The 114,582-nt window shown below is 57.6% G+C and carries 105 protein-coding genes and 8 pseudogenes (2 of these 113 running past the window's edge); 69 read left to right on the plus strand and 44 right to left on the minus strand.

Annotated features, from left to right (window positions below; translation table 11 throughout):
* A protein-coding gene (locus QOS90_RS13805; protein WP_085272867.1) for a formylglycine-generating enzyme family protein crosses the window boundary here: on the plus strand, nt 1-493 show its final stretch. It extends 515 nt beyond the left edge of the window; 493 of the gene's 1,008 nt are visible here — the last part of the coding sequence; its start codon lies beyond the left edge, outside the window; its stop codon occupies nt 491-493.
* Nucleotides 494-617: 124 nt separating this feature from the next.
* On the opposite strand, the gene QOS90_RS13810 is transcribed toward QOS90_RS13805, so the two are convergent.
* The 3 genes from QOS90_RS13810 to QOS90_RS13820 form a co-directional block, all read right to left on the minus strand.
* On the minus strand, nt 618-1,553 hold the full coding sequence (locus QOS90_RS13810) for a VOC family protein (RefSeq protein WP_027593287.1): 936 nt from the start codon (nt 1,551-1,553) through the stop codon (nt 618-620).
* A 22-nt stretch (nt 1,554-1,575) separates the two neighbouring features.
* The gene (locus QOS90_RS13815) at nt 1,576-2,733 is read right to left on the minus strand and encodes an alpha/beta hydrolase family protein (protein ID WP_027593286.1); all 1,158 of its coding nucleotides are present in this window, start codon (nt 2,731-2,733) and stop codon (nt 1,576-1,578) included.
* Between the two features lie 353 nt (nt 2,734-3,086).
* Nucleotides 3,087-4,010 carry a LysR family transcriptional regulator gene (locus QOS90_RS13820; protein ID WP_027593285.1) on the minus strand — a complete coding sequence of 308 codons (924 nt, stop codon included), beginning with the start codon at nt 4,008-4,010 and terminating at the stop codon, nt 3,087-3,089.
* A gap of 218 nt (nt 4,011-4,228) precedes the next feature.
* Between QOS90_RS13820 and QOS90_RS13825 the strand changes: the two genes are divergently transcribed.
* From QOS90_RS13825 to QOS90_RS13845, 5 genes are all read left to right on the plus strand, one after another.
* The gene (locus QOS90_RS13825) at nt 4,229-5,356 is read left to right on the plus strand and encodes an FAD-dependent oxidoreductase (protein ID WP_085272866.1); all 1,128 of its coding nucleotides are present in this window, start codon (nt 4,229-4,231) and stop codon (nt 5,354-5,356) included.
* A gap of 64 nt (nt 5,357-5,420) precedes the next feature.
* Nucleotides 5,421-5,810: a Rieske (2Fe-2S) protein gene (locus QOS90_RS13830; protein WP_027593283.1), complete on the plus strand. Its 390-nt coding sequence runs from the start codon at nt 5,421-5,423 to the stop codon at nt 5,808-5,810.
* Nucleotides 5,792-6,715 carry a LysR family transcriptional regulator gene (locus QOS90_RS13835; protein ID WP_085272865.1) on the plus strand — a complete coding sequence of 308 codons (924 nt, stop codon included), beginning with the start codon at nt 5,792-5,794 and terminating at the stop codon, nt 6,713-6,715. Before QOS90_RS13830 ends, QOS90_RS13835 begins: the two co-directional genes overlap by 19 nt.
* 108 nt (nt 6,716-6,823) lie before the next feature.
* Nucleotides 6,824-8,206, plus strand: a complete 1,383-nt coding sequence (locus QOS90_RS13840) for a metal-dependent hydrolase family protein (RefSeq protein WP_085272864.1) — start codon at nt 6,824-6,826, stop codon at nt 8,204-8,206.
* Complete coding sequence (locus QOS90_RS13845) at nt 8,199-8,636, plus strand: GlcG/HbpS family heme-binding protein (RefSeq protein WP_085272863.1); 438 nt, start codon at nt 8,199-8,201, stop codon at nt 8,634-8,636. Before QOS90_RS13840 ends, QOS90_RS13845 begins: the two co-directional genes overlap by 8 nt.
* Nucleotides 8,637-9,104: 468 nt before the next feature.
* On the opposite strand, the gene QOS90_RS13850 is transcribed toward QOS90_RS13845, so the two are convergent.
* The 3 genes and pseudogenes from QOS90_RS13850 to QOS90_RS13860 form a co-directional block, all read right to left on the minus strand.
* Complete coding sequence (locus tag QOS90_RS13850; RefSeq protein WP_256577370.1) at nt 9,105-9,599, minus strand: substrate-binding domain-containing protein; 495 nt, start codon at nt 9,597-9,599, stop codon at nt 9,105-9,107.
* Nucleotides 9,596-9,868: pseudogene (locus QOS90_RS13855) on the minus strand (hypothetical protein); the annotation flags it as partial. The gene QOS90_RS13850 and the pseudogene QOS90_RS13855, both read right to left, overlap by 4 nt.
* A gap of 113 nt (nt 9,869-9,981) precedes the next feature.
* Nucleotides 9,982-10,536: a TetR/AcrR family transcriptional regulator gene (locus QOS90_RS13860; protein ID WP_027593280.1), complete on the minus strand. Its 555-nt coding sequence runs from the start codon at nt 10,534-10,536 to the stop codon at nt 9,982-9,984.
* Between the two features lie 129 nt (nt 10,537-10,665).
* Between QOS90_RS13860 and QOS90_RS13865 the strand changes: the two genes are divergently transcribed.
* The 5 genes from QOS90_RS13865 (at nt 10,666) to QOS90_RS13885 (ending at nt 15,371) form a co-directional block, all read left to right on the plus strand.
* Nucleotides 10,666-11,505, plus strand: coding sequence for an alpha/beta fold hydrolase (locus QOS90_RS13865; protein WP_085272985.1), 840 nt, complete (start codon nt 10,666-10,668; stop codon nt 11,503-11,505).
* Nucleotides 11,506-11,594: 89 nt separating this feature from the next.
* Entirely contained in the window at nt 11,595-12,677 is a 1,083-nt protein-coding gene (locus tag QOS90_RS13870) for an alkene reductase (RefSeq protein WP_085272861.1), read from the plus strand.
* 36 nt (nt 12,678-12,713) lie between these two features.
* Entirely contained in the window at nt 12,714-13,547 is an 834-nt protein-coding gene (locus tag QOS90_RS13875; RefSeq protein WP_085272860.1) for an alpha/beta fold hydrolase, read from the plus strand.
* A 26-nt stretch (nt 13,548-13,573) separates the two neighbouring features.
* Nucleotides 13,574-14,317, plus strand: a complete 744-nt coding sequence (locus QOS90_RS13880; RefSeq protein WP_027593276.1) for an SDR family NAD(P)-dependent oxidoreductase — start codon at nt 13,574-13,576, stop codon at nt 14,315-14,317.
* Between the two features lie 52 nt (nt 14,318-14,369).
* Entirely contained in the window at nt 14,370-15,371 is a 1,002-nt protein-coding gene (locus tag QOS90_RS13885) for an NADP-dependent oxidoreductase (protein ID WP_027593275.1), read from the plus strand.
* 112 nt (nt 15,372-15,483) lie between these two features.
* Here QOS90_RS13885 and QOS90_RS27615 read toward each other — a convergent pair whose 3' ends face one another.
* From QOS90_RS27615 to QOS90_RS13920, 8 genes are all read right to left on the minus strand, one after another.
* Complete coding sequence (locus QOS90_RS27615) at nt 15,484-15,903, minus strand: winged helix-turn-helix domain-containing protein (protein ID WP_085272859.1); 420 nt, start codon at nt 15,901-15,903, stop codon at nt 15,484-15,486.
* An 11-nt stretch (nt 15,904-15,914) separates the two neighbouring features.
* Nucleotides 15,915-16,550, minus strand: coding sequence for a glutaredoxin 2 (gene grxB / locus QOS90_RS13890; protein ID WP_218186928.1), 636 nt, complete (start codon nt 16,548-16,550; stop codon nt 15,915-15,917).
* Between the two features lie 38 nt (nt 16,551-16,588).
* Nucleotides 16,589-17,341, minus strand: a complete 753-nt coding sequence (locus tag QOS90_RS13895) for an SDR family NAD(P)-dependent oxidoreductase (protein ID WP_027593273.1) — start codon at nt 17,339-17,341, stop codon at nt 16,589-16,591.
* Nucleotides 17,342-17,400: 59 nt separating this feature from the next.
* Nucleotides 17,401-19,431 carry a pyrroloquinoline quinone-dependent dehydrogenase gene (locus QOS90_RS13900; RefSeq protein WP_085272858.1) on the minus strand — a complete coding sequence of 677 codons (2,031 nt, stop codon included), beginning with the start codon at nt 19,429-19,431 and terminating at the stop codon, nt 17,401-17,403.
* A gap of 11 nt (nt 19,432-19,442) precedes the next feature.
* Nucleotides 19,443-19,841 carry a glucose dehydrogenase gene (locus QOS90_RS13905; protein WP_085272857.1) on the minus strand — a complete coding sequence of 133 codons (399 nt, stop codon included), beginning with the start codon at nt 19,839-19,841 and terminating at the stop codon, nt 19,443-19,445.
* 31 nt (nt 19,842-19,872) lie between these two features.
* Nucleotides 19,873-21,174, minus strand: a complete 1,302-nt coding sequence (locus QOS90_RS13910; RefSeq protein ID WP_085272856.1) for an MFS transporter — start codon at nt 21,172-21,174, stop codon at nt 19,873-19,875.
* A 128-nt stretch (nt 21,175-21,302) separates the two neighbouring features.
* Nucleotides 21,303-22,304: a transketolase family protein gene (locus tag QOS90_RS13915; protein ID WP_027593269.1), complete on the minus strand. Its 1,002-nt coding sequence runs from the start codon at nt 22,302-22,304 to the stop codon at nt 21,303-21,305.
* Entirely contained in the window at nt 22,301-23,158 is an 858-nt protein-coding gene (locus QOS90_RS13920; RefSeq protein WP_225876715.1) for a transketolase, read from the minus strand. The genes QOS90_RS13915 and QOS90_RS13920 overlap by 4 nt, the downstream gene beginning before the upstream one ends.
* 150 nt (nt 23,159-23,308) lie before the next feature.
* Between QOS90_RS13920 and QOS90_RS13925 the strand changes: the two genes are divergently transcribed.
* The 8 genes and pseudogenes from QOS90_RS13925 to QOS90_RS27620 form a co-directional block, all read left to right on the plus strand.
* On the plus strand, nt 23,309-24,199 hold the full coding sequence (locus QOS90_RS13925) for a LysR substrate-binding domain-containing protein (RefSeq protein ID WP_085272854.1): 891 nt from the start codon (nt 23,309-23,311) through the stop codon (nt 24,197-24,199).
* A gap of 164 nt (nt 24,200-24,363) precedes the next feature.
* Nucleotides 24,364-25,275 (plus strand): LysR family transcriptional regulator, encoded by a 912-nt coding sequence (locus QOS90_RS13930; RefSeq protein WP_085272853.1) that lies wholly within the window; start codon nt 24,364-24,366, stop codon nt 25,273-25,275.
* A gap of 98 nt (nt 25,276-25,373) precedes the next feature.
* Nucleotides 25,374-26,294, plus strand: a complete 921-nt coding sequence (locus QOS90_RS13935; protein WP_027593265.1) for a hydroxymethylglutaryl-CoA lyase — start codon at nt 25,374-25,376, stop codon at nt 26,292-26,294.
* Nucleotides 26,294-27,496: a CaiB/BaiF CoA transferase family protein gene (locus QOS90_RS13940; RefSeq protein ID WP_085272852.1), complete on the plus strand. Its 1,203-nt coding sequence runs from the start codon at nt 26,294-26,296 to the stop codon at nt 27,494-27,496. Before QOS90_RS13935 ends, QOS90_RS13940 begins: the two co-directional genes overlap by 1 nt.
* Entirely contained in the window at nt 27,497-28,021 is a 525-nt protein-coding gene (locus QOS90_RS13945; RefSeq protein WP_027593263.1) for a gamma carbonic anhydrase family protein, read from the plus strand. It abuts the gene before it with no gap.
* 67 nt (nt 28,022-28,088) lie between these two features.
* The gene (locus QOS90_RS13950; protein ID WP_085272851.1) at nt 28,089-29,405 is read left to right on the plus strand and encodes an MFS transporter; all 1,317 of its coding nucleotides are present in this window, start codon (nt 28,089-28,091) and stop codon (nt 29,403-29,405) included.
* Between the two features lie 38 nt (nt 29,406-29,443).
* The gene (locus QOS90_RS13955) at nt 29,444-30,727 is read left to right on the plus strand and encodes an OprD family porin (protein WP_085272850.1); all 1,284 of its coding nucleotides are present in this window, start codon (nt 29,444-29,446) and stop codon (nt 30,725-30,727) included.
* A pseudogene (locus QOS90_RS27620) lies at nt 30,721-30,835 on the plus strand (DUF4113 domain-containing protein); the annotation flags it as partial. The gene QOS90_RS13955 and the pseudogene QOS90_RS27620, both read left to right, overlap by 7 nt.
* Before the next feature lie 79 nt (nt 30,836-30,914).
* Here QOS90_RS27620 and QOS90_RS13960 read toward each other — a convergent pair.
* Nucleotides 30,915-31,121: pseudogene (locus tag QOS90_RS13960) on the minus strand (NAD-dependent epimerase/dehydratase family protein); the annotation flags it as partial.
* Between the two features lie 308 nt (nt 31,122-31,429).
* Between QOS90_RS13960 and QOS90_RS13965 the strand changes: the two are divergent.
* Nucleotides 31,430-32,176: an NADPH-dependent F420 reductase gene (locus QOS90_RS13965; RefSeq protein WP_085272849.1), complete on the plus strand. Its 747-nt coding sequence runs from the start codon at nt 31,430-31,432 to the stop codon at nt 32,174-32,176.
* Nucleotides 32,177-32,814: 638 nt separating this feature from the next.
* Here QOS90_RS13965 and QOS90_RS13970 read toward each other — a convergent pair.
* The 5 genes and pseudogenes from QOS90_RS13970 to QOS90_RS13985 all read right to left on the minus strand — a co-directional run bounded on the left by QOS90_RS13970 (nt 32,815) and on the right by QOS90_RS13985 (nt 39,055).
* A complete protein-coding gene (locus tag QOS90_RS13970) occupies nt 32,815-33,756 on the minus strand; it encodes a tyrosine-type recombinase/integrase (RefSeq protein WP_081255237.1) in 942 nt (313 codons plus the stop codon).
* Between the two features lie 50 nt (nt 33,757-33,806).
* Nucleotides 33,807-34,856 (minus strand): TniQ family protein, encoded by a 1,050-nt coding sequence (locus QOS90_RS27625; RefSeq protein ID WP_371259683.1) that lies wholly within the window; start codon nt 34,854-34,856, stop codon nt 33,807-33,809.
* Nucleotides 34,849-35,727, minus strand: a complete 879-nt coding sequence (locus QOS90_RS13975; protein ID WP_081255238.1) for a TniB family NTP-binding protein — start codon at nt 35,725-35,727, stop codon at nt 34,849-34,851. Before QOS90_RS13975 ends, QOS90_RS27625 begins: the two co-directional genes overlap by 8 nt.
* A 5-nt stretch (nt 35,728-35,732) precedes the next feature.
* Complete coding sequence (locus tag QOS90_RS13980; RefSeq protein WP_081255239.1) at nt 35,733-37,535, minus strand: TnsB C-terminal domain-containing protein; 1,803 nt, start codon at nt 37,533-37,535, stop codon at nt 35,733-35,735.
* 441 nt (nt 37,536-37,976) lie between these two features.
* Nucleotides 37,977-39,055 (minus strand): annotated as a pseudogene (locus QOS90_RS13985) (tyrosine-type recombinase/integrase).
* A 576-nt stretch (nt 39,056-39,631) separates the two neighbouring features.
* Here QOS90_RS13985 and QOS90_RS13990 point away from each other — a divergent pair.
* Together QOS90_RS13990 and QOS90_RS13995 are read left to right on the plus strand one after the other, a co-directional pair.
* Nucleotides 39,632-39,856, plus strand: a complete 225-nt coding sequence (locus tag QOS90_RS13990) for a DUF2188 domain-containing protein (RefSeq protein WP_027915654.1) — start codon at nt 39,632-39,634, stop codon at nt 39,854-39,856.
* Nucleotides 39,853-40,308 (plus strand): HhH-GDP family DNA glycosylase, encoded by a 456-nt coding sequence (locus QOS90_RS13995; RefSeq protein ID WP_027915655.1) that lies wholly within the window; start codon nt 39,853-39,855, stop codon nt 40,306-40,308. Before QOS90_RS13990 ends, QOS90_RS13995 begins: the two co-directional genes overlap by 4 nt.
* On the opposite strand, the gene QOS90_RS27630 is transcribed toward QOS90_RS13995, so the two are convergent.
* Nucleotides 40,286-40,615, minus strand: a complete 330-nt coding sequence (locus tag QOS90_RS27630; protein ID WP_081255333.1) for a sensor histidine kinase — start codon at nt 40,613-40,615, stop codon at nt 40,286-40,288. The genes QOS90_RS13995 and QOS90_RS27630 overlap by 23 nt on opposite strands.
* A 126-nt stretch (nt 40,616-40,741) precedes the next feature.
* Between QOS90_RS27630 and QOS90_RS14000 the strand changes: the two are divergent.
* From QOS90_RS14000 to QOS90_RS14015, 4 genes and pseudogenes are all read left to right on the plus strand, one after another.
* Nucleotides 40,742-41,476, plus strand: a pseudogene (locus QOS90_RS14000) (manganese catalase family protein); the annotation flags it as partial.
* A gap of 16 nt (nt 41,477-41,492) precedes the next feature.
* On the plus strand, nt 41,493-41,723 hold the full coding sequence (locus tag QOS90_RS14005) for a hypothetical protein (protein ID WP_033695117.1): 231 nt from the start codon (nt 41,493-41,495) through the stop codon (nt 41,721-41,723).
* Between the two features lie 30 nt (nt 41,724-41,753).
* Complete coding sequence (locus QOS90_RS14010) at nt 41,754-42,254, plus strand: YciE/YciF ferroxidase family protein (protein ID WP_027609205.1); 501 nt, start codon at nt 41,754-41,756, stop codon at nt 42,252-42,254.
* Nucleotides 42,255-42,481: 227 nt separating this feature from the next.
* Nucleotides 42,482-42,824: pseudogene (locus tag QOS90_RS14015) on the plus strand (hypothetical protein).
* 152 nt (nt 42,825-42,976) lie between these two features.
* Here QOS90_RS14015 and QOS90_RS14020 read toward each other — a convergent pair.
* Nucleotides 42,977-43,126 carry a hypothetical protein gene (locus tag QOS90_RS14020; RefSeq protein WP_155738207.1) on the minus strand — a complete coding sequence of 50 codons (150 nt, stop codon included), beginning with the start codon at nt 43,124-43,126 and terminating at the stop codon, nt 42,977-42,979.
* A 14-nt stretch (nt 43,127-43,140) separates the two neighbouring features.
* On the opposite strand from QOS90_RS14020, the pseudogene QOS90_RS14025 reads away from it, so the two are divergent.
* Nucleotides 43,141-43,480 (plus strand): annotated as a pseudogene (locus QOS90_RS14025) (IS5/IS1182 family transposase); the annotation flags it as partial.
* Nucleotides 43,481-43,846: 366 nt separating this feature from the next.
* Here the strand turns inward: QOS90_RS14025 and QOS90_RS14030 are convergent.
* Nucleotides 43,847-44,320: a DMT family transporter gene (locus tag QOS90_RS14030; RefSeq protein ID WP_027915656.1), complete on the minus strand. Its 474-nt coding sequence runs from the start codon at nt 44,318-44,320 to the stop codon at nt 43,847-43,849.
* Nucleotides 44,321-44,331: 11 nt separating this feature from the next.
* Nucleotides 44,332-45,732, minus strand: coding sequence for an amidohydrolase family protein (locus QOS90_RS14035; RefSeq protein ID WP_027915657.1), 1,401 nt, complete (start codon nt 45,730-45,732; stop codon nt 44,332-44,334).
* A 140-nt stretch (nt 45,733-45,872) separates the two neighbouring features.
* Between QOS90_RS14035 and QOS90_RS14040 the strand changes: the two genes are divergently transcribed.
* Nucleotides 45,873-46,781 carry a LysR family transcriptional regulator gene (locus QOS90_RS14040; protein ID WP_027915658.1) on the plus strand — a complete coding sequence of 303 codons (909 nt, stop codon included), beginning with the start codon at nt 45,873-45,875 and terminating at the stop codon, nt 46,779-46,781.
* Nucleotides 46,782-47,250: 469 nt separating this feature from the next.
* On the opposite strand, the gene QOS90_RS14045 is transcribed toward QOS90_RS14040, so the two are convergent.
* Entirely contained in the window at nt 47,251-48,156 is a 906-nt protein-coding gene (locus QOS90_RS14045; protein WP_027915659.1) for a LysR family transcriptional regulator, read from the minus strand.
* A 114-nt stretch (nt 48,157-48,270) separates the two neighbouring features.
* Here QOS90_RS14045 and QOS90_RS14050 point away from each other — a divergent pair, with 114 nt between their 5' ends.
* From QOS90_RS14050 to QOS90_RS14125, 16 genes are all read left to right on the plus strand, one after another.
* A complete protein-coding gene (locus QOS90_RS14050) occupies nt 48,271-49,884 on the plus strand; it encodes an ATP-dependent acyl-CoA ligase (protein WP_033695118.1) in 1,614 nt (537 codons plus the stop codon).
* A 90-nt stretch (nt 49,885-49,974) separates the two neighbouring features.
* A complete protein-coding gene (locus tag QOS90_RS14055) occupies nt 49,975-51,339 on the plus strand; it encodes an MFS transporter (RefSeq protein WP_025754668.1) in 1,365 nt (454 codons plus the stop codon).
* On the plus strand, nt 51,336-52,517 hold the full coding sequence (locus QOS90_RS14060; RefSeq protein ID WP_027915661.1) for a thiolase family protein: 1,182 nt from the start codon (nt 51,336-51,338) through the stop codon (nt 52,515-52,517). The genes QOS90_RS14055 and QOS90_RS14060 overlap by 4 nt, the downstream gene beginning before the upstream one ends.
* Nucleotides 52,505-52,819 carry a Zn-ribbon domain-containing OB-fold protein gene (locus tag QOS90_RS14065; protein ID WP_027915662.1) on the plus strand — a complete coding sequence of 105 codons (315 nt, stop codon included), beginning with the start codon at nt 52,505-52,507 and terminating at the stop codon, nt 52,817-52,819. Before QOS90_RS14060 ends, QOS90_RS14065 begins: the two co-directional genes overlap by 13 nt.
* Nucleotides 52,820-52,950: 131 nt before the next feature.
* Entirely contained in the window at nt 52,951-54,294 is a 1,344-nt protein-coding gene (locus QOS90_RS14070; RefSeq protein WP_050587353.1) for an OprD family outer membrane porin, read from the plus strand.
* Between the two features lie 91 nt (nt 54,295-54,385).
* Nucleotides 54,386-55,621 (plus strand): dienelactone hydrolase family protein, encoded by a 1,236-nt coding sequence (locus QOS90_RS14075; protein WP_025754664.1) that lies wholly within the window; start codon nt 54,386-54,388, stop codon nt 55,619-55,621.
* A complete protein-coding gene (locus tag QOS90_RS14080) occupies nt 55,618-56,337 on the plus strand; it encodes an SDR family NAD(P)-dependent oxidoreductase (RefSeq protein WP_196759860.1) in 720 nt (239 codons plus the stop codon). The genes QOS90_RS14075 and QOS90_RS14080 overlap by 4 nt, the downstream gene beginning before the upstream one ends.
* A 348-nt stretch (nt 56,338-56,685) precedes the next feature.
* A complete protein-coding gene (locus tag QOS90_RS14085) occupies nt 56,686-58,146 on the plus strand; it encodes a 2-hydroxymuconic semialdehyde dehydrogenase (protein ID WP_027915665.1) in 1,461 nt (486 codons plus the stop codon).
* A gap of 15 nt (nt 58,147-58,161) precedes the next feature.
* Entirely contained in the window at nt 58,162-58,971 is an 810-nt protein-coding gene (locus QOS90_RS14090; protein ID WP_027915666.1) for a 2-keto-4-pentenoate hydratase, read from the plus strand.
* An 11-nt stretch (nt 58,972-58,982) separates the two neighbouring features.
* On the plus strand, nt 58,983-59,915 hold the full coding sequence (locus QOS90_RS14095) for an acetaldehyde dehydrogenase (acetylating) (RefSeq protein WP_027915667.1): 933 nt from the start codon (nt 58,983-58,985) through the stop codon (nt 59,913-59,915).
* Nucleotides 59,912-60,940, plus strand: coding sequence for a 4-hydroxy-2-oxovalerate aldolase (gene mhpE, locus QOS90_RS14100; protein ID WP_027915668.1), 1,029 nt, complete (start codon nt 59,912-59,914; stop codon nt 60,938-60,940). The genes QOS90_RS14095 and mhpE overlap by 4 nt, the downstream gene beginning before the upstream one ends.
* Entirely contained in the window at nt 60,937-61,731 is a 795-nt protein-coding gene (locus QOS90_RS14105; RefSeq protein WP_027915669.1) for a 2-keto-4-pentenoate hydratase, read from the plus strand. The genes mhpE and QOS90_RS14105 overlap by 4 nt, the downstream gene beginning before the upstream one ends.
* On the plus strand, nt 61,724-62,149 hold the full coding sequence (locus QOS90_RS14110) for a RidA family protein (RefSeq protein ID WP_025754657.1): 426 nt from the start codon (nt 61,724-61,726) through the stop codon (nt 62,147-62,149). The genes QOS90_RS14105 and QOS90_RS14110 overlap by 8 nt, the downstream gene beginning before the upstream one ends.
* 20 nt (nt 62,150-62,169) lie before the next feature.
* The gene (locus QOS90_RS14115; protein WP_027915670.1) at nt 62,170-62,742 is read left to right on the plus strand and encodes a 3-hydroxyanthranilate 3,4-dioxygenase; all 573 of its coding nucleotides are present in this window, start codon (nt 62,170-62,172) and stop codon (nt 62,740-62,742) included.
* Nucleotides 62,739-63,725 carry an amidohydrolase family protein gene (locus tag QOS90_RS14120; RefSeq protein ID WP_027915671.1) on the plus strand — a complete coding sequence of 329 codons (987 nt, stop codon included), beginning with the start codon at nt 62,739-62,741 and terminating at the stop codon, nt 63,723-63,725. The genes QOS90_RS14115 and QOS90_RS14120 overlap by 4 nt, the downstream gene beginning before the upstream one ends.
* 61 nt (nt 63,726-63,786) lie before the next feature.
* Entirely contained in the window at nt 63,787-64,743 is a 957-nt protein-coding gene (locus tag QOS90_RS14125; RefSeq protein ID WP_027915672.1) for a LysR family transcriptional regulator, read from the plus strand.
* A 108-nt stretch (nt 64,744-64,851) separates the two neighbouring features.
* Here the strand turns inward: QOS90_RS14125 and QOS90_RS14130 are convergent, their stop codons facing one another.
* Together QOS90_RS14130 and QOS90_RS14135 are read right to left on the minus strand one after the other, a co-directional pair.
* Nucleotides 64,852-65,451 carry a cytochrome b gene (locus QOS90_RS14130; protein WP_025754653.1) on the minus strand — a complete coding sequence of 200 codons (600 nt, stop codon included), beginning with the start codon at nt 65,449-65,451 and terminating at the stop codon, nt 64,852-64,854.
* Entirely contained in the window at nt 65,451-66,527 is a 1,077-nt protein-coding gene (locus QOS90_RS14135) for a catalase family peroxidase (RefSeq protein ID WP_027915673.1), read from the minus strand. The genes QOS90_RS14130 and QOS90_RS14135 overlap by 1 nt, the downstream gene beginning before the upstream one ends.
* A 95-nt stretch (nt 66,528-66,622) precedes the next feature.
* Here QOS90_RS14135 and QOS90_RS14140 point away from each other — a divergent pair, with 95 nt between their 5' ends.
* Complete coding sequence (locus QOS90_RS14140; RefSeq protein WP_231100239.1) at nt 66,623-67,018, plus strand: winged helix-turn-helix transcriptional regulator; 396 nt, start codon at nt 66,623-66,625, stop codon at nt 67,016-67,018.
* Between the two features lie 105 nt (nt 67,019-67,123).
* On the opposite strand, the gene QOS90_RS14145 is transcribed toward QOS90_RS14140, so the two are convergent.
* Nucleotides 67,124-67,918, minus strand: a complete 795-nt coding sequence (locus tag QOS90_RS14145; RefSeq protein ID WP_027915674.1) for an AraC family transcriptional regulator — start codon at nt 67,916-67,918, stop codon at nt 67,124-67,126.
* 88 nt (nt 67,919-68,006) lie between these two features.
* Here QOS90_RS14145 and QOS90_RS14150 point away from each other — a divergent pair, with 88 nt between their 5' ends.
* Nucleotides 68,007-69,215, plus strand: coding sequence for an MFS transporter (locus QOS90_RS14150; protein WP_027915675.1), 1,209 nt, complete (start codon nt 68,007-68,009; stop codon nt 69,213-69,215).
* Between the two features lie 220 nt (nt 69,216-69,435).
* Here QOS90_RS14150 and QOS90_RS14155 read toward each other — a convergent pair whose 3' ends face one another.
* The 6 genes from QOS90_RS14155 to acnA form a co-directional block, all read right to left on the minus strand.
* Nucleotides 69,436-70,458: an alpha/beta hydrolase gene (locus QOS90_RS14155; protein WP_231100240.1), complete on the minus strand. Its 1,023-nt coding sequence runs from the start codon at nt 70,456-70,458 to the stop codon at nt 69,436-69,438.
* Nucleotides 70,459-70,546: 88 nt separating this feature from the next.
* Nucleotides 70,547-71,272 (minus strand): ABC transporter substrate-binding protein, encoded by a 726-nt coding sequence (locus QOS90_RS14160; protein WP_027915677.1) that lies wholly within the window; start codon nt 71,270-71,272, stop codon nt 70,547-70,549.
* Nucleotides 71,273-71,285: 13 nt separating this feature from the next.
* The gene (locus tag QOS90_RS14165; RefSeq protein WP_027915678.1) at nt 71,286-72,539 is read right to left on the minus strand and encodes an OprD family porin; all 1,254 of its coding nucleotides are present in this window, start codon (nt 72,537-72,539) and stop codon (nt 71,286-71,288) included.
* Nucleotides 72,540-72,612: 73 nt separating this feature from the next.
* Nucleotides 72,613-73,833: a lactonase family protein gene (locus QOS90_RS14170; RefSeq protein ID WP_231100241.1), complete on the minus strand. Its 1,221-nt coding sequence runs from the start codon at nt 73,831-73,833 to the stop codon at nt 72,613-72,615.
* Nucleotides 73,834-73,904: 71 nt separating this feature from the next.
* Nucleotides 73,905-75,053 (minus strand): 2-methylaconitate cis-trans isomerase PrpF, encoded by a 1,149-nt coding sequence (gene prpF, locus QOS90_RS14175; RefSeq protein WP_025755077.1) that lies wholly within the window; start codon nt 75,051-75,053, stop codon nt 73,905-73,907.
* On the minus strand, nt 75,053-77,680 hold the full coding sequence (gene acnA, locus QOS90_RS14180) for an aconitate hydratase AcnA (RefSeq protein WP_027915680.1): 2,628 nt from the start codon (nt 77,678-77,680) through the stop codon (nt 75,053-75,055). The genes prpF and acnA overlap by 1 nt, the downstream gene beginning before the upstream one ends.
* A gap of 294 nt (nt 77,681-77,974) precedes the next feature.
* Here acnA and QOS90_RS14185 point away from each other — a divergent pair, with 294 nt between their 5' ends.
* The 4 genes from QOS90_RS14185 (at nt 77,975) to QOS90_RS14200 (ending at nt 82,864) form a co-directional block, all read left to right on the plus strand.
* Entirely contained in the window at nt 77,975-79,294 is a 1,320-nt protein-coding gene (locus QOS90_RS14185; protein ID WP_027915681.1) for a CitMHS family transporter, read from the plus strand.
* A 255-nt stretch (nt 79,295-79,549) separates the two neighbouring features.
* Nucleotides 79,550-79,717, plus strand: coding sequence for a hypothetical protein (locus QOS90_RS14190; RefSeq protein WP_155738208.1), 168 nt, complete (start codon nt 79,550-79,552; stop codon nt 79,715-79,717).
* Nucleotides 79,718-80,123: 406 nt separating this feature from the next.
* Nucleotides 80,124-81,050 carry a GntR family transcriptional regulator gene (locus tag QOS90_RS14195; RefSeq protein WP_027915682.1) on the plus strand — a complete coding sequence of 309 codons (927 nt, stop codon included), beginning with the start codon at nt 80,124-80,126 and terminating at the stop codon, nt 81,048-81,050.
* Nucleotides 81,051-82,495: 1,445 nt separating this feature from the next.
* Complete coding sequence (locus QOS90_RS14200; RefSeq protein ID WP_027915683.1) at nt 82,496-82,864, plus strand: histone-like nucleoid-structuring protein, MvaT/MvaU family; 369 nt, start codon at nt 82,496-82,498, stop codon at nt 82,862-82,864.
* Between the two features lie 235 nt (nt 82,865-83,099).
* Here QOS90_RS14200 and QOS90_RS14205 read toward each other — a convergent pair whose 3' ends face one another.
* Nucleotides 83,100-84,041: a tyrosine-type recombinase/integrase gene (locus QOS90_RS14205; RefSeq protein WP_027915684.1), complete on the minus strand. Its 942-nt coding sequence runs from the start codon at nt 84,039-84,041 to the stop codon at nt 83,100-83,102.
* Between the two features lie 206 nt (nt 84,042-84,247).
* On the opposite strand from QOS90_RS14205, the gene QOS90_RS14210 reads away from it, so the two are divergent.
* From QOS90_RS14210 to QOS90_RS14250, 9 genes are all read left to right on the plus strand, one after another.
* Entirely contained in the window at nt 84,248-85,246 is a 999-nt protein-coding gene (locus QOS90_RS14210; protein WP_033695119.1) for a DNA-binding protein, read from the plus strand.
* Between the two features lie 443 nt (nt 85,247-85,689).
* Nucleotides 85,690-87,639: a Qat anti-phage system ATPase QatA gene (gene qatA, locus QOS90_RS14215; protein WP_063544932.1), complete on the plus strand. Its 1,950-nt coding sequence runs from the start codon at nt 85,690-85,692 to the stop codon at nt 87,637-87,639.
* A gap of 143 nt (nt 87,640-87,782) precedes the next feature.
* Nucleotides 87,783-88,511 carry a Qat anti-phage system associated protein QatB gene (gene qatB / locus QOS90_RS14220; protein ID WP_304363550.1) on the plus strand — a complete coding sequence of 243 codons (729 nt, stop codon included), beginning with the start codon at nt 87,783-87,785 and terminating at the stop codon, nt 88,509-88,511.
* Entirely contained in the window at nt 88,508-89,884 is a 1,377-nt protein-coding gene (gene qatC / locus QOS90_RS14225) for a Qat anti-phage system QueC-like protein QatC (RefSeq protein ID WP_063544934.1), read from the plus strand. Before qatB ends, qatC begins: the two co-directional genes overlap by 4 nt.
* Nucleotides 89,881-90,648, plus strand: coding sequence for a Qat anti-phage system TatD family nuclease QatD (gene qatD / locus QOS90_RS14230; protein WP_063544935.1), 768 nt, complete (start codon nt 89,881-89,883; stop codon nt 90,646-90,648). Before qatC ends, qatD begins: the two co-directional genes overlap by 4 nt.
* A 235-nt stretch (nt 90,649-90,883) precedes the next feature.
* The gene (locus tag QOS90_RS14235; RefSeq protein ID WP_063544936.1) at nt 90,884-92,482 is read left to right on the plus strand and encodes an ATP-dependent nuclease; all 1,599 of its coding nucleotides are present in this window, start codon (nt 90,884-90,886) and stop codon (nt 92,480-92,482) included.
* Nucleotides 92,475-93,545 carry a UvrD-helicase domain-containing protein gene (locus QOS90_RS14240; RefSeq protein WP_063544937.1) on the plus strand — a complete coding sequence of 357 codons (1,071 nt, stop codon included), beginning with the start codon at nt 92,475-92,477 and terminating at the stop codon, nt 93,543-93,545. Before QOS90_RS14235 ends, QOS90_RS14240 begins: the two co-directional genes overlap by 8 nt.
* 121 nt (nt 93,546-93,666) lie before the next feature.
* Nucleotides 93,667-94,044, plus strand: a complete 378-nt coding sequence (locus tag QOS90_RS14245; protein WP_027915574.1) for a DUF2513 domain-containing protein — start codon at nt 93,667-93,669, stop codon at nt 94,042-94,044.
* Between the two features lie 144 nt (nt 94,045-94,188).
* Nucleotides 94,189-94,821: a hypothetical protein gene (locus tag QOS90_RS14250; RefSeq protein ID WP_027915575.1), complete on the plus strand. Its 633-nt coding sequence runs from the start codon at nt 94,189-94,191 to the stop codon at nt 94,819-94,821.
* Nucleotides 94,822-94,952: 131 nt separating this feature from the next.
* On the opposite strand, the pseudogene QOS90_RS14255 reads toward QOS90_RS14250, so the two are convergent.
* Nucleotides 94,953-96,229, minus strand: a pseudogene (locus QOS90_RS14255) (site-specific integrase).
* Nucleotides 96,230-96,349: 120 nt separating this feature from the next.
* On the minus strand, nt 96,350-96,625 hold the full coding sequence (locus QOS90_RS14260; RefSeq protein WP_027915576.1) for a helix-turn-helix domain-containing protein: 276 nt from the start codon (nt 96,623-96,625) through the stop codon (nt 96,350-96,352).
* A 91-nt stretch (nt 96,626-96,716) separates the two neighbouring features.
* Here QOS90_RS14260 and QOS90_RS14265 point away from each other — a divergent pair, with 91 nt between their 5' ends.
* Complete coding sequence (locus QOS90_RS14265) at nt 96,717-97,244, plus strand: hypothetical protein (RefSeq protein ID WP_141400918.1); 528 nt, start codon at nt 96,717-96,719, stop codon at nt 97,242-97,244.
* Complete coding sequence (locus QOS90_RS14270; RefSeq protein ID WP_050587348.1) at nt 97,237-97,572, plus strand: hypothetical protein; 336 nt, start codon at nt 97,237-97,239, stop codon at nt 97,570-97,572. The genes QOS90_RS14265 and QOS90_RS14270 overlap by 8 nt, the downstream gene beginning before the upstream one ends.
* Nucleotides 97,573-99,450: 1,878 nt before the next feature.
* On the opposite strand, the gene QOS90_RS14275 is transcribed toward QOS90_RS14270, so the two are convergent.
* From QOS90_RS14275 to paaY, 7 genes are all read right to left on the minus strand, one after another.
* Entirely contained in the window at nt 99,451-101,841 is a 2,391-nt protein-coding gene (locus QOS90_RS14275) for a TonB-dependent receptor (protein ID WP_085272984.1), read from the minus strand.
* Nucleotides 101,842-101,956: 115 nt separating this feature from the next.
* Nucleotides 101,957-102,805, minus strand: coding sequence for a FecR family protein (locus tag QOS90_RS14280; protein ID WP_085272848.1), 849 nt, complete (start codon nt 102,803-102,805; stop codon nt 101,957-101,959).
* Nucleotides 102,802-103,323 (minus strand): RNA polymerase sigma factor, encoded by a 522-nt coding sequence (locus QOS90_RS14285; RefSeq protein ID WP_033694012.1) that lies wholly within the window; start codon nt 103,321-103,323, stop codon nt 102,802-102,804. Before QOS90_RS14285 ends, QOS90_RS14280 begins: the two co-directional genes overlap by 4 nt.
* An 88-nt stretch (nt 103,324-103,411) precedes the next feature.
* Nucleotides 103,412-104,626 (minus strand): type II toxin-antitoxin system HipA family toxin, encoded by a 1,215-nt coding sequence (locus QOS90_RS14290; protein WP_027593254.1) that lies wholly within the window; start codon nt 104,624-104,626, stop codon nt 103,412-103,414.
* Nucleotides 104,626-105,087 (minus strand): helix-turn-helix domain-containing protein, encoded by a 462-nt coding sequence (locus tag QOS90_RS14295; RefSeq protein WP_256577369.1) that lies wholly within the window; start codon nt 105,085-105,087, stop codon nt 104,626-104,628. Before QOS90_RS14295 ends, QOS90_RS14290 begins: the two co-directional genes overlap by 1 nt.
* Before the next feature lie 18 nt (nt 105,088-105,105).
* A complete protein-coding gene (paaX, locus tag QOS90_RS14300) occupies nt 105,106-106,029 on the minus strand; it encodes a phenylacetic acid degradation operon negative regulatory protein PaaX (RefSeq protein WP_177323886.1) in 924 nt (307 codons plus the stop codon).
* Between the two features lie 77 nt (nt 106,030-106,106).
* A complete protein-coding gene (gene paaY / locus QOS90_RS14305; RefSeq protein WP_027593251.1) occupies nt 106,107-106,706 on the minus strand; it encodes a phenylacetic acid degradation protein PaaY in 600 nt (199 codons plus the stop codon).
* 355 nt (nt 106,707-107,061) lie between these two features.
* Here paaY and paaF point away from each other — a divergent pair, with 355 nt between their 5' ends.
* The 8 genes from paaF to paaB all read left to right on the plus strand — a co-directional run.
* On the plus strand, nt 107,062-107,835 hold the full coding sequence (gene paaF / locus QOS90_RS14310; RefSeq protein WP_027593250.1) for a 2,3-dehydroadipyl-CoA hydratase PaaF: 774 nt from the start codon (nt 107,062-107,064) through the stop codon (nt 107,833-107,835).
* A gap of 35 nt (nt 107,836-107,870) precedes the next feature.
* Complete coding sequence (gene paaG, locus QOS90_RS14315) at nt 107,871-108,662, plus strand: 2-(1,2-epoxy-1,2-dihydrophenyl)acetyl-CoA isomerase PaaG (RefSeq protein ID WP_027593249.1); 792 nt, start codon at nt 107,871-107,873, stop codon at nt 108,660-108,662.
* 2 nt (nt 108,663-108,664) lie between these two features.
* Nucleotides 108,665-110,182, plus strand: coding sequence for a 3-hydroxyacyl-CoA dehydrogenase PaaH (gene paaH / locus QOS90_RS14320; protein ID WP_027593248.1), 1,518 nt, complete (start codon nt 108,665-108,667; stop codon nt 110,180-110,182).
* On the plus strand, nt 110,175-110,615 hold the full coding sequence (gene paaI, locus QOS90_RS14325) for a hydroxyphenylacetyl-CoA thioesterase PaaI (RefSeq protein WP_027593247.1): 441 nt from the start codon (nt 110,175-110,177) through the stop codon (nt 110,613-110,615). Before paaH ends, paaI begins: the two co-directional genes overlap by 8 nt.
* Nucleotides 110,608-111,828, plus strand: a complete 1,221-nt coding sequence (gene pcaF / locus QOS90_RS14330) for a 3-oxoadipyl-CoA thiolase (protein ID WP_027593246.1) — start codon at nt 110,608-110,610, stop codon at nt 111,826-111,828. Before paaI ends, pcaF begins: the two co-directional genes overlap by 8 nt.
* A 111-nt stretch (nt 111,829-111,939) precedes the next feature.
* Complete coding sequence (gene paaK, locus QOS90_RS14335) at nt 111,940-113,259, plus strand: phenylacetate--CoA ligase PaaK (RefSeq protein WP_027593245.1); 1,320 nt, start codon at nt 111,940-111,942, stop codon at nt 113,257-113,259.
* 228 nt (nt 113,260-113,487) lie between these two features.
* Nucleotides 113,488-114,477: a 1,2-phenylacetyl-CoA epoxidase subunit PaaA gene (gene paaA / locus QOS90_RS14340; protein WP_027593244.1), complete on the plus strand. Its 990-nt coding sequence runs from the start codon at nt 113,488-113,490 to the stop codon at nt 114,475-114,477.
* Nucleotides 114,478-114,502: 25 nt separating this feature from the next.
* Nucleotides 114,503-114,582, plus strand: partial view of a 1,2-phenylacetyl-CoA epoxidase subunit PaaB gene (paaB, locus tag QOS90_RS14345; protein ID WP_004374528.1) — the 5' portion only. It continues 202 nt past the right edge of the window; only the first 80 of its 282 coding nucleotides appear in the window; it begins with the start codon at nt 114,503-114,505; its stop codon lies off the right edge, out of view.

The following is a 114,582-nucleotide window of genomic DNA, read 5'->3' on the forward strand; positions in this document are numbered from 1 at the left end:
GTGGCGCGGCAACGACCTTCCCAGCGAGGCCGAATGGGAATATGCAGCGCGCGGCGTTGACCCCTCGCAACGTCTCGGCGAGGAACCACGCGACAGCAACGGCCAGCCCGCCGCAAATTACTGGCAGGGCGTGTTCCCCGTGCATGACGCAGCCGAGGACGGTTTCGCTGGCGTTGCCCCAGTGGGCTGTTTTGCCGCCAACGCCGCTGGGCTGTTCGACATGATCGGCAACGTTTGGGAATGGACGGCAGATGCCCAATGGGGGCCGCTGATCAGTCACGCCAATGGCGATCCGAGCCAATTGCGTAGCGCGCTTGCACCGTCGCGTCCTCAGGTCATCAAGGGTGGCTCCTACCTTTGCGCCGCGTCCTATTGCGCCCGCTACCGCACGGCGGCACGTGAGCGCCAGGATGCGGACCTGGCGACCTCTCATGTGGGCTTTCGCACCATTCGCCGTATCCCGCCAACAACCTTGACCCACTCGGAGTGGTAGGGTAGTACAAGCAGTCTGAATGACCCCTCGCCAACCGGTTTGCCGGGAAACGAAGAGCGGGTCGCCCCAGGGTATAGGGGGCGACCCGCTCACGGCGTGTCAGCGTTCGTGGAGCCACCCACCCTCAATGTTTGGGTGGCGGGCCGCCAGGGGCCCATTTTTCCTGGTAATGGAAGAGGAAGTACTGCGAGTTATCGGCACCGGGCGCTGCAACCCGCGCGGTCCAGCGCTCGTCATGCAGGTCCATGTCGGCGTCGTATTCCACGTGGCAGCCCATGGGGCTGTTGAAGTACCAGAACCAGTTGGACCCCAGCTGGTGACGCCCTGGCCCCCAGAACGACTCATAGCCTTTCTCGACGAAGCGGGTACCGGCAATCATTACCTCGGTTGGGCCACCCATGTGGAAGGTAAAGTGTTCGATACCTTTCATGAACGGCGGCGTCTGGATCAGGAACAGGGTGTGGTGGTCCTGGGTGCCAGCCGGGCGCAGGAAGGGGCCGGTGTCGACGAAGCGGTCGGTGCAGACAAAGCCCAGGCGGGTGTAGAACGCTTCTGCCTTGGCCTGGTCAGGCACGAAATAGACCACATGCGACAGGCTGCGTGGCAAAGCCGGCATGTCGTCGCTGGCGCCCAGCGAGTTGATGGCGCGGCCCAGCTGTGCGCCGGGGGCGTTGCTTATTTCGCCGGGCATCACCAACGGGCGGCGCAGGGTGATGCGAAAACCCAGGGCGAAGCCCATGTCGTCCACGACGCGCAAAACGCCGTCCTCCCCACGCACAACGGTGCGGTCCTTGGAAAGTTCGGCCTCGATGGCCTGCAGGGTGGCTTCGTCGGCTACGCCGTAAACGGTTTCGCGCAGGGTGTTCGCAGTCTCCATGGCCTTGGGCAGGCGTGGGTCGTCGCGGTGGCGAATTTCAATGCCTGTGCCGTCCAGGGCCTCAAGGTAGCCGCCGGCTTCGTCCAGCTTGCCCGGCTTCAAACCGTAGTCGGTGAGGTATTGCACGCAGGCGTCGACGTTGTCGACGCCGAACACAAGGTAATCAGGTCCGATGATCTTCATGGTCGGTTTCTCTTCTTGTCTATCAGGCGGTACGACCACCGAGGTTTTCGGCGACCCAGTCGGCGATGTACTGGCCGGCGTTAATGGAGTTATCGAAGCTGGAGTGCTGCACACCGCCTTCGCGCGGGGTGAAGATCTTCAGTTCGCGCTTGGGGCTATTGACCAGTTGTTCGTAGGTGCGGTGGGCCCATTTGAGCGGGATCTGTGAGTCCTGCTCGCCATGGGTGACCAGGAACGGCACCTTGATCCGCTCCACGACGCCGTCCAGGTGGACGTTTTCGGCGATGGTCATGAATTCGTCGATGTTCTTACCGCCCCAGACCCAGCGCACGTGCTCCCAGTAATGCGGCACCGGGAAGCTGCCTTCGCGTTCCAGGCGGCGCTTTTGCACGTCGCGCCAGTCGTGGTTGGCGCCCCACACCACGCCACAGGCAAAGCGCGGCTCGAAAGCCACCACACGCGGGCAGTAGTAGCCGCCCAGCGACACGCCTTCGCAGCCGATGCGCTTGGGGTCCACATCCGCACGGGTTTCCAGCCAGTCGAACACGCGGCTGCCCCAATGCTCGGCGTCATAACGGGCTTTCAGGTCGTGCAGGCGCAGCGCTTCGCCGGTGCCCGGCTGGTCGATCACCAGCGATGACACGCCCCGCTTGGCGAGCCAGGCCGGCAGGCCAACTCGGTATTTCATTTCTTTCGTGGAATCCAGGCCGTTGAGTTGCAGCAGTAGAGGCGCCGGCCCCTGTACGCCTTCGGCACGGATGAATAGCCCGGAAATGACTTTGCCCTCATAGGGGATCTCGACCCGCTCGCAGTTCTCGCCGGAGAGCGCGATGCCGCGGGCGAAGGTGTCGAGGAAGCGTTGGTAAAGCTCCATGCGACCTGGGGCGCCGTGAGCTTGCAGGCGTTCACCTGTGAGGTAGTAGGTTGCGGCACGGTTGTACTTTTCGCCGGCCGAAAGCAGGCGGCCTTTCTCTTCGTCCTCGCGGGCCAGGTCGCAGAGTTTGTCGGCCGTCTTCGACCAGGCTTCTCGAAAGGCGCGGGTTCCGTCGGCGTCAGGTTGCTTGGCGGCTTCCTGAAGCGGTTCGCACATTTCGACGATTTCACCGATGCGCGCGCCCATCTCGATAGCGAGGTTTACCGAGAGGTTCCAAACGTAGTTGGTGGGGAAATAGCGGAACATATTGTTGTTTTTCCTTCTTCTGGTCCTGGCCGCAATCGACCCTGCATAGCCAGGGCTATCGCCCGAGGCGCTGTTCGCAGATCGGCAGGGCTCAAGTCGGGCAACCCGGTGTGAACGCTCCCGCATCAGGCAGTGGCGCGGGCGTCGGCCGCCCCTTGGGGCAGCTTGCGCAAGCTCGCATGGGCCAAAGGATTGGACAAATCGCTTGTTCGGATGCCAGCTATCGGATTGTGAGATACCTGGCGTGCCGCCGTAACGGCAGGCATGGCGAGCGCTGAGGGCACGCATCGCCAGTATCGATTGGTTAGCGCATCCGGGACGGGGCTGTAGCGGGACCCCGGATGCCGAGGGGCTCAAGCGGTAACGGCAGACTCTGGGCGGCTGACCATCTCCGTCAGCTTTTCGCGCAGCCAGCGCAGCATGGGGTCACGGTCCAGGCTGCGGTGCCAACTCATGTATTCCTGCATGGCCGGCAGCTCCACCGGCGGCGGCAAGATGCGCAGCGGCAGGTTGCGTGCATAAAGCCGTGCCAGGCGGCTGTGCATGGTGGCGATGCGTTGGGTCCCAATGACCAGTTGCGCCAAGGTATTGAAGTCATGGGTGATGACTTCCACGCGGCGTTTGCAGCCGTATTGGCTCATGAACCACTCCTCTATGCCGGGCGTACGGCTGCGCCCGAAGGCGACGCCGACATGGCCCAGCTCAAGGTAGCGTTCCAGTGTCAGGCGCTCGCCGATGCTGTGGTTCTCGGCGCACACCACGCAGACGTGCTGTTCGTCGAACAAGAGCTGTGAGGGGTGCTCCTTAACGATGAAGTGCTCTGGCGCGATCATCAGGTCCACTTCGCCGCGCATGAGCATTTCCATCGCGGTCTGGCCGGGGCTGATGAGTTCGAAGGTGATGTTCGGGGCTTCATGGTTGATCTCGCGAATCGCCTCGGCGAACAGCACGCTGATCAGGTAGTCCGAGGCCATGATGCGGAAGTGACGTTTACTCTCGGAGATGTCGTGCACTGGTTTGGCGGTGATGGAGGTCTGGATTTTCAGCAGTACGTCGCGAACCGGTAATGCCAGTTCCTTTGCCAGTGGGGTGGGCATCATCTTGCGGCCCACCTGCACTAGCAGGTCATCTTCGAAGTAGGTCCGCAGGCGTCCGAGCACACCGCTGGTGGCCGATTGGGTCATGTGCAGGCGGGCGGCGGCACGGGTGATGTTCTGCTCTTCGAGCAATACATCCAGCGCCACCAGGAGGTTCAAATCCAGGTGTTTAAAGCGCATCACGGGCATCTCTTGTTGTATTTATTTTCGCGATACCCTGCATCCCGACTAACGATTAGTCAAATTGTTCCTGCCTTCCTAGCCTGTGCTCCTAGGGCCTCTCTGATGTCGTGCTATCCAGCCGCGCTGGCGTGGTCCCGGTCAAAACACTGTTAATGCTCGGGTTGTCACGCTCGCGATCGACCCTGCGCTCCCACAACAAGAACAAGGATTCATCCATGAGCAGCGATATCAGCAAGGTACTCGTAGTCGGCGGCGGGATTGGTGGCCTCTGCGCGGCCATCGCATTGCGCCGCCAGGGCATCGCGGTGGACCTGGTGGAAATCAAGTCCGAGTGGACCGTCTATGGTGTCGGTATCATTCAGCAGAGCAACGTGGTGCGAGAGATGGCCCGCCTCGGCGTGCTCGAAGGCTACCTCGAAGCGGCCTACGCCTTCGAGGACGTTGGCATCTACGATCTGCAGGGCAATGCCCTGGTGCGCATCCCAGGCCAACGCCTGGCCGGCCCGGAGTATCCCGCCAACGTCGGTATCTCGCGCCTGTCTCTGCACCAGGTGCTGAGCACCACTGCGATCGACCTTGGCACCCAGGTACGCCTTGGCTTGTCGGTAGAATCCTTCCAACAAGACGCGGCCGGCGTAGATGTGAGCTTCACCGATGGCAGCGCTGCTCGCTACGATTTGGTTGTGGGGGCCGACGGCGTTTACTCGAAGATTCGCGGCATGCTCTTTGGCGACACCTACAAGCCGCGTTTCACCGGGCAGGCCGTGTGGCGCTACAACTTTCCTAGACATCCTTCCATTGATCATCTGGCGAGCTATGTCGGTGCTGAGGGCAACGCCGGCCTGGTACCGCTGTCCGACGACCTGATGTACATGTTCTCCACCTCCCACGAGCCGGGTAACCCCCGCTATGAGCCGGCACAGTTGGCCGAACTGATGCGTGACCGCATCAGTAAGATCGCAGGCCTAGTGGGCGAGCTGCGCGAGCAGATTACCGACAGCAGCCAGGTGGTCTACAAACCCATGGAAGTGGTGTTCGTCAATGAACCTTGGTTCAAAGGCCGTGTGCTGCTGATTGGCGACGCGGCTCATGCAACCACGCCACATTTGGGGCAGGGCGCCGGGATGGCAATCGAAGACGCGCTGGTTCTGAGCCTAGAGCTGTGCGGCAGCGGTTCGGTGGAGGAGCGGCTTGAGCGTTTCATGACGCGCCGCTTTGAGCGCTGCAAGTACATCAGCGAGAACTCGATCACGGCCGGGGAGAGGGAAATGGCCCGTGACGCGACGTTCGATCGCATCGGACTGACCAAGGCGATGCTCAAGCTGACCGCCGAACCGATCTGAAACTGCTAGCCGTGGCGGCTATTCCGGTGATTACGCGCTCACCCCCTGAGTTATCGAGGTCTCTGTGTCCCAGGATTTGACATTGCTCTGCCGCGACGACCAGTTGCAGGAAGGCCTTGCACGTGGGTTCGACCCCTGGGCCCAGGGGCGTGACACCGTGCTTGCGTTGCGTTGGCGTGGCCAGGTGCGTGTCTATCGAAACCTGTGTCCGCACCTGGACGTGGCCATGCAGTACCGCAAGGACCGCTTCATGTCTGGCGATGGCCGGCACATCGTCTGCTTTGCTCATGGTGCGCTGTTTCAACCCGACAACGGCTTCTGCGTGCTTGGCCCCTGTCAGGGCCAGTCGCTGCAAGCACTGATGGTAAAGGTCGACGTTTCGGGAAATGTTTGGCTGGAGGAGGGTGGCCCTCGGGCAAACGATGAGGCTATTGCGTGCGCTTCCATGGACTAGACCTGAACCTGCTGGTGGTGCTGGACGCTTTGTTTGTCGAGCAGCACGTCACGCGCGCCGCGGTGCGCCTGCACCTGACCCAGTCAGCGGTCAGCGCGGCCCTGGGTCGCCTGCGGGAGCACTTTAACGATCCGCTGTTCGTCCTCGTGGGCGGCGCCATGCTGCCCACGGCGCTGATGCAGTCGCTGCACCCACGTATCGACCAGGTACTGGAAAACGCGCGGGGCATTGCCTTCGCCAATGCACGCTTCGACCCGGGAGCGGCGCGCCGCAAGTTCCGCATCATTGCGTCGGATTATGTGATCGCGGTGCTCATGCCGGCGCTGATGCGACGGTTGGCCAGCCTTGCGCCCCAGGTCGACTTGCAACTTCTCACGCTGGTGCCGCTGCGCGGTGCCGAGCCGGGCAGCCTGGTGGATGAGGCCCTGGAGCACCGGCACTGCGACCTGGTGATCCTGCCGCTTGCCCATGGCTCGGCGCGTCATCCGCAACAACCGTTGTTCGAAGACAGCTTCAGCGTCATTGCCTGCAGGGATAACTGCGCCCTGATGGACGGCCTCACGCTGGAGCATTACTTGGCAGCGCCACATGTGGTCCGCGAGACCGGCGCAGGCGCCCAGGGCAGCATGGAAGCGGAATTTATCGCAAGCCAGGGGCTGGCGCGGCGGGTGGCTGTGGCTGTGGACCAGTTCGCGTTGATACCGGAATTCATCGTTGGCGGCCCCTGCCTATCGACCCTGCACAGTCGCCTGGCGCACCTCTACGCGCAGCGCTTTCCTCTGCGCCTGCTGCCACCACCACTCGCCATTCCCGCCACTCTGCAGGTGATGCAATGGCACGCCTACCAGGACAGTGACCCGGCGCTGGTCTGGCTGCGCCAGTTGTTGGCGGAGGTGGCGGGCTGACCACGACGGCTATCAATTTCTGTCATGGCCGGCTAGCAGGAATCTTCACTTCCTCAGGCATTGGCTGCCCAATACCGTGTCGGTACGACAACAACAGGACAGACCGCCATGCCCAGACTTCACGTTCACTGTGAAACCCTCTTTACTGGCCTTGAGGACCAGGCTCGCCACGACCAGGTGCTGATCATCGAAAAGGGTGTGTTCACCCATGTCGGCCCTCGTCAGACCGCTCCTCAGCCATTGCCTGGCGAACGCGTGATTGACACTGGCGGCCACTTCGTCATGCCCGGCCTGGTGGATGTCCACACCCATCTGGTGTTCGGCAACGCCAAGAGCGAGGAAGACATCGACCTGCACGTCTCGCCGGAATTTCGCGCCCTGCGCGGTCTGTTTTTTACCCAGCATGTACTGGCCGCCGGCTACACCTCGGTGGTGGTGCCGGGTGACGCCGGGCATTGCAGCATTGCCGTACGCAACGCTATCAATGCCGGTATGTTCACTGGCCCACGCATTGCCGCCAGCAGCAATGTAATCGCCAACCGGCAGAGCCTGAACGATTGGTTCCCCAGTTGGGTCGGTACGCCTGAGTATTTCTCTGGCCGCCTGTGCGCTACCCGCGACGAGCAGATTGCGGAAATCCGTCGCCAGGCCAAGGACGGCGTGGACCTGATCAAGATCGCTATGGACGGCCCGCACATGCGTCCTAACGGTGAACATATCGCTGCGTTCACTCAGGACGAGACCTGCGCCATGGTCGAGGAGATCCACCGCCTTGGAAAAAAGGTCGCCGTGCATGCCTATGGCCGCGAAGCGGTGCTGTATGCGGCGAAGGCGGGGGTGGACGTGATCTTCCACGGGTTTTTCCTAGACGATGCCTGTATCGAGGCAATACTCGAATCGGGTAGTCACCTCGCTCCGACCTTCACCATGCTCGCCAACAACGTCGAATTTGCCGAGGATTACGAGCCTTCGACCCGCTGTGGTTACGCTGCGATGCAGCGCCGTGTGATCGAGGTGGGTTGTCGCAACTTGCGCCGCGCTCGGGAAGCCGGTGTGCCGTTCATGACCGGCAGTGACAGCGGTTTCGCCATCACTCCCTACGGTGAATGGCACGCCCGTGAAATCGAGATTTTTGTCGACTGGTTGGGTTTCAGCCCTGCCCAGGCATTGCGCGCGGCAACCTCGGTTGCCGCGCGGATGATGCCCGTGGCGCAGCAGGTGGGCGCCATCGAGGTTGGCCGTCGCGCCGACTTCATCTGTGTTGATGGCTCCCCCCTGCAGAACGTCTCGATTCTTCAGGAGCGCGAGCGCATACGTGACGTGTACCTAGGCGGGCATCGCGTGGAGGCCCAGGTACCGGGCTACGATCCCTACAAGGTCAGTGACTTCAACACGGTGAAATGGGCCGAACTTCACACCCGGCAACGGGCCGTGGAAATGGGCAAGCGCAGCGCACCTGAACCTGAGCAGGAGGTAGGCCGGCATGAATAAGCTCACCCTGGAACTGGCGTCGCAGATGGTCGACACTGCGCTGGCAGAGGGCCGGCGGTTAGCCTTGCAGCCACTTTGTGTTGCGGTACTGGATGCCGGCGGTCACCTGCTGGCGCTCAAACGCGACGAGCGCGCCAGCCTGCTGCGACCGCAAATCGCGTCGGGCAAGGCCGCCTCAGTTCTGGGCATGGGCTTTGGCGGCCGCGAACTTGCCCGTCGTGCTGCCGCGCTTCCTGCCTTCTTCAATGCATTGAGTGACCTGGCCGGCGGCAATATGGTTCCGGTGCCCGGCGGGGTGCTGGTGCGTAATGGGGCAGGGGAAGTGATCGGCGCTATCGGTATCAGCGGTGACAGCTCCGACAACGATGAACGCTGTGCCATTGCCGGTGTGCTGGGGGCAAACTTGATGCCCGACAGTGGGGCATGTTGATAGGAAAAAAGCCACTTTTGCCACTGCGGCTTGGGTGGCTTTTCTCATTTCATACGCTTATTTGGTGCGCTCAGCCTCGGATATCTGAAAAAGTTTCAGTCTCAAATCTGCCCGCGCCAATCCAAGCCCTAGATGCATGTGTTGTATTGCCGTTGGGAATTCAACGGATGCAGTTGTGGGCGATCCAGTTGATGAACCGGTCGGCGTACAAGAGGGAGGAAAGATCGGGAATGGGATGAACGCCCGCGTCACACAAGAAGCCCTAGCGACCAAAGTCAAGATCTCTGATAGCGGGCCGCAAGGTGCGGCTCGTCAGCTCACATTCGGAACGAACAAAGTCTGTTTTTATGAAGCTGCTCGGCTCTCGCTGAGGATTGACAGGCGGCAGAAAGGTAACCAACCTGCGCGTGCTAATAAGAAGTAAATAATTCTCCGAGCCTCCTGCATAGCTGCCAATTCTCGGGTTGATTAGTTACGCGTCAGGCCGCAGCTTTTACGCACAATCAGCTTCGGTTTGAGTAAGAACTTCATGGCAGGGGTGTCTGGGTTCTTCAGGCGCTTCATGAGCATTTCGCTAGCAACCTCTCCAATACGCTCAGGCTCCAGGGCCACGGTGGTGAGGGGAGGGTTGCAGTATGCGGAGCTCGCGACCCCGCCACTCCCGATCAAAGCGATGTCCTCACCCGCCTTAAGTCCTCGGTTGCCCAGCTCGCTGAGCGCGCCAGTGGCAATCAGGTCGTTGTAGCAAACCACTCCTGTCGGCCGACGATCCATGTCGAGCAGGCGACTCATGCCGTCTTTGCCGCCAGCCAGGCTGATGGCAGTTTCGATCATCCAGTCCGGATTTGGGGTAATCCCGTTTTTCTCCAAGCACTCCATGTAGCCGTGCAAACGCTCCATGCTTACCGAATAGGTGCTGTTGCGCCCGACGAAGGCAATGTCCCGATGCCCGAGGTCAATCAAGTGCTGGGTGGCGAGTTGTATGCCGACGTAGTTGTCTGCCCCGACGAAGTCGGTCTCAGGTTGTCGGTCGCAGCAGCGATGAATACCAGACCGCCTGCGGTAGTGATCGGGCCGCCGTTGCTTGGTACGCCGAAACGAACTGGCAGGCCGGTTGGCAAGCCGAACGGGCCGTTCGCACGAGCAGTACCCAGCGGGTTCTGCCACAGCACTTTACGGGTGTGCATATCGATGGCATTGATCATGCCGAATGGTGGTTCGTTGCGAACCGCCCCTGTTGGCGGTTTTTTCGCCTGGAATTCAAGTAAGTCGCATTCGGATCGAACGGAAGTGGAAAGGACTCATGCTCGAGCAGTGACGCTCATGGGGAATGGATGGGCCTGCCTCAGGGCGTCAATTTGTCCATGATCTGCTCACGGCACACGCTGAGCACTTCATCAGCAAGTGGTGAGTCGTCCGGACAAGCGCGAGACAGAATCAAGGCGCCTAGGGCGTGTGCGAAGGTGTCGATGATTTCCGCACGACTTGCTTTCGGTTCGTCATCCTTGCCCTGTAAAACCTCCAGCAACTTTTCAATCCCAGCCTCGTAAGCTGCTTTGATGTCATTGGACTGTCGAGCGGCGTCTCCGCCCAGTGCCGCTAGGGTGCAACCTTTCCCTTTCTCATCGCGGTGCTTGCGGGACAGGTAGAAATTGACGAAGTCGGCGAGTTCGATGCCCTGCATCTGCTCGACCGTCTTGTTGATTCCGCACGTCGCGGATTCACCTATCAAATCCGCCTTGGATTTGAAGTGTTTGTAAAAACCGCCGTGGGTGAAGCCGGCAGCTCCCATGAGGTCTGCAACACCCACGCCGTCGTAGCCGCGCTCACGGAATAGCGTGGAAGACGTTTCCACGATATGGGCCCGGTTAGCTTGTGCTTGGGCCTTGGTGACCTTCATTTCTCAGCTCTCTTCGCTATCAAGGCAGCCAATATCATACATTGATGACGTTCATAATCAAAGCTGTTGACTGGATTGATGACGATCATCATCATTAGGCTATGTCTTCCACTGAGAGAGCAAAACGTCATGAGCTATACCCATCTCACCGTTCCGACCCGCACAGTAGAAGTAGGCGGCGACACCTTCACCTACCGTCGCTGGGGTAATCCTTCAGGTGTTCCCCTGGTCTTCATTGCCCACTTCCGTGGCGGGCTCGATCACTGGGATCCGATCATCACTGATGGTCTGGCTGCGGATCGTGAAGTGATCCTGCTGAACGGTAGGGGTGTAGCGTCGTCGTCGGGAACACCGGCCACGACCATTGAGCAAATGGCGGATGACATTGCAGCGGCCATCAAGGCACTGGGGCTGACCCAAGTCGACCTGCTTGGCTTCTCCATCGGTGGTCTGCAAGTTCAGGAGGTGGCGCTTCGTCACCCCGAGTTGGTACGCAAGCTTTTGCTGCTCGGCACCGGACTGCGCGGTGGTGATCCAACCATGGCGGAGGGGGTGAGAGAGGCCGCTTCGAACCCCGTTCCGACCATCGAAAACTTCCTGTTCCTCTTCTTCGGTCGTTCGGAAGCAGCCAAGAAAGCGGGCCTGGCGTTCTGGGAGCGCCGCAACCAGCGCGCCGATCAAGACACCCCAAGCTCGATTGATGTCGCCATGGCACAGGGCGCTGCTTTTGCAGCCTATGTCCAGTCGGCACAGGGCGAGAACCGCTTCTCTTACCTCAACGAGCTCAAGCAGCCCACCTTGGTAGTCAATGGCGTCGACGACGTCATGATCCCTTCGATCAATTCGTGGAGCCTGGTGCAGAACATCCCGAATGCCCAGCTGCTGATCTACCCGGACTCCGGTCACGCCGCTCACTTCCAGTATCCCGAGCGCTTCCTGAAACACGCTCTCCAATTCTTGGAAGAGTAAGGCCACCCCCACCTGGGCTGCTGGGAGCGCGTAAGCGTCTTCAATAGCGGTGTGTTTGAAACCTAATTCGTAGTATCGGAATGTTGAGAATGGCTGAGAAATCCGTATTTGAGCCCTACACCCTTGGGGCAATCACCCTTTCCAACCGTATCGTGATGGCGCCGCTGACGCGCAACCGAGCGGAGGAGGGCCTGCTGCCGAGCCAGTTCGCCGCTACCTACTATAGCCAGCGCGCTTCTGCAGGGTTGTTGATCACTGAAGCTACCCAGGTTTCAAAGCAAGCTCAGGGCTACCAGAACACGCCTGGTATCTTCACCCAAGAACAGGTGAACGCTTGGCGCGAAGTGACCGAGGCCGTCCATGCTGAGGGAGGTCGTATCTTCCTTCAGATCTGGCACGTTGGCCGGGTATCGCACGTCGTTTACCAGGACGGTCAACCGCCTGTAGCACCTTCTGCAATCCGAGCTGCTGCCAAGGTCTCCGTGAATAACGAACTTGTGGATGTCTCCGAGCCTCGTGCGCTTCGTATCGAAGAACTCCCAGGCATTGTCGAAGACTTCCGACAGTCTGCAGCTAACGCCATCAAGGCCGGCTTCGATGGGGTCGAGATCCATGCAGCCAACGGCTACCTGCTGGATCAATTCCTGAAGGACAGCGCGAACAAACGTACCGACGCTTATGGTGGTTCGGTAGCCAACCGGGCACGGCTCGTTCTGGAAATTGCCCAGGCGGTGGTATCAGAAATTGGCGCCGAGCGCACGGGCATCCGCATTTCGCCTGTCTCTCCGTTCAATGATGTTTCCAGCACCAACGCTCAAGAGCAGTACGACTACTTGATCGACAAGCTCAATGAGCTTGGCCTGGTGTACCTCCACGTTATTGAAGGTGTGCCGGGTGGCCCACGTGATATTGCTCCGTTCGATTACGCCGGGCTGCGCAAGCGCTTCACCAACACCGTGATCGTCAACAACGGCTACGACGTGGAGCTCGCTTCCTCTCAATTGACGTCAGGTCAAGCAGATCTGTTTGCGATTGGTCGGCCCTTCATCGCAAACCCTGACTTGGTCGAGCGATTGAACTCCGGTGCTGCGTTGGCAAGCTTCGACCCCGCGACACTCTACGGCGGCGGTGCAGCGGGTTACATCGATTACCCCGCACTGGAAAACGCTTAAGCCCAGCGCGTCTATCTTCAATTCGAGATCATTGATATGACCCAGTACATCGCCGCACCCAACCAGACCCTCGAGATCGATGGTGTTGCCTTCGCTTACCGTGAGCTCGGGCGCAAAGGTGGCGTTCCCCTCATCCTCCTGAATCATTGGGGAGCCGTTCTCGACAACTTCGATCCACGCATCGTCGACGAGCTGGCTAAGCATCACCATGTAATCGCCACGGACTATCGCGGCATTGGTTTGTCTGGTGGTGTCGCGCCGCTTACCGTCGCAGAAATGGCCCGCGATTCCGTGGCGTTTATCAAGGCGCTGGGCTTCGACAAGGTCGACCTCTTCGGCTTCTCGTTGGGTGGCTTCGTTGCTCAGGAGATCGCGATCACCCAGCCTGGCCTGGTGCGTAAACTGATCCTGACCGGCACCGGCCCTGCCGGGGGCAAGGACATTGACCAAGTCGCCGTGGTTTCCATGCCGCTGATCCAGAAGGCGATGTCCGAAGGAATTGATCCGAAGACCTATCTCTTCTTCACGTCGAGCGAGGCGAGCCAGCAGGCTGCTAATGCTTTTCTGAATGCCATGCTTGAACGCCAGAGCGACCGCGATCTTCCTGTCACTCAGGAAGTCTTCGGTCGCCAGCTTCAAGCCATTCAGGCCTGGGGGCAGCAAGCTCCACAGGACTTGTCTAGCCTGGATATTCCGGTGCTTATCGCCAACGGTGACCAAGACATCATGGTTCCGTCCGCACTTAGCAGCGATATGGCAGAGCGCATTTCTGGCTCTACGCTGGTTATCTACGAGGATGCTGGTCACGGAGGAATTTTCCAGAACCATGCTGACTTCTCTTCGAAAACTCTCGCATTTCTTCGTGACTAAGACAACCGCAGCCAGGAGTCGGACAAATGAGTCAGCCTACTGCAATCGTGTTCGGTGTTGGCACTACCCGAGGTGTCGGGGGAGCGGTCTGTAAGCGTTTTGCCCAAGAGGGGTATCACGTCATTGTCACAGGCCGAACTTTGGAAAAGATCGAGGAAGTCGTTGCAGACATTCGGAGTTCCGGCATAGGGAGCGCCGAAGCGTTGCAGACTGATGTCACCGTCGAAGAGCAAGTCATCGCAGCGTTTGATCTTGCGATGTATCCAGGCGCGGGCCGAGCCCCTGCCGACGTCGTGGTGTTCAACGCGGGCAATAACGCCCTGATCGATTTCACTCAGCTCACAGCCAGCCAGTTCGAGGACTTTTGGCGAGTAGGCTGCTACTCGGGCTTCCTCGTTGGCAGAGAAGCAGCCAGGCGGCTGGTTCCTTTGGGTCGTGGCACCGTGATTTTTACCGGTGCTTCAGGAAGCTTGAGGGGCAAGCCTGGCTTTGCCCACTTTGCCGCCGCCAAGGCGGGATTGCGGATGATCTCTCAAAGCATGGCACGCGAGTATGGGCCTAAGGGTATTCATGTTGCTCATGTCGTCATCGATGGCGGCATCCTGGGTGACCGACTGCGAAATGCTGCCCCGGCCAGGGTGGAGAGCATCGGGTCAGAAGGGCTGTTGGGATACGAGGCGATTGCTGAGAACTACTGGACGTTGCATTGCCAGCCACGATCCGCCTGGACTCAAGAACTCGACCTTAGGCCGTTCAAAGAAAGTTGGTGATCGCCTGATCACCTGCACTTCGGGCACCTCTACATTTTGGAATTTTGAAGATATGAAAGCGTTTCTGATTGATCGCTACGGCAAAGACGTCGTTGGTGATATCACTGAAGTTCCAGAGCCAAAGGTGGGTGATTTCGATGTTCTCGTTGAGACCCACGCTGCAAGCGTGAACGTTCTTGATATCAAAATTCGGAAGGGCGAGTTCAAGTTGATGCTGCCTTTCAAGATGCCCCTGATCTTGGGTAACGATGTCGCTGGCATCGTGAAACGGATCGGTGGGAAAGTCAGCCGCTTCCGGGTGGGCGACGAGGTGTACGCACGTGTCGGCCAGGCGCGTATGGGCGGCTTTGCGGAATTCGTGGCCGTCAACGAAGCGGCAGTCTCGCCCAAGCCTACCAATCTGAGCATGGAGGAGGCGGCTTCGCTGCCATTGGTGGGCCTCACAGCCTGGCAGGCTTTGGCGGAAATGGCCAAGGTTCAACCAGGGCAAAGGGTTCTGATTCATGCCGGTTCCGGTGGCGTCGGTAGCATCGCCATCCAAGTCGCCAAGCACCTGGGAGCATTCGTCGCAACAACCACGAGTACCGTCAATGTGCCGTGGGTAAAGGCGCTGGGTGCCGATGTGGTGATTGATTACAAGACCCAGCATTTCGAATCGCAGTTGAGTGATTACGATGTCGTGCTCAGTGGGCTGGGCGGTGATGTTCTCGAAAAATCCCTCCAGGTACTGAAGCCAGGTGGTCAGTTGATTTCCATCTCTGGCCCACCTACCCCTGAGTTTGCTGAGCAGCTTCGCCTTTCCTGGTTGTTCAAGCAGGTCGTGCGTTTGATCAGCCGTGGGATCAGGAAAAAATCTGAGCAGAAGGGCGTCAGCTACAAGTTTCTGTTCATGAGGGAGAGTGGTGCGCAACTGGCTGATCTGGCCAAGCTGGTTGAGGCTGGGGTTATCAAGCCTGTAGTGGATCGCACCTTCCCATTGGATTCGACGCGTGATGCTTTGGCATACGTCGCGCAAGGCAGAGCCAAAGGTAAGGTAGTGGTGAAGGTGAGGTGATCACCTGGGCGCAAAGGGGAGCGAAAGCTCCCCTTTGTCGGCTAGTCGCTTGTCTCGTCATCCGAGGCTCGGCATCTCATTCTTCAGAGATTCACGTACCCAGTAGATTGGCTCAGAAGCCCCTCTCAGTCCGTAGTGACGAAGATGACTCAACCCCCCGAATGGTTAACCCTCTACCGCGTAGTGTCCTGATTTCGAACGGCGCTTGTAGGGCCTTAAGCACTTTTCTCAGATAACAAATTTGTACTTCTATGATCTTGGTACCGGGATTGAACTGGTATCCCCAAATTTCCTCATAGATCGTCGTTCGGCTCACGACGTTTTCTTGATGGCGAAGAAGCAATGTCAAAAGGCGGCAAGACGTGGCCTTGAGCGGAAAGTGAAGATCTTCGAATCTGACAGTCCGCGTGCTTGCATCCACGATGAGCTCACGTACGGGCGTCGTGAAAGCTTGCTGATCTTCAAGATGTCCTAGGTAGGAATTGCCTCCCACGCCTTTCTGGGAGCTTACGCTGGGCTCTAAAATAGCCATCTATCTGTTGGTCAAGCAGCTTGGTTGAAGAGCAGGGGAACGCCACATGCCTCACTCAATCGATGCATGTAATCGCGCACTTGATCTGGGAATTCAACGGTTCGAACGATGGAGAGCGATCGCAATACGGGCCAAAGCGTCACATCGTTGATGCCGATTGTTGTTCTGTCCTTAACCAGCGGAACAAGGTCGTTGATCAGAGGTTGCAGTTCCGCCACCAGCTTGGATGTGGCTCCACGCAAAGCCTCCAGATCCCCGAAGGCTTGTTCCTCCCGCAGCCGGTACGCCTCTCTTGCCATTGGCGTGTTGATTTCTGCGAAGTCTGCCTGGACGAAGCGTGGTATGAATAGCTTGAGTGCCGTGGGCCAGGCTTCTTTGACCCAAGCGTCCAAGGTTGGGTCTTGCGGCGCCACCAGTACTGTCGGGCCGATGCCATCGAGATATCGCACGATATCTAGGCTTTCCCCAATATGGCTGCCGTCTTCCTTCTGCAGGATCGGCACAGCCTTTTTTCCAATCAGGCGCAGGGGCGTTTCGGCATCGCTCTCCATGATGACCTGAAGCATCACCGGGAGACTCTTGAGTCCAACGATCATCCGAGCACGCGTGCAGAACGGGCAATGTTCGTAAATATAGAGTTTCATCATTCAAATTTATCCGGATTACTGCCGTTGGGCCTGGATGCTCAGAACTGTACTGAGCGTGTCAGTCCGCCATCCACGAGCAAGTTTGTGCCGGTGGTAAAGCTTGCAGCAGGGCTGGCCAGGAATACGACTGCTTTGGCTACTTCATCGGGTGTAGCCATGCGGCCCAACGGGTTTTCAGCTAGGCATTTCGCGAAGGTTTCGGGCTGGTCGCGCTCTATGTCACCCCATACGCCCTCAGGAAAATATACGTTTCCTGGGGAGACAGAGTTCACCCGAATACCTTCGCGCGCATGGCGTGCAGAAAGCGTTTTACCGTAGTGCAGCAAGGCTGCTTTCAATACGCCGTATGGCTCGGCGAACATATCGACTTCGCGGCCCGATACGCTGGAAATTAGGACAACCGATGCGGCTTGCGATTCACGCAGGGCGGGCAAGGCGGCTTTGACCATCGTCGCACTTCCCAGTAAATCGGTGTCGAAGGCTCGCCGCCATGTCTGCAAGTCATCTCCGCCAGCCAGAGCGCTCACGTTCGGCACGACGATATCGATTCCTCCAAGACGCTGCGCTGCATCCGTGACCCAGGCCTGCACCTGGTCGGGCTGGGTGACATCAACGGCGGTACCGATGGCGTCATGACCGAGTGCTTGTTGCGTCGTTTGGAGGCCTGCGGTACCCCGAGCACAGAATGCCACCTTGGCGCCCTCATCGAGAAACAACTTGGCAATTGCCCGCCCGATACCCCTGGAAGCTCCGCTAACCAGTACGCGTTTACCTTGCAAGCCCAAATCCATGATCAAACTCCTCTGTGAATCAGTGTCAAGACGGGGCCCAAGTGGGCCCCGTCAAGGCATTACTTACGCAGCTTGTATGCGATGATTTCGTCGCTGGTGCCGGTTTCCATGAAGGCGTGGCCAGACGCTGAGACGAGCACATACTGCTCGCCATCAACCTCGTACGAGATCGGGTTGGCTTGGGCGCCCGCCGTCAATGCGTCTTCCCACAGCACCTCACCGGTAGTCGTGTCGATGGCTCGGAACAAGTTGTCAGTCGCCGCGCCGACGAAGGTGAGTCCACCTGCGGTGACCACCGTTCCGCCATTGTTCGGCAAGCCGATATTCAGTGGCAGATGCGACGGGATGCCGAAAGGCCCGTTGCGACGCGCGGTACCCAGCGGCTCGTCCCACACGGTCTTGCCGGTATCCAGGCTGATTGCACGAATTCCGCCATACGGTGGTGCCGAGCACGGTACGCCGGTGCCCCAGTTACGCCATCCCGCATTCACACTGATCGCGTAAGGCGCGTTGACCTGCGGATAGGTCGATGCTCCACCTTCGCCCTTGCCCGATTTGCTGCCAGCCTTGTTCAGCGAGGTCTCATCAACCTTTGGCGCATAGATAGGTTTGAGCCCCATCTTGTCTGCCTGTTCACGCGGTATGAGCTGGTTGAGGTTAGGAATGTCGTTGTAATTGGCGATTAGCAGTCGTCGAACTGGGTCGATCGCGACCGAACCCCAATCGGAGCCACCGTTGTAGCCTGGGTATTGAATCCAGGGACGATCCACCGATGGCGGCGTCAGGTAGCCTTCGTAGTTGGCCTGGCGGAACTGGATGCGGCACATCAACTGATCGAGTGGTGAGAAGCCCCACATGTCCGCTTCGGTTTTCGGCGCCTTGCGTAGAGTGTGCCACTCGGAGGTAGGTTGAGTATTAGCCAGGAATTGGGGTTCAACGGAGCCGCCTTTTGGTGCCTTGACTTCACCAATCGGAACCAGAGGCTCGCCAGTTGCGCGATCCAGGATGTAGATGTCACCCTGCTTCGTCGGCAGCAGCACTGCAGCCACTGGTTTTCCGTCCTTATCAGGGAAATCAAGAAGGGTTGGCTGACTGCCCAGATCATAATCCCACACATCATGGCGGATGGTCTGGAAGTGCCATACGTCCTTGCCCGTCTTCACGTCGACGGCCACCAGTGAGGTCGAATACTTGTTTTCTTCCTCGCTACGGTTGGAGCCGAAGTAATCAATTGAGGAGTTGCTGATCGGCAGGTAGACGTAGCCAAGCTGCTCATCGCCCACTGCAGCCGTCCACATATTCGGGGTGCCACGGGTGTAGGTGCTGCCTTCGGCTGGGCCATGAACGTTTTCAGGGTTACCCAGATCCCAAGCCCAGGCCATTTTCCCGGTGATCGCGTCGTAGCCGCGAATCACCCCAGAAGGTGCATCCTCGTCCTGACCGTCGCGGATTTGTGCTCCCGTGACCACCACGCCATTGACGATGGTAGGTGGCGCTGTAACCGCATACCAGCCGGGGACTTTTTTGCCCAGACCTTCCCAAAGATCTACGGTGCCGTTTTGCCCGAAGTCCTTGCAAGGCTCGCCCGTGCGCAGATCTACAGCTACCAGCCTCGCATCCAGTGTCGCTTCTACCACACGGCTGCGGCATTGTGCGGACTCAGGGATCTCTGGCGCGGTATACACCGCTACGCCGCGGCATGCTGCTGCGTGAGGAATGGCCTGATCAGGAACTCCAGGGTCGTGACGCCAGTTTTCCTTGCCGGTTGCAGCATTGATCGAAATAAGGATGTTTTTAGCAGAGCACATCAGCAGGTCGTTGCCGACCTTGACCGGGGTTGTTTCAGGCGAGTACCGACTGCCAGGATTCGGCAAGTCCCGTGTGTGATACACAAATGCGCGCTCCAGGCGCCCGACGTTTTCCGGGGTAATCTGCTTGAGTGGGCTGAAGCGCTGAGCGTCGTGATCGCCGCCATAGAATGGCCAATCGCTGCCGACCTGCGGCATCTGCTGAGCTTGAGCGAACTGCACCTGAAGCGCGCAAGAAACGGCGAGCGCCAGTGCGCTTCTGCATTTGACTGATAGGAACATGACAAACCTCTTTACGCAGCAGAGCGGGGGGTGCGACGCAGTGACGGCGACACGGCAAGGATCAACAACAGGATGACGGTGATTGCCACAAGACGTGGTACAAGCCCCCACCAGTTGAGTCCGACTTCCCATAAAGCCCAAATCAGCGTCAGGCCCCAGATCACGGCGAACAGGTACACAGCTTCTAATCGTTGCCTGCACAGCAGAACAGCGGTTACTACGCATCCCGCCCCAGTGAGGGCGTAATACCAGCTACCGCCCAAAGCCATCAGCCATACGCCTCCGCCAAAAAGGGCCATGCCAAATGCCCCCAGCGCCAGGGCTAACACGACGGTCGCCAGCCGCCATTTCCCGCTGTGACCAGCCGAGGCCCGGCCGTTGCTGCGGGATTCACTACTACGTTGATTCATGACGCCACTACTTCCTTCATTTGCTATTGATTCAGGCCACGGCCTGTTTGCCGGAGGCTGTAAAGCCGATGGGCCGACGTGTGCAGAACATCGAGAGGATTGAGCCGATCACAAGTAATGCGCCGACGACGACGAAGGCCAAGGCGAAGCTGCCAGAGCCGGCCACCACGTAGCCAGTCACGATCGGAGCGAGGAGACCGAACAGATTGCCGACTGCAGTGATAAAGCCAGCTGCAGTGCCGACATCGTCTTCCGAGCGCACCAGATCGTTGACCAGCGAGAGGTTCAGGGAAATCGCTGAGGCACAAGTGGCTAGCGAAAGCGTGATTACGAAAAGAATTGCCCAGGTATTGTCGATTGCAGGAACCAGGAAGATGACCGAAGACGCCAGCAAGACGCTGGCAACGACCATGCGCCTCTGTCCCGATTCTGCGGCCCCTGGGCGCATCACTTTGTCACTCCAGCGACCAATGACGATGGCAAGAATTGCAGCGCCCAGATACGGAATCGCGGTGTAGATACCGCTCGACATCACCGTCAGACCTTTCTCGGCTTGCAGATAGCTTGGCAACCAGGTCAGGAAGAAGTAGGTGGCATAGACCGCACATCCATGGGACAAGGCGATGGCCCACATGCTGCTAGAGCGAGCGAGGCCTTTCAGACCAAGGGAAACAGTCCGGGCAGGGTCTGCACTGGAAGAGACGCTGCCAGCGGCAATTTCTGCGCGTTCGGCATCCCCCAGCCACGGCGCTTTAGCGGGATGGCTGTACCACTTCAACCAGGCAGCCAGCCAGACGAAGCCCAATGCACCGGCCACGACAAATGCGATGCGCCAGCCGAATGTACTGATCAGCCAGCCGAAACCAATGGCACCAATGGCCGGCCCAACCAGGCTGCCGCTGTGGAAGACCGCAGTGGCCATACCGCGCTCTTTAAGCGGCATCCATTCGCGAATGACCCGGGCACCGGCGGGGTAGGTGGTAGCTTCTCCCATGCCCATGATCAGCCTGCAACTGAGCAAAGAGATGAAACCAGTCGACAATGCAGTGCAGGCCGTTGCAACCGACCAAACACCGATCCCATAACCATTAACCTTCTTGGGGCCGAAGCGGCCCACCAGATAGCCCATGGGGATGAGAGCGAGGAAATAGAGCCACACGAACGATGAGAAGAGGTATCCCATCGCAACTGGCGAGATATCGAATTCTTCCTTGAGGACTTTGGATGCGACTGAGAGCGAGACCCGGTCGACGTAGTTGATCAAGGTCAGGGTGAAGAGAAACGCATAGATCCATACACGTTTTTTCTTCAGGAGACTGGTGCCTTTTTGCATCGCCATCACCTTTGTACTTATTGGGACGATCCAGAGGAGTATCGGGCTGTACGGCACGAGCCCGCTCAACGAGCCCAGGCAGAAGGGCGTTCAACGTGAGCGGGTACCACCGTATGGTCAGAGAATGGTCAGCCTAGCCAGCGCTGAATGTTGGCGACCATGACGTCTTTGGAGATGCCGTAGCGGTCGTGCAATGTCGGCAGTGCGCCTGCATCCAGGAACTGATCGGGCAGCGCAACGTGACGTACTTCAGGCTGTACGCGGGCCTGCAACAACGCCATGGCGATGGCCTCACCCAGGCCGCCGATTTGAGTGTGGTTTTCCGCAATGACCACCAGACGGCCTTCGCGCCGGCATTGCTCCAGGATGGTCTGGACATCGAGCGGCTTAATTGTCGGAACGTGCAAAACGGCGGTGTCCACTTTGTGCTTGGCCAGTTCGTCTGCGACTTCCAGAGCACGCATCGTCATAAGGCCGGAGGAAATGACCAGCACATCGTTGCCATCTCGTAGGAGCTGGGCTTTACCGAGTTCGAATCGGTAATCGTACTCGTCGAGAATCAGCGGTACCCGCCCACGAGGCAGGCGCATATAGACAGGGCCGTCGTGCTCGGCGATCGCGGCCACGCACTGCTCGGTTTCCAATGCATCGCAAGGATCGATAACCATCATCTGCGGAATCGCGCGCATCATCGCCAGATCTTCTGTAGCCTGATGGCTCGGGCCGTACCCAGTCGTCAAGCCCGGCAGCGCTGCGCAGATTTTGACGTTCAGGTTTTCCTCAGCGATCACTTGATGAATGAAGTCATAAGCGCGTCGGGTGGCGAATACCGCGTAGGTGGTGGCGAAAGGCACGAAGCCTTCCTTGGCCATGCCGCCGGCAGCAGCCATGAGCAACTGCTCAGCCATGCCCATCTGCAGGAAACGCTCTGGATAGCGCTGGGCGAAAATGTGCAAGTCAGTGTACTTGGCCAAATCTGCAGTCATGCCGACAATGCGTGGGTTCTTTTGGCCTGCCTTTATCAAGGCGTGGCCGAACGGTGCTGACGTGGTGCGCTGACCCTCGCTTGCGATAGAGGCGATCATGGACGAAGTGGTGAGTTTCGGCTTTGTAGAGGAGGCGGCGTTCATTGTGGGCTCCGGGTCGCATAGATCTCGTCGAGGTCTGTAAGTGCTTGCTGCCACTCCTCGGGCTCGACCCTGATGAAGTGGTTCTTGTCCCGCTGCTCCAGGAAAGGCACACCCTTACCCATTAGCGTGTCGAACAGGATCACGCGAGGTTTGTCCCCCGTAAAACCGCGAGCAATGTCGAACGCCTCGATCACGGTTTGCAGGTCGTTGCCGTCTACACGCTGTACATGCCAGCCAAACGCTGCCCATTTATCGACCAGGGGTTCGAACTGGAGGATGTCATGGGAGGGGCCATCAGCCTGCTGGCGGTTGATGTCTACCAAGTTGATCAGGTTGCCCAACTGATGATGCGATGCCGACATTGCTGCTTCCCACACCGCCCCCTCATCCAGTTCTCCGTCGGACATCGAGTTGTAGACGAAGGCATCGTTGCCCTTCATGCGCAGAGCAAGAGCTTGGCCTACCGCGATCGCCAAGCCTTGACCGAGTGAACCACCCGAGATCTCCATGCCGGGCGTATAGGTCGCCATCCCGGACATCGGCAGTCGGCTGTCGTCGGAGCCGTAGGTTTCTAGCTCTTCTTCTGGAAGAACCTCTGCTTCCAAGAGGGCGGCGTATAGAGCAATGGCGTAATGCCCGTGTGACAGTAGGAAGCGGTCACGACCTTCCCATTCCGGGTCATCAGCACGAATATTCATGGCGTGGCAGTAGGCGACAGCAAGCACGTCGGCCCAGCCCAGCGCCTGGCCCACATAGCCTTGGCCTTGAACCTCTCCCATGCGCAAGGCGAAACGCCGAATACGCCACGCGTGTTCCGACATCCTGGCCAAAAGCGGGTGGTGAATCTCGGTCATATTGTTCTCCATTGGTGACCAGCGATCCGGGTTTACTGACGCAACCTATTCATCAGTCAGCAACCGTATTGGGTAATGCCCTGATATTCATGTAAAAATAGTGGCTCGACAAAAGGTTTAAATTCGTCAACTAATGAACTGGATTCATCAATGAAGCTTTTGAAACGGGTGCCTCTCCCTGCCCTCAGAGTTTTTGAAGCAGCGGGTCGTACCTGCTCTTTTGTCGAGGCAGCAAAGGAGCTCGATCTTTCCCCGAGCGCGGTCAGCCATGCGATTCGCAAACTGGAAGCGGCCGCAGGACTTACCCTCTTCACGCGGAACACGCGCCACACATCCCTGACGCTAGAAGGCGCCATGCTGCTGGATCACGTTCAGCGCGGGTTCGAAGAAATGAGTCGAGGCCTTGCGATCGCGACCAACGAGCCTGCGGTACCTCTACGTCTGCACACGGCGCCCACCTTCGCCAGCCAGTGGTTGGTGCCGCGGTTAGCGAGTTTCCTAGAAGACCACCCAGGAATTGATCTGCGTATTTCAGCGAGCACAGACTATGCGCTGTTCGATAACGATGATTTCGACCTGGACATCGTCTACGGTGAGCCCAGACCGTCGCCTCATGAGAAGACGCCGCTGCGCATCGAGGAGTTAACACCGCTGTGCAGCCCGGAGGTAGCCAAGCATCTGCGCACCCCTCAGGATTTATATTCTCAGTTCCTAATCCAAAGCGACGGTCAGTCCGTCCAGTGGAGAGGCTGGTTTGCAGCGAATGGAATGCAGCCACCGAGTAACTACGGCTTGGCGTTTGACCGGAGCTCTATGGGCATAGCTGCTGCTGCAGGAGGTCTGGGCGTAGTACTTGAATCTGATTTGTTAGCCGAGCAGGAATTGGCGAGCGGTCGCTTGGTCAGTCCGCTTCGCCATGTCAGCAATAGCGTTCGGTACGTTGGTCACTACCTAGTGCATCCACGCCGACCTAGGCAGCCCCATGCAGTTTCTCAGTTTAAGCAGTGGATGTTCAAAGCACTATCGGCTCAAGCAATTTGAGCTGCCGAAGCCCAAGGCGTTGACGCTGGAGAATCAGACGGTGTGCACTGGCTTCTTGGAAATCCCCGCCGGCGGAGTCAAGCTAAGGCGATGAAGGAAATGCAAGCACCCTGGCTCAGCTGCTGCGGCAGCTATGCTCGTCGTCTCTAGTAGTGGGAAATGTGATGCAGCACCTCGATCACTTATCGTTGCACCTGTTCGTAATCATTTGCGAAGAAGGCACTATCGCCCGAGCCAGCGAGCGTGCATACATGGCGCCCTCCGCTGTCAGCAAGAGAATCTCGGACATTGAGGCGCGCTTTGGTATTACTCTGCTCAAACGCAGTAAGCGTGGCGTCGAACCTACCCCGGCGGGTGTCGCACTTTTGCGCCATGCACGAGGACTGACCCGCGCCATCGAATCTCTGCAAAGCGAACTGAGTGAATACGCGGACGGCGCACGCGGGCATGTGCGTGTGCTAGCCAATGTCTCGTCGATCATGGAGTTCCTTCCCGAGGAATTATCGGACTTCATGCTCGACAATCCGTTGATTCAGGCGGATATCGAAGAACGCTTCAGTCCGGATGTGGTGCGCGGGGTAGCGGAGGGCAATGCAGACCTGGGCATCTGCCGCAAGTCGATGGCCGTTGGCGACCTGGAGTTCGTGCCGTACCGGCAGGATCATCTGGCCGTGGTAGTTGGCGCCGATCACCCGCTGGCCGGGCGGGGCAGTATCGCGTTCGAAGAGACGCTGGATTACGAGCATCTGGGTTTGTCTGCATTCGCCACGCTCAATACCTTCATGCGCAACAGCGCTGAGGCGGCGGGCAAGGAATTGCGTTTTCGCTCGTACGTGTCGTCCTTTGACGCGGCCTATCGTCTGGTGCAGTTCGGCCTGGGCCTCGCAGTGTTCCCGCAGGAGGCGGTGGCGCGCTATGCGCAGCTGTTCGACCTGAGAGTGATCCCGCTGACCGATGACTGGGCGCTTGGCGAGTTCGTCATTTGCATGCGCGACCGCCATGCCTTGAGCCTGTCTGCGCGTCGCTTGCTCGACCATTTGCTGCTGCGTGCGCCGGCTTGGCAAACACGGAGCTGATCCATCGCGGCTGACGATGGATCAACCCGTGAAACACGTCTTTTCTGCCTGTCGTCCTGCTCTTAGTCTGGCCCCACGCTTCAGACAGAGAGACCGCGATGACAACAATAACAATCAACGAAGTCGGCATGCGCGATGGCCTGCAAAGCCTGCACACGGTAATGCCGACTGCCGCCAAGCTGCGCTGGATCGATCGCGCCTATGCCGCTGGCGTGCGCCATATGGAAGTTGCCTCGTTCGTGCCGGCCCGGCTGCTGCCGCAGATGGCCGATGCCAGACAGGTGGTGGGCCATGCCCTGACGTACCCCGATCTGCTGGTAACGGTGCTAGCACCCAACCTGCGTGGTGCGCAGGATGCGCTGGAGTCAGGCGCCCAGCGTATCGTCGCGCCGGTATCCGTCAGCACCGCCCACAGCCTGGCCAACGTGCGCCGTACGCCGCAGGAAATGGTCGAGGAACTGGGGCGCATGTGCCAACTGCGCAACGAGCTGGGGCGTCACGATGTGCAGATGATCGCCGGCATGTCGGTGGCCTTTGGCTGCACCCGCCAGGGCGATGTGCCATTGGCCGACCTGTGCGAGCTGACCCGCCAGGTGATCGAGGCGGGCTGCGACCTGGTCTCGCTGGGCGACACCACCGGCTACGCCAACCCCGGCCAGGTGGCTACTGTGATCCAGGCCGTTCGCTCCATTGCCGGCGAGCGACTGCGTGCCGCGCACTTCCACGACACCCGTGGCCTGGCCCTGGCCAACAGCCTGGTGGCGGTGCAGCAGGGTATTCGCGAGCTGGATGCATCGCTTGCCGGCCTTGGCGGTTGCCCGTTCGCACCAGGTGCGTCGGGCAATACGGTGACCGAAGACCTTGTGTTCATGCTGCAGAGCATGGGTTTTGACACGGGTATCGACCTGCCAGCGCTGATCGCTTCCCGCCAGCTGCTGCGCGAGGTGCTGCCGGATGAACCGCTTTACGGCGCTATTGCCCGCGCCGGCCTGCCGCTCAACTACCGAAGGAACGCGTAATGTCCAGACTCCCCTTGGACGGCATTCGTGTCGTCGAGATTTCGCACATGGTCATGGGCCCCACCTGCGGCATGATCCTGGGTGACCTGGGTGCCGAAGTGATCAAGATCGAACCCACCCGCGGGGACGGCACTCGCCGCTTGCTCGGGGCGGGGGCGGGGTTCTTCCGCACCTTCAACCGCAACAAGCAGTGTATCGCCGTCGACCTCGACACCCACCAGGGCCGTGAGGCGGTGCTGACGCTGATCGACAGCGCCGACGTATTCATCGAGAACTTCAAACCCGGGCGCATGCACACACTGGGCTTCGACTACGCCACGCTGCGCCAGCGTAATCCACGGTTGATCTATGCCTCGCACAAGGGCTTCCTCAGTGGCCCGTACGACAACCGCCTAGCCTTGGACGAAGTGGTGCAGATGATGGCCGGCCTGGCCTACATGACCGGGCCGGTGGGCCGCCCCTTGCGCGCCGGCAGTTCGGTAAACGACATCATGGGCGGCATGTTCGGCGCCATTGGTGTACTGGCCGCGCTCAACGAGCGCAACACCACGGGTGTCGGCCGCGAAGTGCAGAGTGCACTATACGAAAACTGCGTATTGCTCGCGGCCCAGCACATGCAGCAGTACGTGGTGACCGGCCAGGCAGCGGCGCCGATGCCCAACCGCATCAGTGCCTGGGCGGTCTACGACGTGTTCACCTTCGCGGGCGGCGAGCAGATGTTCGTCGCTGCCACGGGTGAAGGCCAGTGGCAGGCCCTGTGCCAGTTGCTGGGCCAGACCGCCTTGCTCGACGACCCGACCTTGGCGACCAACAATGACCGGGTATTGCAGCGGCCGCGGCTGCTGGCGCATCTGGCCGAGGTGTTCGCCAATCTCGATGCCCAGCAATTGGCTACGGAACTGGAGGCGAACAGTATTCCGTTCGCGCCGATCCGCCGCCCAGAAGAACTGTTCGACGACCCGCACCTGATCCAGAGCGGTGGCATGGCGAACCTGCTGCTGGAAGATGGCAGCAGCACGCCGATGCCCTTGCTGCCGCTGTCGCTGGATGGCCAGCGCCTGCAGCCGCGCCGGCCGATCCCGCGGATTGGCGAACACACGCACAAGGTCATGCGCGAGCTGGGCTATAGCGATGAACGCATCGCCGAGCTGTGTGCGGCGGGGGTGCTGAAAACCGACGACCCGGCCCAGGGAGTGCACTGAATGGCCATCTATCGATACGACACACTGACCCCGACCCTTCACCCGGAAACCTTCATCGCCGAGGACGCCACGGTAATCGGCGATGTCACCCTGGAGCAGGGCGTGAGCGTGTGGCCGCAGGCAGTGTTGCGCGGTGACAACGAGCCGATCCGCATCGGCCAGCACAGCAATGTTCAGGAAGGGGCGGTGCTGCATGCCGACCCAGGGTTTGCCCTGACCGTGGGTCGCAACGTCACCATCGGCCATCAGGCCATGCTGCACGGCTGCAGCATCGGCGATGGCGCGCTGGTCGGGATCCAGGCGGTGGTGCTCAATGGCGCGGTGATCGGCCGCAACTGCCTGGTCGGAGCCGGCGCCATAGTCACCGAAGGCAAGGTGTTCCCCGACAACTCGCTGATTCTCGGCGCGCCGGCCAAGGTGGTGCGTGAGCTGAGCCCCGAAGCCGTCGCCGGCATGCACGCCAATGCCGCCGAGTACGTGCGCAAGGGCCAGGCCTTCAAGGAAAAGCTCGTGCGCATTGGCTGACACGTTGTACGCGGCGCCCTCAACGGGCGCCGTCGCTCTCCAATAATTACAAAAATGGAGATTCACCATGGTTGCCTTGACTGGCGAAGTGGCGCGCGAGCGCGCCGACAGCCACATCGACGAACTGCTGCTTTACCGCCGCGTGGCTTGGCGCATCATGCCGCTGGCCATCATCTGTTTCCTTTTTTCCTACTTCGACCGCATCAACATCAGTTTCGCCAAGACTCAGATGCAGGCTGAGCTGGGCCTGAGCGACGCCGCCTACGGACTGGCCGCGAGCATGTCCTTCATCGGCTACGTGCTGTTCGAAGTGCCGAGCAGTTTGGGCCTCAAGCGCTACGGGGCGCCGGCCTGGATCTGCCGGATCATGGTGTCGTGGGGCCTGGCCACGGCGGCCCTGGTATTCGCCTACACCCATTACACGCTGTATTTCCTGCGCTTTCTGATCGGAGTAATGGAAGCGGGTTTCGGCCCGGCGATCCTGTTCTACTTGGCCTGCTGGTTCCCTAAGAAACACTTGGCAAAAATGAACGGCTTGTGGTTCCTTGCCGTGCCCTTGGCCGGGGCGGTGGGCGGGCCGGCTGCGGGCTTCCTGCTGGGAACCATGGATGGTGTATTGGGCCTGGCGGGCTGGCACTGGCTGTTTCTGATGTCGGGTTTGCCATGCGTGCTTCTGGGGCTGCTGGTGCTAAGGAAGCTTGACCGCGACATCGAGTCGGCCAGATGGCTTAGCCGCCAGGAGAAAGACCTGCTGGCGGAGAACTTGGCTCAGGACAGGCGCGTGCAGAAACCAATGCTGGGGTCGATCTGGCAGGTGCTGCTGACCCGCGAAGTGGCGATCATGGCGTTCATTTACTACGTGGTGAAAACTGCTTCCTACGGCCTGAACTTTTGGATGCCACACCTGATCAAGTCGTCCGGCGTGCGGGACATGCTGTGGGTCGGCGTGCTGTCGGCATTGCCGTATGCAGTGGCCTGCATTGGCATGGTGTGGTTGACCCGCCGATCCGACCGTACGGGTGAGCGCAAGCGCTACTTGGTGTACTGCCTTCTGGCCGCCGCTTGCGGTTATCTGCTGGCTTGCCTGTACTCCGACTCGTCGGTGGCCATGATGGCTGCGCTGGTGCTGGCCACCGCAGGCACATTCATCGCCATCCCGATCTTCTGGACAATTCCCCAATCGACTTTCTCAGGGCTGGCCATCGCCACGGGCACTGCGGCGATAAACTCGGTCGGCCAACTGAGCGGCATCGTCGCGCCGGTGATGGTTGGTAAAATCAATGACCTTACCGGCAGCAGCTACATGGGCATGCTGTCGATTGCACCGCTGATCCTGATCGCTTGCCTGGTGGTGATGCGCTGCGTCAGAAATCCCAAGGCTTGAACAACAGCGCTTTCCAACAAGAAAAACAAGGCGTAACCATGAATGTATCCTCCTCCCGGCGGGCATCGCTGATGCTCGCGGCGCTTGGCTGCGCGTGCCAGGCGGCCCAGGCAGGCTTTGCCGACGACGGCAAGGGCAGCCTGGAGCTGCGCAACCTCTACTTCGACCGCGATTTCCATGGTGATACCGCCAGCCAGTCGCGACGCGCCGAGTGGGCCCAGGGCTTCATGCTCAAGTGGCAGTCCGGTTATTCCGATGGCGTTGTCGGCTTTGGCCTGGATGCAGTCGGTATGTTGGGCATCAAGCTAGACTCTTCGCCCGACCGCAGCGGCACCGGCCTCTTGCCGCGTGGCAGCGACAAGCGTGCAGCGGGCGACTACGGGAAGGCAATTGCCACGTTCAAGGCGAAGCTGTCGCAGACTGAACTGCTGGTCGGTGGGCTAAGCCCGCAACTGCCGCTGCTAGCAGCGAACTACAGTCGCCTATTTCCGCAGTGGTTTAACGGGGTGCAATTGGTCAGTAAGGATCTGGACGATTTCACCTTCACCGTTCTGCAGGTGAATGCGACCAAGCTGCGCGACTCCACCGATTTCGAAGACCTGACGGCAATGGCGCAACAGGGCGCCTACCCAGCGACGGTGAGCAGTGACCGTTTGTATTACGCCGGGGCGGATTACCAGCCGCTGAAGAACCTCACCGTGAGCCTGCACACCAGCGACCTCGAAGACCTGTTCCGCCGTGATTTTGCTAGTTTCAAGTATCGCGTCGCTGCGGGGCCAGGTGAGGTATTCACTGAGTGGCGCTGGTTCAACGCCCAGGATCAGGGTAGGGCGTTGCTAGGGGAGGTGGACAGCCGCACCCTGAGCACCAACTTCGGCTACAACCTGTTCGGCCATACCTTCAGCGGCGGCTATCAGAAAGTCAGCGGCGATACCGCTTACGCCTATGTGGGCGGCACCGATACCTACCTGTTCAGCGAACAACAGGTCAGCACCTTCGCCCTGGCCAAAGAGCGCGCCTGGATGTTGCGCTATGACTACAACTTTGCTGCCTTGGGCATTCCGGGTCTTACCTTTAACGTGCGATACGTGAAGGGTGACCAGGTTGATCCGCAGCGCATTGCCACAGCAAAGGGCAGGGCGCTCAAGGCGCGCGGGGGGGAGGGCGAGGAATGGGAGCGCACCACAGACATCACTTACGTGGTGCAGTCAGGATTCTTGAAAAACTTATCTCTACGTTGGCGCAATGCAAGCATGCGCTCTAATTTTGCCGATGCAGCAGACGAGAATCGGTTGATCCTTGGCTATGTGATCGAGTTCTGATGACATTGCCGTATCCCTCGGACGACACACGTTTGCTGACAAAGGCAGCGCAGGAGGGCGTGGAGAAAGGGCTTTCGCTACAGTAAGGCGGAAGTTCTGATACTTGAATTCGACGTATCGCTCAAGAGATCTGCTCTATGCATCCAACGACACTAGACGGACGCTATTTTGTCGTCGAAGGTCAGCCTATGATCGTCGTCGCCCCCAGGCTCTTCAGATACGCTTCTTCTTCGCTGGATTTTCCGGTGGCGGCAGTGACGGTGTACCCAGCAGCTGCCAGAAGGCTGATTGCGAAGCTACCGACACCACCTGTGGCGCCTGTCACCAGCACGGGGCCATTGGCCGGCTTCAGTCCATGGCGTTCCAACGCCATCATGCAGAGCATGGCGGTGTATCACACGCCTTGATGGAAGAGGTTGAGACCTTCTTCAACGGCTTGGCGATGCTTGATCACAAGCTTCGGTCGCTGAAGAGCAGTGTTAAATCGAGTCTGCGACTGGCAGTGCATCCCGCGTATGGAAGTTTCCTGGCTCCAACGGCCATTGCACGCTTTCGTCAGAAGTTCGATGTGCCTGTATTCTTTGAGGTGTGCAGCTCAGCAAGCGCTTACCAACGGGTACACTCCACCTTTTGGTGGGTACTTACCATTATTACATCAGCCGCCTAGAATCGGTGCAAGCAAACGATTACTGAGGCTTAACCATGAAAATCGGCATCATTGGAACGGGTAACATCGGCGGCACCATTGCTCGTAAGTTAAGAGCTGCTGGCCATGAGATTCGCGTGGCAAATTCTGGAGGTGTCAACGGCGTTCGTGCATTCGCCGAAGAAATCGGAGCAGAGCCTGCAGACATTCGGGGCGCAGTGGACGGCGCGGATGTGGTAGTGCTGTCGATACCTCTGCCAGCATTGAGCGCACTCCCTCCTGACCTATTTATCTCCGTACCGGATAGCATCCCTGTTGTGGATACCAGCAACTACTACCCTGGTTTGCGTGACCCGCGCATAGCTGAAATTGATCAAGGGATGACGGAAAGCGTTTGGGTGACGAAGCAGATTGGGCGACCGGTAATCAAGGCTTTCAACAATGTGCTCGCGTACACATTGGCAGAGCTGGGCGTTCCGGACGGGACACCAGGTCGTTTGGCAGCGGCGGTAGCGGGTGATGATGAGAAAGCCAAAGAAACAGTGATGACTCTGGTAGATCAGGTTGGCTTCGATCCGGTTGACGCAGGCTCGCTTGAGGAGTCCTGGAAGCAACAGCCGTCTACACCAGGCTATTGCTGTGATTACGATGCTGAGACTATGCGCAGAGCTTTATCAGCAGCTATCAGGGGGCAGGCAGCCGCTAAACGAGATCAATTGCCTGAGCATTTCAAGTGGCTCGGGCCGAACCCGACCCATGGCGACGTGATAGCCATGAATCGATCATTCAATCCACTCGACTAAGGTTTTTTGCTGAGCATGGAGCAAGCTCAAGAATGACTGATCGCTTGAGACGATGAATGACTCCAGCATTGGGGTAACAACTTTACAATCTCACTTGCCCGCTGTGTCGGCAGCCGAGTCCGCCAGTACCATCCATCAAAGGCAGCAGCGGACTCTGAGGGGTAATATCTGAATTCTGACTGCGCCTGAACTGGGCGTAACGACGGAAATACGCCGCGAACTGAGGATGCAAAGGAAAGCGCAGGCGAGGAGACGCACTGTCAGCCTACCTTAAAAAGAATAAATCTTAAGCCATTGCTTTACATGGCTTTTTTGAAAAACACAAAACACCAAGCTGGGATATAGGTCAGATTTTCTTCTTTTTATGCGAGAAATGCACGAAATTACTTTTTATGTCCTCAAGGATAAGGCCTGTCGAAGCCCCCCAAATCTGCCTGTCGTCAGAATTAGTCATGGAGGGTTTTGAGTCGACCAGTGAGTATGCGAAATGGCATGATGTGCCTACTTTTATTGGATCGTTTTCAATCATATCGAACCGGGCTATATGGCGTACAAAGACTAGAGCAGCCGCGGTTTTTTGCAGCAGGTATGGGGGATTTGACCGAAGTGATGATGGGATTATCCAGGAATCGCTTTAGCTAAAACTCAGCCCATTCAGATCCCTGATCTCCCGATTGGTCGTACTTTAACGTCGAAGAAATACTTTTATGCCCGAGTGCAATTTGAGCGGCGCTTAAGCCATATTTGTGTGAAAAATCCATAGCGAATGTTCGCCTTGCGTCGTGAGGCCCCAAGGGACAGATGCCCGCTTCTAAGCACCTTGACCTTAGTGCGCTATACAAACCATCCGCCGTAAGATTTCCCAGTATTCTCCCGCTCTTGCTGACACGTTGGAGAATACAATCGCCACAGTCGATATGGTTGCCTGACTCCTCCAGCCAGTTGATCAATGGTTCGTGTGCCCAGTTGAGTAGACGACGGGAGGTTAGTTTTCCTTTGTTGAATATTTGCAGCGATGTATTTTTCAAATCCACATCATGACGCCTAACTGCGCTAGCCTCTGCTCGACGTAAACCCGCTCCGAAAAGCAAAGCAACCATGGCGCAATCCCTAAGTGCGAGGAGGTAACGTTCATCGTTCAGGCAGCTGCGCATTAAATTTACAATGGTGTCGGAGTTGACATAGACGCCACGATAATCTCTCAATTGTTCAAACTCAAATCGAAGCGCATCTACTTCTCGGTACTGTCTGTCAGTGATGAGGCCTTGAGCCATACAGCACCGAAGTATTTTTCGTACTGCAATCAGCCTCAGCTCTATTGTGGCTGTAGAGTATTTTTGTTTCCACTCACTGACTAATGAAATAATGCTGGGGGCGTCCAGCCTTTGCCAAGGTACGCTTTCAAGTCGTGAGTCGTCGTAGCCAATGTCGCGTGCAAGGTACTTAAGACAGTTAAACATCGTCGTGCGACTGTCGCCGATAAAGTGTAAAAAATATTGCTTTAAAGCCTGCTGAGCGAAGAAGATGTTTTCAGGAAGAATTGAGTGGTCCAAGTCATTGGGGTCGATTGGGTTTGCCATGCGAGGATTCTCCAAACGCGGCGGTTAGCAGTCGCAAAGCTTTAGGAACGTTATCGAATAAAACAAAAGGGCGCGGGATGGAGTCGGTGTGTCCCTACGCTACTAAGCCAACCCTCCACGAGATCAATGCAAGGGTTTTTATAAGCACATAATTTTTTGATTATCTCATCAGTTATTTGTGCTTCTATATCAGGAAAAAAGCTTATAAGGGGTGGTGGACTATATCGATAATTCCTGCTAAGTATGCGCCACATTGATACGCAAGAAGGGATGCCTAGGAATGCCCCAAGAGTAGCGAGTAATCTTGAGGTATGCAAAGGGTCAAACCGCGCAATATCGTTAGGTGCTAATCTAGCAGCGTTGTGACGATCGGCATCACTGCCGGCGTCGTGTGGCGTAAAAGATACGAGGGCAAGGTCCGTGTCGCAAAAACCCTTGACCAGAGTTATTGCGGTGGCATCAATTATCTGTAAGAGGTGGTTTGCTTTTATTGACCTTCCGGTAGGCAGATGCACTGTCGAATGTTTAAGGGCGTTTGCTAGCCAAAGCTGGAAGCGTAGCGCAGTCAGAAAGCAGCCAAGTTCAGGGCGCCGTAAAGAGGCAGCCAGGATGGCTTGATAGCTAAATTTATACCAAGGCGAGTCGCCTGATAGAGCAACAAAAACAGCATGACTTATAGTTTCATTAGTGTCCTCAGTAAAGTGATGGATCATCGACAACGGATGTAAGTGCACAGGGCAGCCAACGGACCATCGATGGAGCCAAGATCTTCTGTAAGCTGGATGGCGCCCTTGAGCCAGATCTTCAGCTATGCAGGAAATACAGTATTTTCGTCTCTGAGTGACGGGCGGAAGCCACAAAGCGGGGGTTGGCAGTAGGCTCTGGATCGCGCTAGGTGTGCAGCCCAGGATCTGAGAGGACAAGATGCACACTTGGGCATGCTTGATGCTGTCTGGATCAGTAATCCCTAAATGTGCCAATATTGCCGCCGTCTCAAAAAACTTTGGAACGCCTCGTTTTATACCGCGATTAAGCCACGAACTGAAGACCTCATCAGAGTAAGGCCGGTGCATGCCTACAAATAAGTGGTTACTACTCATACACCGAGCTCAGGTCAGGGAGGAAATCAGATCTTTTAAGCACATCAATACTAATGCGCTCGGAACCTTCAAGAATGGCCGTCATCGCAGCCCATTTGAGTCGATTGACGATATTGCGTGTTGTTGGTTCTAGTTGATTAACAAAATAATCAACTATCTCTTTGGACGCCAAATTAGATGGATGCATGAGGGGGATGCATTTTTCGTAGCTGGCCAGAAATGATCGAAATTCCTCGTCTGGCCTCCACTGCTCCAGTTCAAAAACCTGAAAGCGACTGGAGAGCTGTATGTCCATTCTTATTGCGTGCATAGCATCATGCGTGCCAAACACCACCAGTATGAGTGACATTGGAGGGCCAGAGATAAGCTTGAAGAAATTTAAATTCTTTCTCGCTTCGATTCGATTTACAGCCAGCAGGTGATTGAATTCATCCACGAGCAACATTCTGATTTTTCGGGCCTTAAACAATAGTTCCAACGGCCTAGGCAGTGCATCTTTCGTTACGCTGTGGGTAGACAGCCCGCACTGGTTACACAGCGCGGATATATTATTTCTCAACGTCGGATCTGACGGCAGCTTCAATTGCAGGTATGGTGCAGGTACGCCTTGTCGATGAGCCCATGATTCACAATCTTTCACGACGCGATCAAGCAGACTAGATTTTCCAACTCCTCCGGCACCTACGATCATCATGCACATTGCTTGTTCGTTATTGGGCAGGAAAAGTGAGGATTTGATTCTATTCCGGATATTCACTCCTGCGCTGTGATTCACCCACTTATCTTTATGAATGAAACCTATCCTCTCCTTGGTGGGCAGCGCCATTACGGACTGGCACAGTGTGTTGAGGTGCGAATAGTCGCTAGCCATCACATTCACTCCACGTCGTAAGTCTTTGGTTGACGGCTATAGTCCAGGCGAGGTGAGAGCTCTGGCACTATCCTCTTTAAATCTGCGGTGAACAAATTTTTTTGTTTTTCTTGCTCGCGTCTCATTTTTGCAGTCTTTTGTGTCGCTGCTGCAACCCTCTCGCGGTTTCTTTCAACTGCCGCGAATATCATTGAAACAGGCACTCTAGATTTGTTCTCGGCGCTCAGTTCCTTGCGTGCAGCCTTTAGTTCAGCGAGCGAGCAATCTGGTAATCTGATGTCCGAGTAGTCACACTGAATATAACTGCCTTCACCGTTTGGTTTTACCCAGATCTTACAGATTGACTGTGGGTTGAACTTGATAATGCAAGGTGTTTTAATGCTGAAGCGCTTGAGCGCCGGCGCATAATACTGCACTCCGTGGATAGTGACACCGCTTCTCTGGATTGAGCCTCGCTTAAATGGAAGAAAGTCTATGGCTAATTTCCTAAAATCTCCTACTATCGCTGGTGGAATTATTTTCCCATCTTTATTTTTGTGAGCGCTCTCCCATTTAAGCAGGGGAGAGCACCCCAGTTCGGAGTGCTCTTTCATGTGATAAATACCGACCTGCTCAATGATCCAGTCGCGCACTTCACTCAATGTCATTCCTGGCGCCTTTAGATTGGAGTATCTTGCCTTGTCTGCGACACTCGCGAGGATAGCGCCCGGCAAGCCACGCATAGATTTCATAAGGGTTCCGATGTATCGCTCGATGTGACCGCCATAATGTGGCGAACCAGGAGGGCGCCACGTTAATTTAATGTCATATTCTTTACATCCTGAAATGAACGCGGCAGAGCGAAAATCTTTGCCGTTATCGACATAAATGTGCTGGGGGAGCCCATACATAGGGTATTGAATTTCATGCAAATTGAGCTCTGATAACCAGCCGTGTTTAGGTGTGACCGAGTGCACTAAGCATGCAGCATTGGATACCGCGGAAGGATGGTGAAGGCTTAGATAAAAACCGATGACAGATCTGGTGTGGACGTCGATTGCAATCGTTAACCATGGGCGCCCAATCGGTTTTCGGCTGGTCGAATCGACGACGATAACGTCAATGATGCAGTGGTCTATTTGAACTAGCTCAAGCGCACGCTTAGTTAGATGTTTTCCTCCGCGCACCAGATGGTCCTGTCGAGATTTCTTTCCACCATGCAACCGTTTCGTATTGTCACTGGGGGAGCGCTGGCGTACTCTCAAGGCAATGGTCTTAGTGCTCGGCGCTGGGTAGCCAGCGTTCTCGCACATTGTTTTGACTGCTTCTGATATGGCGTTGATAGAGCTTCCAGGACCTTTGCTCGCGGTGATGGTACTGTCGATGATGTTCTCTACTTCGCTCGCAAGGCGTCGGGTACCAACTTTCCGTCCACGCTTCTCCTTTATCAGCGAGCTAAAACTCCCGCGCACATAGCGACGGATCAATGTGTAGGCATATGAACTACTACAGGCCAGGTCCTGAGCCACCGCTTCGGCAACTGGGCGACTGGCTGGTTCTTCAAGGTGCTTGGTGATGACATCATATTTTCTCTGGGCATCGCTCAGTTGTTCTGCATCGAAAGCCGAAATATCAAGGCTATCGTTTTTCAATGATGTCTGGAGAGTGGCATGATCAATTACGCACTGAATCTCGCAAATGTTGATTATTTTGATTTTGTGATAACTGTCAATTATCTGCAGCTTGTCAGCTTCTACCCAAGCTACTACTTCAGCTAAAGCGCCGTTATGAATTATTTTCGTACCTTCCGTCAATATGTGCCTGTGCATCGATTAACTACCTCGCGCAGCTCACGTAAAAAGTGGCATCGCGGTCGATGACTGGCAAGCGCAGATTGTCGGAAAAGGTCAGGCACTAGGTATAACATCATTATACCTTGTAAAAGTTGTTGTTCTTAAATATCAGCCAACCATTTGGCATCCATGCGGTACTTGCAGACCCTTTATGGGAGAGCTCTAGCACGCGCCTTGTGGGCTGGTAGGTAGAGTTTAGCAGCTCCGCTGATTACGTTCGTCGGGAGGCGCACGTTCCTGAGGGTTGGGCCGTACATTATTACGAAGAAGGTGCCGGAGAGCGGCCGCTCGACGGTCGGGTTAGCCTATTCAGGCTGTAAGCGTTTGTGACGCCAACCCGACTAATCAGCTTGGCGCCAGACCTAAACGCGAAAACCCTTGGAGCCGCGGGAGTGGGACGGGGTGCGAAGCGCAAGCTCACTCGGTTACTGGCATTTGTTTATCGTCGTCCTCTGGAGTTGGTGCTGGATACAGTTGGCTAGCACGGCTGCCCAGCAGAGAGCCTACCTGGAGGTTTCCCATCACCGTGCTGATGCTACGGTGTTCAGTTATCGCCATGACTTCATCAAGCGGCACGCCCTGTTTTCTAGCCTCAGTGAAGAATCCTGAACCTAGGCTGTGCGCTACCCAGTCGCAGTCAACGCCGGCCAGTGCTGCGCGACATTTAACGATGCGCGCGACCTGGTCACCGGACAGACCAGCAGCCGCGAACCCGCCATCTTTGTACAAGCGGTGAAATAGCGGACCCTCGCAGGCCGGTACTTCAGGAAGCCATACATTCAGCGCCGGAGCCGCCAGTCCCTCAAGCGGCTTTTCCCGCCGTACGCCGCTACTATCGGTTTTGGTTGCCCCGAGTGTATAAAGCCAGGTTTCGACGTCTAGGCGGCGCAGGTCTCCGATCTCTAAACCCACGATTTCCGAGCGGCGCTGGCCACCGCCGCTCTAGGCCCGCAACAGCAGGGCGCGTGCCACGCACGCCGTTATTGCAGGTGGCGAGCATCGCCTGCAGCGGCTCCGATACCACTGCGGTTTTCTTTCGCACGGATAAACCTTGGCGTGCCTGAGCCTTGCGTGTCTCACGCAGTAGAGCCTTCACCGCTGGAGCCTCACTTGGGTTATCCCATTTAGCCCAAACTGCCAAGCGGTGCTGAACGACAGTGGCCCCAGCTTTCCCGTGACTGTGGCCGCCATCAACGCGGCGTCGACGGCCGGCGGCAGCAGGTGTGTTTAACCGCCGATAGTATCGGGCCTGGTTAGGTGGTTGACGATGAACTGCACCGCAATCTCGGGCGGCAGCGCGCCATCGCCAAGCGACCGGCAATAGCGCAAACGCAGCCACGCCGCCGAGTATGCTAGGGCGCCCTGATAGCTGTGCACGGTATTGGCTGCGATGCCGGCGGTGATGATGCTTCAGCAGCGGCCCGGTTGTTGCCAGCCAGCTCTGCCAGCACCAGCGGCAGGGACGAAGGCATCTGTATCGGCTCTGTCAATTTCATATTGCTCAACGCGGCAATAGGTTCGGATAACCTGTGCTTATCAGACCTAATATAGCGAAGAGGTAGGCATGACGATATCCATGATCGTGAAGAGCAGCAATCGCCCCTTTGCGACCGCTGAGCGCTAACGGCTTTACCAAGTGCGACGCGCACTCTGTGGGGAGCGGGTTTTCCCGCTAAGCAGACGACGCGGTGGATGTCACCGGCTTTGCCGGTGTTGGCGGGTTAACTCGCTCCCACAAAGTCCGCTATCAGAGGCAAGGGCCGGCAAAGGCTCGCGCCCCACAGCGCGCCTCGGTCATTGATGATCGCGGTCGTAGCGGGTGCTTCAGGGCGATACAACGCGTTAACCCGGTCGCCTATCGCGTAGCCGAAGATCAACCCATTTTCGGAGTTCCTGATCATTCTGCCCGTGACGTCCCTAAATTCGATTTGTGGATGATCGCCGCGCGTTCACAGCGCCGACATTGCCTTGGGAGCGTTGGGCGTGAGAGGCGCCGATGCAACGGACGCAGCGGACGCCGACGAAGACATTCAGGACGACGGTCAAGTCATTTACGCATGAGGAGAAAGGCAATGGACAACTACCACCTGAGCCTAACCGCTGATGGCTGGGAGCTGAAGAAAACCGGTGCGGAACGAGCCGCCAAGCGCGCCGCTACGAAGCAGGGGTTGGTTGGTTCGCTGGCTGACTTCTTTGATGGCAAAACAGCTTCGGTGAAAATTCATAAAGCTGACGGCACCATCGAAGAAGAGCGTACCTACCCACGTTCGGCTGACCCGAGGCGTTCGAAGGGGTGATACCAGTTACCGCTGCAGGCCTGGGTATCAATGTCAGCGATTCGACCGGGCATGGGCTGTACAAGTGGCTGCTCGCGAGCTACCTGATCGGGAAGAGGATTCGTTCCTCCTTCGCCGTGGAGGAGTACCGGAACTTGGTTGATCGGCATGGCCTGGATACGCCGGAGAAGTTGGCCCGCTGTTCCCATCGGGATCTCGTAGGACTCCTAGGCCAGGCAGGTTACGCGCGATACGACGAGTCCACGGCGAAGCGGCTTCATGCTTTGAGTGTTCGGGCCGCTAGCGAACTCGATGTTCAGTTGATCTCGCTGAAAAAGAACGAGTTGGACACCTCTGCCTTCCAGGCCTGGCTTTTGAGCTTCGAAGGGGTTGGCCCTAAAACTCTCGAGATTTTTATGCGTGAAGCAGCAGCCCTCCTTGAGCACCGCTCTACAGCGGGATCGTCACGCTGAAGCAGGTGCCGCTCTCTTTAGAGGATGACACGTCGATTTTCCCTCCATGACTGGCGACGATTTCAGCTGCGATGAAAAGGCCTAACCCCAGGCCTTGAGAAGCTTTGCTACCCGTCTCGGTATAACCAGAGTATCGACGATCAGGATCAAACAAGGATGGCATAGCGGCTGGAGAGATGGGCTCTCCGGCGTTTCTGACTCCGAAGGTCATTGTGTTGTGGCTGCCTTTGAGGGCGACCTGGATTGGCTGCTGCAGGTCACCATGCCTGACTGCATTACCAATCAGGTTGGTAAATACCTGAGCCATTCGCTCTGGATCAAAACCACCCACGACCGGATCGGTATCATTGAATATAACCGTCGCGTTTGGCTCCCCAGAACTCAGTTCCTTGATTGTCGTCCGGCAGATCAAATTCAGCTCGGTGGGACTTTTGACAACCGGACCCGCAAAGACCTGCTGATGGACATCGCCACTGAAGAGCTGAGCCACCTGGAGATTGTAGGCTCGATAGTCGTGATGCTTAACAAGGGCGCCAAGGGCCGACTTGCTGAGGGGGTCGAAGAGGAGGGAGAGCTGTACCGAGCAATCAATGGCGCCGGTAACGATTCCCACATTACCAGCATCCTCTACGGCGCCGGCGCTCCGCTTACCAACTCGGCAGGGGTGCCCTGGAGTGCGGCCTATGTGGACACCATCGGTGAACCGACAGCTGATTTTCGCTCCAACATCGCTGCCGAAGCGCGGGCGAAGATCGTGTACGAGCGCCTGATGAACGTGACGGACGACCCAGGCGTGAAAGAGGCGCTGGGTTTCTTGATGACGCGAGAAATCGCACACCAGCTTTCTTTCGAAAAAGCACTGCACGCCATCCAGCCTAACTTCCCTCAGGGCAAGCTCCCTGGCATGCCGGAGTTCACCAACAAATATTTCAACATGTCGGGTGAGCCGAATGTGCGCGGCCCTTGGAATGAAGGCGAGGAGTGGGAGTACGTCGAGAATCCATCGGCTGCCGTTGATGGCGGAGATGGCACCGCTTCGGTAGAACTGGCCGCTCCTGATCTGGCGGTATTGGAAGCCATGAAGCTGGGGACGAGGTCCGATCCAGCCAGCAACCCGGTCACCGGCGCGGATCTTGGTTCAGGCTTGGTCAACGGTAAAGATGACTGAATTTCGGGAGGCCGCAATGAGCACTTTGAAAAGGAGGGATAAGGCTCAGGTCGGCATCGGCTTTGAGCATTTGATGAGCGCGGCGGTAGCAGAGTTCGAGGCCGACTCGCGCCTGGCTTGCCGAGCGATGCGAGTAAAGATGGCCATAAGCATGTTCGGCGTTGGCTCCCTGCTGCCCAACGATCTGCCCCCAAAGCTTCCCATTGAGTCCTCACACGAGAGCTTGGTCAGCCACACCCTGCAGTGAAATCGATTTTCAAACCCAAGGAGAATGACGATGGTTGCTCGCAAAACAGTTGAAGACCTGTTCATCCATGAGCTTTCGGATGTGTACAGCGCTGAGAAGCAGATCACCAAAGCATTGCCGCGTCTGGCTAGGGCATCTACCAATCCGCTGCTGGCGGATGCGTTCACTTCACACCTAGCGGAAACCCAGGGGCAGATAGAGCGCATTGACCAGTTGGTAGAGTCCGCTGGATTGAAACTCAAGCGGATGAAGTGCGTAGCCATGGAGGGTTTGGTTGAGGAGAGCAAAGAGCTGATAGATGAAATCGAGAAGGGGGCGGTGCTCGATGCGGCGCTCATCGGGGCATGCCAGAAGGTTGAGCATTATGAGATCGCCAGCTACGGCACCCTAATTGCGATGGCCAAGCACCTCGGTATGGAAGAGGCGGCCTCGCTGTTGGCCGACACGCTTGCAGAAGAAAAAGCTGCAGACGAGAAACTGTCAGCGATTGCCGAAGAAGGCGGCAACCAGGCCGCCACCCTCGAGAAGTAACGGGTCGGGCCCAGCCAAGGACGTGCTGGGCCTTCTAGGAATTTGTCATTTCCGCGATTTCTTTCTCGCAACGCGCGTCTTCTTATACAAAAAAAAATTCTTGTGGAGCATTTTGACCCGCCGGTCCGGTATCTCATCGGCGCGGTGGAAATCGGTCGCTATTCGGAGGTGATGCGCCCATGGTGGATAAATCCTTCAGCATAGACCTAGCGTCGTAAGAGAACGACATGCGCATTCGCGGTAAGGCTTTTTTGGGCATGGGCTGACCCCACGCTCCACCACCAGATCCATGATGAATCCCTCGCCGATGGTACAACCATTGACGTGCAAAGCAGGCTCTCTCGAGCTGGAGGAACTCAACTGTTCATCGGCGTGTACGCGCCAAGCGGCCTGGTTCTTGATGAACAATGTTTCGATTCACGACCGGGCCAGTCGATGACAACGGCTCTTTCCTGGGGCGTAGATATGGCCCTCCAGAGGGCGCGCGAGGCTTCATCTTCACTTTCTCAAACGGCTGACGTGTCGGATCGGTCTAAGGAGAGAGTGGAAGACTATGTCCGTATCCAGTGAGTCAGAAATTCAAGTTCAGCAAGCGCTGCTGCCAGTGTTTTCCGCAGCCGAGCAACTGAGGCTAGACCCTGAGGTCCTACGGCTCATGGCGATTGGTGGATTGACGCAGGACTCCCCTCCGGAATGGGTAACTCCGATTCTTCAACCAGAGGTCATTGAGTGGTTCCGCCGGCAAGCGAGATTTGCTGATCGGGACTGGCTCGAAGCTGCGCCTCGATGCCCTTGAGTTTTTGCATTTGCTGTTTCAGCTTTTCGACTTTAGTGCTGAGTAGCCACGACGCGGCATTACGACAGGCACTCATCGCGCCTGTTCCTCGATGGAGGACCGCCTGTTACTGCATACTGGTTTTCAGGATGCCGGAGTTGCTCCATGCAGAAGCAGTGTAAGACCGATAAAGAGCGGCGACTCAAGCGCTGCGAGCATGAAGCAGTAGGCGAGAGGGGCAAATCCGATTGGAGCAAGATCCGGAGATGATGAAGGTTCGCCTGGTGGAGCACACCTTTGGAACGAACAGATTCTGGAAGGGAAGCAACCAGTTCGTGACCAAAACCCTGCCGAGGTTAAGCACCGAAATGAGCCTTCACGTGCTCGCCTCCACAAACGCATGGTGAGCATTTTCGGCATCGCAGAGCTACTTGAGGCGATCAGGGCGTAACCCCGCCGTTTGCTGGCCCGTAAACAGCTACATGGGCCGCTGACGCGGCCCGTGTAGCACTAAAAATGTCTATTTTTCTGGGTGAGTGTATTTACGCTCTCGCCTGATGATTCCGCAGGTAATCTGCTCGGTTCTCAATTATCGATGCGATTCCTGCGTTTTTCCACAGCCTGGATCGATAGCGGTCAGTCGTTAAGGGCTGCCAGCAGCCAGAAATGATCACACTGAGTCCTCTACCGAGCTTCCCGTACTCAGTTAACCCTCGTAATCGCTCTTCTGTCAGTTCTCCTGCGGCAACCGCTTCGGCTTCAAGCTGCACTCCATCGGTATCAGTGGCTTTCAAGCGAGAGGGGTTAACCACGGGAGTCAGCTGGATACAAGCCCTGACCACCGGTCACCAAACAGGGCGATTGCCAAGCCTCCGAGCATCACGATTACCCCGGCCAACTTGAAACCAGATACCGGCCTCTCGACTGCCCCGAGCAGTCCCAAGTGATCGATAACTAGGGACGAAATGATCTGCCCGGCGATGGCGAGGCCAAGCAGCGCTGAAAGGCCTATTTTTGGCGCGAGTACGACGTAGCTGAGCAACGCGCCGGCACCTAGCAGACCACCTAGAAGGCTCCACAAAGGCTGGGCAGGGATAGCCGCGATTGAAGCCACTATCCCGCCACGCATCAACGAAAAGATGCCCAGGCATAGCGCACCGGCAGTAAAAGAAAACAGTGCCGCCGCTACGGAATCTCCACCCACACCTTTAGCGAGTTGGCCATTCAGCGTGGTCTGCAGGGTGATACCAAGCCCCGCGCAGATAGCCAGTAGGTAGTAGGCTGCATTCATTTAACGCCTCCTTACTTGGCTGACTCAAGCGGCAAGAATGCCTCGGCAAACATATCCGGCTGATAGCCAGCAGCAGCAAACAGATGTTCACGGGACTCGTCGATCGCCGCGCGCAGCTTTTCGCTATTCACACCCAGAACCTTGCCGCCCTGCTTGACGATACGCCCGCCGATCATGACAGTGTCGACATTGCTGCGCTCTGCCGCATGTACCACGGTGCCGAAGGCATTACCTGACGGATAAAGGTTGATGTCCTGCGCATTGATAAGGATCATGTCAGCCTGTTTGCCGGGAACCAGGCTGCCGATTTTGTCATGCAAGCCAGCGCAGGTGGCGCCGTCGACAGTCGCGGCTTTGAGCAGAACATGGGCGGGCAGGGTCACCACCGGATGATGGTCTTCGCTGCAGCAGCGCTGCTGATGCATGCCCAGGACGCGCTGCAGATAAAACGCTACCCGCATCTCCATGAACATGTCGCCGCTGTAGGACGTTTCGTTATCAACGCTCAGCCCAGGGCTGATGCCATGACGCTGAGCCGCCTGCATGGCGAACATTCCATCTTCAATGCCGTAGTGGGCATCTGAACGCGGGCATACGTTGACCCGCACGCCAGCCTCGCGAAGGATCTTCCACCCGGCGTCCGGCAGCGCGGTGCAGTGGTTGAAGATGTTGTCAGAGCGCAGCAGCCCCTCGCGATGCAAGCCTTCCAATTCAGCTGCCATGTCCCCACCAAAAAACTCGGTGATGATCGGTAATCCCAGGCGCCTGGCCTCAGCCCACAGCTCAGGTTCCAGCTGCGCCATCACTGCCAGTGAGAGCAGCGGGTTGTCACCGTTCTTGATGTATTTGTCCTGCAGACGCTCGAGGTTGCCCGGCCAGTGGGCTTTGTCCCACTCACCCGCCACCGGCGCTCCCGAAGCATGTACGGCGCGTATGCCTGCATCGAGCAGCGCCTCTACTGCGGCATCGGAGTGCGCACCGGTGCGGCTGTTATGCGAGTTGTCGACAAGGGTCGTGATACCAGCATCGATACAGCCCAATGCACTCAGCAGATTGCCGATATACATGTCCGCCGGACGGTAATATTTGGCGAACGAAAAGTGGGTGGCGTTGCAGTAATCCTCCAGGGTTGCGGCGTTCGGATTAATTCGCCGTAGTTGCCCCTCCCAGGAGTGACGGTGGGTATCGACCATGCCCGGCATGGCGATCATGCCGGATGCCTCAATCACAACAGCGTCGCCGGCTTCGAGATTTTCATCGATGGCCGAGATGGTGCTGCCTTCTATGAGGATATCGCCACGCGCCAGATTGCCGATGTCGCCGTCCATGCTCAGCACAGTTGCGCCGCGGATAAGTGTGCGTCCGGCCGGAGCGGCTGGAGCCTGCACTATGCTGCGGTTGTATTCACCCATTTCAGTACCCCTCTTCGAATTTCGTTGGAAGCAATGTACGCAATGCGATACTGCGGGAAAAAGATGGTAGAACTGTTTTTATTATTCAATTTATGCGAATAATAATGCCTCCTTTCATTGCTCCAAGGCTGTTACCCGTCATGGACCGTATTCAAGCAATGCAGGTTTTCGTCCGTGTGGCTGAGGCAGGAAGCTTTAGCCAGGCGGCGCAGACGCTCTCTCTACCGGCCTCAACGGTGACCAGCAGCGTTAAAAACCTTGAGAAGTACCTGCAGGTGCGCCTGCTGAACAGAACAACGCGGCGGGTTAGCCTGACGCCTGAAGGCGCCCAATATCTGGGGCAATGCAGGGAAATATTGGGACTGATCGAACGCACGGAGACCAGCCTGACGGATTCCGTGAAACGGCCGCAGGGACGTTTGCGCGTCGATATGCCGGGCGGCATTGCCCACTTCATCGTCATTCCAAACCTGCAAGACTTTTACCGGCGCTACCCGGATATTTACCTGATGATAGGCGTCAACGATCGGCAGGTTGACCTGCTTCAGGAGGGAGTCGACTGCGTCATTCGTACAGGCGAGCTTGATGACTCAACGCTCGTTGCGCGACCACTAGGCCGTTTTCGCTGGGTGACCTGTGCATCTGCTGCCTATCTCGAAGAGAACGGTACTCCGCAGACTCCGCGAGATTTGTCTCGTCACCGGGCCATCCATTACTTCTCGGGCCGTGCAAGGCAAGCAGGTGAGATGCGCTTCGCCCGGGGCGACGAGAAAATCTCAGTACCGGTCAAGGGCACAGCAGCCGTCAACGAGACTGGGCTCTACATCAAAATGTGCCTTGAAGGCTTTGGGCTCGTGCAACTCGCCGAGAATGTTGTTTCCGAACATCTACGATGGGGGCGGCTGGTCGAAGTGCTTGCTGACTGGCAGCCTGACCGGGTTCCTGTACACTTGTTATATCCACATCAGCGCTTTCTATCACCAGCTGTGCAGGCGTTCGCTGACTGGATCGCTGGGCTAGTTCACGACGGCGGTTCGCATGCTGGCTGATAAGGAGATGAAAGCTTCTCCGGACTAAAATGCCAATCACTATTGGCGTTTATGGGATGGTTGAATGGTGCGCCTGGCTTGGCCCAGCAGTAGTGGACCATGGCTGCAATTAAAAAAACGACGCATTCCGCTGCTCCTGAAAATGAGCCGTGTCGTCAGCTTCATTTGCACGCAAACCGATGAACGTCAGGCCGAGCATTATGCTGGCGCCCGAGCCGAAGCGCAGGGAGGAGGCCCTCAACATGGCGTAGCCTGGCGCGTAAATGATCCTAATGAGGAGTTAGGTAATTTTGCCCGTCCATTTCGGCTCGGAAGCGGCTCAGTCTATGACCGGGCCATGCGGGCGCGTATACCCTTGCCGTGCTGCGCACACTGCGCGTAGCGCAGCCCGGCCAGCAATACCCGCCGACGTATGCTGCTAGCCCCTTTATGACTTGGCCTCCGTGACTACCCCTGATCTGCAATAGCCTTATCTGCGCAAGGTTTCAAATAGAAATGCCCTGAACCATTGATTGCCGGCATCAGCGTCGTAGGCACCATGCCAATGAACGGTAGACTCGACCCCCGGCATCTCCACTGGCAGCGGGTAAATCACGAAATCATTCGAATGATTCAGCGCATGTGCGACGCCTTCAGGTAGGGTGACCATCCACCCTGTATGCCTGAGTATCTGCGGCACAACTGTAAAGTGGGGTACCCTCAAAGCGATGTGTCGATTCAGGCCACGTGAGGCCAGAGTGTCCTCGATGGCTAAGTGGCTGCTGTCAGTGGAGGTGACACTGACATGGGAGAGGGCAAGAAAATCCTCCACGCTGATTTTCCCGGCCGGAAGTCCGTCACGCTTGCGAGTCATGCAGGCGTATTGCTCTCGGAACAGGGATTGGTACCGGGTGGTTGTTTTCAGTGTGGGCAGGTTACCAATTGCGAAGTCCAGTTGCCCCATACGCATCCGCTCGACCACCATGGCGACGGGTACCAGCTCTGATGAGAGCCTAATGGCCGGCGCAAGCGTTTGAAGCCGTTCACAAAGCGACGGCAGGAACACCTGTTCGCCGATGTCTGACATACACAAACGGAACTCCCGGTCGCTAGTACCAGGATCGAAGGGTTCGGTTTCATTCAGAGCATCGCGTATTGCCGTGAGTGCCCGTCCGATCGGTAGGGCGATCCGCTCGGCGGTCTGGGTCGGCATCATGCCTTCCGGCGTGCGTACGAATAGCGCATCATCAAAAAGCTTGCGAAGTCGACCCAAGGCGTAACTTACAGCAGGTTGTGTAATCGCCAGGCGTCCAGCCGCGAGTGTCAAGCTGCGTTCCTCCATTATGGCCTGAAAAACCCTAAGCAGATTTAGATCGACATCATTCAAGTTGCGCATTCGTATAAATACCGTTTATCAATTGTATAATTGCCATGAATTTGACTTATAGGGTACAGGTTCATAGACTTCGGAACAACAGCGAGGCGATACAACAATCTGAGGCTTTGAGTGATGGACACAGGTTTTTGCAAACAACAAGCAGTTGGCGGGGCATTAACACTTCCGGTGCTGCTGTTGAAACGTATTGAACGCAGCCCTGAAACGGCGCTTTTTTCCGACCGAAGCTGCACTTGGACTGCTGCGCAACTTGTCGACGTGATAGGACGGCGTGCCACAACACTCGCGGAATATGGGATAAAGCGTGGAGATCGGGTTGGATTGATGTGCGCCAACCGCGCCGAGTTCCTTGAAGTGCTGTTGGCATGTGGTTGGCTGGGCGCGGTTGCGGTGCCTATTAATACCGCCTGTCGGGGCATGCAGTTGAATCATGTGCTGGCTAATAGTGGGGCGCGCTTATTGGTCAGTGAAGAGGTCAATCTGGATGTGCTCGCGGCACTTGATTACTCTGCGCTTGCTGTCGAAGCCCTGTGGGTCCTTTCGCCGCAAGGCGATGTCAACGCGGTTTGGCAGGAGCGGTTGAGGGTGCGGTCGATGCCCCCTCGCAGTGCGTCCATGGCCCCACCTGCAGTGCTCGAGGATGGCGACCCGCTGGTTATCCTTTACACCTCCGGGACTTCCGGGTTGTCCAAGGGCGTGATCTGCCCGCACGCCCAATTCTTTTGGTGGGGGCTGAATACCGGTGGCGACCTACAGGTGCGCCCCGGGGATGTGCTGTATACATGCCTGCCGTTGTTCCATACCAATGCATTGAACGCCTTTTTCCAGGCCTTGCTGCACGACGCACAGCTGGTGGTAGACAAACGTTTTTCCGCTAGCGGCTTCTACCAGGCGCTTGCGGAAACCGGGGCCACAGTGACGTATCTGCTGGGAGCCATGGTGCCTATCCTTCTCAGCCGTCCGCACAATGAGCTCGAGCGCGCGCATAACGTGCGTGTCGCGCTAGCCCCAGGCGTCCCTGAACAGTTCCACGCCCCGTTTATTCAACGCACAGGCATAGGCCTCATCGATGGTTATGGGGCTACCGAAACCAATGCCGTGATTGGAGGGACTCTGGAGAATCAGCGGCCTGGTTTTATGGGCCGATTGGCCAAAGGCTTCAGTGCCCGGGTGGTAGACAGCCAGGATCAGCCGGTAGCGGATGGCGAACCAGGAGAGCTTGTATTGCGCGCTGAGCAGCCCTTCGCTTTCGCCTGCGGCTACTTTGGTATGCCGGAAAAGACTGTCGAAGCCTGGCGCAACCTGTGGTATCACACCGGCGACCGGGTTGTGCGCGATAGCGACGGCTATTTCCGCTTTGTTGACCGCTTGAAGGACACAATCCGTCGCCGTGGAGAGAACATCTCGTCTTTTGAGGTGGAGCAGGTTCTGTCGAGCCACCCCGCGGTGGAGCTCGTGGCGGTATATGCGGTGAAATCCGAACTGGCGGAAGATGAAGTCATGGCATCTATCGTCATCAAGGAGGGGACTACGCTCGATCCATTGGAGCTGACGCAATATTGTGAGTCACGGTTGGCGTATTTCGCCGTGCCGCGTTACTTAGATTTTGTTATCGAGTTGCCGAAAACCGAAAACGGCAAAGTTCAGAAATATAAATTGAGAGAACTCGGCGTTACCGCCAGTACATGGGACCTAGAGTGCTCCGGCTACAGGCTTAAACGCGCCTAATCATTTAGCTTTGACTGCCGTGCAATAACAAAAGATGCAACAACAATAAAAATAGCGTTCATAAATATTCAGTCATTGACGGAGACGGCCATGACGGGCACGCATTCGCTTGAACTATCAGATAACCAGTCGGAGCACAGTCATGTTTCCGCTGCAGTTGATAACCGAGTACCGATCGACAGTAAGACCTTTCGCAAGATCGTCTTGGCTTCTGTCACTGGCACGGCGTTGGAGTGGTACGACTTCTTTCTCTACAGCACAGCGGCGGCGCTCATATTCGGGGAATTGTTTTTCCCCAAGGGCACCGATCCACTGGTGGGTACGATCGCGGCACTGGCCGGGTTTGCATTGGGTTTTCTCGCGCGGCCTTTCGGTGGGGTGATATTCGGCCATATCGGGGACAAGTACGGTCGCAAAAAAGCCTTGGTATGGACGCTCTCTATCATGGGCGGGGCAACTTTCTTGATCGGATTGTTGCCCACCTACGCTCAAGCGGGCATGTGGGCGCCCGCGTTGCTACTGCTGTTACGTATCTTGCAGGGCATCGCAGCAGGAGGCGAGTGGGGCGGTGGCGTGCTGATGATCAGCGAGTCGGCGCCACCTGAGCGCCGCGGCTTCTACGCTTCGATTAGTCAGATCGGAGTGGGCGGTGGGTTTGTCTTGTCCGCAGCGGTGTTCTATCTAGTCCAGTTGTTGCCGGAGCGGGATTTCCATAGCTGGGGTTGGCGCATTCCGTTCCTTATCTCGATCGTCATATTCGTCCTGGGCGTCTACATTCGCCGGACATTGCCAGAGAGTCAGGATTTCCAGCGAGCTGAGGCAACGGGCAAGACGGCGCATATGCCCGTGCTGGATGTGTTGCGCAGATATCCGCGGGAAGTGCTGATGGCCATGGGGTTGCGAGTGGCTGAAAACGGCGGCTCCTACATCATGCTGGCGTTCGCTCTTGTCTACGGCAAGTTTCTTGGCGTGCCCAATAGTGTGATGCTGGCGGGAGTCACGTTCTCCACGTGCGTGGAGTTGGTGGCCATGCTGTTCTGGGGGCGTTTGTCGGACCGCATAGGTCGCAAGCCGGTATATATGGTGGGTGCCTTAGGGATGGTGCTAATGGCATTCCCATTCTTCTGGTTACTCGAGACCCGAGAGCCTGCCTGGATCTGGCTCGCCTTCCTCATTGGCAATGCCATCTGCCACGGGGCCATGATCGGTACGCAGCCTAGTCTTATGGGCGAACTGTTCAGCACTGAGGTCCGCTATTCCGGAATGGCTCTCGGGCACGAAGTCGCCTCGGTATTCTCCGGTGGCCTGACGCCGATGATCGCTACCGCCTTGCTGGCGCATTACCAGGCTAGTTGGCCAGTTTCTCTGATGATGATGGCGCTGGGGCTGATCACAGTCATCTCTCTTTGTTTCACCAAGGAGACCCGCGTGCGGGCCAAAGGAGGGCGGTCATGAACCGGTCAGCAAGCAATGACGCCGTGGCGCTGATCGCCGGGGCCCTGGAAGTACCTTACAACCGGCGCGGCACGGGTGAGTCGACGTCGCAACTGCTCGGCAGGGCGGTGCAGCAATTGCTGCGCCAGGCAGGCGTGGCAGCGCATGAGGTCGACGGCCTGGGCGTGGCATCCTTCACCCACCGGCCGGACAACGCCATCGATCTGGCGTGGCGCCTCGGGCTGACCCTGACCTGGTGCATGGATGACCGCAATGGCGGGGCTAGCGCGATCAATATGCTGCAGCATGCCGTGCGTGCCATCCAGCACGGTGATGCCAACGTGATCGTACTGGTGGCCGGTGATACGTTCACCCCGGAGGATTTCAAGACTCTGGTCGACCATTACAACCGGACCACCGAGGAGTACCTCAAGCCGCTTCAGCACGGCGGGCCCAATGGGGTGTTCGCGATGCTCACCCAGCGTCATGCGCAACGCACCGGCCTTGGCCGCGAAGACTATGCAGAGCTGTGCATTGCCCAGCGAGCCTGGGCGCAGCGCAACCCGCTGGCGGTCTACCGCGAGCCGCTGACCATCGAGCAGTACCTTGAGGCGCCCATGGTGGCCGACCCGCTGTGCCGGTTTGACTGCGTACCGGTAGTCAATGGCGCCAACGCCATCCTGCTGACCCGCGCCGACCTCGCCCGCAACACGGTCAACGTGGCGGTGCGTGCAGTAAAGGCGCTGCACAACGATGACCACCAGGCTGGCGATGGCCTGCAGACGCCGCTGGCAAAGATTGCCGACACGCTGTGGGACCGCGCCAATACCGGGCCTGATGCCATGGACCTGGCGTGCGTGTATGACGACTATCCGGTCATGGCCCTGATCCAGCTCGCCGACCTGGGCTTCGTCCCCGACGACGATTACCGGCGAGCGCTGCGGCGGATAGGCCGTTTCGAACTGCCGGTGAATACCTCGGGCGGGCAGCTCTCGGCCGGCCAGGCGGGCGCGGCGGGGGGTATGCATGGGTTGGTCGAAGCTATTACCCAGCTGCTTGGCGACGCCGGTCAACGCCAGGTCAGCAATGCGCGCCTGGCGGTGGTGACCGGCTATGGCATGGTCCAGTATCGCTACGGCATGTGCGCCAACGCGGTGGTGCTCGAACGGTGGCAAGGGGGTGTGGCATGGCGTTCATGATCCAGCAATGTGTCGGTTGCGGCCAGGCCAGTTTCCCGCCGCGTTACAGCTGCCCGCGCTGCGGTGAGGCGCAGTGGCAGGAAGTCTCTGCCGGGGCCGCCCGGATTGCTCAGGCTACCGTGGTGCGCGCGCGGATCGGGATCGCTACCGCAGAGCTCCTGCACCTGGCTAGTGTCGAGCTGAGCGATGGGCCAGTGGTAATTGCCCAGACTGCAGAGCCTTTGCCTCCAGGCACCTTGGTAGAGCTCGCCATAGATGAATATCGGCGAATCGTAGCCCACCCGGCCGACCGCGACTTGTAATCAACAACTGTTCGAGCCGACCTCGATCGCCGAAGCGTGCGTCGTCGGCCGACCCCCAGCTAGTCATTCCCTGACCATGCATGGCCTCAAGGCCTTGCGCGTGGTGCACGTGAGTACCCAGGAGTGTGGTTATGCCTGCAGTGATCGATTACCGACTAGTGTCTGGCTTAGGGCTGGCGCTGGCTTGCCAACAGGCCTTGGCAGATGAACTATGGGCCGATGCTTCAACATATTTTCAGCAGGGAAGCTTGTCCGGTTTAACCCGGAACTTTTATCTCAACCGCGACTTCCGCAACGGTGGTGCCAACCGCCGATCAGGCACCGTTAACGGTTATCGCGCGGAGTGGGCCCAAGGCTTAACTCTGGACTACATCTCCCCGTTCACGACTGGTGTTGTCGGCTTGGGATTCGACGCGCATCTGTATGCGGGATTGAAGCTTGACAGTGGTCGTGGCAAGACCGGCACCAACCTGCTTCACGTCAACAACGACGGTGATGTGGCGAATGAGTACAGCGTGGGCGGCGGTGCGCTCAAGCTCAAGTACCGTGAAATGGTGCTCAAATACGGCTCCATGGAATTGCGCACCTCTCCGGTGTTACTCACCGATGGTGGCTCCGGGCGCCTGTTGCCGCAAACTGTGACAGCATGGCAGCTCATCAGTCGCGATCTGCAGCCGCTAACCTTCGATGCCGCCCACATCACCGCCGGCAAGGCGCCTTCGGAGAACCGCAACGACAGCACGCTACGTTCCCTGTATGGCGCTACGGAGACGGATACGGTCGATTATCTCAGCCTGAATTATGAGCAGGGCGCAGTCAAAGGCTACCTCAGCACTCAACGTGCCGAAGATCTTTGGCGCCAGGATTACCTGGGGTTTCGCTACTTGCCTGCCCTCGTCGAGGGGCTGACCCCAACCTTGAATTTCAGCATGTACCGAACGGTCGACATCGGTGCCGCCCATGGCGGGCCCATCGACAACTTAACCTGGTCCTTTGCTCCGGGCGTCAAGTTCGGTGCCCATTCCCTCATGCTTGCATACCAGAAGGTGCAGGGCGACACGCCCTTCGATTATATGGCGTTCCGAGACGGGCAAACCACCGTGGCACAGCTGGCTAACAATGTGCAGCTCAGTGACTTCAACGCGCCCAACGATCGGTCCTGGCAGGTTCGTTACGACTATGACTTCAGTGCGCGTGGCGTGCCTGGCCTGAGGTTCATGATTCGCTACATGCAGGGACAGGGTGGCAAAGGCTCCGATATCGAACCGTACAGTTCCTACTATCCCCTCGGCTTTCGAGATGGGGGGCGCCACTGGGAACGCAATATCGAGATGCAATATGTCGTGCAAGACGGGCCGGCGAAAAACCTCAGCTTGAGAGCGCGGTACGGCGTGCACCGCGGTAATTCGGCTGAGCCACGCGGTGACATGGATGAGATTCGCCTGATCACCGAATTCCCTTTCAAGCTGCTGTAGATGGCGCCGTTGGCAATGCTTCATCAAAGCTGCTTCGCCAAGAATTCATGTAGAGCAATGTCTGTCCGCTTACCGTAGAAGGAGTAATGAGATGAGCAAATACATCGATATTCAGGCACGAGACCAGGCTGGAAGTTTCAAGGGATATCTGGCGCTGCCGCCTGAAGGCAAGGGGCCAGGCATCGTGTTGGGCCAAGAAATATTTGGCGTGAACGCCAACATGCGCGAGGTGGCGCAGATGTATGCCGAGGAAGGTTATGTGGTTCTGGTGCCCGACTTGTTCTGGCGTCTACAGCCGGGTATCGACCTGGGCTATACCCCCGCAGATTTCGATAAGGCTTTGAGCCTCTACACCGCACTGGACCTGGACAAGGCCGTAGACGACATCGCCGCCGCCTTCGACACGCTGCGGGATCTGGCCGAGGTCACCGAGCCCGCCCTGGGCTTCGTGGGCTATTGCCTGGGAGGCAAACTGGCCTACCTCACCGCCACCCGTACTGATGTCGCGGTTGCGGTGGGCTACTACGGCATGGGTATTGAGCAATACCTGGATGAAGCCGATGGCCTGAGCGGTGGGCTGGTGCTGCATCACGGCGAACTGGACGGGCTGTGTGACGCCACGACCCGTGCGCGTATCGCCGAGGTGCTGCGTGGCCGCCCAGGCGTAGAGCTGTATACCTACGAGGGTGCTGACCATGCCTTTGCCCGCCTGGGCAGCGATCACTTTCACAAACCCTCGGCCCTCATGGCTCATGGGCGCACCATTGGCGCATTGAAGAAGTACATCGGGCCGGCCTACAACCTTTCAGACCTGTGGGACGAGCACATCCACCATGAGTTCGTTACCCGAGACGTGCCGGCCACCCTGAAGACCATGGTCGCCGAGCCTTACGTGAACCATATTCCGACGCTGACCGGCGGGGTGGGCAGCAAGCAACTCGGACGCTTCTATCAGCATCACTTTGTCCACGCCAACCCCGAGGACACCAAGATGATTCCGGTTTCTCGCACGGTCGGCGCCTACCAGGTCGTCGATGAATTCATCATGTCTTTCACCCACACCTGCGAAATGGACTACATGCTGCCTGGGATAGCACCTACCGGCAAATACGTGGAAGTACCCATGGTGGCGGTGGTCAACTTCCGCGGCAACAAGCTATACCACGAGCATATCTACTGGGACCAGGCCTCTGTGCTGGTACAGATCGGCCTGCTCGATCCAGAAGGGCTACCGGTGGCGGGCATCGAAACGGCCAAGAAATTGCTCGATGAATCGCTGCCTTCGAACACGCTGATGGCCCGCTGGGCCAAAAGTGAGCACCTGTGAGCGCCATCACGACTGTGGGCAAGGAGGTCCTGATCACCGGCGCCAACGGAGGGTTGGGCCTTGCCTTGATCGAAGCGTTTTTGGCTGCGGGGGCAAGTCGTGTCTACGCCGCTTGCCGTAACCCTGAGCGTCTGCTGTTCGATCATCCGCTGGTGGAGGCGGTGGATCTGGACGTCACCGACCAGCAGCAAGTCGCGCAGGTGGCGAGCAGGGTACGGGTCGATATCCTGGTGAACAATGCTGGCCTCAATAGGCAGCAGCGGTTGCTGGGCACCGAGGACTCCGAAGCCGCTGCCCAGGAAATGGCCGTCAACTACTTCGCCACGCTCGCGATGATGCGTGCCTTTGCGCCGACGCTTGTCGAGCGCACTGGCGCTATCGTCAACGTGCTCTCGATTCTGGCGCGGGTGGCGTTGCCAGCCATGGGGTCGTTGTGTGCGTCCAAGGCGGCCGCGTTGCGCCTGACCGAGGCCGCTCGGGCCGAGCTGGCCGGCCAGGTGCAGGTGATGGCGGTGCTCCCCGGTGCGATCGATACCGCGATGAGCCGTGACGTTGCGGGTGCCAAGGCCAGTCCTCGGGACGTGGCCGATGCGATCGTAGCGGGGTTGGCCAGCGGTGCCACGGAGGTCTATCCCGACCCCATGGCACTGGACGTTGCGCACAAGCTCGCCGCCAACCGGGCAAGTACGCAGGCCTACTTCGCCCGGCACCTTTAAAAGGGCCGCATCGGGAGTGCTGCTCAAGTGTGCAGCACCACCGCAAGCGATGCTGCACGCTCGGGCTGACTGCAACGCGCTGGCCTACTGGCTGAGATGAAAAGTCGCGGCGGCTTGAGCATTACCTGCAGGCTTACAAGCAAAACCCGAAGTTGTTTGGGTGGCGCAATTAAGTTGCGGGCATCGTTAACATGAAAGTTGCAGTGAATTACTAAAGCGCACTCACATCCATAGCTTTGCCTGAAATTCATGTATTCCGAGTTCTGATACCCGAAGACGATATTTCTATTATTAATTTATATATGACGTCCCTAAACTCATTGAAAACATCCTGCTCAGGAGGGCGCTGTGTCCAAACATTTGCTACGTCACTATATCGCTGGGACTTTCGTCGAGAGCAGCCGCAGGTTCGACAACATCTCTCCTGTCAATGGGAGCCTATTGGGCCAGGTATGTGAGGCTGGTGAAGATGAAGTGAATGCTGCAGTCGAAGCGGCGGCAGGCGCTCAATTGGGGCCGTGGGCTGGATTCAGTACTGCCCAGCGGGCTGATCTGCTAGAGCGGATCGCCGATGGCATCGAGCGTCGATTTGAAGACTTCGTGGATGCCGAAGTCGCTGATACTGGTCGGCCCGTGCATCAGGCGCGCAGCCTGGATGTTGCACGGGGCGTGCAGAACTTCCGTACCTTCGCTGATTTAGTGCGACACGGCGGTAGCGAGCTTTTTGAAATGCGCACCGGCGATGGTACGGATGTGTTCAGTTATACCGTGCGTAAGCCGCATGGCGTGGTGGCCATCATCTCGCCGTGGAACCTACCGCTGTTGCTGCTTACCTGGAAAGTCGCGCCAGCGTTGGCCTGTGGTAATTCTGTGGTTGTCAAACCGTCGGAAGATACGCCTTCCAGTGCCACCCTGTTGGCCGAGGTCATGCACGAGGCCGGTGTGCCCGCCGGTGTATTCAATCTTGTGCATGGCTTTGGCCCTGATTCTGCCGGTGAGTTTCTCACTCGCCACCCTGGCGTCAATGCCATCACCTTTACCGGTGAGTCGCGCACCGGCTCGACCATCATGCGCGCTGCTGCCGAGGGCGTACGTGAGGTGTCTTTCGAACTGGGTGGCAAGAATGCCGCAGTCGTTTTTGCCGATTGCGATTTTGATGCGGCAGTTGCCGGTGTGCTGCGTTCCAGTTTCACCAATTCTGGCCAGGTCTGCCTATGCACGGAGCGGGTCTACGTCGAGCGGTCGATCTACGAGCGCTTTGTCGCGGCGCTCAAAGCAGGCGCCGAGAAGCTGAAGATCGGCTATCCCGACGAAGACGGCGTGAACATGGGGTCGCTGATTTCCCATAAACACCGCGACAAGGTGTTGGGCTACTTCCAGTTGGCTGTGACAGAGGGCGCGACAGTGGTCAGTGGCGGCGGTGTGCCGACATTTGGCGACGAGCGCGACCAGGGCGCTTTTATCCAGCCGACTATCTGGACCGGCCTTACCGATGACGCTCGCTGCATTCGCGAAGAAGTGTTCGGTCCGGTCTGTCATATCGCGCCCTTCGATAGCGACGAGGAAGTGCTGCAACGCGTTAATGATTCGGCCTACGGCCTGGCTGCTTCTCTGTGGACTCGCGATCTGAAGCGGGCCCACCGTCTCTCTAGACGTATCCATGTCGGCATGGTGTGGGTCAATACCTGGTTCCTGCGCGATCTGCGTACGCCTTTTGGTGGCGCACGCTTGTCTGGGCTTGGCCGCGAAGGAGGGCGCCACTCGCTGGATTTCTATTCCGAGCTCACCACCATTTGTGTCAATCCGTAAGGACAGGAGAACTCCATGCATCCAGCAATCGCTGAAGCAGCAGCGTGTTTGCGCCAGGCTCGTGAACAGGGCAGGCCCTGTGCGCCAGTACGCGAACTCATCGAGCGTGCGGCTGTCGAGCAAGATGAATCCGCGCTAAAGCAGGCTTACGCCGTGCAACAGTACAACAACGCCGCCGACATTGCCGCAGGCTGGAACCCGGTAGGTCACAAGATCGGTTTGACCTCAAGTGTTGTCCAGCGCCAGTTGGGGGTTGACCAACCGGACTTTGGTCGGCTGTTTGCCCAGATGGCCCGAGGTGACGGCCAGTCTATCAGCTGGAGTGAATGCCAGCAGCCCAAGGTAGAAGCAGAGATCGCCCTGGTTCTGGAGCGCGATCTGTGCAATGAGCGCCAGACCCTGGCCGACATTATCCGTGCCACTGCTTTCGCCCTGCCGGCCATCGAAATCGTCGGCAGTCGAATCGCCAACTGGGACATCAGTTTGCTCGACACAGTCGCAGACAATGCTTCGTCCGGGCTGTTTGTCCTGGGCAGTCAGCCGGTATCCCTGGGGCAATTGGACCTGGTCAATTGTGGCATGCGCCTGAGTCTACGCGGCGAACCGGTATCGGTCGGAGCCGGTGCAGCCTGCCTGGAAAACCCACTGAATGCGGCGGTGTGGCTGGCCAATACCATGGTCCGTCTCGGCGAGCCATTGCGTGCCGGTGACGTGGTGTTGACCGGTGCCTTGGGACCTATGGTGCCGGTGAGCCCGGGAGATGTGTTTACCGCTGAGATCCAGGGCTTGGGCCGCGTCACTGCGTCCTTTGCTCAAGCCGAGTAAGGGGGCCCTAAATGAGCCAGAAACGCAAAGTAGCCATCATCGGTTCCGGCAACATCGGCACCGACCTGATGATCAAGATCCTGCGCAACGCCAAGCACCTAGAGATGGCAGCGATGGTCGGCATCGACCCGGCCTCCGACGGCCTGGCCCGCGCCGCCCGCCTGGGCGTGACCACCACCCACGAAGGCGTGCAGGGCCTGACCCGCCTGCCGGTGTTCAGGGACATCGATTTCGTCTTCGACGCCACCAGCGCTGGTGCCCATGTGAAGAACGACGCCTTCCTGCGCCAGCACAAGGCCGACCTGCGCATCATCGACCTGACCCCAGCGGCCATCGGCCCGTACTGCGTGCCGGTGGTAAACCTCGAGCAGCACCTGCAGGCGACCAACGTCAACATGGTCACCTGCGGTGGCCAGGCGACCATCCCAATGGTCGCGGCGGTATCGCGGGTGGCCAAGGTGCACTACGCCGAGATCGTTGCCTCGATTGCCAGCAAGTCCGCCGGCCCCGGCACCCGCGCCAATATCGACGAATTCACCGAGACCACCAGCAAGGCCATCGAAGTGATAGGCGGCGCGACCAAGGGCAAGGCGATCATCATCATGAACCCCGCGGAACCGCCGCTGATGATGCGCGACACGGTGTACGTGCTGAGCGAGACCGCCGACCAACAGTACATCGCGGGGAGCATCGAGGAAATGGCTCGCGCAGTGCAGGTCTACGTGCCGGGCTACCGCCTCAAACAGCAGGTGCAGTTCGAACCCGTGTGCGGCCTGAGGTTGCCTGGGCAGGGCACCTTCACCGGTCTCAAGACGTCGGTGTTCCTTGAAGTGGAAGGCGCCGCCCATTACCTGCCGGCTTACGCCGGCAATCTCGACATTATGACCTCCGCCGCGCTGGCCACCGCCGAGCGCATGGCACAAGCAATGGGGGCGTCGGCATGAACGGCAAGAAGCTCTATATCAGTGACGTAACCCTGCGCGACGGCATGCACGCCATCCGTCACCAGTATTCGCTGGATGACGTGCGTGCCATCGCCACGGCGCTGGATCGCGCCAAGGTCGACTCCATCGAAGTCGCCCATGGCGATGGCCTACAGGGTTCCAGCTTCAACTACGGTTTCGGTGCCCACACCGACCTCGAATGGATCGAAGCAGCGGCCGACGCGGTCAACCACGCCAAGATCGCCACGCTGCTGCTGCCAGGGATTGGCACCCTCCATGACCTGAAGAGCGCCTATGACGCCGGTGCTCGCATTGTTCGCGTGGCCACCCACTGCACCGAGGCAGATGTTTCGCGCCAGCACATCGAATATGCCCGTGAACTGGGCATGGACACCGTTGGCTTCCTGATGATGAGCCATATGCACACGCCTGAAGGGCTCGCGCAGCAGGCCAAATTAATGGAGGGCTACGGCGCCACTTGCATCTATGTGGTGGATTCGGGCGGGGCGATGAACATGGACGACATCCGTGCGCGCTTCCGTGCGGTCAAGGCTGTGCTCGACCCAGCGACGTCGACCGGTATCCATGCCCACCACAACCTCAGTCTGGGCGTGGCCAACTCCATCGCCGCCGTGGAGGAGGGCTGCGACCGCATCGACGCCAGCCTCGCCGGCATGGGCGCCGGCGCCGGCAACGCCCCGCTGGAAGTGTTCATCGCCGCTGCCGACAAGCTTGGCTGGCAGCACGGTACCGACGTGTACGCGCTGATGGATGCCGCCGACGACCTGGTGCGCCCGCTACAGGACCGCCCGGTACGGGTGGACCGTGAAACGCTGGCCCTGGGTTACGCCGGGGTCTATTCGAGCTTCCTGCGCCACGCCGAAGTGGCCGCTGCACGGTATGGCATCAAGGCCGTGGACATCCTCGTCGAGCTGGGCAAGCGGCGGATGGTCGGTGGCCAGGAAGACATGATCGTTGACGTCGCACTCGACCTATTGAAGCCATCGCTGGAGAAGCGTGCATGAATACCGATATTGCTCGTATCGCCGAAGCCCTTGACCGAGCGGCGCGAAGCGCCGAACCACTGGCACAGTTCAGTGGCAGCACCGCCTTTTCCCTGGATGACGCCTACCGGATCCAGCGCGCCTCCATGCAGCGTCGTTATGCCGATGGTGAGCACAGCATCGGCATCAAGCTGGGCTTCACCAGCCGCGCGAAGATGGTGCAAATGGGGGTGGATAGCCTGATCTGGGGGTGGCTCAGCAACACCATGGTGGAAGAGGACGGCGGCCTGATCGACTTGGCGCGCTACATTCATCCGCGAGTCGAGCCGGAGGTTTGCTTTCTAACGCGCCGTGCGATTGATCGCCCGCTGACCCTGCTGGAAGTAGGCAATTATGTCGAGGCCGTGGCGCCGGCGCTGGAGATCATCGATTCACGCTACCAGGCGTTCAAGTTCAGCCTGGAGGATGTGGTGGCGGACAACTGCTCCTCGGCCGGCCTCACCATTGGAGCTTGGTCGCGCAACTTCTCTGGGCTGGACAACGCCGGCGTAGTGATGCGCCTGGATGGGCGTGTGGCTCAGGCCGGCTCCACGGCTGCAATCCTCGGCAATCCGCTGCGCAGTCTAGTGCAGGCCTCACGCCTGCTGCACGGCGCCGAACTCGAATTGCCCGCGGGTAGCCTCGTGATGGCAGGCGCCGCCTGCGCTGCGGTGGCGTTGTACCCAGGCGTGCATGTCAGTGTCGATGTCCATGGCGTTGGGCAGAGCAGCTTCAGCGTCCGCGGTGACCACGGAGGCGTCAGCTATGAGTGACCTCAACGCCACTGTCGTTGCTGGCAAGGCCACACCGCGTGGGCGCTTTCCGCATATCAAGCGTGCGGGTGACTTCCTGTTCGTCTCCGGTACCAGCTCACGGCGCCCGGACAACAGTTTTGTCGGCGTCGAGGTGGATGCCATGGGCACCACCCAGCTAGACATTCGGGCGCAGACTCGCGCAGTGATTGAGAACATGCGCGACATCCTCGCCTCTGCAGGTGCAAGCCTTGCAGACGTGGTGGAGATCAGCAGCTTCCTCGTCGATATGAACGACTTCGGCGGATACAACGACGTATACGCCGAATACTTTGACGAAAGCGGCCCGACCCGCACCACCGTAGCCGTACACCAATTGCCGCACCCCCATCTACGTATCGAGATCAAGGCCATAGCGTACGCGCCGCGTCGTCGCTGAACCGTTGGGAGAAAACAACCATGGACAAGCATCACTTCAGCGCCCCTTTCAACTTCAACCGCTGGATAGACGAGCACGCGCACCTGCTCAAGCCGCCGGTTAACAATCAGCAGATATGGCAGGACAGCGATTACATGGTTACCGTGGTGGGTGGGCCTAATCAGCGCACCGACTTCCATGACGATCCGGTGGAGGAGTTTTTCTACCAGTTCAAGGGCAATGCCTACTTGAACGTCTGGGACCGAGGTCGCTACGAGCGCGTCGACCTCAAGGAAGGCGACATCTACCTGATGGCCCCCCACGTTATCCATTCGCCGCAGCGTCCTGAGCCCGGCAGTCTGTGTCTGGTGGTGGAGCATCGCCGCCCGGAAGGGCAGTCCGACGCCTTGCAGTGGTCCTGTGCGCACTGCGGCACCGTGGTCCGGCGCTATGAGTTGAGGCTCAAGAGCATCGTTGCCGATCTTCCACCGGTATACGACCAATTCTATACCACCACCGATGAAGAGCGTCGTTGCCCTGGTTGCGGCGAAATCCACCCAGGCCGCGATTGGCAGACCTGGCACAACACGCTGCGTGAGGTCCACGACTTATGAAAATCGATATCCATTCGCACTTTCTTCCCCGCATTACTCAAGCCGAGGCCGCCCGCCTGAGTCCTCAGCGTGGCCCTTGGCTGCATACCGAGGGGCGTCAGGGGCAGATCATGCTGGGAGATAAGCCGTTCCGTCCGGTACATGATGTGCTGTGGGATCCGCAGCGCCGCATCGAACACCTGGATGAGCAGGGCTTGGACGTGCAAGTGATGTGCGCAACGCCGGTGATGTTCGCCTACGACCAACCTATCGCGCAGGCGCTGCCGTGGGCACAGATGATGAATGATCGAGCCCTGGAGATGACGGCCCAGGTACCCGATCGCCTCAAGGTACTGGCCCAGGTACCCCTGCAAGATATCGAGGCGGCCTGCCTTGAGGCCAGCCGGGCCAAGGCCTGTGGCCATGTCGGGGTGCAAATCGGCAATCACGTGGGCAACCACGATCTGGACGAAGCGGGCCTGATCACCTTCCTGCACCACTGTGCGGTGGAAAATATCCCGTTGCTGGTGCACCCGTGGGACATGATGGGCGGCGAGCGCATGAAGAAATGGATGTTGCCTTGGCTTGTCGCGATGCCGGCGGAAACACAGCTGGGTATCCTGTCGCTGATCCTGTCTGGCGCTTTCGAACACTTGCCGGCGTCCCTGCGCATCTGTTTCGCCCATGGCGGCGGCGGCTTCGCCTTCCTCCTGGGACGGGTAGATAACGCCTGGCGCCATAGAGATATTGTCCGAGAGGATTGCCCGGAACTGCCGTCAAGCTATGTCAAACGTTTCTTCGTCGACTCGGCGGTCTTCGACCCTCGTGCACTGCGTTTGCTGGTGGACGTGATGGGGGCAGACCGCGTCATGCTGGGCTCCGACTCTCCCTTCCCGCTAGGCGAACAGGCCATTGGTGCTGGTGTACTGGAGCATCCGCAGTTGAGCGAGCAGGACAAGTCGCGTATCTGCGCCGAGAACGCCCGGGGATTCTTCGGCATTTGATTGGCCATCGCGAACGAGCGGCAACCTGATCGGAAAAAAGTCGTGGTTGCCGAGGAGCGTCATGAAATCAAGCGTACTTACGGTTTCGCGCAAGCTGAAGTTCTACCAACTGGTGGTATTCGACCAGGTCGTGCAGAGCGGCTCACTAGTGCGTGCAGCTCAGATATTGAACATGACTCAACCTGCCGTCACCAAGGTTATCCATGAGATAGAGTCGTACTTCTCCGCGCCGTTGCTGGTACGTAGCAATCGCGGCGTGCGCCTGACGGAGCTGGGCGAGGTAGTGCTGCGCAGAGCCCGTGCAATGCTGGCAGAGCTTAGGGCGCTAACTGATGAAGTGCAGGCTCATCACGAGGGGGGGGCAGGCCATGTGGTTGTAGGCACGCTAATTTCAGCTTCGGCATCGTTGTTGCCGCTCGCGCTACGGCTGCTCAAGGAGCGCGCCCCGCAGGTGCTGGTGTCGGTGCGGATCGGGCAATTCGATCAACTCTTCCCCGCCTTGATAGTGGGTGAGGTGGACCTGGTGATCGGGAGGATCCCTGACGACTGGCGGGGGCGGGAGGAGAGCCGGACGTTGGGCGTTGACTCGCTTTACGTGGAGTCTTTGTCGATCGTTGCCGGAAGCCGACACCCGCTACACGATCAGGCCGTGTCGAGCTTGGCCGATTTGCAGGCCTATCCGTGGATTTTGCCGCCACCCGGCTCGTCACTACGTCGTACCGTCAATGGGCTTTTTGCCGAGGCTGATTTACCGCTGCCAGCCAATGTAATCGAGTCGCTGTCGGTGCTTACCAACGTAGCGTTGATGCAGGACCAGAAGACTGTGGGTTTGCTGCCGATGGAGACGGCTAGGCAATTGTCTGGTCAGGGCGGGATTCGAAGCTTCACCTTCGGCACGCCCTTACGTTTCGGCGGGATCGGCTGTTTTTATCCCCATAACCGTGACCCCGGGCCTGCCGCCAAGCTTTTTAGGGAATGCACCCGACTTGCCTGCGAGCGGCATGTCATCAGCGACTGACAGTCGCCCCCCGGTAGAACCAGTGATGGTTATTCCGCCAAAAGGCGAGAGCGGCCAGTCAGGGCTGACCGCTATCGGTTCAACGCCAGCGCGGGATATTCAAACGCATCAAGACGTGGGCCGCGAGCCGGATCCAGCTTTAGCTCGTTCGTCGCTGGCGCCTCGGGCCATGCTGGAGAAAACACCGTCTCTTAGTACCCAGGCATGCATCAATGCGGCGCCCAGATGTCCCAGGATGATCGCGAACAGCAGCCACGCCAGAGCGCCATGTGCCAGCCGAAGCCATGCGTAGAGCACCGGGTTTTCCGGAACCAGCGCAGGCAAGCTCCAGTCGCCCAGAAGGATGACGGGCCAGTTGCCTGCCGAACGCACCGCCCAGCCGAGCACTGGCAACCCCACCATCAATAGGTAGAGCAAGCCGTGCAACAGGTGGGCGGCTACGGCTTGCCAGCGGGGAATACTTGCGGGCAGTGCCGGCACAGGCCGGCAGAAGCGATTGGCCAGGCGCACCAGTGCGAGGCAAAGGATGGCGATGCCCAACGGCTGATGCACGTCGATCAACACGGGACGGAGGGCTAATGAGCTCATCATGGCTACCCCGATGAACAGCATGGCCATGATGGCGATCGCCATTGCCCAGTGCAGTAGCCTGGCGGTTAGGTTGAAGTGCCGGGGACTGCGCGTACGGGTAGTTGGTACGTCTTGCATCACTTGTGCTCCTGCTGGCCAATGGCGTCGGTTGCCCTGCCGAACGCGATTTCGCGCAGACGTGCATTGTAAGAGTGCGAGTAAATACCCGCGCGCGCTGCTAGCACAGGATCGTTCGAAAGCGCGATACCGGATGGCACCAAGGTGGGGTCGAAGTTGATATCGCGACAGCCCCCTTCGCGCTGATCGCGAACGCTGGTCACTTCCAGCGTGCCGGCGACCACTTGCTGTCGCTCGTCGGGCCAGGGTTGTGACGGATCATCGACCGGATCTCCCGCCTGCGCCAATTGCAGTACCAGATCCCAGCGAACGGGCGCTTGTGCCACCCGCTTCTTGATATCGTCGAACAGGAAATCACGGCTGGATCGCGCCCGCTCTTCCGGGGAGAGGCCATGGAAGGGAGCGTGGGGCCGCATGAACCAGCGCACGGGCTGGCGTGTGCCATCTGCCGCAAGCAGGATAAATGCGTTGATGACGTTGTACTGGGCCTGCGCAAAGCTGCTCGGCCAAGGCGCAGTCGCCTTGTACTCCACCGCCTTGCGAGCCTCTGGGTACTTTTCGAAGAACGCCCCGACTCGCGCGGGGTCAGGCTGTCCGGTGGTCGGGTCAGGCTCGAATGCGTGCCTTTGTGCCAGGAACCCCTCGGCATCACGCGTAGGGAAGTAGGGGGCATTGTTCAGCTTCATCCGCCATTGAGATCTGTCGTCTGCACTCAACAACAAGGCCATGCTCACCGTGGCGGTAGAGGCGTCCGGCGCATGGGGGTCGGCGGATCCGATCGAGAAACGTCCGATTGCCGGGACTTCATCCTGGGCGAACACTCGAGCGGTCGAGAGCGACGCCGCTGCATTGCTGCTGCGAAAAACTCCTGCGAAACAGATGCCCTTACCATGCGCTCGACGATAGCCCGGTTCGAAGTGCTGCAGCGAGTCACCGAGAAACGTTCGAGTGGTGGTTCGGCCCCCGACCAGCCCGGCGGCCCAGGCGAATGACAGTGCCAGTGCGCCGACGATGGCTGCGATGACCAGCACGGGCATCCAGCGTTTATTGAATGTGGGACGTTGCAAAGCGCTCACCCTGACCTTGACCGATGATTGGCACGCACTATAAGTTTGCTACCCCACCCTAAGGAAGTACGCACCTTTTGGTTAGTACAATGACTGACTCTCGCTTGGACACCGTCAACCCCCAAGACTCATCCGCGCTTGACGAGCACACGCTGACCGCCAAGCTCAGGCGCGGCGACCTATTCACGGGCAAATGCAAGGCCAGGGAAGTGCTGTCTCACGTCACGAGTCTGTGGGGAATGCTATGCCTGATTGCGCTAATTGACGGCACGCTGCGTTACAGTGAGCTGCGTCGCAAAGTGAACGGCGTCAGCGAAAAGATGTTGTCGCAGACCCTTCAGCGGCTGGAAGGCGATGGTTTCGTGCGCCGGACCTCATATCCCATTGTCCCTCCGTGGGTCGAATATGATCTGACCCCTTTTGGTCAGGAAGCCGCCGCGCATGTTGCGGCACTTGGCGACTGGTTGGAGATGAATCTCCATAAAGTCCCTAAAGCCTAGCGGGGTCATGACGACTCATAGCTTCCATTGCCGGATTTGTACAACGGCCACTGTGTAAAAACTAGTTTTTGATAGCTTCGGCCCCTCGGATTCGCGAGCGGAGTGTTAGCGCAAAGAAGAGAAGTACTGGGTAGGTGACTTACCTACGGCTTTCTTGAACATCGTAATGAAGGCATTAACGGAGTCATATCCAAGAATGCCCGCCACACGTTGCACGGATACCCCCTCTGCCAAATGGCTGAGTGCGATCATCAAATGCAGCTGCTGGCGCCACCGCCCGAAGCTGAGCCCGGTCTTGCTTTCAACTAGCCTAGCCAGCGTTCGTTCACTAGTCGCAAGCCGAGTGGCCCATTCGCGCAGGGTGGTGCGGTCGCCGGGAGTAGCAAAGAGCGTATCCGCGATGTGTTTGATCTTCGGATGGTCTGATATTGGCAAGTGCAGCTCTTTCACCGACGCATCGGAAAGCTGCTCGAGTAGCACTGCAACCAACCGCGCGGCCTTGCCCTCTGAAAGACAAGAGCGGTCCTGCTCAACAAGGTGCAGGATCAACTCCCGGACAAGCGGCGTAATAGCAAGTGTACAGCACCCATCAGGCATGACAGCTGCGCTGGGCTCGACGAACAGAAAGCAGGTACTGGCATTCGCGGTTACACGACAACAGTGTGGCGTGCCGCCGGGGATCCATACCGCGTGCTGGGGTGGCACCAGCCAGATTGCGTTCTGCACCTCACAGCTCACCGCCCCCCGCAAAGACAAGATCAGTTGGCCTTTACGATGATCATGTGTGCCGGTGCCGGAATGATTAGGTTCCGGCACAACCTTGAGTGCAATCGCCGCCTGGAAAAAAAGGTCTGAATCGAAATCTTCTGGTGAGGAAACGACATTTTTTGAGAATGGCATGATTTAGGTATCATATGGCTTGATATCTATATTCTATAACTCTCAAGCTCTCTACAGTTGCCTTTTTTTTAGAGGACAGCTAGAGAATATGTCAGATACAAAAAACAAGTGGCAGGCCACCATGCTCGTCGCGGGCATCCTGCTTATTGCCATTAATCTGCGCGCTCCCTTCACGGGCATCGCGCCCATTCTGCCGCTAATCCAGAAGGATTTTGGCTTGAGTGCATCAGCACTGGGCCTGCTCACTTCACTGCCACTCCTTGCTTTTGCGGGGTTCTCCCCGCTCAGCGCTGCGGTCGCACGAAGGTCCGGTACTGAGCGCACCCTTTTCGGTGCTCTGTTGGTGATTTCAGTGGGCATCCTACTCCGCTCCGCAGGTAGCGCGTGGGCGTTATACGCTGGTTCGATACTGATAGGCACCGGAATCGCCCTTGGCAATGTGTTGCTTCCCAGCCTGATTAAACGCGACTTCTCATCGAAAATGGCGTCTATGATCGGCGCTTACTCCATCACGATGGGCGCAGCAGGTGCTGTTACGTCAGCCGCTATCGTTCCTCTGACCCAATCATGGGGATGGTCGATAGCCCTGAGTTTGGTGGTGGCAGCCCCGCTGTTGGCGATGTTGGTGTGGCTACCGCAGTTGAAAGTTAAAGAACACCTGAGCCTGCCCAGCCCGAACCAAGCGGCATCTGTGGCGGTATGGCGTTCGCCGCTTGCCTGGCAAGTCACCCTGTTCATGGGGCTCAACGCGTTGCCTTTTTATGTCACAGTGAGCTGGCTTCCTACTATTCTGATGAACCATGGGATATCCCCCGAACAAGCAGGAACAATACACGGCACGCTTCAACTGACTACAGCGATTCCCGGCTTGATCCTGGCGGCCACGCTTCGCCGTCTCACAGACCAAAGACTGGCGGCCGCTACCGTCAGTCTGCTAACAGCCTTATCACTTATCGGACTTATTTATGCGCCAGGCCACGCTATGTGGTGGGCCGCATTCCTAGGCTTTGGTTCTGGCGCCAGCATGATGCTCGGCCTGACGTTCATCGGTTTGCGCACAAAGAACTCCGTTGACGCGGCTGCACTTTCAGGAATGGCGCAATGTGTAGGCTATTTGATGGCAGCAGCAGGCCCGATATTGCTGGGGCAACTGCACGACTCAACCGGTGGTTGGACGGCACCGCTGCTGACCACCGCCGCCATCTCTATCGCAGGTGCATTCACCGGCATTTTGGCAGGACGCAACGTCCAACTCGAACCCTCTTCTCGCTGCGCAGAATTTACTGGTTCTGAGTAAGGGGAGGCAGTGCTTGCCAGATCGGCTTGCGGCTGAGTTAACGTCCCGAAGCCCGCTGCCATCCGATCGACAGCATTGGTAGCTTAAGGCACGGTAATACATGCGCACATCCCAGGCTCTAGGATCAGGGCCTACATTAGTCACTGCTTGGGAGAATATGGCATGCGTCTGCTGGTGAGTTTCGCCACCCAGCCTGCGACTCAAGACCAACCTTGATCAATCAATCGAAGGCCCGAGCGTCGAAGAACTGAATGGTAGTGTTTAAGGCTTCTAGATTGGTTTTATGAGTGATCGTACTATCTTGCTCGCAGATGAAGCTGTGACCAACATCGGGATACACAGTAAGTTGGTGCGGAACGTTAGCTGCAGCTAACGCATGCGCTAATTGAATACTTTGTAAGTAAGGGACTTTTTCATCTTTTCTCCCTACCAAAATCAAGGTGGGCGCTGTTTCGTTGCTAACTTCTAACGCCGGACTGGCCCCTTTAGGAACATCCGAGGAGTCGGGTAAGTAACGCAGTAATTGCGACTCTGGAGCGAGCTCGTGCTGCGGAAGAGACAACCCGAGGAGTTGGGCTTGATAAGGTAGGGTTTGGAAGCAGAACACGCCGTACCATACCGCTACGGCTTGAATTGTGACAGCACGGCCTCCAGGTTCGGCCGCGGGAGAGTTACCATCGGTCCACGGGTTGCCCAAACTTGCAGCGATCTGCGCGCCAGCGGATACTCCCCAGACGTAGGTATTGGTAGTGTCAATTTGAAGATCTTCAGCGATTCCTGCCAGATAATTCAGGGCGGCTTTGGCATCCTCGAGCTGTCCAGGCCACCTCACTTCCGCGCTCAGTCGGTAGTTGATCGACGCCACGGCATATCCGCGGGCGGCTATCTCTGCCAGCAGCCGCGGGAAATCGCTGAACACTCCTGACCGATGACTGTCGCCTCGTCGCCATCCGCCGCCATGTATATAAATCAGCAACGGGGAAGGAGAGGACCGACGCGGGCTGGGCGGTAGGTAAAGGTCCAGTGTCACAGGACGATATCCCTCGATCCGTGCGTAGGGCATTGCTCCATTAAGGGTTACGCCATTGTCAAACTCAACAATCCAGGGCGGCATTGCGTCTTTGTACACCATCGAAGCGCTGGTCTTTGCGTCTATCCAACTGTCCATTCTATTGGGATGCTCTATTGCTGATTCGCGAACGATCTGAAGAACCGAACTTGCCAAAAAATTGATTGATGGCACTAACGATTACCCTGTAACTGTTTGTTTTCACAGATCGGGACCAGTGAAGCCCATCAGATTATATGAGGCCTCGTCTCCAGTATCGACCTCAACGGGGTGCGCTGACGTCGGTTTGCCCGCTGGCAAGTAATGCACCCCGGATGAAGCCCTCGGCCAATCGTCGTTCGACGAAGTCTCTAACATAGGCTGCTCCAGCATCACGGCCTCGTGGCACTGCGACTGCTTGGCGGATAGCGGTGAAGGCTCCCTGCATCACCCGATAATTCTGATTCTTGGCTGCGATTTGTTCCAGCGGTTGTCTGACCCCGGCGGCAGCATCCAGGTCTTGGTCAATGAATAGGTCTACTGCACCTGCAGACGTTTCAGCTCGGTGTAGCTCTGCATGCTGCAACGTACGTGACAGGTACAGGTCGTAAGCAGCGCCGTTGCCTACCGCAAGCCGAAGTCCAGGTTGATCCAGGTCCTCGGTTTTGGAATAGGGCGACTCGGCCTTTACCAGATAGGTCCCTTCGATAAGTACGTAGGGTTCACTGAAGCTGATCTGGGCGGCGCGGACAGGCTCGATAGCCAGGAAGGCCAACGTCCACGCGTTGTCTTCAAGTGCAGCGAATACCTTCCCGGCCGCGTCGTATGTGCGCAATTCGAGACCTACGCCCAGCTCTTCGGCCAGCGATTTAGCAAGTGCAACAGAAACACCATGCGGTTCTCCGTCAGCGCCTGGCTGAGCCAGCACTGGGTTACCGAAGTTGATCGCCGCACGCAGAATGCCGTTGGGCGCCAGGTCCTTGAGAACCTGCTGGGCAATAGGGCTCATACCTTCTCCTGGGTTAGAAAATTGGGAATGTGTAGGACACGATCAGGCGGTTTTCATCCGCGCCACGTGCAAAGCTCGATCGATAGCTCGCGTTACGCCACCGGACCGATACGTTCTTCAGGGCACCGGATTGCACCACATACTGCAGTTCAGTGTTGCGCTCCCATTCATGGCCCTCACCGGTGATGGTCGCTGCGTCGGCCTGGTCGCCTCGCAGGTAGCGGGTCATGAAGGTCAAGCCAGGAATGCCGAGAGCCGCGAAGTTGTAGTCGTAGCGCAATTGCCAAGACCGTTCACCGGGCTCGGCGAAGTCGTTGAGCTGGACGAAGTTGACCAGGTAAGGATCAGTTCCATCGAGATAGGGCATGGAGGTAGAACCGTTCATCTTTTGCAGTCCCAGACCAAGCGCATGTCCGCCCAAGCTGTAGGTGAACATGCCGGAAATTGCTCTGCTATCGATACGTCCGCCCAAAGCTCGACCGTCATCGTCGCTATCCATGTAGCGAAGATCAGCTTTGATCTTCCCGGGGCCCACTGGAATCGAATAGTTCGCCCCCACGAAGTGTTGGTGGTAGACCTGTTCCAGCTCTGCATATTGATAGGTCAGTAGCAGGTCTTTTGTGAGCTGGTAATCCAAGCCGCCCAGCCAGAAGGCGTCACCTTCGGTATTGCCTGTGAAACGACGGTTTTTGTTGTTTAGTGTGATCGGTACGCGGTCTGTCGAGTCGCGATCGGTTTGGCGCTCGAAGCGGGCACCGATGAAGGACAGCGAATCGAATTCTTTGCTGGTGAGCAGGCCGCCCTCAAAGGTCTGGGGAAGGAGGCGGCCAGTGTTGGCCTGAACAGTGGGCAGCTTGGGGATCAGAGTGCCGTATTTAAGCTCTGTCTCGGATAGGCGCATCTTGCCAGTCAGGCCCAGGCGGCTGAACTCGTCAGCAGCGCGACCATCATCATGAGTCGGTAACAGGCCAGTACCGGTTCGATCGGGACTTGAGTCCAGCTTCAGGCCGAGCATGCCCAGAGCATCGACCCCAAAACCGACTGGCCCTGGTGTGTATCCGGACTTCGCATCGAGAATGAAACCATGGGCCCATTCTTCGCGCTTTGACTGGCCAGCACCGTCACGGAAATCGCGGTTGATGTAGAAGTTCGTCGTTTGCAAGGTGACCTTGCTGTCGTCGATAAAACCATCCCCATAGGCCATAGCTGCGGCCAGGCAAGGAGTAACGGCGAGAAGCTTGCAACCAATCTTGTTTTTGTTATGCATGTGCTGCTCCATCGATTGGAACGTGGGGTATAGGCGTGCCTCCCGGCACGCCAGGATCAGGAAAAAAAGAGGTTCAAGCGGTGCGGAAAATCATGCAGACCGGGCTGCCGGTCTGGATCTGATGCTCCAGCAAAGCCAGTTCGCCTTTCGGGCTAATGGAGAATGTCTTGATGTTGTCGCTGTCTTCGTTAGCGACGAACAAGAAGCGACCGTTAGGGGACGCGGTCATGAACCGAGGCTTCTTGCCGTGGCTAGGTACGTTGCCGATCGGGTTGATCTTCCCGGTAGGCTGATCCACCGAATAAATGGTCACGCTGTCATGCCCGCGATTTGAAGAGAACAAATGTACTCCATCCGGTGCAATGACCAGCGCTGCTGCACGGCTGTCCCCTACAAAGTCCTGAGGGAGGGCTGGAACCATCTGGAATGGAACCAGGGAGCCGTCATTCTGGTTGTAGCGGTAGCTGGTGATCGTGCTGTCCAGTTCGTTCACGACGTAAGCAAATGACCCGGTCGGAGAGAACACCACATGTCGAGGTCCGGCCCCCTCGCGTGCCTTGATTTCATGCGCTAGTTCAGGCTTCAGTGCGGTCCCGTTCTGCTTCAAATCGAACACAAAGACTTTATCCAGTCCTTTGTCCGGGACCACCAGGAAGCGGCCCGATGGATCGCGTGGGATCATGTGCGGGTGGGAGCTCGCCTGCTCGATCTTGTGCGGGCCAGGGTTGCCCGGAAGGTCGTATTTGCTGATGACGGGTTGCAGGTGGCCGGTCTTATCGAACGGCAGAATGACAATGCTGCCGGTGGCATAGTTGGCCACAGCGAGGAATTTGTTGCTCTTGTCCACGGTAAGATGGACGGGGTTGTTCCCTTCGCAACTAACCGAGCTCACCTTCGTGAGCGTTCCGCTGGCTGGCTCAATTTGGAATGAGCTGACAATGGACTGGTCGCCATGCACGCAGAACAGCAGGTTCTGGGTTTGGTCGAGGCACAGGAAGGATGGGTTCGTCAGATCGCCGACGGTTTGAACCAGTTCGGAGCGACCTGTCTGCGGGTCATGTCGATAAACCGTGATGCCTGCACCGCGGGCGTTACGCTCGCGAGTGGTTCTGGAGCCCACATAGACAATTTGGGTTTTGTTCGAGTTGGCAGGCTGCATAGCGTTCTTCTCAGGTCCTGATTTGGCATCTGCCGCTCCCGCGCCGAGGCCCAAAATGGTTGCCGCAGCGACGATGGAAGTAGAAGAGAGCAGCGTGCGTCGAGAAATGGCGGGTGAGAACGGTGATGGGCACATAGCAAAATCTCATCGTTGTTTTTGTTGTGATGAGTACCGCCGACCTTCGAAGGTCGGCGGTAGCTGAGCAATCAGTACTTCGACGGTACGAGCACCCAGCCTTCCATCAGGCGACGGGCGCTTCGGCTCATGACGGCCTTGTCCACAATCCAGTTGCCATCGACTTGGGTGGTCTGCGCGCCTACGGCAACGGTGCCGGCGGTGTGGCCCATGTTGACTTGGCGTTCACCGATATCGCCGACGATACGGTTGACCAGCGTGCCTTCCAGAGCGGCCGCCACGGCAACGGCTACAGCGCCAGTGCCGGTGATTGCGTGGTGCAGTTTGCCCATGGAAAGGATGCGGGCGATCACATCGATCTCGCCGGCTTCGACTGTCTTGCCACCGGCAGCGCCGTAGGTTTGCGGCGGAGCTACCAGGCAGAGCTTCGGCGTGTGAGGGCGAAGGCGCGTTGCTTCTTCAGCGGTAGCCGCCAGACCCATGGCCACGGTGCAGTGTGCGCGGATGGTTTCCAGCGATTGCAGCAGTTCGGCGTTGCCGTTGACCTGGTCTTGGGTCTCGGTCCCGGTCAGGCCAACGCGCTGGGCGTCGACGAAGATCGTCGGGTTGCCTGCGTTGAGCAATGTTGCCGGCAAGCCTGGGAAGCCAGGGATATCCAGTTCATCCACGACATTGCCGGTTGGCAGAATGCTGCCGCCCGAACCGCCAGGCTGAAGGAATTCCACGACGATTTCGGCAGCAGGGAAGGCGACGCCATCCAGCACGAAATCACCTTCTTCAACGACCTCGCCATCCTTCATCGGGACATGGGCGATGATGCGTTTCTGAATATTGGCCTGCCAGATGCGGATGGTGGCGATGCCGTCACGAGGCGCATCGACGAGCCCTTGGCGAATGGCGAAAGGACCGACGGCTGCGCTCAGGTTGCCGCAGTTACCGGACCAGTCGACAACCGGGTTTTCGATTGCCGGGGCGCCGAACAGGTAGTCAACATCGCAATCGGTACGACCCGATTTACCGATGATGACGACCTTGCTGGAGCTGGAGGTGGCAGCACCCATGCCGTCGATCTGCTTGCCATAAGGATCCGGACTGCCAATGACGCGAAGCATCAGTGCATCGCGCTCTGGGCCTGCAGCCGGAACATCTTGCTCAAGGAAAAAGACGCCCTTACTGGTGCCGCCGCGCATGAATACGGCAGGGATTCGAACTTGAGTCATTACACTGCTCCTTCCAATTGCTTCGCTTTAGCAGCCTTGTCCATGCTCTCCACCAGCAGCTGCGGCAGCAGGCCGCCGCGGCGGAAGTAGCGCACGTCTTCATGTGTATCCAGGCGGCTGGTGACGGTTACGTTTTCAGTGGAGCCATCTGCACGCTCAATGACGAGTAGCAGCTTGTCGCCAGGCGCGAAGGTGTCGTTGATGCCTTCCACCGAGAACTTCTCGTGACCGGTCAGGCCCAGCGTCTTGCGAGTTACACCTTCTGGGAACTGCAGCGGGAGGATGCCCAGGCCAGCCAGGTTGGTGCGGTGGATGCGCTCGAAGCTCTCGGCCACGACAACGCGCACGCCCAGCAGGCGAGGGCCTTTGGCTGCCCAGTCACGCGACGAACCACTGCCGTACTCCTTGCCTGCCACTACTATCAGAGGCTGCTTGCGATCGGCATAAGCTTGGGCGGCTTCGAACACGGTGCTCACGCGGTTTTCCGGCAGCAGCAGCGTCCAAGGGCCTTCGCGGCCGTCAGTCATCAGCTCGTTCTTCAGGCGAGGGCTTGCGAAGGTGGCGCGCTGTGCGGCTTCGTGGTTGCCGCGACGAGTGCCATAGGAGTTGAAGTCATCAACACCAATGCCGTGGCCTTTCAAATACGAACCTGCGTCGCTGTCCGGCAGGATGGCGCCCGACGGCGAGATGTGGTCGGTCGTAATGTTGTCCGCCAGCATCACCAGAACGCGCATGTCTTTCAGGTCGCGTTGAGGGTCGGTAGCAGTCAGCTCATCGCTCCAGTACGGCGGCTTGCGGATGTAGGTGCTGCTCTGGTCCCAGGCGTACTGATCGGTAACGCCGGCGCGCAGGTCAGAGGCGATGACGCCCGCTTCGCGAGGTACCGAGCTGTAAGCCTTGTCGAACAGGTCGGCCGACAGTGCTTTCTTCTCGATCTCGTCCAGCTCTTGATCCGAAGGCCACAGCTCGCTGAGGTAAACCGGCTTGCCTTCGGCGTCGGTGCCGAGCGCATCCACTTGCGGGTCGATGCGGTAGGTGCCAGCAATCGCGTACGCCACGATCAGGGGAGGGGACATGATGAACACTTCACGAGCCAGCGGGTGTACGCGACCTTCGAAGTTGCGGTTACCGGAGGTCGCTGCAACGGTTTCCAGCTTGCGAGTGCGAATTTCGTCCTCGATCTCTTTGCTGAGCAGAGGGCCGGACATGCCGTTGCAGGTCGTGCAGCCGTAACCAACAACGTTGAAGCCCATGTTGTCGAGGTCCACGTTCAGACCTGCACGGTCCAGGTAGTCGGCGACCACCTTGGAGCCGGGTGCGAAGGAAGTCTTGACCCATGGAGCACGACGCAGACCGCGCTTGAGTGCATTGCGGGCGACCAGGGCCGCAGCGATCACGCCACGGGGGTTGGAGGTATTGGTGCAGCTGGTGATGGCGGCAATCACGACCGAGCCGTTATCCAGGTCGGTAGGGACGTCTTTTGCTGCTTCGCCTTTACCCAGCAGGATGCGCTGGTGAGGTTGTTTCGGGCCGGCAATCGCACGACCAACGGTGCTCAGGTCGAGGGTGACGACACGGTCGTATTCGACCGATTCCAGGCTGTCATGCCACAGACCTTGATGTTTGGCATAAGCCTCGGTCAGCTCGGCAATCTCACCGCCGCGACCGCTGAGTCGCAGGTAGTGCAGGGTGCGATCGTCGATCGCGAACATTGCTGCGGTAGCGCCGAACTCAGGAGCCATGTTGGACAGGGTGCCACGGTCCGCCAAGGACAGGGCGGCAACGCCTGGGCCATGGAATTCCAACACGCTGCCGATTACGCCGGCTTTGCGCAGGCTTTCGGTCAAGGCAAGCGCGATGTCGGTAGCAACGTAGCCCGATGGCGGGACGCCTTCCAGTCGGACGCCGACGATTTCTGGAACCCGCATCATCAGGGCTTTGCCCAGCATTGCGGCTTCTGCCTCGATGCCACCAACACCCCAGCCCAGCACGCCGATGCCGTTGATCATGGTGGTGTGGCTGTCAGTGCCGACTAGCGTATCTGGGAATGCCCACAGATCACCTTCAACTTCACGAGTGCCGATGACGGTGGTCAGGCGCTCCAGGTTGATCTGGTGAAGGATGCCGTTACCTGAAGGCACGATCGACAGGTTGTTGAAGGCCTTGTTGCACCAGTCGAGGAATGCAAAGCGTTCGGCATTGCGCTCGCGCTCGATGGCTTCGTTATCGGCCAATGCGCTGGCATCACCCCAACGCTCTACGTTCAGCGAGTGGTCCACGACGAGGTGAGTAGGGGTGACCGGGTTTACCTGGCGTGGATCGCCGCCTGCTTTTGCTACTGCGTCACGCAGACCGGCCAGGTCGACCAGGGCAGGGGTGCCGAGCAGGTCCTGAAGAACCACGCGAGCGGGGCGGAAGGGGATGTCGCTGTTTTTAGATCGAGTGCAAATTACCTTCAGCGCTTCGTTCGGCTCTGCTTCGGTGCGCAGGACGTTTTCAGCGAGGATCCGGAGGCTCATTGGCAGGCGGGCAAAGTCGCCGCCTATCGCTTTTACAGCTTCCGATACGTTGCAGACGCGGTAGTCGCGACCGTTTACGGCCAGGGTTTGGCCAATGTGCTTGCTCATGCCGGGGACCTCACAGGCGTGTTTTTTGTGAGGCGATATTGCACTTTGTCTAAACTTGAGTCAATTTATCTCCAGCAGAAAAACTTCGGTCGAGCGCCGAATGGTCACCTTGAAGCCTGAAGACCGGCCATTTATCTGCCTGCCAACCTTTCCCGCACAAAGACAAAAACGAGGAAATTCAAGATGAAATGCAATCAGACCTACCGTAAATCCGTCCGGCACCAGTCCGCTCAGTCCCTTTCGTTCCGCTAAAGCTTGGCTTCGCGGCACTAAAACAATAAGGAGAGAGCCATGCTGCTGACCGTGCTCGGTTTTTCGATGGTCACCTGTTTCATGTACCTGATCATGACCAAGCGGCTTACCGCCCTGGTTGCCTTGATCGTGGTACCGATCGTGTTTGCCCTGATTGGTGGCTTCTACGCCGGCCTGGGCGGAATGATGCTCGACGGCATCAAAACGTTGGCGCCGACTGGTGTCATGCTGACCTTCTCGATTCTTTACTTCGGCATCATGATCGACGCGGGACTGTTCGATTCATTGGTGCGCTGCATCCTGAAGATCGTGAAGGGTGACCCGCTGAAGGTCTTGGTCGGAACCACGATCTTGACCATGCTTGTATCCCTGGATGGCGACAGTTCCACTACTTACATGATCGTGGTCGCCGCATTCCTGCCGCTTTATCAGCGCCTGGGAATGAGCGTTCTGGGCCTGACCTGCGTGGTCAACATCGCCAACGGCATCATGAACATCTCCCCGTGGGGCGGCCCTACTGCCCGCGCTGCGGCTGCGCTGCATGTCGACGCTATGGACATCTTCCTGCCTATGGTGCCGTCGATGCTGCTGGGCTGCGCCTGCTTGCTCTTCATCGCAATTCTGCTGGGTCGACGTGAGCGTGCTCGCCTGGGCGTGATTGCCGTGGATGATTTCCACAACGGCTCTATCGCGTTGGGTAATGGTTCGCATGAGGAGTGCGATCGCAATCGCCGTCCGCACATGTTCTGGCCCAACCTGTTACTCACTGCAACGATGATTGGCGTGTTGATGGCAGGTATCGTACCGATTCAAGTGCTGTTCATGGTCTGCTTCGCCATCGCGGTGATGATCAACTACCCACATCTGGAGCAGCAGAAAGAGCGTATCTCCGCTCACGCGGGCAACGTTCTCGCGGTGACTTCGGTCATTTTCGCCGCAGGCATCTTCACCGGCATCCTTTCGGGTACCGGCATGGTCGATGCGATGGCGAAGGGGCTGTTGGCAGTCATTCCTGATGCGTTTGGCCCATACCTGGCGGTGTTCACTGCCTTGGTCAGCATTCCGTTCACCTTCTTCATGTCGAACGATGCCTTCTACTTCGGCATCTTGCCAGTGATCGCCCAGACCGCCGCTACCTACGGAATCTCGCATCTGGAGATCGCCCGGGCATCGGTGGTTGGTCAGCCTGTTCACTTGCTCAGCCCATTGGTGCCTTCGCTATATCTGCTGGTGGCGTTGGCAAAAGTCGACCTGGGTGACCACCAGCGCTTTGCGTTGAAATGGGCGCTCCTGGTGAGCATGGCCATGTTGGTAGGTGGCGTGATGTTCGGAGCATTCCCGGTCTATCACTCAGCTTCGTAAGTTGATGGCTGGCCGTCGGCTCTGCTGGCGGTTGGCTGTTGGCTGGGTATCTGTTCTTCGGCAAGCCTGAAGACATGCGGTGGCTGTGCAGCCAAGAGAGCAAAACTATCCTGGATTCGCGTTCCGGTGGCGGCAAAAAGGGGGTGCTGCAGCTTCTGCGCAAGGCTGCAACGTCTACACCCAGTATCCCCTCCTGACCTGGCTGCCGAGCTACCTTCAGCAAGAGCGGCATCTATTGCTGGAGAAATCGGTCTAGTGACTGCCATCCTGTATGCTGCTGCAATCGTGCTATACATGGGGCTGGGCAACCTCATCGGCTGGTATCTGACTCGCGGTGGCGGGTTTAACTCAGGCAAGCGCCGTAACGTGATTGCGATCTCGATGCTGATTGATAACTGCATTTTTTCTTGTGCCGTTTGCTGAATCTACTGCATCGCTTGTTTTGATTACGTCGCTCACTTTGGCTGGCATCGCGTCGACTACTTCGCTGAACTTCTCTTTGCTCAAGGACCTGCTGCCAAGTACCGGTGACGTTGTCGGGCAGTTGCGTTCATTGTCGTTGGCGGAAACCTTTTCGGTGTGGCCGCTCCGAGCGCCACTGGGACGCTGTTCAAGCCACGAGTTCGTACAACTGGTCCTCATGATCGCAGGCATCCTCCTGGTGGCTGGTGCGTTTATTGCACTGCTATGACCCGTAAGCCAATGGTCTCGACATCTGTTAACGCCGAACTCCATTTGGAAATGAACCCGCAAAAGGCATAATGTGGGAGCTGTGGGGTTCGTCTGATGGGAGGAGCCCCACAATCCAACGCCCCAACTCGGAAAAGATATGAATTTGACGCCTCTTCAAGCCCGCGTGGCTCGCGATATCGTTGCCTATGTTCGCCAAGAGCAACTGGCTGCGGGGCATCATGTCTCGGAGCTAGGACTGGCTAAGGCTTTGAAGACGTCACGAACTCCTATCAAGATTGCTCTCAACTACCTTGCCGAGCGAGGATTGCTGAGTCAGGACCGCAATCGCGGTTTTTTCCTGGCCAAGCCCTATGATGATCTGGCTGAAATTGCCCAAGATTTGTCGGTCTCCATCGACGACCCGGTCTATCAGCAGATCGCGGTGATGCGACTGAACGGCCAGATTCCTGAGCAGTTTGCTGAAACGGACCTGATGCGTTTATTCAACATTTCACGCTATATGCTGCGAGGGGTTTTGAGCCGCATTCAACAAGAAGGCTGGATTGAGCAGCGTGCCGGCCAAGGCTGGCAATTCCTGCCGATGATCGACTCGGTCGAAGCCTACGAAGAAAGCTATTCCTTCCGAGCGATCATCGAGCCGGCGGGACTGCTTGCCCCAACGTTTATGATCGATACCGAAGCTTTGGCTCGCTGTAAAAAGCAGCAGCAATTCATTGCTGATGGCGGCTACCTGACCATGACTCCGCAGGAACTGTTCGAATCAAATGCTCAGTTTCACGAGACGCTTGCCAGCTTTTCCGGCAACAGATTTCACGTCCAGACGGTTCGTCGTCTCGACCAGCTTCGCCGTCTTGTGGAATACCGTCAGGCTAGCAAGCGCGCTCCTCGGCGAGAGCAGGCGGTTGAGCATCTCGCTATCCTTGCTTGTCTTGAAAAAGGTGATCGGCTTGCAGCAGCTGATCACATGCGTAAGCACCTGGAACAAGCTCGCCGGCATAAAGTTGCAGCTGAGTTATTCGAGGCAGGTGAGCTGCCAATCAAAGTTGCTTTTGAGTCGGATTGAGCTGGCAGTCTGGACCGCTTGTTCTATTCAGTTGTCTTTCCGGTTTAAATTGCGCAGTGCTGGTTTTCATGTTCCAGCGTACGTTCATCCGGTCCATGTTGGTGATGTCTGGTAGAGGTGGTTATAGCGGAGTCGTTTGTTGGCGCCCGCTCAGCGATAATTTCTGGATGTTGCATCAGATAGGCCTCGAACGCACGAGCGATCTTGTAGCTATTGTAAGGGGCCCCTATCCATAAGCCAGCTAAAACAAACAATTGGAGGCCCGTATGCTAGCGATAGATTTACTAGGCCCTTGCTCATCAGCAGGTCCGAGTTGCTGGAGTAGTCAGTTCCGTTGTTTCTGTGCGAATGGATCAGGTTCGCGGTCTAGCGGCATTCGTTTTGGGTAACCATCAATTGGCGGCTAACTGGCTCATCGAACCGGCCCTTGGCTTGGGGGGGCGCCCCCTGCAGTCTTCTTATGGATAACGAAGGGTATCGCCAAGTCTGCGAGTGCCTTGTGAGAATGGATTATGGTGTTTATTGATGCGCTGAGGACGTGAATGTGAGTTCCGGCGTTTGGATAGTAGGGTCCCGCTGCGGTGGCGGAGTGCTATGTAGGTTTGAACGGATGGATGAGGTGCACGAGAAGTGGAAAAAACATGCGATACAGACTCGATTGTTTTGATCGTGGAGCAACATGATTTTCGTCATCCAGTTTTGACTCGTGCGGCCTGACGGCCTTCGCTGAGCGGATTGGGTCGTCCCCATTCGCAGCAGATCTGTGACAGACAGAATCTGATGAGTAACAGTTTAGGGTGGCTGAAGAATTTCCGCTTCCTTTGTCCGGTCTGACCAGAAATATGCACAACGAAGCACATCATAGATGCGCAGGTTCATAGTATTTACTAATAAAAATCTTATCTTCATTAATCATTACTATTAATGGCAGCAATGGTAGTAGCTCACTACCTCTCGTCGCAGGATCGACCATTCTCAATCGAAAGGTCGTTTTATGAACTGGTCAGACCGCTGCGCTTACCGATTTGTATTTCACTTCTGGGTGCAAATAAAGTCAATTCAGCTGCAAATTCAAGCTCACAACGCTATTTACTCGAGGAGTGTGACCTGACCGGTCTAACCTGTTACGCCTGCTCGTGTGGTTGAGGAGCGTGCGAAGCTAGGCCGGGCTGTCGTCCTATCAGTCTGGGTATAGGAAGTTAACCGTCGGTTGAATGTGATGCGCGGGACGATTGAGCGTGTCGAAAAGGCACGTGAATTCTGCAAGCAGAGTAGCCTGCGGTCAGTACAACATCATGGATGTGTCAAGATTTATGCACTCTAGAGAAAACAATCCATGGTAAGTTAAAGTCAACGATGATTTAGAATCAGCGTCAAACTAAAAGACATCGTTAACGAAATGCTTTAGGATGTCCGACTATTTTCATTAAATTTGAGGATCTCATATGTCCCGCCTGGCAGAATTCCGTCAGCTTGAGCAAAAATTGGCCGCCCAGCTGGCCGAGCTGGAAGAAATGAAAAGCTCTTCTGAGCTGCAGAAAGAAATCGAATTTGAGACCAAGCTGCGCGATTTGCTGAGCAAATACGGTTACAGCCTTCGCGACATTATCAACATTCTGGATCCGCAGGCGAACCGTCGTTCAGTCGCTCCTTCAGCTGCAGAAAAGTCCCCGCGCCGCGCCCGTGAGGTGAAGCAGTACAAGAACCCGCACAATGGCGAGATCATCGAAACCAAGGGCGGCAATCACAAGCTGCTTAAGGAATGGAAAGCCGAGTACGGATCCGAGGAAGTGGAAAGCTGGCTGGCTCGCTAGAATCATCTTCCGAACGCAGACAAACCGCCTTCAAGGGCGGTTTTTTTATACATCCCAACCGCTGGCATTGAATCAAATTTCTACGTTTTCAATGGCTACACCCGATTGGACCGGGACGTCATGAGATGTAAGTGAGCTGAGATGGCCATCTGTCTCGATCATGCCTATCCAGAAACTCCAGCCAGCAGCGGTCAACGCAATCCTACCTCTGTTGGCAATCAGAGCGCGCCAGAAATCACCCCTCAAGCTTCCGCACGAGTCCGCCGAATTGCTGGGCGGGCTCCACATAGCGCAGCGCCGACTTCATGTCACTCCAGCCTACGTATTCCATCAAGGTCTTGATGTCCCAGCCTGAACTCGCCGCCCATGTGGCAAAGCCCCGCCGGATGGAGTGAGCGGTAAACGTTTGAGAGGGTAGGCCGCAGCGCTCTAGGGTGCCCCGAAGAAGGGGGATGAGACTGTGGGCAGCGAGAGGTCGATCGCTGATGTTGCCCCAACGATCAATGCCCCGGAATACGCCGCCGCGGGTGAGGCCAGAAGCTTCCAGCCAATTGAGGTATGCCTCCACAGGACATAGCTTGGTCAATGAAGGGGTTTTGTACTCCCTCCCGATATTTTGTCGATCCCCCTTGCTAGTTCCCAAGTAAAACCTTATCCCAACGTAGCGCTCGGCATGTGTGTTCTCGATGGTGAGCCTGGCGAGTTCGTCTCCGCGAAACCCTCTCCAAAAGCCGATCGTCAGCAGGGCGATATCGCGAGTCGCTTTGAGTAGGCTAGACATGTTGCCGGCAGCTCTTGCCTGAACAACCTCCTCCTGGAGATGCGCCACTGCCTTTTCGAGATGCAGCAATGCTAGGGGTGCCGCTTGCTTTTGCTGCACAGGGTGTAATGCCCGAATACCTTTTAACAATTGCCTGACCTTGGGTGCTTTAGTGGGGTCAGGGAATCCGTTGCTTTGATGCCAGTTGGCTAGGGCAGCCAAGCGCTGCTTGAGGGTACTGAGCGCCAGTTGGTCAGCGTACTCAGCGATATACCGTACCACTGACTCACTGGTAGTGGGCAGATAGCCGCCCCAGGTCACCTCGTAGTGGGCGAGGGCAGCCGCATAGCTCTTCGAGGTGTTCTCTCGAACGCTCGCCTCTAGGTACCTCTCTGCCTTGCTGACCACTTCAACCACGCAATTTTCCCCGCTTCGAGCCATCGGTTGCTCGCTTTTACCATTTGTACGGCATTTCTAACCATTTTACTGCCGCTCAACGGCATGACAAGCCATAAACCTCGATTATGTCTTGCCAAAAATTAAGGAATAATTGCTATATAAAAGTGTTAAAGTGGCACGTAATTACATGAAACGTAAAACAGTACGAAATCGTAGGGGCAGACGTGGCTAGAGGCGGCATTAACCTGGTACTGGTGCGCAAGGCTCGCGAGGCGCTGCTGTCGAGAGGGCAGAACCCTAGCATCGACGCGATACGCATCGAACTTGGAAATACCGGATCAAAGACAACGATTCAGCGGTTTTTGAAGGAGATTGAATCACACGACCCTCGACCCTCGGCTTCGCCTTCGCGCCTAAGTGATGAACTTACGGAGCTGGTGGGTAAGATGCTTGAACGCCTGCTTGAGGAGGGAAACGAAGCCTTGGCGCATGAGCGGGCCGCATTTGAGCTTGAACGCAAAGCGATGGCAGCTGAGAGCGGTACACTTCAAAGCAAGCTTGAGCAATCGCAATTGGAGATCGCCAAGCTGCAGTCAGCCCTGCAGGCTCAGGACGAAGAACTCAAGATCGTTCAATCCAGCCTACAAACCGAGATCACTCGAAACGCCCGGCTCAGCCAGAGCTGCAGCGACCTTGAGATTCGCGTGCAAGAGAAGGACGCCCAGATCGAATCTCTGGAGGAGAAGCATACGCATGCCAGAGAAGCACTCGAGCACTACCGAGTAGCGGTAAAGGAGCAGCGCGACCAGGATCTAAACCGTCACGAAACTCAGATCTACCAGATGCAGCAAGAGGTGACACTCCTCCAGCAGACGCTCATGGTTAAGCAGGAAGAAGCCACTCGACTGATTCGCGATAACGAGCGATTGATAGCCGAAAACCGTCAGCACGCCAAGGAGGCCAGCCAGCATCGTGACGCTATCGAGCATCTGAGAGGCGACCTGGGCATCGCCAATGCTGCAACTGCTCGCGCGGAAGGGGCCAAAGAGCTACTGGCTCACCAGCTCGAAACCAAGAGTAAAGATGCTACCGATGCCCATCTGGCTGGAACAGCAGCGCAGCAAAGGGCAGAAGAGTTGAAGGCACTACTCGAGCAGTCTGAAAACGAGCTAGAAGCACTTCGCGCTGCGATTGAAACCAAGGATCGGTCTGAAAGTCGGTAAGCCTCGAGCCGAGACTTAGCAAGGAGTACTAATGTACTCCTCCCAACCTTTAAGCATACGAGTTTCTTTGCGCCTTTACCCAGGGCTGATCAATAGCGATTTACTTGGCTAGATGCGTTGGGCCGGGTGTAACCGGATTCAACAGCCCCATAGGGGAGCATGGCGAAATAGCAGGCCGACACCTTCCGCAGCAGAATTACTCCCAAGTACGCCTTACCGCTAGCCAAATCGCATGAGATGAGGAGCCTAAGGTAGCCCACCAGTTCTGGCGGGGCAAAATACAGTAGCAATACTGCAAAATGGCGTATTGACATCAGTCGACGGGCTTTGGCCTACTCCGGTCACCAAATTGTGCCCGTTATGTGATGTGAGACCGGTCGCTTCCTAGCGCTGAGTTCACTGTCATGGGTTGCACCCCAAATGCTAGGAAGGGAGTTCTCTGCATGTTCCTGAACGACCAGGAAACGGCTACTGACCTGCTGTATTACGCCCCCATTGCCAAAACGGTACAGCGCCTGCTTCACGAATCGCGGGGCACCCCGGTCACTATTGGCGTTCATGGTGATTGGGGAGCAGGTAAATCCAGTGTCCTGAAGATGACTCAGCAACTGCTCAACGCGGATAAGCGCGTCTGCTGCATATGGTTTAACGGGTGGACATTCGAAGGTTTCGAGGATGCGAAAACTGTCGTTATCCAGACCATTGTTGATGAGCTGAGACGTGCTCGCCCAGGCTCCACGAAAGTTGCCGAGGCCGCAAAGAAAGTCTTGCGGCGTGTGGATTGGTTCAAGCTGGCCAAGCATGCCGGAGGGCTAGGCTTCACCGCGCTAACCGGCATCCCTAGCATTGACCAGCTCAAAGGGGCGGTGGAATCGATTTCCTCCTTCGTGCAGAACCCAGGTGACCATCTAAGCGTTGAGAGTCTAACCGGCCTTGCAGAGAAGGCCGGGGGCTTCATCAAGGATGCCGAAACAGAGTCTGAGCAGCTTCCCGAGCACATGCATCAGTTCCGAGTCGAGTTCGAAGAGCTTCTGACCGCCGCCGACATTGACCAATTGGTGGTCATCGTTGATGACCTGGATCGATGCCTACCCAAAACAGCCATCGCCACGCTCGAAGCCATCCGACTCTTCCTCTTCGTAAATCGAACTGCCTTCGTGGTCGGTGCCGATGAGGCAATGATTGAGTACGCGGTACGCGAGCACTTCCCAGACCTGCCGCAAGGTGCGGGGCCCGTGACCTACGCACGTAACTACCTGGAGAAACTCATCCAGGTACCGTTCCGCATCCCGGCCCTCGGATTGGCGGAGACTCGTAGTTACATCACGCTGCTGCAGCTCGAGAGCTGTGTGAAAACGGACGACAAACAATTCAAAAGCCTTTTGGAAACCGCCCAGCAGGACATGCTCCGCCCCTGGAAGAGCACAGGCCTCGACCGCAAGGCTGTAGCTGGCGCCTTCGGCAACCCGCTTCCGGAGTTTGCCCAAGAAGCACTGGACACTAGTGCCTTGTTAGCCCGGATCTTGAGTGAGGGTACCCGCGGTAACCCACGGCAGATCAAACGCTTCTTGAACTCCATGATGCTTCGCTACGCCATCGCCGATGCTCGAGGGTTTGCTGAGGACATCCGGCGCCCAATACTTGCAAAAATCATGTTGGCTGAGCGCTTCCACCCCGATTTTTACGAGCAACTGGCACGGATCGCGAGTCTGGATGCGAATGGCGTGGTACCTGCCATCGCCGAGTTGGAGAAGCGGGCTAGGAAATCCAAGGAGAGGATTTCAGAGCCAGAGGAGGGGAAAAGCTCCGGGAAGCTCAAGGCGGTGGCCACCTCTGGAGAGGTGAACGACTGGGAGAAGAGTGATTGGATTAGCAATTGGGCGGCGATTGACCCCGCGCTATCGGGCATTGATTTGCGGCCGTACATCTTCGTGACTCGCGACAAGCGCAGCTCGTTGATGGGGCAGGTCGCAGTGAGTCATCTCGAGGCGCTCGTCGACAAGCTGATGGGCCCACCATTGCAGTTCAGACAAGGGGCCACGAAGAAAGAAATTTTGGGATTGGCTGAGGTTGATGCCGAGAATGTTTTTGATGCTCTCCGCGATCAGATAATCCAGGCGGACGATTTTTTGGATCAACCTAAAGGAGTTGCGGGGTTGATCGAGCTTGTCAAACAACGCCCCGCACTACAGAAACGCTTGGTCGAATTTGTCCGATCATTGCCCACACCAAAACTCGGCATGTGGGCTCCAGCCCCATGGCATGAGTGCCTGAAGGATACGAACGCTATCCAAGCGCTTGAGGGAATTCTCAGGGGCTGGAGCCAGCAGGTCGAAAACGAGAATCTCCAGAAGGCGGCCAATCGCGTACTGGCCTTCAGCGGCAAATCATAAGGATTGATATGGGTACCTCCAAAGGATATGGAGGCCCGAGCTCCGGCTTGGTGCCTTCCTGGATTGATGATGTTGCGCAGCCAAGCGCACCGGCTGCTCAAGCCAACGGGCCAGGCCCGTCAAATCCATCGCAACCTGGTGCTATGCCATCTCAGCCGGGCTCCGCGCCATCAGCGCCAGTGAACAATGACGGCACTGGCTCCCTTCGCGGGGCGCGCAGTAGCTTCACCCGATTTGCCCGCACTGGCAGCCCTAGCGACCTTGGCAATGCGTTGTCTTCCTATGTGCGCAAAGGCGTTGGAGGATCTTCCAGAGGCGCGCGTCGCATGGGAACGTCCCGTGCTACTGCCGCCAAGCTGCTCAGCATCTTCGGAGATGTTCAGCGGAACGGGGCAGCTGAAACGCTGCGACGCTTGCAGCTCACCGTTGCCCCAGGGCAACCGGCCTCCCAGGTGCTGCTCACGCTACTTGAGTTCATTTGCCCGCCTGGAGGGGCGATCGACGAAGGTGTTGCGCGCCAGGCAGCGCTAAAGACAATCGCCGAACTGGACGAGGCAAGCAACGGTAGCTTCGATGACATGACCCAAGCTGATCGACAGAATTTCTTCCTCGACTTCGTAGCGAATTCGATTGAGAGCATGATCATGGCGGATTTGGGCGGCAGGGGGATCACCATGCCAGATGATGTGGACGCAGTTGAGCGCATTCAATCTCAACTGAGCTCCTTTATCATGGGTTGTACACGAGGCCAGCTCGCTAACCGACTGGAGCAATGGCCGGCCCCCACAGACCAAGAGGTCAATCAGGTGACCAGTGCGATCTATGAGGCGGCATTCGATCTGATCGCCACTGCAGCGGAGGGATTAGAATGAGGCACCACAGCATTATTTGCCGGCTTGGCCAAACTGACGACCAAGAGCTGGAGTTGCTGGCGCCAGGCAGTGTCATCACCAATATTCAGTTCTTGGATGGAATTGGGAGACTGCAGTTTGGAATCGGGCAAGCCGTTGAGCAGTTGGCTGGTCTTGGTCTAAGCCCAGGAGAAACTGCCGTCGATCTTGCACTCCTGGCAGCGACCCTCACCGCAGCAGATACGAGGATCTCACGGGACACCGAATCGGAGAATGCCTGGACGAGAGAGATTGATCTCTACATCCCCGTCGCGGATCCCGTTCTTTGGGCAGCAACGTCCGACTTGCTGGCCTCGACATTGAAATTCCTCACTGGTGATCGTTGGCGCTTGGCCTTCCGCGAGCGTCCCACAGATATCGAGGAGCTTTCCCCCATCCCTGATAGCTTGAGAACAGATGAGTCTGACAGCGTATGCCTGTTCTCCGGGGGGATGGACAGCTTTATCGGCGCGATCAACCTGCTAAGTAATGGCGGCAAGCCGTTACTTGTTAGTCATTACTGGGACACTAACAGCACCAGCACCTATCAAAACGACTGTCGGGCAGTGCTGCAGGAGAGGTTTTCCGAGACCGCGATTAATCACGTACAGGCCCGTGTAGGCTTCCCGCATGACCTCGTGGAAGGTGGTGGTAGCGAGGACACGCTGCGAGCGCGCTCATTCCTGTTTTTCGCTCTGGCGGCCATGGCCGCGGAAGCGATCGGCGACTCGATCACCATCCATGTTCCTGAAAATGGCTTGATCTCTCTGAACGTCCCGCTGGATCCGCGGCGCCTAGGTGCATGTAGCACTCGTACGACCCACCCATACTACATGGCGCGGGTAAATGAGCTGTTTGGGCGCCTGGGGCTGAGCACAAGGTTGTTTAACATGTTCAGCTATCTTACCAAGGGGCAAATGGCAGAACAGTGCACAGACCCTGCATTCCTGGCGGATCATGTGCATCTCACAATGTCGTGCTCATCACCCGGAAAGGCGAGGTACCATCCCGACCCCGCGAATCGATCACCCAAGCATTGTGGGTTCTGCGTCCCCTGCATCATCCGGCGGGCTGCAATTCACCGCGGTTGTGGGCCGGATCAGACGCGGTATGTCATTCCGGATCTGCATGCTCAATCTCTGGACACGAACAAGTCTGATGGCGAACATGTGCGATCTTTCCAGTTGGCCATAGCGCGCCTCAAACGTGCGCCCCAGCGCGCAAAGTTCGCCATTCACGAGCCCGGGCCGTTGATCGACCACCCTGATAGCCTGGATAACTTTGAACAGGTCTATCGAGAGGGCTTGCTAGAAGTGGACGATTACCTTGAGGGTGTGACCGCCGTACCACTATGAAGTCGCAGAATAGATCAACTCCGAGGTGGGTGGACTTCCACTGCCATCTTGACCTCTATCCCGATCATGAGCGTCTCATCGTGGAATGCGATCGGGCTGAGGTGGCCACCTTGGCCGTGACCACAACACCGAAAGCATGGCAGCGCAATCGAGAGCTTGCGGCCTCGGCTCGGCATGTCCGGGTGGCCTTGGGCTTACATCCTCAACTAGTGGCAGAGCGCGAATCTGAGCTACCACTACTGGAACGCCTGCTTGAGGAAACTCGATACGTCGGAGAGGTGGGGCTTGATGCCGGACCCCAGTTCTATCGAAGCTTCGAGGCCCAGGAGAGGGTGTTTAAGAGAGTGCTCGAGGCTTGCTCGGAGCAGGGCGGGAAAATCCTCTCTGTCCACAGCGTGCGCAGCGTGGGTAAGGTGCTGTCCTATATTGAACGCTTACTTCCAGCCGACCGGGGAACAGTGGTGCTCCACTGGTTCACTGGCTCTCCGAGCGAAGCCAGCAGGGCCGTGGAGCTTGGATGCTATTTTTCGATCAACATTCAGATGTTGAACTCCGCCAAGCATCGTAAGCTTGTCGCCTCACTCCCGTCAGACCGGCTTCTCACCGAGACCGATGGCCCGTTCGTGCAAAACGAGGGACGACCAGCCAGGCCTGCTATTGATATCCCAAAAACGGTAGAGGCGCTGGCGCTGCTTCGACATCAATCTTCAGAGCAAACTGCCGCCCAAATCATCAATAATCTTCGTGATTTGGTAAGAAAGTAGTGTGAGATTGAATGTCTTGCTACGCAGCGTACTGGGCTACGACTCTGGTTTACATTCTGTGTTCACTCTTCACTCTTCACCGAACTGGGTGGCGTCCTTAAGCGCAGCGGCTAAAGCCTCGTGGACATCAGCGAGACGTGCGCCCTAGCGCGCCCGCTGGCGCCATCGACAAACCGCGGTACACTCTTCCTATTCGCCCGCCCACTGGACGGGATTCCTTTAGCAAGGAAAGACGATGATCACGAAGATCAAGGTGAAAGGGTACAGAATCCATCGGGACTTTGAGCTGGAGCCTAACAGAAGGATCAACCTGCTTGTTGGTGGAAACGAGGCGGGTAAATCCTCGTTGATGGAGGCTATCGCCTTGGCGATGACGGGGCGTATGGGGGGAAGACCTGCAGCAGAAGAGCTCAATCCCTACTGGTTCAACACAGCGATAGTCTCGGAGTTTTTGGACAATCTACTTATTGGAGATGCGGCTTGGCCCACAATCGAAATTGAGCTGTTCTTGGAAAACCGACCTGACCTCCAAGCGTTGTGTGGAGTGCATAACAGCGCAATTCCTGCACAGGCTTGCCCTGGCGTGGTGTTCCGGGTCGCACCCAATCCTGAGTACGATGCAGAACTTCAAGCGTGGACGGAAAATCCGTCCATGCTGCTCCCTGTGGAGTATTACAAGATCGAGTGGCGCCATTTCGGCGATTCGGAGCTCACCCGGCGCCCTAGAGATCTCTCCATTGCGATCATCGACTCGCGTACGATCAGGACGTTTGGTGGCGTCGACTACCACCTTCGACAGATATTGAATGACCACTTGGAACCCTCTGAAAAGGCCTTGATCTCCCTGGATTACAGGCGGGCCAAAGCAGCTATGTCAGATGGGGCCTTAGCGGCGCTTAATCAGCGACTGGGGCAATTGGAGGCGTCGCTCGACCAACAACCCCTCAAGGTGGCCATGGATCAGACAACCAGGACATCGTGGGAGTCGGCTGTCGCACCGCACATAGACAATGTGCCGTTCTCGATGGCTGGGCAAGGCCAGCAGGCCACCATCAAAATCTCTCTGGCAATGGGCCGACATGCCGATCGCACCAGGGTGGTGATGATCGAGGAGCCGGAAAACCACCTTTCCCACACCAGCATGGTCAAGCTTTTGAACCGCATTGAGCGGCTCGCAGGGGAAGAACAGCAGTTGTTCATCAGCACTCACAGCACCTACGTGCTCAATAGGCTGGGGCTAGATTCTCTGATGCTGATCAATCGGGATGCAGTCACAACGATCACGGGGCTAACTCCGGAAACCGTGGGGTATTACAAGAAGCTTCCGGGCTACGATACGCTTCGGATGGCGCTCGCGGACAAACTGGTTCTCGTCGAGGGGCCGTCCGACGAGATCATTTTTGAGCGGATCTTCCATGATCGCTATCAGATGACACCGATGGCATGTGGCATTGATGTCCTCAGCATGCGCAGCCTCTCACTGGCCCGATGCCTCGAGCTCTGCTCCCGACTCGGCAAGAGGGTTGCAGTTTTGAGGGACAACGACGGCCAGGATCCCGCAGCACTTCGAGAAGACGTTGAGGAGTGGCTTGATGGAGAGCACAGAGAGCTCTTCATCGGCGATGTGGATCACGGGTACACACTGGAACCTCAACTTATTCATCACAATGGAGAGGCTGCACTCCGGGATATTCTGGGTATTCGGACTGACGCTCGCGTCGAAGTGTGGATGACCAGAGAGAAAACAGAGGCCGCCATTCGAATCGCTGAAAGTAGGCAGCGTATTGTCGCACCGACGTACATGGCAGCAGCGGCAGCCTTTATCCATGGCTAACCATCTAACCCTCGCCGTTGCGGGATCTCGCAAAACTCAGGGCCTGGTTGAGCATTGCGCCGCATTGGCGCCTACTCGTCGAGTATTGGTTGTGACGTACACCCAGCGAAATCAACACGAGCTTTCAGAACGCCTGGCGAAAGCAATTGGTCTACAGACCAATGTGGAAGTGATGGGGTGGTTCACACTACTCATTCGGCATTTTGCTCGGCCTTTCCTGCCCTTTGTCTTCCCAGGTCGACGCGTACAAGGCTTCGACTATGAAGGGCTCCCCAACCGCTTCGCAACGGGCGAAGAACGTTTTTTTAACCCCTCTGGTGCGTTGTATGCGGCTGAGCTCGGCAAACTAGCCAACCTTCTTGTGGAGCAAAGCAACGGTGCTCTGTTCTACAGATTGGAGAGCCTATACGACGAAATCCTAGTGGATGAGGTTCAAGATCTCAGCGGCTGGGACTGGGAGCTTTTAGAGAAACTGTTCACGTCCCGTATCGACATCCGGATGGTTGGCGATATTCGGCAATCAGTGCTATCGACAAGCCCTCGAAGCCGGAAGAACAAGCAATATGCCTACGCCAAGGCCCTAGCGTGGTTCCTCAGCAAGCAGAGACGAGGAGAGCTCGAGATTCAATTTCGAAACACGACGTGGCGCTGTACACCTGGTATTGCGAGCTTCTCAGACACCATCTTCAATCCCGTGTGGGGCTTCCCTAGAACGGAGTCACTCAACGAGGTTACGACTGATCATGACGGTGTATTTCTGCTCGCCAAGCGTAACGTTCATGCATATGTGGAGAGATTTAACCCTCAGTGTCTACGCGTGAACGTAAGGTCGGGCACTGCGTTCGACCTGAATTACATCAACTTCAAGGTCGCCAAGGGTGCAACCTACGAGCGCGTGCTGATCATCGCAACAGGCCCAATCGCAACTTTTCTGCAGCGAGGTAAGTCGCTTGACCCTGGCCCAGCGGCGACGTTTTACGTGGCGGTAACCCGGGCACAGCAGAGCGTCGCTATTGTGCTTGATAAGCCAGGACAATCCATTATTCCTTACTGGGAACCGTGACTAACGCTCATTACATCGTGCATGCCAAGACCAGTGGAGAGGCATTGCGCATTTACGATGCCATCCGATTTAGAATGCCAGCTGTTCACAACCAGGAAAAAGGAGACGGGGGAACGATTCCTTGAGATTAGATAAAGAATTGATTCGTCAGATTCTGCTTGCAGTGGAAGAGAGCGACCAGACACCTGATTCGTGGATTGATCTTGAGTTCGATGATCAGACCCATAGCGTAGTTTCCTATCACGTCATGTTACTGCATGAGGCTGGCTTATTGGCTGCAAAGGATCTGTCCGCGATGGATGACTTCGACTGGCGCCCCCAGCGCCTGACCATCAGAGGGCACGAATACTTAGACACGATTCGGGACACCGAGGTGTGGCGCCTCACCAAAGCTGGCGCTGAGAAAGCCGGAGGGGTGAGTTTGGCAGTGATGCTGGAAATCGGAAAAGCGTACGGGAAGCAAGTGCTGAGGGAGCGGCTTGGCCTGGACATCGCATGAGCGCGCTAGCCTGGACTGTTGAATTGAGCCACTCAATAATGGGATTCCAGAAACACCAGTACGTACCCCATCGTGAGGGTTTGTGAAGTCTTGGAGTTTCCATTAGGGTTGCAGATGGAATCAGGCTCTCATCGAGACACCACTATGTACCTTGCTACTAAAGCGCTCCCTGAACTGCCGGAGCTGCTCACACGCACTGCCGGTAATTCTGCGTTTTACGCCGGCCTTACTCGGGTCGACGGGATCAGCGATATCGGTGAAACCGCGGGCTACAGTGCTCAGCCTGGCTACCGTTTGATACGCGTCGACCATCGGCCGCATGAAGGCAGTGCCAACGATTTCGAGATCGCTTTGGTAGACGATGCCGAGGCTTCCGTGGCTTTTTACACCAAAGTCACACTGCTCAGCGCTCCTGAAGTCAGTAGCCGATACCTTGCGAGACATCGGGTCTGGCGATCGGCAAGTACGCGTCATTCTCTAGCGCTTTCCGAAATTTCGCGAACTGTGCTTTTCGGCTACATCCTCCCGCGCTATGACCTGCTATTAGGCGAGGACGCGATCACAGGCGATGGGAAATTCTACTGGCATCGGCAGATGTCTCGTGCACTGCAGCTGGGCTTTCACGTTTACGTATATGATCAGACGACGCAGGCGCTTCGGTCGATTCCAGCGGACTGCGAGCTAAGTTCTCTGCAGGACCAGATTTGGTCAAGCTCCCGCCGGGAACCTTTGCAGGGTTTCATTTCAACCGGTCCACTTAATCAGTTGGAGTGCTAGCAAAATACTCATCTTGAGCACAAGCATAGCCGTAGCCGTAGCCGTAGCCGTAGCCGTAGCCGTAACCGTAACCGGTGCTCGGTTGCGACGACCTGAGGCAAGCAGTTCGAGTTTGATTAATGACCGATCGGCTATTTTCGAATTTTAAGCCCTTTCATAGACGAAGCTCGCTGCTCATCCAGGCTATTGTAATAAATATTCTGGGTAGTACTTAGGCTGTTGTGCCTAAGGTCTGCCTGCAAGTCCTTCATATCTCGCAAAGGCGCATCGAAAGTAGCGGATGTATGACGAAGCCAGTGTAGTGATGCCGAGCGAAGTTGATCAATTTCATCGTCGCTCCAGCCTTCCTCCTGCATTCGTTTTAGTGCACGGACAAACACTACTTGAAGCAAAGATCGGATGTAGCGATCAGACAGGCCGCCGCGACCATTTAGCGTTCCAATTAGGGGGCAAACGTCTTGAGGTGAGGGCAGGGGAGAAAGTCCTAAATAGCGGCGATATCGAGTTAAGTAACAATCAACATAGTCATCGCGCACGCTAATTCGGGCTGCTTTATTTCCCTTTCCGACAACATGAAACCACCAGTTGCCAACAGTATCTCAGCGCAGGTCACCCATTGAGGGGCGCCAGTTTTCTCTGCCGAATAAATCAGAGATCCTGAGATACATCGAAAAGATAGTTGCCACAATAAATAAAGTGCGTTCGTGTCTCGGATCCTCCGCAGCCATCTGCTCTGCACAGTCGATAACGAAACTCCACTGAAGCTCTGTAAGCGATTGTGCGGAAACGTCCAATACCGCACGTTGTTTATGATGGACTTTTGTTTTATTGCGCGGAAAGGATTCGACTCGGTCAAGCCTTCGTCCATCGCATGCTGAAAAAAACTACCACCTGCGCAATCGATCCTTGCGCCATCTGGTAGGGGCGAATTGGAAGGTCTTTCGACGACTCTACAGCGATTTTACGATCTCGTTTGCTAGCCGTACTACTGAACGGCCTCCAGTCTTTGTTCACAACATAATCATCTGACTCAAGTCGTTTTCGCCCCCCAGACGAACAATCTCGATTTCACTACTGGTCCTACCCATTCTGCTGGAGGCTGTAGGCAAAACTCCATGAACATTTCAGCATCTACACGACGAATATCAAGAATGGATTTTTTCGCTATGATCTGGGACCAGAGCAAGAGACGCTCGACATGTGTGCGAAACGAGTTGAATGTCGTCTGGTTGCCGGCATATGAGCGTAAAAAACTTCGCACCACAAGGTAGCTCTCTAAGGCCTTACAATCAGGAGCGAATCGTTTCAGATAATCAAGAACCAATGGTAGTTCCTGATGCACCCCGAGAAAACTGAGTTGGTTAAATTTCCCAAAGGTATCAAAAAGATGTTGTGGATCTACGCGCATGGGCTACTCAGACGAGGTTGCAGATCTATCAAGGATGCTTTCGAATGAGGTGCTATGCAATATCCGGGTCTGACAGTTATCGGATATTGCGTGCGTAGAGGCCTTTGCTTTGCCATCGGTTCACTGCCGATGTAGGTCTTGACGGATTCGGGAGAACAGCATTTCGATGTCGGGCTCATTGTCGATCAGCAAAAAGGCCTCTGCAAGTAGGGATAGCGGGTGCACGTCCATACGTGTCGCCAGCTCGACCAGCTTATCGAGGGTGGGGCTCTTGAGGCCGCGCTCAAGAGAGCTTACATAGGTACGGCTGCTGACATCGCCAAAATCCTCCTGGGTCAGGCCTCGGCTAGTCCTAGTTTTGCGTAGCGCTTGAGCGAGGGCTGTTTTGAGCTCCATTTGCGTATTTGATCCACAAAAGGAATGATGAAGCCTCTTTGAATCCTATAGTGCTACAATCTATAGTGTTCATTTTCGTTGGGAGAGAGCTATGACGACCTTGCGAGTAAACCCTGAAAGCTTCTCAGAAGTAGCATCCCTAGGGGCAGGATCCACATTTCTAATCGTTTGCGTGCTGGACCTTTTGGAAGAAAAAGAGATTATTGACATCAGGATTTTTGAAACGGGCCAGAGCACATTGGACTTCTTGAACGAGCTCGACAGGCCCAATGCCACTAGAGGCGTGGTAGGTCTTCAACTCGCATTGCCGCCGCGGTTGAGTCCTAACCAAAAGTGGACGGTAGAGCCTGTTGTCGACTTCGCAAGGGTTATATTGGCGCAGCCCGAGAGAACCTTAGATTCGTATGCTTACCGTATTGCGAGTGGGCGCTATTATGTTGATGGTAATGAAATACCTCTCAAGGTTGTGAGGAGCGAGAGAAGCATTTACCAAGCATCAAATGCTAATTCGAGCGATCCAGTACTGAGTGCATACCAAGCCTGGATTGCGAGGATATTAGGCGAACTGATCAATGAGCAGTTCAACATGCAGCAGAGGACGGAAGCAAGTCGTGGCTGATACAACCGGGAGTGAGTCGTTTCAGGCTTGTTTGTCAGCGCTGTCACTATTGATGTCTTGGGGCGCTGAAGAGCAAGTCGCACATAGTATAATCGGCATGCCCGATTGTGCCGCTCAAGAGATCAAGCTCCGCCTAAGCGTTATTTTTGAGATGAATAGCTACTTGAACAAGATTTTTGAGAATCCTAAGAATATCGCAGGTTTTATGTCCATGAAAAATGACAACGATTATTTTGAGGGAAGCACTCCGCTGGAGAAAATAAGCGATGGAACCTATGCATCCCTACGAGAATGCGCAAAGCGCCTTCAGGCGCTGAGTATGGGCTAGCTCCCCAGAGGCCCTGAACCAAAAGTACTTGAGTTCCACGGTGGAACTTTTTCGTATCAAGGTCAGCGCCTAGCTTTTCATGCAGAACTAGGCCTGAAGGAGGGTTGAGCCTAGTAGTGCCAGGTTCGCTGAAGACTAGCCACATCTGCTCCGCGCTGTGCCTCTAAAACAGGTTATCTTTTTTCAAAATATTTATCTTCTTTGAGGGCTCCGCAGAGCGGACCTAGGGGCTGTGAATCCATCCTTTTAAAAATACTGGCGGTAGTGTGTCGCTATCGAGAGCGGCGACGGAGCATTTCAAGCAACTGATGTGCGGTAATTATTCTTTTTTAGGAGTATTTATCCTTTTTGCGGATCCCTAACAGCCACGTAGTTACCCCCAGACAATCGGTCGGGAGAGTGATCAGATCAACCCTTAAAAAAATTATTCTTTTTAAGGTTTTACTTTTTTAAGGATAGGCAATATGGCGTTTATAGCGCTGGAGTGGCACGCGTCCTATTTTTTTTACGGACCGATTGCGATTCGTAGAGTTTGCCTAGGGGAGAAGATTCAGGATAACTCATTGATTATTCTGGTTTATTGTTTTTAAGGGCCGATTACTTTTTTTAGGGCATCCTGACACGCACTTAGGTCTCTAGGACGCGGCGTGATAAGACCGCCGGCATTGAGCTGCTTGCTGGGATCCGGGCTTGGCCCAAGGTGAGCCGACGCTGGGGCCTAGGCTGTGGAGTGCCAAATTAACAAAAGAAATTGTAGACGCCAAAGGATGCTGGCGGAGGCAGTAGCCGTGAAGCTTGATTGTGAATTGGCTTGTACGCTGGATTACGCAATTGTGCCGATCGTCGAGCAGAGCACAGGCATGAGAAGGAGCGTAACGGCTTGATTCGAGGGTTGTATGGTCAATCGAGGCAAGTTTGGTTTTCGGGGGCTGGTGACAAACATGAGAACCTCTCCGCAACACTTCATTTAACATAATATGCATTATGCGCACACTCGTATAGACCCACACGCCCGTGGATACCCAGATTCGAAACCAGCCTAACGCCGGCAACCCACCAAACCATCCCATCCTTTGACCCTGGTTAACATCCCTGCAGATTCCCTCCACTAAAATCCGATCTCCGCACCCTTATGGGGATCTGGCATGACCATCATCGTAACCGGCTGTGAGGAGCGTCAAAAAATGAGCATTGGACGTATCTAAAAATGGTTCAGCTAAATCAATAGGTTGCAGTTCCCTTGCTTGTGCCTGGTGCGTAAATGTGAGCTTTAGGGCCCTTGAATGGATAATTTGGGCGCGCAATCCCCAGTGATTTAGGCGCAATATTTAGCATGAAATGACGGGGTCAGCGCTACAAAGCGAGGCACATCATAAGATTGTAAAGCGGGCATATTTTACAGTTCCTTACGAAAATAGAGCCATTTACAGATCTGGATTCGTCTAGATACTTAACCCATGATTGGTGTGGCCTGCAGGTCTATAAGAAGGCATATTCCAAGAATTCTGGTTTAGAAAAGAGCCTTTTCGTGCATGATGATTAAAAGTGGGTAGTCTGATCCATTAAACGCTGATAGGTCACCGTGATCTGATTATTTGCGCTCTGGCCTGGCTGGTAACATGTCAATCGAGGGCCTTCCAGTTCTCGCATGCACTGGGGTTCATGAAGCAGCAGTAAGTCTTTTGCTGTGATTTTTGACGTGAAATGTCCTGTTGCTGCCTATTAGCCGCGGTGCTGCAGCCGATGCCATGTTTACGGGGCTATCAAATCGGTAGGCCGCTCGCCCCCACCTATGATGGTTATTTCCTTCAGCTATAACTACACTAAATATTCATTTAGTGTAGTTATGTTTAAACCAGCCTAAAGAGGCCCTACCGATCACCACTGGTGGGTATAACTTGCCGTCAAAACGGTGCCTGGCGCAGGCAAATGGCTGGTGTTGTTACTGTTGCGCATCAGTTGACTGTACAGCGGATAGTAATAACGATTGAACAAGTTCTGGACGCCCACGCTGATCTGATCATGCTCACTCAGCTGGTATTGGCTGATGATATCCACCGTGGTGTAGCCATCTACCCTGCGTCTGCCAAAGCTTTCGACACCTTTGAGGCGGTAATCCTCAGCACCGAAGTAAGTCGCCTGCACGCGATGGTTCCAATCCTCGTCTGGCTTGTATTGAAGATACGCTGTCAGTTTCACAGGTGGAATGCGATAGCCTGTCATGTCTTGCCAATCGCCACCGTCTGGTTGCTCGCGCCCTTTCATCCAAGTGAAGCTCCCCCCTGCCCCCCAATGCTCGTCGCTGGTCAACCAGTCAGCGCTGCCTTCAACGCCATAGATGCGCTCCTGAGTGCGGGTCAGGATCAGGCCATTGTTGAAGCTCTGAACATCACCCAGTTTTGATGTGGTGTAGAAAACAGCCAGCGACGCCAGGGTCTCCTCGCCCAGCTCGCCGCGCCACCCGAGTTCGTAGTTATTGGTCTTGACCGGCTCCAGGTTGGACGAGCCAATATCGAAACCACGGCGTGCGTTACGCAGCTGCACGCCAATGTCAGGTAACTGGAAGCCTTGGCTGAAGGCGGCATAAACCGCCTGGCCGCTGACGGGCGAGTAAGTCAGGCTGATATTGGACAGCAATGCATCGTAATGGACTTTGCCGCCTTCCACCGTGGCGGGGTTGGCGGTGCTTGATTCAGACAGCGGAATGAAGTCCCCGTATTCGGCGGTGGCATATTCATAACGGATGCCGCCTTCCATGGACCACTGCTCGTTGAAACGGTGCTGTAACTGTGCAAACGCACCTACGCTGCGTGACGTCAGGTCAGGCATGTAGCTCAACTTGCCGATTTTATTGAATACCGTTCCGCCGCTCGCATCAAACGCTTGCGGGTCGAAGATATCGATCGGCATGTCGCTGCGCTCCTGGTTGAAGTCGCCGCCCCACAACAGTTCGGTATCTGACCCGCCGATCGGGGTTCGCAAGGTAATGCGACTACCAACGACTTCGCTGTTCTGCATGACTTGATCGACATTGCGCCCACGTGTGGCAACGCCACGGGCATCGAAGGGCGTGAAGCGGGTGAAATAGTCGCGGTAGTAAAGCTGGGCATTGAATGTTCCCCCGAGCACTTCCGAGTGACCGTATTCAAGGTTCACCAAGGTGTTCTTGATCTGGTTCTGTTCGTCGAGTGACAACCCGGACAACGGTTGTGCGGGTACGGAACCAGGTGGCAATCGGCTGACCGCTGGGTCGGCGGTATAGTCACTGTTTTGCTCGGCGTTGTAATGGCTGAGGGACAGCTGAATACGTTGCAGCTCGTCGATGCGCCAACCAACCTTTCCGCCAATGTTGTAGCTGTTGGAATCGAACAGGTCACCTTGGCTAGGCTCGGGCGCAATGCGTTGCCCTTTGGCATCGTAAGAGGCGCCGATATGGCGTGCACCGAAATCGAATGCGTAATCCAGTGCACCCTGCGCGCCGGCAACATGATGCTGCAACTGCCCTCCCAGGCCATCGCTGTCCACTTGGCTCAAGGGCGAAACGCCCGTTAGCGTGGTCTCGGCCATTTGCTCGCCGCCAGCGGGCCGCGTGGTGATGGAGATGATCCCTCCCGTCGCACCGGCGCCGTAGATAGCGCTACTGCCGCGAATCACCTCGACGCGCTCGATCAATGCAGGGTCAATATTGGCCAAGTTTCGCGAAGAGTCGCGGTTGGTGTTCAGCGGCACGCCGTCGACCAGGACCAGCATCGTACGGCCGCGCAGCGTTTGCCCGTAATCGGTGATGGTACGGCTGGAGTCGGCCATCCCAGGGATGCTTTTGGCCAGCAGCGTCGCCAGCCCATCAGAGCCCTGGCGCAATTGCTTCAGTTGCTCGCGTTCGATCACATTGACCTGGCGTGCCTGCGGTACTACACCGCTGGAAAGCCGAGAGGACGTGATCTCCGTGCCTGCCAGTTCAATGGTGCTGGCGGTCGTAGACGGCGCATTACCTGACGCTGCTTCGTTTGATGGTAAAACGATGAAAGTCCGCTCATCACGCGGCTGGACGACCAGCCCACTCTGCTCGAGCACCTGACCCAGCGCCTGCGCCACTGTGTAACGCCCATGCAGCGCCGGCGCCTGCTTGCCCGCAGTCAGCTCGCTGGAAAACAGCACTTGAGCACCTGTTTGGCGAGCCACTGCATTCAGCGAGCTTTCCAGCGTTGATGCAGGAATATTGAAGTCGACAACCACCATGGTTTGCGCGAACGACCACTGGCTGGCCATCAAGGTGCTGGTCAAAATCGAAACGTGCCAAGGTGTACGCAGGAAGAGCTGACTCACTTGTTATTCTCCAGGAGATGAGGTGCAGAGAGTTAGCCGCTTCGTGACGGCCCCAACCCTACCTCGTTGGAGAATTATTTTTTTCCGCTTGGGGCTGAATGCGTACGGCCTCGCCTTCCCTGCTCAGCTTCACCGGGAGAATCTCTGGCAGTAACGCCAACAGCGTTTCGACGCTGTCGCTGCTGAAAACACCTGAAAGCGGCAATTTGCCGACATCAGGGTCCGTCAGTTCGATCGGCTGGGCGTAATACCGTTGCAGTGCAGCAACCACCTCAGCCAGTGGCGTACCGGCGAAAACCCAGCGGCTTTCTTGCCAGGCGGTGGCGTCTTCGGCATTGCCTTTGACAACCTCACCGGGGATGCCCTGTTGCACGACCACCTGCTGCCCAGGCATGAGCAGCGAGGTACGGTCCGCCGCGCGCCCTGTGACTGCCACCTTGCCTTGCGCAACGGTAACCCGCACGTCACCCGCGTACATGTTGACGTTGAATCGGGTGCCGACCACGCGTATGTCGGCGTTGCCTGCATCGACCAAGAACGGCCGATAGTGCATGGGCGAAATGTCGAATAAGGCCTGGCCACGCACCAGTGCCACTTGCCGGGTGCGCAAATGCCAGCTGACGCGTACCTCAGTGCCCCCATCCAGCTTGATTTTGCTGCCATCAGCCAGCTGTATCGCCTGGCGTTGCCCCACCTGCGTGACAAAGTGTTCGTTGCGGTACGCAGGATCCTTCCAGGCCACACCTGCGGCCAGGGCCAGCAATACTAGCGGGAGTACCTTGCTGCCTTTGCGGGGCTTGCGGGCAGGTGGCGAGCTGGGTAAAGGGAAGCGCTGCTTCAAGGTCTCGCGACACTCGGCCAGCGCCTCATCGACTGCAGCATCGTCTTTGTTTCGTGGACGGCTCACTGCGCCACCTCGGATTGCAGATGTTCACGGCAAGCGATCATACCGACGCGCAAATGCTTTTCTACGGTTTTCAGCGAGATCCCCAGGCGCTGCGCGACTTCAGCCTGGGGGACCTCATGCAGCTTGTGCATGATGAACACGGCCTGGCAACGCGGCGGCAATCGGGAAATAGCCGCAATCAGCCTGTCCAGTGTCTTCGCCGCGTCGACATGGCGCTCCTGTGGCGCTGCGCTACAGGCGACGTCGGGCAGTTCTGCCACGGCGACAATCAAGCTGCTGCGCCGACGCTCGCGGCGGCAATGCGAGATGGCGTTGTCGTGGGCGATCTTGCGTAACAGCGCCAGGGGCTTGCGCACCCCTTCTTTCTCGTCATCCTCCAGCAACTGAACACACAGGTCGTGAACGACTTCACGCGCGAACACCCGCTCGCCGAAGCGTCGGCGCACATGATCGACCAGGTCGTCGTAGTGACGGACCAGGGTGGCGAGCAAGGATGGCTTTGGAGGATCTGCCTGCACGGTAGCGATAACAGAGAGGAAATGAGATGCAAGTATAAATGGGAATGCATGTCATTTGAAAGCAGTGTCACCCGCCTCCGCCTTCTTCTTAACCGAGCATGCGAACCGAGCTCACCGCATCAACCGCCATGTCCAGGTCGCTGCCGGTAAGCACCTGCGCGTAATACGCCTTCAGTTCGTCCTCCCAGCCCGCCACCTCCACCAGCAGATGCTCTGCATGCTCCCGCGTCAGGGCAAAGTGCGCGTGATGGCTGAGCATATTCGCGCGGCTAATCTGGCTGCCTTCCCGGCCAACTGCCATGGCCAAGGTCTGTGCGGGGCCTTCTTCAAGCATGGGCAGCACGTCGTACATGGGCGACAGGCGCCACCCGCCGTCAACCCAGATCACCGCATGGTTGCGTGGATGGTCGTCGGAGTTGCCCACCAGGGCGTTGTAGCACATGCGCTTGAACAGCGCCTGCAGGTCGGTCTCGGGCACACCTCGGCGGCGCATTTCATCGGCCACAGCAGCATAGCGCCAATCCCGATGGTGCGCGCCGTTCCACTCTGAATCCAGCAAGGTCAGCGCGCTGAGCATCGGGATACGTCGGGCACCTTGTGCAATGGGCGTGCGGTCGAAGCGTTCGATCAGCAACGTCGAAGGGGTTTCAGCATGCAGCGCGGTCTTGGCCACGTTCAAGCCCTTCCCTGCGGCGAATGTCATGCAGGCGTATTCGATCGAGGGCAGGTCATAATGGTCGAAGCGATCACGCGGCTTGGCCAGAATCAGCATGCCGTTATCCTGCAGCGTACGTTTTGGCCGTGCGCCACCCAGGGCCGAACGCTGTTGGCGCACGTTGAGGGTGGCCACCGACTCAGCGTCGAGCTGGCCGTCGTACACCGCTTCGCACGCAGCGACGAACTTGGCCAGGCCTTTCAAGGTCGGTACTGCGCCATCGCCCAGGCCGGGTGCGGGCGTTGTTGCGCCGCCTGCCATCAGGTTGCCTACGCGGTCGTTATTGGGTGACTTGAGCAGGAAGTCGAGGGGGCCGAGTTCTTGGCCGTACGCCCGATGCAGCAGCCGCTCGCCCCAGCCATCGGGCATGGCGTCATTGATGAAGCCGGGTATGCCGCGGTTCTTGGCGATGCCGGTGTAGGCCTCGGCGCGTAACGGGTAATTGATTGGGTCGGGGACCCAGCCGCCGCGCGCGACGTGGTCAGGTGCATAAAGAAATTCACCGAGCTTGCCTTTGAGGGTCAGCCGGCCAAGGGTCATGACTTCACCTGTCTCGGGGTGCTCCATATAGATGTAGGCACGGGGCATCAGAACTCCTCAGGCTTGGGTTTGGCCAGCCGCACGCGGCGGGATGCCAGGCTCTGGTGGGCATCATCGTCATCACTGAACCGGGTGATCTGGGAGGTTTGCTCTATGCCTTCCAGCGAGGCGAAAACGGTTTCGCTGATACCCAGGCGCCACAACACCAGCATGAATGAACGCAGGTCGACGAGCGCCGAGCCGCCTTCGATCTTGCGAAGGGTATGCGCGGAGACGCCGATGGCAGCGGTAAGGTCCGCTTGGCGCAGGCCGAGTGCTAGGCGCCGTGCCTTGACCAAAAGGCCGATTTTACTGAGGGTATCGGCGCAAGCGACTGGAAAAAAAGTCGTCATAAGGCTCGCCATGGTTAACGTTAACTGAGTTAAGGTTAACCATAGCACACTTAAAGATTTTATAAGAAACTCATAATGCTCATCTTGGTAAGCATTATCTTGAATAAGGTTAACCAAGGTTAACCTTAATAATCGCTATGCAAGACCACCAAAGCGCTTGTAAAAACTTTCATTCACGTCAGGCAGTGGGCCGTCAGCCGTTTCAAGCGCACTATTCAACCACTCTTCAGCCTTGGCAAACACCAGCCGATACAGGTTGCGACACAGCTGCCGTGCTGCCCTGCCCTCCCAATCACCTGGCAGCAACTCATCAGGCAGTTGCGGGTCGCGCAGCAGCAGCCGACGGTACTCGTGAATCAGTAGCGTGCGTGCCAGGAAGCAATCCTGCGCATCGAACTGCGGTTGCTCTTTAAGGCCCTGCCACAGCGGCCTGAACAACTGGATGAATTCACTGTACTGCTGCCCCAGCTCGTCGATACGCCAACTCTCGCGCACTTGCGCGCGCATGGCCTTGGAAGCAAGCACTTCCTGGGTGTGCGTTTCAAACACGATGCTGTCATCACTGGCCTCCAGCTCGCGCAGGGTTGCGGCCAAGTCCGCGCGGTCAGCACGGGGGCAGCCCATCACGTTGGGCGCCATCACCCCGAAGCCCTGCCATTCCAGCTCCTCACGCAGGGTTTTGCGCTTGCCGGCTTCCAGTTGTGACAGCAGCACCAGGGTCCAGGCGCCATCCCATGCGGGTTGGCTGGGGCTGTAGACACGCTTGAACGCTTTTTCGAAGCGCCGACGGCCAGTGCCCGTCAGGCTGTAATAGCTGCGTCGGCCGACTTTTTCGGCGGTCAGCCAACCTTCCTTGGTCAAGCGGAAGATCGAGGTGCGGATCAGCCGTTCGTTGATGCCGATCGGCTCCAGCAGGTTGATCAGGCTGCCCAACCACACCGTGCCACCATGCGGTTCGATAGCGTCGCCGTACAGGGTGATGATCAGCGAGCTGGCGCGGATCGGCGTCTGTTCCTGAAAACGAGTGATCAGGTTGTTCAGTGGGGCAAGTGTGCTCATGGAGGAACTGTGCGCGGGGAAAGCACCGACTATACCTGCGCGGCGGGTTGCCTGGCCATTGCGTGACACGGACAGGCTCATGCCGGCGCCTTGCCTTTGGGCCGGATGCCGGAGTCACCCATGCGCGGGCGACCCTGCTCGGCTTCGGTCAGCGGTGGGCATTCGACAAGCGCGGTCATGCAGCGCTGCGTCAGGTGCTGATACTCCGCCGTGCCGCGCTGCTTCCAGGCCAGCTCCTGGTCGGTCAGCGGGCGCTTGACCTGTGCCGGGCTACCCACCACCAGGCTTTGTTCGGCGCATTCGAACCCCGCCTTGACAAAGGCCGTGGCAGCAACGATGCAGCGCGGGGCTACATGGGCACCATCCATTACCACGGCATTCATGCCTACCAGGGCATCTTCGCCCACGCGGCACCCGTGCAGCACCGCGCCGTGGCCGACATGCCCATTGCGTTCTATGACCGTATCGCCCCCCGGAAAGCCATGCATCACGCAGGTGTCCTGCAGGTTGGCGCCCTCCTCCAGCACGATGCGGCCGAAGTCGCCCCTGAGTGAGGCCAGCGGGCCGACGTAGCAATGAGGGCCAACGATGACATCGCCAATCAGCACTGCGCTCGGGTGCACATAGGCAGTTGGGTGAACCACGGGGGTCAGGCCTTCTAGCCGGTAGCAAGGCATGGCAAAGCTCCTGAAATGATTTGAAATGTGACGAATCCTTGTATCACAAAAATGTTGCGCGTCAATTGTGCGAATGCCTGTATCGCTTTGTTGCCAGCCTTATTTGCATGCTGTTTTTGCAGTAAAAGCCCTATTTATCTGAGGATGAATCGTTAAATCACTTTTTTGAATAGCTCATCTTTCGCGCAGAAATCATCACAAAGAGATACGTGAAACACTTTTTGATGTTGCTTTGGTGTATCGCATAAGGCATATACTGTCCGCACCTGAACGTGGTGCAGCCCACGTCCCTGCAAACAATTCCAAGAAATGCCGGCCAATCGATGTGCCGTGCGAGCAGCCAGAGGAACCCGATATGCCTCGTTATCTCGATGCGCAAGCGCCGGAGCACGGCGTCCGGCTCATCACCCTGCAACGGCCAGAAGCGCTGAATGCTCTGTGCACAGCGTTGCTGGCCGAGCTGGCCAGCGAGCTGGATGCCGCCGAGCGTGATGATCAGACCCATGCCGTGGTGATTACCGGCAGCCGCAAGGCGTTCGCCGCCGGCGCCGACATTGGCGAGATGGCCGAGCGCGACCTGGTCGGCATCCTCAATGACCCTCGCGTTGCGTGTTGGCAACGGATAGCCGCGTTCTCCAAGCCGCTGATCGCCGCCGTTAACGGCTACGCCCTGGGCGGCGGTTGCGAGCTGATGATGTGCGCCGACATCGTCATTGCGGGCAGCGACGCCCGTTTCGGCCAGCCGGAGATCAACCTCGGCATCATCCCCGGCGCTGGCGGCACCCAGCGCCTGCTGCGCGCGGTTGGCAAGCCGCTGGCCATGCACATGGTGTTGACCGGTGAAGCCATCAGCGCCCAGCACGCCTTGCAAGCCGGCCTGATCAGCGAAATCACCCAGCCGGAACTGGCCGTGGAGCGGGCCGTGCAAGTGGCCCGCATTATCGCGGCCAAGGCGCCGCTGGCAGTGCGCCTGGCCAAGGAAGCCTTGCTCAAGGCCGGCGATACCGACCTTGCCAGTGGCCTGCGCTTCGAGCGCCACGCGTTCACCCTGCTCGCCGGCACCGCCGACCGCAATGAGGGTATTCGCGCCTTCCAGGAAAAACGCCAGGCCCGGTTCAAAGGCTGCTGAGCACCTCCCCATTCGACTGACCAAGCGAGTCTGCCATGACGTTCGAACACATCCTGTTTTCCATCGAGGACGGCGTTGCCCTCCTGTCGCTGAACCGCCCGGAGCAGCTGAACAGTTTCAACACGCCCATGCACCTGGAAGTGCGCGAAGCCTTGAAGCAAGTACGCCAGAGCAAAGATGCACGGGTGTTGCTGTTGACTGGCGAAGGCCGCGGCTTCTGTGCAGGCCAGGACCTGTCTGATCGCAATGTCGCGCCAGGGGCCGACATGCCGGACCTGGGTGAGTCCATCGATAAGTTCTACAACCCACTGGTGCGCACCCTGCGCGATTTGCCGCTGCCGGTCATCTGCGCCGTCAACGGCGTGGCTGCGGGCGCCGGGGCCAATATTCCGCTGGCCTGTGACCTGGTACTGGCCGCCCGTTCGGCCAGCTTCATCCAGGCCTTCTGCAAGATCGGCCTGGTGCCGGATTCTGGCGGCACCTGGCTGCTACCACGGCTAGTCGGCATGGCGCGGGCCAAGGCGTTGGCGATGCTGGGCGAACGCCTTACGGCCGAACAGGCCCAGCAATGGGGGTTGATCCATCGCGTGGTCGACGATGCCGCGTTGCGCGACGAGGCCCTCACCCTCGCCCGCCACCTCGCCACGCAGCCCACTTACGGCCTGGCCCTGATCAAGCGCAGCCTGAATGCCAGTTTCGATAACGGGTTCGACCAGCAACTGGAACTGGAGCGCGACCTGCAGCGCCTGGCTGGCCGCAGCGAGGACTACCGCGAAGGCGTAAGCGCTTTCATGAACAAGCGCACGCCTGCGTTCAAGGGGCGTTGAGCATGAGCGCACTCGACCGCAACACCCAAGTGGCCGTGATCGGTGCAGGCGCCATGGGCGCAGGTATCGCCCAAGTGGCCGCGCAAGCCGGCCACCCGGTCAAACTCTACGACAACCGCCCCGGCGCCGCCGCTCAGGCAGTGGCGGGTATCGATCGTCAGCTCGCCCGCTTGGTAGAAAAAGGCAAGTTGCCTGCGGGCGAGCGGGAAGCGATCGTCGCCCGCCTGTGCCCAGCCGACACCCTCGACACCCTGGCCGATGCCCGCCTGGTGATCGAAGCCATCGTTGAAAACCTGTCAGTGAAGCAGGCCTTGTTGCACGAGCTTGAAGCGCTGTGCGCAGACGACTGCATCCTGGCCAGCAACACCTCGTCACTCTCGATCACCAGCCTGGCCGCTGGCTTGAAGCGCCCACAGCAAGTGGTGGGAATGCATTTCTTCAACCCGGCACCGTTGATGGCCCTGGTCGAGGTCGTTTCGGGGTTGGCTACCGACCCTGCCGTGGCCGCCAGCCTTTACGACACCGCCAAAGCCTGGGGCAAACAGCCGGTGCATGCCCGCTCAACGCCGGGCTTTATTGTCAACCGTGTAGCCCGGCCGTTCTACGCCGAGAGCCTGCGCCTGTTGCAGGAAGGTGCAGCCGATTGCGCCAGCCTGGATGCGCTATTGCGTGACGCCGGCGGCTTTCGCATGGGGGCCTTCGAGCTCACCGACCTGATCGGCCATGACGTCAACTATGCCGTCACCTGTTCGGTGTTCGAGGCGTTTTATGGCGATTTCCGCTTCCAGCCTTCGCTCGTGCAAAAGGAGTTGGTGGATGCCGGGCGCCTTGGCCGCAAAACTGGCCAAGGTTTCTATAGCTACGCCGAAGGCGCCGAGCGCCCGCAACCTACAGCGCTGCAAAGCACGGCGCAGGTTGAGTCCTGCGTTATCGAGGGGCATCTGGGCGCCATGCAGCCCTTGGTCGAGCGTTTGCGCGACAGCGGCATCGCCGTGACCGAGCGCGCCGGCAGTGGCGTGATCCAGGTCGGCGATGCCACGTTGGCGCTTTCCGACGGCCGCCTGGCCACGCAGCGTGCCCGCGAAGAAGGCCTGCGCAACCTGGTACTGGTCGATCTGGCCCTGGACTACAGCACGGCTTCCCGCATTGCGATCAGTTGGTCTGCCGACACCACCCGTGAGGCCCGCGACCAGGCCGTTGGCTTGTTAACCCGCGCCGGCCTGAAAGTGACCGCAGTCGCCGACCTGCCTGGCCTGGTCGTGCTGCGTACGGTGGCGATGCTGGCCAACGAAGCCGCCGATGCCGTGTTGCAAGGTGTTGGCTCGGCAGCCGATATCGACCTGGCCATGCGCGCCGGCGTGAACTACCCCTGCGGCCCGCTGGCCTGGGCCTCGCGCATAGGCATAAGCCAGACCTTGCGTGTACTCGACAACCTGCAGCGCAGCTACGGCGAAAGCCGCTATCGCCCTTCCCTGCTATTGCGCCGCTGCGAAGCCCAAGGAGGCAATCTGCATGACTGAAATCGAGCTGGCACAAGCCTGTGCCGATGCCATGTTTTCCCGCGATCACGCCACCCAAGGGCTGGGCATCAGCCTGCTCGAAGCCGGCCCTGGCCAGGCGCGCCTGCGCATGCCGGTGCGCGCCGACATGATCCAGGGCCACGGCACCTGCCACGGTGGCTTCCTGTTCGCCCTGGCGGATTCGGCCTTCGCCTTCGCCTGCAACAGTTACGACCAGGCCACCGTGGCCCTGGGTTGCAGCATCGACTACCTGGCGCCGGCACTGCGCGACGACGTGCTGACCGCCACGGCCAGCGAAGTCAGCCGCAAAGGCCGTACCGGCCTGTATGACGTTCGCATCGAGAACCAGCGCGGTGAGCTGGTGGCGATGTTCCATGGCAAATCCTACAAAGTACGCGGCACGGTGCTCGCGCAGGAGACACAAGATGACTGAACACACCCTGGCCGATGCGCTGATCATCGACGCCGTGCGCACGCCGATCGGCCGCTACGCCGGCGCCTTGAGCGGCGTGCGCCCCGACGACCTGGCCGCCATCCCGCTCAAGGCCCTGATCGCCCGCCACCCGGAGTTGGATTGGGCAGCAGTGGACGACGTAATCCTCGGTTGCGCCAACCAAGCCGGTGAGGACAACCGCAACGTTGCCCGCATGGCCAGCCTGCTGGCGGGCCTGCCGATCGAGGTGCCGGGCACCACCCTCAATCGCTTGTGCGGCTCTGGCATGGACGCCATTGGCAACGCGGCCCGTGCCCTGCGCTGCGGTGAAGCCGGGCTGATGCTGGCCGGCGGCGTGGAGTCGATGTCGCGCGCGCCGTTCGTCATGGGCAAATCGGAGCAAGCCTTTGGCCGCGCCGCCGAACTGTTCGATACCACCATCGGCTGGCGCTTCGTCAACCCGTTGATGAAGGCCGAACATGGCACCGACTCGATGCCTGAGACGGCTGAGAACGTCGCTGCCCGTTTCGGTATCTCCCGTGAAGACCAGGACGCCTTCGCCCTGCGCAGCCAGCACAAGGCTGCCGCCGCCCAGGCCCGAGGCCGCCTGGCCCAGGAGATCGTGCCGGTCGAAATCCCCCAGCGCAAAGGGCCGGCCAAGCGCGTCGAGCACGACGAACACCCGCGTGGCGACACCACGCTGGAGCAGTTGGCCAAGCTCGGCACGCCGTTCCGCGAGGGTGGCAGTGTCACCGCTGGCAACGCCTCTGGTGTCAACGACGGTGCCTGTGCACTGCTGCTGGCGAGCAGCGCAGCGGCCCGGCGCCATGGCCTTAAAGCCCGCGGGCGCATTGTCGGCATGGCTGTGGCCGGGGTCGAGCCGCGCATCATGGGCATCGGCCCGGTGCCGGCTACCCGCAAGGTGCTCGAACTCACCGGGCTGTCGCTGGCCGACATGGATGTCATCGAGCTAAACGAGGCCTTCGCTGCCCAAGGCCTGGCGGTATTGCGCGAGCTGGGCCTGGCCGACGACGACAAGCGGGTCAACCCGAACGGCGGCGCCATTGCCCTGGGGCATCCGTTGGGCATGAGTGGCGCGCGCCTGGTCACCACCGCACTGCACGAACTGGAAGAAACTGCCGGACGCTACGCCCTGTGCACCATGTGCATCGGCGTTGGCCAAGGCATCGCCATGGTCATCGAGCGCCTCTGACCAACGGCTTGTTACCGAACACAACGCAGCCGGTTATGCTGCGCCCATGACACTCACCGCCCGGCTGCGAACCCGCGCCGGTCGGCGTACAAGAACAATTCGAGTGAAGCCATGAACATGTACCATGATGCCGATCGTGCCCTGCTTGACCCTATGGAAACCGCCAGCGTCGACGCCCTGCGCCAGCACCAATTGGAGCGCCTGCGCTGGAGCCTGAAACACGCCTACGACAACGTGCCGCTGTATCGCAAGCGCTTCGACGAATGCGGCGCGCACCCCGATGACCTCAAGTCGCTCGACGACCTGGCCAAGTTCCCCTTCACCGGCAAGAACGACCTGCGCGACAACTACCCGTACGGCATGTTTGCCGTGCCCCAGGAAGAGGTCGTGCGCCTGCATGCCTCCAGCGGCACAACGGGCAAGCCGACCGTGGTCGGTTATACCCAGAACGACATCGACACCTGGGCCAATGTGGTCGCCCGCTCGATCCGCGCCGGCGGCGGGCGCAAAGGCGACAAAGTGCACGTTTCGTACGGTTATGGCCTGTTTACCGGCGGGCTCGGCGCGCATTACGGTGCCGAACGGCTGGGGTGCACGGTCATCCCAATGTCCGGTGGCCAGACCGAGAAGCAGGTGCAACTGATCCGCGACTTCCAGCCCGACATCATCATGGTCACGCCCTCTTACATGCTCAACCTGGCCGACGAGATCGAGCGCCAGGGCATCGACCCGCACGACCTCAAGCTGCGCCTGGGCATCTTCGGTGCCGAGCCCTGGACCGACGAACTGCGGCGCTCCATCGAGCAGCGCCTGGGTATCCAGGCCCTCGACATCTATGGCCTGTCGGAAATCATGGGGCCCGGTGTGGCAATGGAGTGCATCGAAACCAAAGATGGCCCGACCATCTGGGAAGACCACTTCTACCCCGAAATCATCGACCCGGTTACCGGCGAGGTACTGCCGGACGGGCAATTGGGCGAGCTGGTATTTACCTCGCTAAGCAAGGAGGCGCTGCCGATGGTGCGCTACCGAACCCGTGACCTGACCCGCCTGCTGCCAGGCACCGCGCGGCCGATGCGGCGGATCGGCAAGATCACCGGGCGCAGTGACGACATGCTGATCATTCGTGGGGTCAATGTGTTCCCGACCCAGATTGAGGAGCAGGTACTCAAAATAAAACAGCTTTCAGAGATGTACGAGATTCATCTGTATCGCAATGGCAACCTGGACAGTGTCGAGGTGCACGTGGAGCTGCGTGGCGAATGCCAGGCGATGGACGAGGGCCAGCGCAAGCTGCTGATCGGTGAACTGACCAAGCAGATCAAGACCTACATCGGCATCAGCACCCAGGTGCGACTGCAGCCCTGCGGCACGCTCAAGCGTTCTGAAGGCAAGGCGTGCCACGTGTTCGACAAACGGTTGGCCAGCTGACTTATCAGCTGCCTTTTTACGGCCCCGGCTCAGTCCGGGGCTTTTTTTTGCCTGCCCTTTCGCAGTGCAAGGCTGCTCCTACAGGTGGTGCGCGCCCTTGTAGGAGCAGCCTTGTGCTGCGAAAGGTCCGCAAAGCGATACATAAATCTTATTCGATACACATAAAACTGTTTGACGTTATGTTTTGTATCGCTTACAAATGACTCATGCCTTAGCAGGAGTCGGAACATGTACGCACAGCTAGTCGAAACCGGCGTCAAACGCGTCAAGTCCCTGGACGAAATGTCGCCCGAAGAGCGCGACTTCCAGAAAAAGATCGATGCCGAGATCAAGATCGAAGCCAAAAACTGGATGCCCGAGGCCTACCGCCAAACGCTGATCCGGCAGATCTCCCAGCACGCCCACTCGGAAATCGTCGGCATGCTGCCTGAAGGCAACTGGGTCACCCGCGCCCCAAGCCTGAAACGCAAGCTGCAACTGATGGCCAAGATTCAGGACGAAGCCGGCCACGGCCTGTACCTGTACAGCGCCATGGAAACCCTCGGCGCCGACCGCGACGAAGAGATCGCCAAGCTGCACAGCGGCAAGGCCAAGTACTCGAGCATCTTCAACTACCCGACCCTGAGCTGGGCCGACATGGGCGCCGTAGGCTGGCTGGTCGATGGCGCTGCGATCGTCAACCAGGTGGTGCTGCAGCGCACCTCCTACGGCCCCTACTCCCGCGCCATGATCCGCATCTGCAAGGAAGAGAGCTTCCACCAGCGCCAGGGCTACGAGCTGCTGCTGACCATGATGCGCCACGGTACCCAGGCTCAGAAGGACATGGTTCAGGACGCCATCAACCGCCTTTGGTGGCCATCGTTGATGATGTTTGGCCCCAGTGACGAGCACTCCCCCAACAGCGCCCAGTCGATGGCGTGGAAGATCAAGCGCCAGACCAATGATGAGCTGCGCCAGCGCTTCATCGACCAGACCGTGCCACAGCTCGAGCTGCTCGGCTGCACCGCGCCCGACCCGCACCTGAAGTGGAACGAAGCCCGCGGCCACTACGATTTCGGCGACATCCAGTGGGACGAGTTCTACGAAGTCATCAAGGGCAACGGCCCCTGCAACCTGGAACGTGTCGCCACCCGGCGCAAAGCCATCGAGGACGGCGCCTGGGTACGCGAGGCCGCCGTGGCCTATGCGCGCAAGCAACAGAACAAGAACGCCGCGTGAGCGGCGATTGATGCGGAGATCGAAAATGTCTGTCTGGACCCTCTACGAAGTGTTCGTGCGCAGCAAGCACGGCCTGAACCACAAGCATGTCGGCAGCGTGCATGC

The organism is Pseudomonas sp. LAIL14HWK12:I10 (assembly GCF_900184205.1).
GTDB lineage: Bacteria > Pseudomonadota > Gammaproteobacteria > Pseudomonadales > Pseudomonadaceae > Aquipseudomonas > Aquipseudomonas kermanshahensis.

Excerpts from the sequence above, each read along its gene's own strand:
- QOS90_RS13810 (WP_027593287.1), bottom strand. The coding sequence starts at position 1,553 with ATGAAGATCATCGGACCTGATTACCTTGTGTTCGGCGTCGACAACGTC.
- QOS90_RS13815 (WP_027593286.1), bottom strand. The coding sequence starts at position 2,733 with ATGTTCCGCTATTTCCCCACCAACTACGTTTGGAACCTCTCGGTAAAC.
- QOS90_RS13820 (WP_027593285.1), bottom strand. The coding sequence starts at position 4,010 with ATGCGCTTTAAACACCTGGATTTGAACCTCCTGGTGGCGCTGGATGTA.
- QOS90_RS13825 (WP_085272866.1), top strand. The coding sequence starts at position 4,229 with ATGAGCAGCGATATCAGCAAGGTACTCGTAGTCGGCGGCGGGATTGGT.
- QOS90_RS13840 (WP_085272864.1), top strand. The coding sequence starts at position 6,824 with ATGCCCAGACTTCACGTTCACTGTGAAACCCTCTTTACTGGCCTTGAG.
- QOS90_RS13845 (WP_085272863.1), top strand. The coding sequence starts at position 8,199 with ATGAATAAGCTCACCCTGGAACTGGCGTCGCAGATGGTCGACACTGCG.
- QOS90_RS13860 (WP_027593280.1), bottom strand. The coding sequence starts at position 10,536 with ATGAAGGTCACCAAGGCCCAAGCACAAGCTAACCGGGCCCATATCGTG.
- QOS90_RS13865 (WP_085272985.1), top strand. The coding sequence starts at position 10,666 with ATGAGCTATACCCATCTCACCGTTCCGACCCGCACAGTAGAAGTAGGC.
- QOS90_RS13870 (WP_085272861.1), top strand. The coding sequence starts at position 11,595 with ATGGCTGAGAAATCCGTATTTGAGCCCTACACCCTTGGGGCAATCACC.
- QOS90_RS13875 (WP_085272860.1), top strand. The coding sequence starts at position 12,714 with ATGACCCAGTACATCGCCGCACCCAACCAGACCCTCGAGATCGATGGT.
- QOS90_RS13880 (WP_027593276.1), top strand. The coding sequence starts at position 13,574 with ATGAGTCAGCCTACTGCAATCGTGTTCGGTGTTGGCACTACCCGAGGT.
- QOS90_RS13885 (WP_027593275.1), top strand. The coding sequence starts at position 14,370 with ATGAAAGCGTTTCTGATTGATCGCTACGGCAAAGACGTCGTTGGTGAT.
- QOS90_RS27615 (WP_085272859.1), bottom strand. The coding sequence starts at position 15,903 with ATGGCTATTTTAGAGCCCAGCGTAAGCTCCCAGAAAGGCGTGGGAGGC.
- grxB (WP_218186928.1), bottom strand. The coding sequence starts at position 16,550 with ATGATGAAACTCTATATTTACGAACATTGCCCGTTCTGCACGCGTGCT.
- QOS90_RS13895 (WP_027593273.1), bottom strand. The coding sequence starts at position 17,341 with ATGGATTTGGGCTTGCAAGGTAAACGCGTACTGGTTAGCGGAGCTTCC.
- QOS90_RS13900 (WP_085272858.1), bottom strand. The coding sequence starts at position 19,431 with ATGTTCCTATCAGTCAAATGCAGAAGCGCACTGGCGCTCGCCGTTTCT.
- QOS90_RS13905 (WP_085272857.1), bottom strand. The coding sequence starts at position 19,841 with ATGAATCAACGTAGTAGTGAATCCCGCAGCAACGGCCGGGCCTCGGCT.
- QOS90_RS13910 (WP_085272856.1), bottom strand. The coding sequence starts at position 21,174 with ATGCAAAAAGGCACCAGTCTCCTGAAGAAAAAACGTGTATGGATCTAT.
- QOS90_RS13915 (WP_027593269.1), bottom strand. The coding sequence starts at position 22,304 with ATGAACGCCGCCTCCTCTACAAAGCCGAAACTCACCACTTCGTCCATG.
- QOS90_RS13920 (WP_225876715.1), bottom strand. The coding sequence starts at position 23,158 with ATGACCGAGATTCACCACCCGCTTTTGGCCAGGATGTCGGAACACGCG.
- QOS90_RS13925 (WP_085272854.1), top strand. The coding sequence starts at position 23,309 with ATGAAGCTTTTGAAACGGGTGCCTCTCCCTGCCCTCAGAGTTTTTGAA.
- QOS90_RS13930 (WP_085272853.1), top strand. The coding sequence starts at position 24,364 with ATGCAGCACCTCGATCACTTATCGTTGCACCTGTTCGTAATCATTTGC.
- QOS90_RS13935 (WP_027593265.1), top strand. The coding sequence starts at position 25,374 with ATGACAACAATAACAATCAACGAAGTCGGCATGCGCGATGGCCTGCAA.
- QOS90_RS13940 (WP_085272852.1), top strand. The coding sequence starts at position 26,294 with ATGTCCAGACTCCCCTTGGACGGCATTCGTGTCGTCGAGATTTCGCAC.
- QOS90_RS13945 (WP_027593263.1), top strand. The coding sequence starts at position 27,497 with ATGGCCATCTATCGATACGACACACTGACCCCGACCCTTCACCCGGAA.
- QOS90_RS13950 (WP_085272851.1), top strand. The coding sequence starts at position 28,089 with ATGGTTGCCTTGACTGGCGAAGTGGCGCGCGAGCGCGCCGACAGCCAC.
- QOS90_RS13955 (WP_085272850.1), top strand. The coding sequence starts at position 29,444 with ATGAATGTATCCTCCTCCCGGCGGGCATCGCTGATGCTCGCGGCGCTT.
- QOS90_RS13965 (WP_085272849.1), top strand. The coding sequence starts at position 31,430 with ATGAAAATCGGCATCATTGGAACGGGTAACATCGGCGGCACCATTGCT.
- QOS90_RS13970 (WP_081255237.1), bottom strand. The coding sequence starts at position 33,756 with ATGGCAAACCCAATCGACCCCAATGACTTGGACCACTCAATTCTTCCT.
- QOS90_RS27625 (WP_371259683.1), bottom strand. The coding sequence starts at position 34,856 with ATGAGTAGTAACCACTTATTTGTAGGCATGCACCGGCCTTACTCTGAT.
- QOS90_RS13975 (WP_081255238.1), bottom strand. The coding sequence starts at position 35,727 with ATGGCTAGCGACTATTCGCACCTCAACACACTGTGCCAGTCCGTAATG.
- QOS90_RS13980 (WP_081255239.1), bottom strand. The coding sequence starts at position 37,535 with ATGCACAGGCACATATTGACGGAAGGTACGAAAATAATTCATAACGGC.
- QOS90_RS13990 (WP_027915654.1), top strand. The coding sequence starts at position 39,632 with ATGGACAACTACCACCTGAGCCTAACCGCTGATGGCTGGGAGCTGAAG.
- QOS90_RS27630 (WP_081255333.1), bottom strand. The coding sequence starts at position 40,615 with ATGGCTCAGGTATTTACCAACCTGATTGGTAATGCAGTCAGGCATGGT.
- QOS90_RS14005 (WP_033695117.1), top strand. The coding sequence starts at position 41,493 with ATGAGCACTTTGAAAAGGAGGGATAAGGCTCAGGTCGGCATCGGCTTT.
- QOS90_RS14010 (WP_027609205.1), top strand. The coding sequence starts at position 41,754 with ATGGTTGCTCGCAAAACAGTTGAAGACCTGTTCATCCATGAGCTTTCG.
- QOS90_RS14020 (WP_155738207.1), bottom strand. The coding sequence starts at position 43,126 with ATGAGTGCCTGTCGTAATGCCGCGTCGTGGCTACTCAGCACTAAAGTC.
- QOS90_RS14030 (WP_027915656.1), bottom strand. The coding sequence starts at position 44,320 with ATGAATGCAGCCTACTACCTACTGGCTATCTGCGCGGGGCTTGGTATC.
- QOS90_RS14035 (WP_027915657.1), bottom strand. The coding sequence starts at position 45,732 with ATGGGTGAATACAACCGCAGCATAGTGCAGGCTCCAGCCGCTCCGGCC.
- QOS90_RS14040 (WP_027915658.1), top strand. The coding sequence starts at position 45,873 with ATGGACCGTATTCAAGCAATGCAGGTTTTCGTCCGTGTGGCTGAGGCA.
- QOS90_RS14045 (WP_027915659.1), bottom strand. The coding sequence starts at position 48,156 with ATGCGCAACTTGAATGATGTCGATCTAAATCTGCTTAGGGTTTTTCAG.
- QOS90_RS14050 (WP_033695118.1), top strand. The coding sequence starts at position 48,271 with ATGGACACAGGTTTTTGCAAACAACAAGCAGTTGGCGGGGCATTAACA.
- QOS90_RS14055 (WP_025754668.1), top strand. The coding sequence starts at position 49,975 with ATGACGGGCACGCATTCGCTTGAACTATCAGATAACCAGTCGGAGCAC.
- QOS90_RS14060 (WP_027915661.1), top strand. The coding sequence starts at position 51,336 with ATGAACCGGTCAGCAAGCAATGACGCCGTGGCGCTGATCGCCGGGGCC.
- QOS90_RS14065 (WP_027915662.1), top strand. The coding sequence starts at position 52,505 with ATGGCGTTCATGATCCAGCAATGTGTCGGTTGCGGCCAGGCCAGTTTC.
- QOS90_RS14070 (WP_050587353.1), top strand. The coding sequence starts at position 52,951 with ATGCCTGCAGTGATCGATTACCGACTAGTGTCTGGCTTAGGGCTGGCG.
- QOS90_RS14075 (WP_025754664.1), top strand. The coding sequence starts at position 54,386 with ATGAGCAAATACATCGATATTCAGGCACGAGACCAGGCTGGAAGTTTC.
- QOS90_RS14090 (WP_027915666.1), top strand. The coding sequence starts at position 58,162 with ATGCATCCAGCAATCGCTGAAGCAGCAGCGTGTTTGCGCCAGGCTCGT.
- QOS90_RS14095 (WP_027915667.1), top strand. The coding sequence starts at position 58,983 with ATGAGCCAGAAACGCAAAGTAGCCATCATCGGTTCCGGCAACATCGGC.
- mhpE (WP_027915668.1), top strand. The coding sequence starts at position 59,912 with ATGAACGGCAAGAAGCTCTATATCAGTGACGTAACCCTGCGCGACGGC.
- QOS90_RS14105 (WP_027915669.1), top strand. The coding sequence starts at position 60,937 with ATGAATACCGATATTGCTCGTATCGCCGAAGCCCTTGACCGAGCGGCG.
- QOS90_RS14110 (WP_025754657.1), top strand. The coding sequence starts at position 61,724 with ATGAGTGACCTCAACGCCACTGTCGTTGCTGGCAAGGCCACACCGCGT.
- QOS90_RS14115 (WP_027915670.1), top strand. The coding sequence starts at position 62,170 with ATGGACAAGCATCACTTCAGCGCCCCTTTCAACTTCAACCGCTGGATA.
- QOS90_RS14120 (WP_027915671.1), top strand. The coding sequence starts at position 62,739 with ATGAAAATCGATATCCATTCGCACTTTCTTCCCCGCATTACTCAAGCC.
- QOS90_RS14125 (WP_027915672.1), top strand. The coding sequence starts at position 63,787 with ATGAAATCAAGCGTACTTACGGTTTCGCGCAAGCTGAAGTTCTACCAA.
- QOS90_RS14130 (WP_025754653.1), bottom strand. The coding sequence starts at position 65,451 with ATGCAAGACGTACCAACTACCCGTACGCGCAGTCCCCGGCACTTCAAC.
- QOS90_RS14145 (WP_027915674.1), bottom strand. The coding sequence starts at position 67,918 with ATGCCATTCTCAAAAAATGTCGTTTCCTCACCAGAAGATTTCGATTCA.
- QOS90_RS14150 (WP_027915675.1), top strand. The coding sequence starts at position 68,007 with ATGTCAGATACAAAAAACAAGTGGCAGGCCACCATGCTCGTCGCGGGC.
- QOS90_RS14160 (WP_027915677.1), bottom strand. The coding sequence starts at position 71,272 with ATGAGCCCTATTGCCCAGCAGGTTCTCAAGGACCTGGCGCCCAACGGC.
- QOS90_RS14165 (WP_027915678.1), bottom strand. The coding sequence starts at position 72,539 with ATGCATAACAAAAACAAGATTGGTTGCAAGCTTCTCGCCGTTACTCCT.
- QOS90_RS14170 (WP_231100241.1), bottom strand. The coding sequence starts at position 73,833 with ATGTGCCCATCACCGTTCTCACCCGCCATTTCTCGACGCACGCTGCTC.
- prpF (WP_025755077.1), bottom strand. The coding sequence starts at position 75,053 with ATGACTCAAGTTCGAATCCCTGCCGTATTCATGCGCGGCGGCACCAGT.
- acnA (WP_027915680.1), bottom strand. The coding sequence starts at position 77,680 with ATGAGCAAGCACATTGGCCAAACCCTGGCCGTAAACGGTCGCGACTAC.
- QOS90_RS14195 (WP_027915682.1), top strand. The coding sequence starts at position 80,124 with ATGAATTTGACGCCTCTTCAAGCCCGCGTGGCTCGCGATATCGTTGCC.
- QOS90_RS14200 (WP_027915683.1), top strand. The coding sequence starts at position 82,496 with ATGTCCCGCCTGGCAGAATTCCGTCAGCTTGAGCAAAAATTGGCCGCC.
- qatA (WP_063544932.1), top strand. The coding sequence starts at position 85,690 with ATGTTCCTGAACGACCAGGAAACGGCTACTGACCTGCTGTATTACGCC.
- qatB (WP_304363550.1), top strand. The coding sequence starts at position 87,783 with ATGCCATCTCAGCCGGGCTCCGCGCCATCAGCGCCAGTGAACAATGAC.
- qatC (WP_063544934.1), top strand. The coding sequence starts at position 88,508 with ATGAGGCACCACAGCATTATTTGCCGGCTTGGCCAAACTGACGACCAA.
- qatD (WP_063544935.1), top strand. The coding sequence starts at position 89,881 with ATGAAGTCGCAGAATAGATCAACTCCGAGGTGGGTGGACTTCCACTGC.
- QOS90_RS14235 (WP_063544936.1), top strand. The coding sequence starts at position 90,884 with ATGATCACGAAGATCAAGGTGAAAGGGTACAGAATCCATCGGGACTTT.
- QOS90_RS14240 (WP_063544937.1), top strand. The coding sequence starts at position 92,475 with ATGGCTAACCATCTAACCCTCGCCGTTGCGGGATCTCGCAAAACTCAG.
- QOS90_RS14250 (WP_027915575.1), top strand. The coding sequence starts at position 94,189 with ATGTACCTTGCTACTAAAGCGCTCCCTGAACTGCCGGAGCTGCTCACA.
- QOS90_RS14260 (WP_027915576.1), bottom strand. The coding sequence starts at position 96,625 with ATGGAGCTCAAAACAGCCCTCGCTCAAGCGCTACGCAAAACTAGGACT.
- QOS90_RS14265 (WP_141400918.1), top strand. The coding sequence starts at position 96,717 with ATGACGACCTTGCGAGTAAACCCTGAAAGCTTCTCAGAAGTAGCATCC.
- QOS90_RS14275 (WP_085272984.1), bottom strand. The coding sequence starts at position 101,841 with ATGGCCAGCCAGTGGTCGTTCGCGCAAACCATGGTGGTTGTCGACTTC.
- QOS90_RS14290 (WP_027593254.1), bottom strand. The coding sequence starts at position 104,626 with ATGCCCCGTGCCTACATCTATATGGAGCACCCCGAGACAGGTGAAGTC.
- paaX (WP_177323886.1), bottom strand. The coding sequence starts at position 106,029 with ATGAGCACACTTGCCCCACTGAACAACCTGATCACTCGTTTTCAGGAA.
- paaY (WP_027593251.1), bottom strand. The coding sequence starts at position 106,706 with ATGCCTTGCTACCGGCTAGAAGGCCTGACCCCCGTGGTTCACCCAACT.
- paaF (WP_027593250.1), top strand. The coding sequence starts at position 107,062 with ATGCCTCGTTATCTCGATGCGCAAGCGCCGGAGCACGGCGTCCGGCTC.
- paaG (WP_027593249.1), top strand. The coding sequence starts at position 107,871 with ATGACGTTCGAACACATCCTGTTTTCCATCGAGGACGGCGTTGCCCTC.
- paaH (WP_027593248.1), top strand. The coding sequence starts at position 108,665 with ATGAGCGCACTCGACCGCAACACCCAAGTGGCCGTGATCGGTGCAGGC.
- paaI (WP_027593247.1), top strand. The coding sequence starts at position 110,175 with ATGACTGAAATCGAGCTGGCACAAGCCTGTGCCGATGCCATGTTTTCC.
- pcaF (WP_027593246.1), top strand. The coding sequence starts at position 110,608 with ATGACTGAACACACCCTGGCCGATGCGCTGATCATCGACGCCGTGCGC.
- paaK (WP_027593245.1), top strand. The coding sequence starts at position 111,940 with ATGAACATGTACCATGATGCCGATCGTGCCCTGCTTGACCCTATGGAA.
- paaA (WP_027593244.1), top strand. The coding sequence starts at position 113,488 with ATGTACGCACAGCTAGTCGAAACCGGCGTCAAACGCGTCAAGTCCCTG.